Annotated in this window: 115 protein-coding genes, 1 tRNA gene, 3 pseudogenes and 1 other annotated feature (1 of these 120 cut by a window edge); of the genes and pseudogenes, 54 read left to right on the top strand and 65 right to left on the bottom strand. The window is 62.3% G+C overall.

Going from position 1 to position 113,966, the window contains the following annotated elements; genetic code table 11:
• The first annotated feature begins 320 nt into the window (after nt 1-320).
• From WDS16_RS06705 to WDS16_RS06680, 6 genes are all read left to right on the top strand, one after another.
• Nucleotides 321-1,712, top strand: coding sequence for a Mu transposase domain-containing protein (locus WDS16_RS06705; protein ID WP_338886009.1), 1,392 nt, complete (start codon nt 321-323; stop codon nt 1,710-1,712).
• A complete protein-coding gene (gene istB, locus WDS16_RS06700; RefSeq protein WP_338886008.1) occupies nt 1,709-2,551 on the top strand; it encodes an IS21-like element helper ATPase IstB in 843 nt (280 codons plus the stop codon). Before WDS16_RS06705 ends, istB begins: the two co-directional genes overlap by 4 nt.
• Before the next feature lie 49 nt (nt 2,552-2,600).
• Nucleotides 2,601-2,999 carry a hypothetical protein gene (locus WDS16_RS06695; protein WP_338891451.1) on the top strand — a complete coding sequence of 133 codons (399 nt, stop codon included), beginning with the start codon at nt 2,601-2,603 and terminating at the stop codon, nt 2,997-2,999.
• A gap of 39 nt (nt 3,000-3,038) precedes the next feature.
• Nucleotides 3,039-3,890 (top strand): hypothetical protein, encoded by an 852-nt coding sequence (locus WDS16_RS06690; protein ID WP_338891450.1) that lies wholly within the window; start codon nt 3,039-3,041, stop codon nt 3,888-3,890.
• On the top strand, nt 3,887-4,390 hold the full coding sequence (locus WDS16_RS06685) for a hypothetical protein (RefSeq protein ID WP_338891448.1): 504 nt from the start codon (nt 3,887-3,889) through the stop codon (nt 4,388-4,390). The genes WDS16_RS06690 and WDS16_RS06685 overlap by 4 nt, the downstream gene beginning before the upstream one ends.
• Before the next feature lie 167 nt (nt 4,391-4,557).
• Nucleotides 4,558-5,807, top strand: a protein-coding gene (locus tag WDS16_RS06680) for an IS3 family transposase (RefSeq protein WP_338887388.1) whose coding sequence is annotated in 2 segments (ribosomal slippage) — nt 4,558-4,846 and nt 4,846-5,807 — 1,251 coding nt in all. Because the reading frame shifts where the segments join, the coding sequence is not laid out codon by codon here.
• Nucleotides 4,845-4,973: a sequence feature (AL1L pseudoknot), on the top strand. (Overlaps the previous gene by 129 nt.)
• Before the next feature lie 42 nt (nt 5,808-5,849).
• Here the strand turns inward: WDS16_RS06680 and WDS16_RS06675 are convergent.
• Both WDS16_RS06675 and WDS16_RS06670 read right to left on the bottom strand, forming a co-directional pair.
• Nucleotides 5,850-5,975, bottom strand: a complete 126-nt coding sequence (locus WDS16_RS06675; RefSeq protein WP_338891447.1) for a hypothetical protein — start codon at nt 5,973-5,975, stop codon at nt 5,850-5,852.
• A gap of 32 nt (nt 5,976-6,007) precedes the next feature.
• Nucleotides 6,008-6,250, bottom strand: coding sequence for a hypothetical protein (locus tag WDS16_RS06670; protein ID WP_338891446.1), 243 nt, complete (start codon nt 6,248-6,250; stop codon nt 6,008-6,010).
• A 653-nt stretch (nt 6,251-6,903) separates the two neighbouring features.
• Between WDS16_RS06670 and WDS16_RS06665 the strand changes: the two genes are divergently transcribed.
• The 3 genes from WDS16_RS06665 to WDS16_RS06655 all read left to right on the top strand — a co-directional run bounded on the left by WDS16_RS06665 (nt 6,904) and on the right by WDS16_RS06655 (nt 9,245).
• A complete protein-coding gene (locus WDS16_RS06665) occupies nt 6,904-7,263 on the top strand; it encodes a helix-turn-helix domain-containing protein (protein ID WP_338891444.1) in 360 nt (119 codons plus the stop codon).
• 98 nt (nt 7,264-7,361) lie between these two features.
• A complete protein-coding gene (locus WDS16_RS06660) occupies nt 7,362-8,822 on the top strand; it encodes an MFS transporter (RefSeq protein WP_338891442.1) in 1,461 nt (486 codons plus the stop codon).
• A 219-nt stretch (nt 8,823-9,041) separates the two neighbouring features.
• Entirely contained in the window at nt 9,042-9,245 is a 204-nt protein-coding gene (locus tag WDS16_RS06655) for a hypothetical protein (RefSeq protein WP_338891440.1), read from the top strand.
• 133 nt (nt 9,246-9,378) lie between these two features.
• Here the strand turns inward: WDS16_RS06655 and WDS16_RS06650 are convergent, their stop codons facing one another.
• Entirely contained in the window at nt 9,379-9,531 is a 153-nt protein-coding gene (locus WDS16_RS06650) for a hypothetical protein (RefSeq protein WP_338891438.1), read from the bottom strand.
• Nucleotides 9,528-9,977, bottom strand: a complete 450-nt coding sequence (locus WDS16_RS06645) for a universal stress protein (RefSeq protein WP_338891436.1) — start codon at nt 9,975-9,977, stop codon at nt 9,528-9,530. Before WDS16_RS06645 ends, WDS16_RS06650 begins: the two co-directional genes overlap by 4 nt.
• 113 nt (nt 9,978-10,090) lie before the next feature.
• Between WDS16_RS06645 and WDS16_RS06640 the strand changes: the two genes are divergently transcribed.
• A complete protein-coding gene (locus tag WDS16_RS06640; protein WP_338891434.1) occupies nt 10,091-10,552 on the top strand; it encodes a cupin domain-containing protein in 462 nt (153 codons plus the stop codon).
• Nucleotides 10,553-10,669: 117 nt separating this feature from the next.
• A complete protein-coding gene (locus tag WDS16_RS06635; RefSeq protein WP_338891432.1) occupies nt 10,670-11,392 on the top strand; it encodes a GAF and ANTAR domain-containing protein in 723 nt (240 codons plus the stop codon).
• On the opposite strand, the gene WDS16_RS06630 is transcribed toward WDS16_RS06635, so the two are convergent.
• Complete coding sequence (locus tag WDS16_RS06630) at nt 11,389-12,888, bottom strand: MFS transporter (RefSeq protein WP_338891430.1); 1,500 nt, start codon at nt 12,886-12,888, stop codon at nt 11,389-11,391. The genes WDS16_RS06635 and WDS16_RS06630 overlap by 4 nt on opposite strands.
• Nucleotides 12,889-12,895: 7 nt before the next feature.
• Nucleotides 12,896-13,513, bottom strand: coding sequence for a PadR family transcriptional regulator (locus tag WDS16_RS06625; protein WP_338891428.1), 618 nt, complete (start codon nt 13,511-13,513; stop codon nt 12,896-12,898).
• A gap of 200 nt (nt 13,514-13,713) precedes the next feature.
• Between WDS16_RS06625 and WDS16_RS06620 the strand changes: the two genes are divergently transcribed.
• Nucleotides 13,714-17,820, top strand: a complete 4,107-nt coding sequence (locus tag WDS16_RS06620) for a bifunctional nitrate reductase/sulfite reductase flavoprotein subunit alpha (protein WP_338891426.1) — start codon at nt 13,714-13,716, stop codon at nt 17,818-17,820.
• 52 nt (nt 17,821-17,872) lie between these two features.
• The gene (locus tag WDS16_RS06615; protein WP_338891424.1) at nt 17,873-18,427 is read left to right on the top strand and encodes a cysteine hydrolase family protein; all 555 of its coding nucleotides are present in this window, start codon (nt 17,873-17,875) and stop codon (nt 18,425-18,427) included.
• A 52-nt stretch (nt 18,428-18,479) separates the two neighbouring features.
• On the opposite strand, the gene WDS16_RS06610 is transcribed toward WDS16_RS06615, so the two are convergent.
• Genes WDS16_RS06610 through WDS16_RS06600 form a run of 3 tightly spaced genes read right to left on the bottom strand, consistent with a single transcriptional unit; the run spans nt 18,480 to nt 19,592 of the window.
• The gene (locus WDS16_RS06610; protein ID WP_338891422.1) at nt 18,480-18,869 is read right to left on the bottom strand and encodes a hypothetical protein; all 390 of its coding nucleotides are present in this window, start codon (nt 18,867-18,869) and stop codon (nt 18,480-18,482) included.
• A gap of 22 nt (nt 18,870-18,891) precedes the next feature.
• The gene (locus WDS16_RS06605) at nt 18,892-19,281 is read right to left on the bottom strand and encodes a VOC family protein (RefSeq protein ID WP_338891420.1); all 390 of its coding nucleotides are present in this window, start codon (nt 19,279-19,281) and stop codon (nt 18,892-18,894) included.
• On the bottom strand, nt 19,278-19,592 hold the full coding sequence (locus WDS16_RS06600) for a metalloregulator ArsR/SmtB family transcription factor (RefSeq protein ID WP_338891418.1): 315 nt from the start codon (nt 19,590-19,592) through the stop codon (nt 19,278-19,280). Before WDS16_RS06600 ends, WDS16_RS06605 begins: the two co-directional genes overlap by 4 nt.
• A gap of 57 nt (nt 19,593-19,649) precedes the next feature.
• On the opposite strand from WDS16_RS06600, the gene WDS16_RS06595 reads away from it, so the two are divergent.
• Complete coding sequence (locus WDS16_RS06595) at nt 19,650-19,937, top strand: hypothetical protein (protein WP_338891416.1); 288 nt, start codon at nt 19,650-19,652, stop codon at nt 19,935-19,937.
• Nucleotides 19,938-19,941: 4 nt separating this feature from the next.
• Here the strand turns inward: WDS16_RS06595 and WDS16_RS06590 are convergent, their stop codons facing one another.
• Together WDS16_RS06590 and WDS16_RS06585 are read right to left on the bottom strand one after the other, a co-directional pair.
• On the bottom strand, nt 19,942-20,094 hold the full coding sequence (locus WDS16_RS06590; RefSeq protein ID WP_338891414.1) for a hypothetical protein: 153 nt from the start codon (nt 20,092-20,094) through the stop codon (nt 19,942-19,944).
• 62 nt (nt 20,095-20,156) lie between these two features.
• Complete coding sequence (locus tag WDS16_RS06585) at nt 20,157-20,630, bottom strand: MarR family winged helix-turn-helix transcriptional regulator (RefSeq protein WP_338891412.1); 474 nt, start codon at nt 20,628-20,630, stop codon at nt 20,157-20,159.
• Nucleotides 20,631-20,712: 82 nt separating this feature from the next.
• Between WDS16_RS06585 and WDS16_RS06580 the strand changes: the two genes are divergently transcribed.
• Nucleotides 20,713-21,222: a VOC family protein gene (locus tag WDS16_RS06580; RefSeq protein WP_338891410.1), complete on the top strand. Its 510-nt coding sequence runs from the start codon at nt 20,713-20,715 to the stop codon at nt 21,220-21,222.
• A gap of 15 nt (nt 21,223-21,237) precedes the next feature.
• Here WDS16_RS06580 and WDS16_RS06575 read toward each other — a convergent pair whose 3' ends face one another.
• A complete protein-coding gene (locus WDS16_RS06575) occupies nt 21,238-21,729 on the bottom strand; it encodes an SRPBCC family protein (RefSeq protein ID WP_338891409.1) in 492 nt (163 codons plus the stop codon).
• Between the two features lie 128 nt (nt 21,730-21,857).
• Between WDS16_RS06575 and WDS16_RS06570 the strand changes: the two genes are divergently transcribed.
• From WDS16_RS06570 to WDS16_RS06560, 3 genes are all read left to right on the top strand, one after another.
• Nucleotides 21,858-22,946, top strand: a complete 1,089-nt coding sequence (locus WDS16_RS06570; protein ID WP_338891407.1) for a CdaR family transcriptional regulator — start codon at nt 21,858-21,860, stop codon at nt 22,944-22,946.
• Between the two features lie 84 nt (nt 22,947-23,030).
• Nucleotides 23,031-24,185 carry a glycerate kinase gene (locus tag WDS16_RS06565; RefSeq protein ID WP_338891406.1) on the top strand — a complete coding sequence of 385 codons (1,155 nt, stop codon included), beginning with the start codon at nt 23,031-23,033 and terminating at the stop codon, nt 24,183-24,185.
• Between the two features lie 15 nt (nt 24,186-24,200).
• The gene (locus WDS16_RS06560) at nt 24,201-24,662 is read left to right on the top strand and encodes a WhiB family transcriptional regulator (RefSeq protein ID WP_338891404.1); all 462 of its coding nucleotides are present in this window, start codon (nt 24,201-24,203) and stop codon (nt 24,660-24,662) included.
• A 3-nt stretch (nt 24,663-24,665) separates the two neighbouring features.
• On the opposite strand, the gene WDS16_RS06555 is transcribed toward WDS16_RS06560, so the two are convergent.
• Together WDS16_RS06555 and WDS16_RS06550 are read right to left on the bottom strand one after the other, a co-directional pair.
• Nucleotides 24,666-25,856, bottom strand: a complete 1,191-nt coding sequence (locus WDS16_RS06555) for an acetyl-CoA C-acetyltransferase (protein ID WP_338891402.1) — start codon at nt 25,854-25,856, stop codon at nt 24,666-24,668.
• A 115-nt stretch (nt 25,857-25,971) separates the two neighbouring features.
• Nucleotides 25,972-26,595: a TetR/AcrR family transcriptional regulator gene (locus WDS16_RS06550; RefSeq protein WP_338891400.1), complete on the bottom strand. Its 624-nt coding sequence runs from the start codon at nt 26,593-26,595 to the stop codon at nt 25,972-25,974.
• A 122-nt stretch (nt 26,596-26,717) separates the two neighbouring features.
• Between WDS16_RS06550 and WDS16_RS06545 the strand changes: the two genes are divergently transcribed.
• Genes WDS16_RS06545 through WDS16_RS06520 form a run of 6 tightly spaced genes read left to right on the top strand, consistent with a single transcriptional unit; the run spans nt 26,718 to nt 33,909 of the window.
• Nucleotides 26,718-28,295 (top strand): carboxyl transferase domain-containing protein, encoded by a 1,578-nt coding sequence (locus WDS16_RS06545; protein ID WP_338891399.1) that lies wholly within the window; start codon nt 26,718-26,720, stop codon nt 28,293-28,295.
• Nucleotides 28,296-28,300: 5 nt separating this feature from the next.
• Nucleotides 28,301-30,295, top strand: a complete 1,995-nt coding sequence (locus WDS16_RS06540; protein ID WP_338891397.1) for an acetyl/propionyl/methylcrotonyl-CoA carboxylase subunit alpha — start codon at nt 28,301-28,303, stop codon at nt 30,293-30,295.
• On the top strand, nt 30,292-31,458 hold the full coding sequence (locus WDS16_RS06535; protein WP_068374799.1) for an acyl-CoA dehydrogenase family protein: 1,167 nt from the start codon (nt 30,292-30,294) through the stop codon (nt 31,456-31,458). The genes WDS16_RS06540 and WDS16_RS06535 overlap by 4 nt, the downstream gene beginning before the upstream one ends.
• On the top strand, nt 31,455-31,940 hold the full coding sequence (locus tag WDS16_RS06530) for a MaoC family dehydratase (protein ID WP_338891394.1): 486 nt from the start codon (nt 31,455-31,457) through the stop codon (nt 31,938-31,940). The genes WDS16_RS06535 and WDS16_RS06530 overlap by 4 nt, the downstream gene beginning before the upstream one ends.
• A complete protein-coding gene (locus WDS16_RS06525) occupies nt 31,937-32,743 on the top strand; it encodes a CoA ester lyase (protein WP_338891392.1) in 807 nt (268 codons plus the stop codon). Before WDS16_RS06530 ends, WDS16_RS06525 begins: the two co-directional genes overlap by 4 nt.
• A 47-nt stretch (nt 32,744-32,790) precedes the next feature.
• A complete protein-coding gene (locus WDS16_RS06520) occupies nt 32,791-33,909 on the top strand; it encodes a class I SAM-dependent methyltransferase (RefSeq protein ID WP_338891390.1) in 1,119 nt (372 codons plus the stop codon).
• Nucleotides 33,910-33,982: 73 nt separating this feature from the next.
• On the opposite strand, the gene WDS16_RS06515 is transcribed toward WDS16_RS06520, so the two are convergent.
• Nucleotides 33,983-34,483 (bottom strand): helix-turn-helix domain-containing protein, encoded by a 501-nt coding sequence (locus WDS16_RS06515; protein WP_338891388.1) that lies wholly within the window; start codon nt 34,481-34,483, stop codon nt 33,983-33,985.
• Between the two features lie 71 nt (nt 34,484-34,554).
• Between WDS16_RS06515 and WDS16_RS06510 the strand changes: the two are divergent.
• The 3 genes and pseudogenes from WDS16_RS06510 (at nt 34,555) to WDS16_RS06500 (ending at nt 38,135) form a co-directional block, all read left to right on the top strand.
• Nucleotides 34,555-35,841: pseudogene (locus WDS16_RS06510) on the top strand (MFS transporter).
• Between the two features lie 78 nt (nt 35,842-35,919).
• Entirely contained in the window at nt 35,920-37,206 is a 1,287-nt protein-coding gene (locus WDS16_RS06505; protein WP_338891387.1) for a competence/damage-inducible protein A, read from the top strand.
• Nucleotides 37,207-37,817: 611 nt separating this feature from the next.
• Nucleotides 37,818-38,135: a hypothetical protein gene (locus tag WDS16_RS06500; protein WP_338891386.1), complete on the top strand. Its 318-nt coding sequence runs from the start codon at nt 37,818-37,820 to the stop codon at nt 38,133-38,135.
• A 3-nt stretch (nt 38,136-38,138) separates the two neighbouring features.
• Here the strand turns inward: WDS16_RS06500 and WDS16_RS06495 are convergent, their stop codons facing one another.
• From WDS16_RS06495 to WDS16_RS06470, 6 genes are all read right to left on the bottom strand, one after another.
• Nucleotides 38,139-38,345: a hypothetical protein gene (locus WDS16_RS06495; protein WP_338891384.1), complete on the bottom strand. Its 207-nt coding sequence runs from the start codon at nt 38,343-38,345 to the stop codon at nt 38,139-38,141.
• Between the two features lie 78 nt (nt 38,346-38,423).
• The gene (locus tag WDS16_RS06490; protein ID WP_338891382.1) at nt 38,424-38,741 is read right to left on the bottom strand and encodes a hypothetical protein; all 318 of its coding nucleotides are present in this window, start codon (nt 38,739-38,741) and stop codon (nt 38,424-38,426) included.
• Nucleotides 38,742-38,925: 184 nt separating this feature from the next.
• On the bottom strand, nt 38,926-39,534 hold the full coding sequence (locus WDS16_RS06485) for a hypothetical protein (RefSeq protein ID WP_338891380.1): 609 nt from the start codon (nt 39,532-39,534) through the stop codon (nt 38,926-38,928).
• A gap of 395 nt (nt 39,535-39,929) precedes the next feature.
• On the bottom strand, nt 39,930-40,103 hold the full coding sequence (locus WDS16_RS06480) for a hypothetical protein (protein ID WP_338891378.1): 174 nt from the start codon (nt 40,101-40,103) through the stop codon (nt 39,930-39,932).
• On the bottom strand, nt 40,100-40,429 hold the full coding sequence (locus WDS16_RS06475; protein ID WP_338891376.1) for a hypothetical protein: 330 nt from the start codon (nt 40,427-40,429) through the stop codon (nt 40,100-40,102). The genes WDS16_RS06480 and WDS16_RS06475 overlap by 4 nt, the downstream gene beginning before the upstream one ends.
• 66 nt (nt 40,430-40,495) lie before the next feature.
• Entirely contained in the window at nt 40,496-40,828 is a 333-nt protein-coding gene (locus tag WDS16_RS06470; protein WP_338891374.1) for a hypothetical protein, read from the bottom strand.
• Nucleotides 40,829-42,066: 1,238 nt separating this feature from the next.
• On the opposite strand from WDS16_RS06470, the gene WDS16_RS06465 reads away from it, so the two are divergent.
• Nucleotides 42,067-43,248, top strand: coding sequence for a hypothetical protein (locus WDS16_RS06465; RefSeq protein WP_338891372.1), 1,182 nt, complete (start codon nt 42,067-42,069; stop codon nt 43,246-43,248).
• A 75-nt stretch (nt 43,249-43,323) separates the two neighbouring features.
• Here WDS16_RS06465 and WDS16_RS06460 read toward each other — a convergent pair whose 3' ends face one another.
• The 4 genes from WDS16_RS06460 to WDS16_RS06445 form a co-directional block, all read right to left on the bottom strand.
• Nucleotides 43,324-43,815, bottom strand: coding sequence for a hypothetical protein (locus WDS16_RS06460; protein ID WP_338891370.1), 492 nt, complete (start codon nt 43,813-43,815; stop codon nt 43,324-43,326).
• Between the two features lie 95 nt (nt 43,816-43,910).
• Nucleotides 43,911-44,534 (bottom strand): hypothetical protein, encoded by a 624-nt coding sequence (locus WDS16_RS06455; RefSeq protein ID WP_338891369.1) that lies wholly within the window; start codon nt 44,532-44,534, stop codon nt 43,911-43,913.
• Nucleotides 44,535-44,633: 99 nt separating this feature from the next.
• Nucleotides 44,634-45,191 (bottom strand): recombinase family protein, encoded by a 558-nt coding sequence (locus WDS16_RS06450; protein WP_338891367.1) that lies wholly within the window; start codon nt 45,189-45,191, stop codon nt 44,634-44,636.
• 375 nt (nt 45,192-45,566) lie between these two features.
• Nucleotides 45,567-46,148, bottom strand: coding sequence for a TetR/AcrR family transcriptional regulator (locus WDS16_RS06445; protein ID WP_338891366.1), 582 nt, complete (start codon nt 46,146-46,148; stop codon nt 45,567-45,569).
• Between the two features lie 264 nt (nt 46,149-46,412).
• Between WDS16_RS06445 and WDS16_RS06440 the strand changes: the two genes are divergently transcribed.
• The 9 genes from WDS16_RS06440 (at nt 46,413) to WDS16_RS06400 (ending at nt 53,810) form a co-directional block, all read left to right on the top strand.
• Complete coding sequence (locus tag WDS16_RS06440) at nt 46,413-47,303, top strand: hypothetical protein (protein ID WP_338891364.1); 891 nt, start codon at nt 46,413-46,415, stop codon at nt 47,301-47,303.
• A 12-nt stretch (nt 47,304-47,315) separates the two neighbouring features.
• Nucleotides 47,316-47,858, top strand: a complete 543-nt coding sequence (locus tag WDS16_RS06435) for a DJ-1/PfpI/YhbO family deglycase/protease (RefSeq protein ID WP_338891362.1) — start codon at nt 47,316-47,318, stop codon at nt 47,856-47,858.
• An 18-nt stretch (nt 47,859-47,876) separates the two neighbouring features.
• Nucleotides 47,877-48,605 carry an HAD family hydrolase gene (locus tag WDS16_RS06430; protein ID WP_338891360.1) on the top strand — a complete coding sequence of 243 codons (729 nt, stop codon included), beginning with the start codon at nt 47,877-47,879 and terminating at the stop codon, nt 48,603-48,605.
• A gap of 31 nt (nt 48,606-48,636) precedes the next feature.
• Complete coding sequence (locus tag WDS16_RS06425) at nt 48,637-49,311, top strand: type 1 glutamine amidotransferase domain-containing protein (protein ID WP_338891358.1); 675 nt, start codon at nt 48,637-48,639, stop codon at nt 49,309-49,311.
• A gap of 12 nt (nt 49,312-49,323) precedes the next feature.
• Nucleotides 49,324-50,124 (top strand): DJ-1/PfpI family protein, encoded by an 801-nt coding sequence (locus tag WDS16_RS06420; RefSeq protein WP_338891356.1) that lies wholly within the window; start codon nt 49,324-49,326, stop codon nt 50,122-50,124.
• Nucleotides 50,125-50,189: 65 nt separating this feature from the next.
• Nucleotides 50,190-51,359 carry a ferritin-like domain-containing protein gene (locus tag WDS16_RS06415; protein WP_338891355.1) on the top strand — a complete coding sequence of 390 codons (1,170 nt, stop codon included), beginning with the start codon at nt 50,190-50,192 and terminating at the stop codon, nt 51,357-51,359.
• Nucleotides 51,360-51,376: 17 nt separating this feature from the next.
• Nucleotides 51,377-52,147: an SDR family oxidoreductase gene (locus WDS16_RS06410; RefSeq protein ID WP_338891354.1), complete on the top strand. Its 771-nt coding sequence runs from the start codon at nt 51,377-51,379 to the stop codon at nt 52,145-52,147.
• Nucleotides 52,144-53,340 (top strand): MFS transporter, encoded by a 1,197-nt coding sequence (locus WDS16_RS06405; protein ID WP_338891352.1) that lies wholly within the window; start codon nt 52,144-52,146, stop codon nt 53,338-53,340. The genes WDS16_RS06410 and WDS16_RS06405 overlap by 4 nt, the downstream gene beginning before the upstream one ends.
• Nucleotides 53,337-53,810: a VOC family protein gene (locus tag WDS16_RS06400; protein WP_338891350.1), complete on the top strand. Its 474-nt coding sequence runs from the start codon at nt 53,337-53,339 to the stop codon at nt 53,808-53,810. Before WDS16_RS06405 ends, WDS16_RS06400 begins: the two co-directional genes overlap by 4 nt.
• Before the next feature lie 255 nt (nt 53,811-54,065).
• Here the strand turns inward: WDS16_RS06400 and WDS16_RS06395 are convergent, their stop codons facing one another.
• Nucleotides 54,066-54,632, bottom strand: a complete 567-nt coding sequence (locus WDS16_RS06395; protein WP_338891348.1) for an RES family NAD+ phosphorylase — start codon at nt 54,630-54,632, stop codon at nt 54,066-54,068.
• Nucleotides 54,629-54,976 (bottom strand): antitoxin Xre/MbcA/ParS toxin-binding domain-containing protein, encoded by a 348-nt coding sequence (locus WDS16_RS06390; RefSeq protein ID WP_033188307.1) that lies wholly within the window; start codon nt 54,974-54,976, stop codon nt 54,629-54,631. Before WDS16_RS06390 ends, WDS16_RS06395 begins: the two co-directional genes overlap by 4 nt.
• Before the next feature lie 132 nt (nt 54,977-55,108).
• Here WDS16_RS06390 and WDS16_RS06385 point away from each other — a divergent pair, with 132 nt between their 5' ends.
• Nucleotides 55,109-56,320 (top strand): IS4 family transposase, encoded by a 1,212-nt coding sequence (locus WDS16_RS06385; protein WP_338886338.1) that lies wholly within the window; start codon nt 55,109-55,111, stop codon nt 56,318-56,320.
• Nucleotides 56,321-56,623: 303 nt separating this feature from the next.
• Here the strand turns inward: WDS16_RS06385 and WDS16_RS06380 are convergent, their stop codons facing one another.
• Complete coding sequence (locus WDS16_RS06380; RefSeq protein ID WP_338891346.1) at nt 56,624-56,890, bottom strand: hypothetical protein; 267 nt, start codon at nt 56,888-56,890, stop codon at nt 56,624-56,626.
• Between WDS16_RS06380 and WDS16_RS06375 the strand changes: the two genes are divergently transcribed.
• From WDS16_RS06375 to WDS16_RS06360, 4 genes are all read left to right on the top strand, one after another.
• Entirely contained in the window at nt 56,883-57,263 is a 381-nt protein-coding gene (locus WDS16_RS06375; protein ID WP_338891344.1) for a hypothetical protein, read from the top strand. The genes WDS16_RS06380 and WDS16_RS06375 overlap by 8 nt on opposite strands.
• Nucleotides 57,264-57,404: 141 nt before the next feature.
• A complete protein-coding gene (locus tag WDS16_RS06370) occupies nt 57,405-57,551 on the top strand; it encodes a hypothetical protein (protein WP_338891342.1) in 147 nt (48 codons plus the stop codon).
• Complete coding sequence (locus tag WDS16_RS06365; protein WP_338891340.1) at nt 57,545-57,853, top strand: hypothetical protein; 309 nt, start codon at nt 57,545-57,547, stop codon at nt 57,851-57,853. The genes WDS16_RS06370 and WDS16_RS06365 overlap by 7 nt, the downstream gene beginning before the upstream one ends.
• Nucleotides 57,854-57,932: 79 nt before the next feature.
• Nucleotides 57,933-58,649 (top strand): siderophore-interacting protein, encoded by a 717-nt coding sequence (locus WDS16_RS06360; RefSeq protein WP_338891338.1) that lies wholly within the window; start codon nt 57,933-57,935, stop codon nt 58,647-58,649.
• 69 nt (nt 58,650-58,718) lie between these two features.
• On the opposite strand, the gene WDS16_RS06355 is transcribed toward WDS16_RS06360, so the two are convergent.
• The 3 genes and pseudogenes from WDS16_RS06355 to WDS16_RS06345 form a co-directional block, all read right to left on the bottom strand.
• Nucleotides 58,719-60,455: an ABC transporter ATP-binding protein gene (locus WDS16_RS06355; protein ID WP_338891336.1), complete on the bottom strand. Its 1,737-nt coding sequence runs from the start codon at nt 60,453-60,455 to the stop codon at nt 58,719-58,721.
• A pseudogene (locus tag WDS16_RS06350) lies at nt 60,452-61,219 on the bottom strand (ABC transporter ATP-binding protein); the annotation flags it as partial. The gene WDS16_RS06355 and the pseudogene WDS16_RS06350, both read right to left, overlap by 4 nt.
• A 171-nt stretch (nt 61,220-61,390) precedes the next feature.
• Nucleotides 61,391-62,785: an IS1380 family transposase gene (locus WDS16_RS06345; protein ID WP_338890844.1), complete on the bottom strand. Its 1,395-nt coding sequence runs from the start codon at nt 62,783-62,785 to the stop codon at nt 61,391-61,393.
• A 433-nt stretch (nt 62,786-63,218) separates the two neighbouring features.
• On the opposite strand from WDS16_RS06345, the gene WDS16_RS06340 reads away from it, so the two are divergent.
• Nucleotides 63,219-64,370, top strand: coding sequence for an FAD-dependent oxidoreductase (locus WDS16_RS06340; protein WP_338891334.1), 1,152 nt, complete (start codon nt 63,219-63,221; stop codon nt 64,368-64,370).
• 308 nt (nt 64,371-64,678) lie between these two features.
• Here the strand turns inward: WDS16_RS06340 and WDS16_RS06335 are convergent, their stop codons facing one another.
• The 7 genes from WDS16_RS06335 to WDS16_RS06305 form a co-directional block, all read right to left on the bottom strand.
• Complete coding sequence (locus tag WDS16_RS06335; RefSeq protein ID WP_338891333.1) at nt 64,679-65,002, bottom strand: putative quinol monooxygenase; 324 nt, start codon at nt 65,000-65,002, stop codon at nt 64,679-64,681.
• Nucleotides 65,003-65,055: 53 nt separating this feature from the next.
• The gene (locus WDS16_RS06330; RefSeq protein ID WP_422395761.1) at nt 65,056-66,450 is read right to left on the bottom strand and encodes an NAD-dependent succinate-semialdehyde dehydrogenase; all 1,395 of its coding nucleotides are present in this window, start codon (nt 66,448-66,450) and stop codon (nt 65,056-65,058) included.
• A gap of 68 nt (nt 66,451-66,518) precedes the next feature.
• Nucleotides 66,519-67,877 (bottom strand): 4-aminobutyrate--2-oxoglutarate transaminase, encoded by a 1,359-nt coding sequence (gene gabT, locus WDS16_RS06325; RefSeq protein ID WP_338893268.1) that lies wholly within the window; start codon nt 67,875-67,877, stop codon nt 66,519-66,521.
• A 240-nt stretch (nt 67,878-68,117) separates the two neighbouring features.
• Nucleotides 68,118-69,512, bottom strand: a complete 1,395-nt coding sequence (locus WDS16_RS06320; RefSeq protein WP_338890844.1) for an IS1380 family transposase — start codon at nt 69,510-69,512, stop codon at nt 68,118-68,120.
• Between the two features lie 98 nt (nt 69,513-69,610).
• Complete coding sequence (locus WDS16_RS06315) at nt 69,611-70,378, bottom strand: maleylpyruvate isomerase N-terminal domain-containing protein (RefSeq protein WP_338891331.1); 768 nt, start codon at nt 70,376-70,378, stop codon at nt 69,611-69,613.
• Nucleotides 70,379-70,403: 25 nt separating this feature from the next.
• A complete protein-coding gene (locus WDS16_RS06310) occupies nt 70,404-72,068 on the bottom strand; it encodes an amidohydrolase (protein ID WP_338891329.1) in 1,665 nt (554 codons plus the stop codon).
• An 85-nt stretch (nt 72,069-72,153) separates the two neighbouring features.
• Nucleotides 72,154-73,482 (bottom strand): MFS transporter, encoded by a 1,329-nt coding sequence (locus WDS16_RS06305; protein ID WP_338891327.1) that lies wholly within the window; start codon nt 73,480-73,482, stop codon nt 72,154-72,156.
• Between the two features lie 151 nt (nt 73,483-73,633).
• Here WDS16_RS06305 and WDS16_RS06300 point away from each other — a divergent pair, with 151 nt between their 5' ends.
• Nucleotides 73,634-74,809 (top strand): helix-turn-helix domain-containing protein, encoded by a 1,176-nt coding sequence (locus tag WDS16_RS06300; protein ID WP_338891325.1) that lies wholly within the window; start codon nt 73,634-73,636, stop codon nt 74,807-74,809.
• 57 nt (nt 74,810-74,866) lie between these two features.
• Here the strand turns inward: WDS16_RS06300 and WDS16_RS06295 are convergent, their stop codons facing one another.
• Entirely contained in the window at nt 74,867-75,898 is a 1,032-nt protein-coding gene (locus WDS16_RS06295; RefSeq protein ID WP_338891323.1) for an AraC family transcriptional regulator, read from the bottom strand.
• 69 nt (nt 75,899-75,967) lie between these two features.
• Here WDS16_RS06295 and WDS16_RS06290 point away from each other — a divergent pair, with 69 nt between their 5' ends.
• From WDS16_RS06290 to WDS16_RS06280, 3 genes are read left to right on the top strand one after another with little or no spacing between them, the layout of a single operon-like run.
• A complete protein-coding gene (locus WDS16_RS06290) occupies nt 75,968-77,197 on the top strand; it encodes an MFS transporter (protein ID WP_338891321.1) in 1,230 nt (409 codons plus the stop codon).
• Entirely contained in the window at nt 77,181-77,573 is a 393-nt protein-coding gene (locus WDS16_RS06285) for a VWA domain-containing protein (RefSeq protein WP_338893267.1), read from the top strand. The genes WDS16_RS06290 and WDS16_RS06285 overlap by 17 nt, the downstream gene beginning before the upstream one ends.
• Nucleotides 77,570-79,579 (top strand): hypothetical protein, encoded by a 2,010-nt coding sequence (locus WDS16_RS06280; protein WP_338891319.1) that lies wholly within the window; start codon nt 77,570-77,572, stop codon nt 79,577-79,579. The genes WDS16_RS06285 and WDS16_RS06280 overlap by 4 nt, the downstream gene beginning before the upstream one ends.
• Here the strand turns inward: WDS16_RS06280 and nadE are convergent.
• Nucleotides 79,530-80,378 (bottom strand): ammonia-dependent NAD(+) synthetase, encoded by an 849-nt coding sequence (gene nadE / locus WDS16_RS06275; protein WP_338891318.1) that lies wholly within the window; start codon nt 80,376-80,378, stop codon nt 79,530-79,532. The genes WDS16_RS06280 and nadE overlap by 50 nt on opposite strands.
• 88 nt (nt 80,379-80,466) lie before the next feature.
• Nucleotides 80,467-80,973 carry a CinA family protein gene (locus WDS16_RS06270; RefSeq protein ID WP_338891317.1) on the bottom strand — a complete coding sequence of 169 codons (507 nt, stop codon included), beginning with the start codon at nt 80,971-80,973 and terminating at the stop codon, nt 80,467-80,469.
• Between the two features lie 323 nt (nt 80,974-81,296).
• Here WDS16_RS06270 and WDS16_RS06265 point away from each other — a divergent pair, with 323 nt between their 5' ends.
• Entirely contained in the window at nt 81,297-81,812 is a 516-nt protein-coding gene (locus WDS16_RS06265) for an STAS domain-containing protein (RefSeq protein WP_338891316.1), read from the top strand.
• A 191-nt stretch (nt 81,813-82,003) separates the two neighbouring features.
• Here the strand turns inward: WDS16_RS06265 and WDS16_RS06260 are convergent, their stop codons facing one another.
• Both WDS16_RS06260 and WDS16_RS06255 read right to left on the bottom strand, forming a co-directional pair.
• Nucleotides 82,004-82,981 carry a GGDEF domain-containing protein gene (locus WDS16_RS06260; RefSeq protein ID WP_338891314.1) on the bottom strand — a complete coding sequence of 326 codons (978 nt, stop codon included), beginning with the start codon at nt 82,979-82,981 and terminating at the stop codon, nt 82,004-82,006.
• A gap of 1,028 nt (nt 82,982-84,009) precedes the next feature.
• Nucleotides 84,010-85,434, bottom strand: a complete 1,425-nt coding sequence (locus WDS16_RS06255; RefSeq protein ID WP_338891312.1) for an IS1380 family transposase — start codon at nt 85,432-85,434, stop codon at nt 84,010-84,012.
• A 167-nt stretch (nt 85,435-85,601) separates the two neighbouring features.
• Here WDS16_RS06255 and WDS16_RS06250 point away from each other — a divergent pair, with 167 nt between their 5' ends.
• On the top strand, nt 85,602-86,813 hold the full coding sequence (locus WDS16_RS06250; protein WP_338886338.1) for an IS4 family transposase: 1,212 nt from the start codon (nt 85,602-85,604) through the stop codon (nt 86,811-86,813).
• 256 nt (nt 86,814-87,069) lie between these two features.
• Here WDS16_RS06250 and WDS16_RS06245 read toward each other — a convergent pair whose 3' ends face one another.
• The 11 genes and pseudogenes from WDS16_RS06245 to WDS16_RS06195 form a co-directional block, all read right to left on the bottom strand.
• Nucleotides 87,070-88,899, bottom strand: a complete 1,830-nt coding sequence (locus WDS16_RS06245) for a phosphoenolpyruvate carboxykinase (GTP) (RefSeq protein WP_338891310.1) — start codon at nt 88,897-88,899, stop codon at nt 87,070-87,072.
• 61 nt (nt 88,900-88,960) lie between these two features.
• Entirely contained in the window at nt 88,961-90,181 is a 1,221-nt protein-coding gene (locus tag WDS16_RS06240) for an IS110 family transposase (RefSeq protein WP_338886216.1), read from the bottom strand.
• Between the two features lie 258 nt (nt 90,182-90,439).
• Nucleotides 90,440-91,504 (bottom strand): dipeptidase, encoded by a 1,065-nt coding sequence (locus WDS16_RS06235; protein ID WP_338891308.1) that lies wholly within the window; start codon nt 91,502-91,504, stop codon nt 90,440-90,442.
• 4 nt (nt 91,505-91,508) lie between these two features.
• Nucleotides 91,509-92,510 carry an enolase C-terminal domain-like protein gene (locus tag WDS16_RS06230; RefSeq protein ID WP_338891306.1) on the bottom strand — a complete coding sequence of 334 codons (1,002 nt, stop codon included), beginning with the start codon at nt 92,508-92,510 and terminating at the stop codon, nt 91,509-91,511.
• The gene (locus WDS16_RS06225; protein WP_338891304.1) at nt 92,510-93,784 is read right to left on the bottom strand and encodes an ATP-grasp domain-containing protein; all 1,275 of its coding nucleotides are present in this window, start codon (nt 93,782-93,784) and stop codon (nt 92,510-92,512) included. Before WDS16_RS06225 ends, WDS16_RS06230 begins: the two co-directional genes overlap by 1 nt.
• Nucleotides 93,763-95,247 carry an FAD/NAD(P)-binding protein gene (locus tag WDS16_RS06220; protein ID WP_338891303.1) on the bottom strand — a complete coding sequence of 495 codons (1,485 nt, stop codon included), beginning with the start codon at nt 95,245-95,247 and terminating at the stop codon, nt 93,763-93,765. Before WDS16_RS06220 ends, WDS16_RS06225 begins: the two co-directional genes overlap by 22 nt.
• 123 nt (nt 95,248-95,370) lie before the next feature.
• Nucleotides 95,371-95,496, bottom strand: a complete 126-nt coding sequence (locus WDS16_RS06215; protein WP_338891302.1) for a hypothetical protein — start codon at nt 95,494-95,496, stop codon at nt 95,371-95,373.
• A gap of 70 nt (nt 95,497-95,566) precedes the next feature.
• Complete coding sequence (locus tag WDS16_RS06210; RefSeq protein WP_338888726.1) at nt 95,567-96,379, bottom strand: DDE-type integrase/transposase/recombinase; 813 nt, start codon at nt 96,377-96,379, stop codon at nt 95,567-95,569.
• Nucleotides 96,380-96,504: 125 nt separating this feature from the next.
• Entirely contained in the window at nt 96,505-97,005 is a 501-nt protein-coding gene (locus WDS16_RS06205; protein WP_338891043.1) for a hypothetical protein, read from the bottom strand.
• 59 nt (nt 97,006-97,064) lie between these two features.
• Nucleotides 97,065-97,833, bottom strand: a pseudogene (locus WDS16_RS06200) (IS5 family transposase); the annotation flags it as partial.
• A 26-nt stretch (nt 97,834-97,859) separates the two neighbouring features.
• The gene (locus WDS16_RS06195) at nt 97,860-98,987 is read right to left on the bottom strand and encodes an MFS transporter (RefSeq protein ID WP_338891301.1); all 1,128 of its coding nucleotides are present in this window, start codon (nt 98,985-98,987) and stop codon (nt 97,860-97,862) included.
• 183 nt (nt 98,988-99,170) lie between these two features.
• Here WDS16_RS06195 and WDS16_RS06190 point away from each other — a divergent pair, with 183 nt between their 5' ends.
• On the top strand, nt 99,171-99,728 hold the full coding sequence (locus tag WDS16_RS06190) for an XRE family transcriptional regulator (RefSeq protein WP_338891299.1): 558 nt from the start codon (nt 99,171-99,173) through the stop codon (nt 99,726-99,728).
• Between the two features lie 489 nt (nt 99,729-100,217).
• On the opposite strand, the gene WDS16_RS06185 is transcribed toward WDS16_RS06190, so the two are convergent.
• Both WDS16_RS06185 and WDS16_RS06180 read right to left on the bottom strand, forming a co-directional pair.
• A complete protein-coding gene (locus WDS16_RS06185) occupies nt 100,218-100,733 on the bottom strand; it encodes a helix-turn-helix transcriptional regulator (RefSeq protein WP_338891297.1) in 516 nt (171 codons plus the stop codon).
• 297 nt (nt 100,734-101,030) lie between these two features.
• A tRNA-Asn gene (locus WDS16_RS06180) sits at nt 101,031-101,103 on the bottom strand.
• A 138-nt stretch (nt 101,104-101,241) separates the two neighbouring features.
• Between WDS16_RS06180 and WDS16_RS06175 the strand changes: the two genes are divergently transcribed.
• A complete protein-coding gene (locus WDS16_RS06175) occupies nt 101,242-101,490 on the top strand; it encodes a hypothetical protein (RefSeq protein ID WP_068378814.1) in 249 nt (82 codons plus the stop codon).
• Here the strand turns inward: WDS16_RS06175 and dnaG are convergent.
• The 7 genes from dnaG to WDS16_RS06140 are packed head-to-tail and all read right to left on the bottom strand — an operon-like array spanning nt 101,487 to nt 108,972.
• Nucleotides 101,487-103,418, bottom strand: coding sequence for a DNA primase (dnaG, locus tag WDS16_RS06170; protein WP_338891294.1), 1,932 nt, complete (start codon nt 103,416-103,418; stop codon nt 101,487-101,489). The two genes, WDS16_RS06175 and dnaG, sit on opposite strands and share 4 nt — an antisense overlap.
• A gap of 41 nt (nt 103,419-103,459) precedes the next feature.
• Entirely contained in the window at nt 103,460-104,737 is a 1,278-nt protein-coding gene (locus WDS16_RS06165) for a deoxyguanosinetriphosphate triphosphohydrolase (RefSeq protein WP_338891293.1), read from the bottom strand.
• Nucleotides 104,734-105,453 carry a YdcF family protein gene (locus WDS16_RS06160; RefSeq protein ID WP_338891291.1) on the bottom strand — a complete coding sequence of 240 codons (720 nt, stop codon included), beginning with the start codon at nt 105,451-105,453 and terminating at the stop codon, nt 104,734-104,736. The genes WDS16_RS06165 and WDS16_RS06160 overlap by 4 nt, the downstream gene beginning before the upstream one ends.
• Before the next feature lie 55 nt (nt 105,454-105,508).
• Nucleotides 105,509-106,117 carry a response regulator transcription factor gene (locus tag WDS16_RS06155; RefSeq protein WP_338891289.1) on the bottom strand — a complete coding sequence of 203 codons (609 nt, stop codon included), beginning with the start codon at nt 106,115-106,117 and terminating at the stop codon, nt 105,509-105,511.
• Complete coding sequence (locus tag WDS16_RS06150) at nt 106,114-107,259, bottom strand: sensor histidine kinase (protein WP_338891287.1); 1,146 nt, start codon at nt 107,257-107,259, stop codon at nt 106,114-106,116. The genes WDS16_RS06155 and WDS16_RS06150 overlap by 4 nt, the downstream gene beginning before the upstream one ends.
• Before the next feature lie 22 nt (nt 107,260-107,281).
• The gene (locus WDS16_RS06145; RefSeq protein WP_338891285.1) at nt 107,282-108,064 is read right to left on the bottom strand and encodes an ABC transporter permease; all 783 of its coding nucleotides are present in this window, start codon (nt 108,062-108,064) and stop codon (nt 107,282-107,284) included.
• On the bottom strand, nt 108,061-108,972 hold the full coding sequence (locus WDS16_RS06140; RefSeq protein WP_338891283.1) for an ABC transporter ATP-binding protein: 912 nt from the start codon (nt 108,970-108,972) through the stop codon (nt 108,061-108,063). Before WDS16_RS06140 ends, WDS16_RS06145 begins: the two co-directional genes overlap by 4 nt.
• 116 nt (nt 108,973-109,088) lie before the next feature.
• On the opposite strand from WDS16_RS06140, the gene WDS16_RS06135 reads away from it, so the two are divergent.
• Complete coding sequence (locus WDS16_RS06135; protein ID WP_338891281.1) at nt 109,089-111,140, top strand: TPM domain-containing protein; 2,052 nt, start codon at nt 109,089-109,091, stop codon at nt 111,138-111,140.
• Nucleotides 111,141-111,392: 252 nt separating this feature from the next.
• Here WDS16_RS06135 and WDS16_RS06130 read toward each other — a convergent pair whose 3' ends face one another.
• On the bottom strand, nt 111,393-112,778 hold the full coding sequence (locus WDS16_RS06130; protein ID WP_338891279.1) for a glycine--tRNA ligase: 1,386 nt from the start codon (nt 112,776-112,778) through the stop codon (nt 111,393-111,395).
• A 246-nt stretch (nt 112,779-113,024) separates the two neighbouring features.
• Here WDS16_RS06130 and WDS16_RS06125 point away from each other — a divergent pair, with 246 nt between their 5' ends.
• Together WDS16_RS06125 and WDS16_RS06120 are read left to right on the top strand one after the other, a co-directional pair.
• Nucleotides 113,025-113,381, top strand: a complete 357-nt coding sequence (locus WDS16_RS06125; protein ID WP_422395816.1) for an ArsR/SmtB family transcription factor — start codon at nt 113,025-113,027, stop codon at nt 113,379-113,381.
• Nucleotides 113,382-113,385: 4 nt separating this feature from the next.
• Nucleotides 113,386-113,823, top strand: coding sequence for a Fur family transcriptional regulator (locus WDS16_RS06120; protein ID WP_338891278.1), 438 nt, complete (start codon nt 113,386-113,388; stop codon nt 113,821-113,823).
• 1 nt (nt 113,824) lies between these two features.
• Here WDS16_RS06120 and WDS16_RS06115 read toward each other — a convergent pair whose 3' ends face one another.
• Nucleotides 113,825-113,966, bottom strand: partial view of a hypothetical protein gene (locus WDS16_RS06115; RefSeq protein ID WP_338891277.1) — the 3' end only. 254 nt of this gene lie beyond the right edge of the window; only the last 142 of its 396 coding nucleotides appear in the window; the start codon falls outside the window, past its right edge — the gene reads right to left on this strand; it ends in the stop codon at nt 113,825-113,827.

Genomic DNA, 113,966 nt, shown 5'->3' with positions numbered 1-113,966 from the left:
GAGGGTCATTGTGGCCGAGCTGCCGCGGCACCTCTTTCACACTCACACTGGCGCTGATCGCCAGAGACGCGTAGGTATCTCGCAAGTCGTGCGGGGTCAACTGCGCCAGTGCGACTGCGGGTCGGAACACCCGCTTCGCCCACGCAGGGTTACGGATCGGCTCGCCAGAGCGGGAGCGGAACACTGACGGCGCTCGCTGAAATTCCCTAGTTTCGCTTATCGAAATTCCCTACCCGTGTGGCATCGCCAACGAGGGCGGGTCTCCACCGAAGCTGATGGTCTCTGACCACACACCAGCTATCGAAGGAGACCCGCTCCTCATGCTTACACAGGAGGAAGATGTGGAAATACAGGCCCTGAAGAAACGCGGGTGGACGACCGCTGCGATCGCCCGACACACCGGCCGAGACCCGAAGACGATCCGGTCGTATCTGAACGGCACCACCACCCCCGGAGTGCGCAAACGCAGCATCCCGGACCCGTTCGAGGTGTTCCTCGCCTACGTCACCGCACGGCTACTCGACGACCCCCACTTGTGGGTGCGCACGCTCTGCGACGAGCTCGAGGACCTTGGCTACGCGATGTCGTATCAAACGCTCTCCCGCAAGATCCGCGAGTTGGGACTACGCCCGATCTGCCAAGCCTGCCTGACCGCCACCGAAAGACCCAACGCTGTCATCGAACACCCGCCGGGTGAAGAGACACAATGGGATTGGGTCGATCTGCCCAACCCACCTGCCTCGTGGGGATGGGGATCGATGGCACATCTGTTCGTCGGGACCTTGGCGTGCTCGGGGAAATGGCGCGGAATCCTTGCACCCGAGATGACTCAGCCGCGTGTCGTCGACGGGCTCGACCGGATCTGCCGGGGCCTCGGCGGGGTGAGCAGGGTGTGGCGGTTCGACCGAATGGCGACCGTGTGTCTTCCCGAATCGGGTCGGATCACCGCCAGCTTCGCCGGCGTCGCCAAACATTACGGTGTGTCCGTCGCGATCTGCCCACCGAGGCGCGGGAACCGCAAAGGTGCAGTAGAGAAGTCCAATCACACTGCAGCACAGCGTTGGTGGAGAACACTGGCCGACGATCTGACGGTCGAGCAAGCCCAAGCCAGCCTCGATCGGTTCTGTAGTCTCCGCGGCGATACCCGTCTGCGAGCGACGAAAGACGGCAAAACATCGGTAGCAACGCTCGCCACCTCCGAAGGACTGCACCCGATGCCAGCGACCACCTATCCGGCGATCGTGACCACCGAACGAGTGGTCTCCCGGCAGGCGTTGGTGTCCTATCGCGGCAACCGCTACTCCGTCCCTCCCGAGCTCGCATCGGCCACCGTGACGGTCACCCAAGTCCTCGGAACCGATGTCATCGACATCGTCACCCCCTCGAACATCACCATCGCCAGACACCGGCTGGCAGCAGACGGAACCGGTGCGATGGTCCGCGATCACGGCCACATCTACGCCCTCGAACAAGCGGCGATGGCCGGCGCCAACACCGGTCGCCCGCACCGCCGCAAGGAACGCATCCCACCCGGACCCGAGTCTCTCGCTGCAGCGGACATCCTGCGAACCGCCACCGGAACAGCACACCCCACGCACGCAGAGTTGAACGAGGCCGGCAGTGGTGCAACTGAATCCGACACGAGCGATGCAATCGTCTACGACCTCTCGATCTACGAACGCGCCGCGCACGGAAGGAACACCCTGTCATGACCGACAACAAATCCACCGACCGGATACCGGCACCGAACACCGCCGAAGCAGCGAGCCTCTACCAACGCTTGCGCGGACATCTCGCAGTGCTGAAACTGCACGACGCGGCCGAAGCGCTACCGTCGGTCCTCGACCAAGCCGCAGCCGAGGAACTGTCGATGACCGCGGCGCTGGACCGGTTGCTCTCGATCGAGGTCGAGGCCACCGAAGCCCGCCGGTTGACCGGAAGACTTCGGTTCGCATGCCTACCGACACCAGCCTCGCTCGAGGACTTCGACTACGACGCCGCTGCCGGTGTCGACCGCAAGCTCATCGAGGAGCTAGCGACCTGCCGATACCTCGAAACAGCGACGAACGTGCTGCTCATCGGACCGCCCGGGGTCGGGAAGACGCACCTGTCCGTCGGGTTGGCGAGAGCCGCAGCACACGCTGGGTATCGGACGTATTTCACCACCGCAGCCGATCTCGCCGCCCGCTGCCACCGAGCTGCGTTGGAGGGCCGGTGGGCCACGACGATGCGGTTCTATGCCGGACCGACACTTCTCGTCGTCGACGAACTCGGATACCTACCGCTACCCGGTGAGGCAGCATCAGCGCTGTTTCAAGTTGTCTCGCAACGGTATATGAAGACATCGATCGTGATGACCACCAACCGTGGCGTCGGATCCTGGGGTGAAGTGCTCGGAGACAACACCGTCGCCGCAGCCATGCTCGACCGACTTCTACATCGATCGGTCGTGCTCAACCTCGACGGCGATTCCTACCGCCTACGAGACCACAACGCCAGATCGGAGAAGCTCCGCAAAGCCACCACCGGAACCCGCCAACCACTACAGTGAAGACCGCTCACGGGTAGGGAATTTCATTGAGCACGATCAGGGAAATTCGATGAGCGCCGTCAACACGAGTTCTCCCCCATCTCTACCCGCTGCCTATAGGCGAAGCCGGCGCGTTCGGTTTCGGCAAGCAGGCGTCTTACTGCAGTCGAAGGAAGAGCCGCTGATGCAGCTGGCCGGCGGGGTCACCGGTGCGGTGGCTGCAGCGGCCGGTGGACCGGAAGCGTTCGCCGCGCACATGGCACAGACGCAGATGGCGACCGCGGCGAACTTCGCAGCCTACGCGCCGGAAGCCGTGGGCGGCATCGCCGAGTCCGCACTGTCCGCGATCGCAGGACCGCTGATCGGCACGGTCAACACCGGCATGAGCAAAAACGAGCTCGTCTCGACCATGGGTGACGTACAGAACCGCGCGATGCGCCGAAACAAGATCGGGAGGGCACGACTCTAGCAACGAGACCTGTCGGTATGAGTGTGTAGCCTGCGCGGAATGACCACCACCACAGGCTCCGCCGACTTCAAGCATCCAAAGTGCTACGCGAACACTGAAGGCGGATGCTCCACCAGAATCTCCGGCGAGCACTTCGTGTCGCATAGCCTGATCAGGCTCTACACCTTCGATGATCCGAATGTCACGATCCAGCATGACAACGGGTTCGGGGTACGGCATCCGGTCTCGCCGAGGAGGTTCGTAGCAAACGTGTTGTGCGAGGCCCACAACAACGGCCTCTCTGATGCAGACGCTGCGGCACTTAAATTCGCAACATTTCTGCGCGAGATTGCTCTCCGCTACCAGAACGGTTCCGGTGACTGGGGGGTAAACGAGTCCGTCGAGATCTCCGGTGACGATTTCCAGAGATGGGTTCTCAAACTGCTTGCAACACATGCCGCTGGTAATGCGCTGACTGCTAACGGCGAGTTGGTGAAGAGTCCAATCTTGGACGACTCCATCCACCTCCTGCTGAACCGGGCAGCGTGGCCGACGACATGGGGTCTATGCGTCGCTGCTGACGCGACCAATCCCGAACTCAAATTCGACCCCTTCAGCCGCATCGAGACGGCGACAGACAACTGGTGGGGCGTGACTCCGATGCTTAAGAACGGCGACCAGACCCTTATCGGTGGCGTCGTCGAACTGGCGGGTGTCGGGTTCGGTCTCAGCCTCTACAACCCAGGTCGAGAATTGCCGGAATTCAATCTTCCGGCAAACCCACTGCGCGGATCCATACGGCGGCCGTCTGTCATGGCATGGGAACTCAAAGGTGTTCGGAAGCAGGTTAACTTCACCTGGGACGACCATCACGAGCACAAGAACATCACCTACACGATGCAACGTTCGTGATCGATCCGGTCTGGGCTGGCGTCGTCGGCACTGCGGTCGGTGCCGTTGCCGGTAGCGCAGCGTCCCTACTCGCTCCGCTAATCAATTGGCGCACGGAGAAGCAGCGACTTGAAGTGGAGAAAGAAAACGCAAAGGACCTCTTCAAGCAGCAACACGAACTCGAGCTCGTTCAAATCGACAGGCAGGCCAAACTAGCCGATCTCGATTCCAAGCGCACTCTGGTCACCACATGGCGGGACGGCGTCGCCCAGGCTCTGGACGAGTGGACCGAGGACGATATTCGATCGCGGACTAGTTCGGGGCCTACGAGCGCGCTGGCACCGACTTACAGGTCCGCCGCGGGGAAAGCATGGTTCGCGAGCTTAAGACCAAATCTAGATACGAGCATCGAGGACGTCGATTACTTGGCCAAGCAGATGGAACTGATGATGTTCCCGGAATACGCTAAGACTCTCTTCGACGAGATCGCGCGTATCGAGTCCGAGTGGGGCCTTCGATAACGAGTCGAGACGCAGAACGACCCCGCCAACCGGGAGGGTAGACAGGATCGTTCTTCAAACCGTGCGTCTCTGCAGCCGCGCTGTTGTTTTCCATGTGCCCGACTAATTGACTCGACTGAATCACCCCGGCGTGTCCGGAGACTTCGTTCTTTGGGAAGGATGGAGTCATGTCGTCAGGATCGCAGAAGAGGTACCCGCCGGAGTTGCGTGAGCGTGCGGTGCGGATGGTCGCCGAAATCCAGCACGAACACACCTCGGAGTGGGCGGCGATCGAGTCGGTCGCGGGCAAGCTCGGCATCGGGACCGCGCAGACCTTGCACAACTGGATCCGGAAGGCTCAGACCGATACCGGCCAGCGCCCCGGCGTGACCAGTGAGATGGCGGCGGAGATGAAGAAGCTCCGTGCAGAGAACCGAGAACTCAAGCGCGCCAACGAAATACTGAAGTCGGCGTCGGTTTTCTTTGCGGCGGAGCTCGACCGCAACAACAAGTGATCATCGACTACATCGAAAACAACAAACAGGAGTACGGCGTCGAGCCGATCTGCAGGGTGCTCACCGAGCACGGCTGCCCGATCGCGCCGTCCACCTACTACGAGGCCCGCAGTCGTGCAGCATCGAAACGAGCCGTACGTGATGAACAGCTGAAGGTCGAAATCAGCCGGATCCATGACGAGAACTACTCGGTCTACGGCGCACGCAAAGTCTGGCTGCAATTACGACGAGAGGACGTCGATGTGGCCCGCTGCACCGTTGAACGACTGATGAGCATGCTCGGCCTCGAAGGGGCGCGACGTGGCAAGAAGAAGCGCACCACCATCGCTGACCCACAGGGGCAGCGGGCGGATGATCTGGTGCAACGCAAGTTCAACCCAATCGGACCAAATGTGTTGTGGGTAGCGGACTTTACGTATGTCTCGACGTGGTCGGGGTGGGTGTATGTGGCGTTCGTGATCGATGCCTACTCCCGGCGAATCCTCGGGTGGCGGACTTCGACCAGGATGACCACCCCTCTGGTTCTCGATGCGATCGAACACGCGATCTGGACGAGACGACGGGACGGCATCACAGACCTGTCGGGACTGATTCACCACCACGACCGCGGCTCGCAATATACCTCGATTGCCTTCACCGAGCGGCTGACTGAGGCCGGCATCGATGCCTCGATCGGAACGACCGGGGACAGCTACGACAACGCCCTCGCGGAGACGATAAACGGCCTGTACAAGACCGAACTGATCAAGCCGCAGGGACCGTGGCGAACGGTCGAACACGTAGAAATCGCCACGTTGGAATGGGTGGACTGGTTCAACCACCGCAGACTGTACGAGCATTGCGGAGACATCCCACCAGCGGAACTCGAGGCCCTCTACTACGGTGAACACGGAACTCAGCGCATCGCGGAGTTCTCAAACTAGAAAGTCTCCGGACACGCCGGGGTGATTCACGACACCGAAAGTTCATGGCTTGAGAAGTTCCCGCCACGCGTCGATCGAGTCGGCTGAGAAGAACGGACGCTCGGGGTCGAGCACCGCTTCGCAGTCCGACGGCAGACCAGCCACCTCGGCGAGCTCCTCCCGCGACACCCCAAGAATCCGCTAGGCCGACGCGAGGCTGATTAGCGTCCTTGGGACATCTCTGCGGGCACGGTGTCTGGTAGTCGCGCGATGAGCAAATCTTCGATCATGGCGTCGACTGTCGCCATCTCATCCTGGTGAAGATCGAAACCGATTCGGACCTCTTCGAGCAGGGTGTCCCATTCTTCGCGAGTGAAGGTGAGGGCCTGACTGTCGGACAGAGTGACCGTGACGACTTCGTCGGTGAACTCGACCACCGGGGAGAACTCGGACGAGAAAACCATGCGTGAAACGTTGATCATTGGCGAGAGCCTTTCCGTTTGCGCATGCGTCACCCACTCCACGGCATGGATACGCGCCGGGATAGCAGCTTCCGTGTGATGAGGAGTGCTTCGAAGGGATTGGAAGGATCGCAGAACCCGAATCACCGGCTATAAGCCAACGTTAGCGGGCTTTCGAGGGGTGTACGGTGGTCCATGGGGAAAACGTCAAATATAACTCACAATCCATTGGTCGCGGGTTCGAGCCCCGCTCCTCAATAACGTTTGTACTCGGAGAAGTTGCTTGACGTTGTCGATGAGTCCTGCGCGAGCCGGTCGTCGCGCAGTGCGCGACGACCGGCTCTTCGACGACGGTTGCCTGCAAATATGGTAGGTCGCAGGTACGATTGCTGAGCTTCTGCAGCCGAAATACTGGTACTTCGTACCGTTTCGACTAATGGGCTGCGTGTAGACAATTCTGCTCGTGCGTCCGACCGAATAGCACCGCTGACAAGACAGGGTGCCTTTCTTGATGGTGCGGCTGGAGAAAAGCTAAGCGTCGGGATGCAATGGCGCTCAAGAGCATGCGGACGTTCCGTGATCTGGTACTGGCTGACTTCTTGGCAATTCCCACAAGACCGATTGTTCTAGTTACGTAGTCCAGTAAGGTCGGGTTCATGTTGCTGCCAAACCGAGACCAGATCCAACTCGAAGACGTACTCAGCGCTCTCGGGCACCCCGTGCGCCTTGCGATCGTGGCCGCTCTCACTGATGGCAACCAACACCGCTGCGGTTCCATCGTCCACGGCGTCTCCAAGTCCACCCTGACGCATCACTGGAGGGTGCTCCGCGACGCAGGGGTCATCTTCCAGGAACCGTCTGGACGCGAGAACTTGCTCTCCCTACGCAGAGTGGATCTCGATGCTCGCTTCCCCGGGTTTCTGTCATCGATAGTCCAGGCACTGTCGAGCGATAGCTTGCTACGGAATGCAGTGGCGGAGTACCTCGACGACCTTCCGTCGATCATTTCCGGCTAGCGACAGACCGCATCGGTTCGGATGTTCCGTTGCACACTCGACTCAAATAGGACTACTGTTCGCGTACAAACGAAACTTCGTATTCAACAGGAGGCTCCATGAGAGCACCAACGACAACGCGTCGTCTGGGCTGGTCACTGGCCCTACTCGCGTTTGCGCAACTGATCTTCTCGCTCGATATCAACATCGTGTACGTCGCGCTACCCGACATCGGTGCATCTCTCGGCTTCGACGGGCAAACCCAGCAATGGGTCGTCAGCGCATACACGGTGTTCGCCGGCGGGTTCCTCCTCTTCGGAGGTCGAGCCGCCGATCTGCTCGGACGTCGCCGAATCTTCATCACCGCGCTCGCCATCTACGCCGTCTCGTCGCTGGTGGGTGGCCTCGCGACTGAGCCGATTCTGCTGGTCGGCGCACGGGCCGTTCAAGGTATTGGAGGCGCACTTCTCCTCCCCTCGACCCTGGCGTTGATCGGAAACTTGTTTGCCGAAGGGCCCGCTCGTAACCGTGCACTTGCGATTTGGGGCGGCGCAGGTGCGAGCGGCCTCACTCTCGGCGCCTTGCTCGGTGGAGTGCTTACTCAGGCGTTCGGGTGGCCGGCGGTGTTCTATGTGAATGTGCTGCTGGCAGGCGTGGCCGCAATTGCTGCATTCGTTCTGATTCCGAAAGATGACCCACAGCATGAGAGTCGAAAGTTCGACTTCCCTGGGGCTTTGACCGTAACCGTTGCCGCAACTCTCTTCGTCTACGCGCTCGTTCAGGGTCCGTCCGATGGATGGGGCTCGACGACGATCGTGGCGGCACTTGTCATCGCAGTCCTGTCGGCAGTTGCGTTCGTCGTCATCGAGACCCGCTCGGCGGATCCGTTGATGCCGCCGAAGCTGCTGGGCAATCGCAACGTCGCTGTCGGAGTGTTGGTCACCTTCATATACATGGGAACATTCGGTGCGTTGCCCTACTTCCTGACCGTTCTGCTACAGAATGTGCACCAGTTCTCCGCGCTGGAAACAGGATTGGCCTTCCTGGTGCCGTCGATCGCCATCGCCACCGGCACCCAGGTGGGCGAACGGCTGGTCAATCGTTTGGGAGGACGGACAACCCTGCTCATAGGATTCGCTATCGGGCTGCCGGGCACGGTCGTTCTTGCACTCGGCTTTTCGGAAGGATCATCCTATGCCGCGATTGTGCCGGGCCTGATAATCTCCGGGTTCGGACAAGGCATCGTGTGGACCGCGATGTGGATCGTGGCCGCTACGGGTGTAGCACCGAGTCAGCAAGGCGTCTCCAACGGACTCGCATCGACTGCGCTCAACATCGGAAATGCGATCGGCCTGGCTGTGCTTGTAGCGATTTCGGCAGCATCGGGTAGTCACATCGCGGATGCAGCGGGCGGAGACCGAATCGCGGTGTTCGCAGCGGCAGCCCTCATGCTGTTGGGCGTGGTCGCCGTGGCACTACTGCGGCCGACGAAGAACGTCAACGCCGACCCAGCCGACCCAGTTCGCAGCGAGAACAACGGTGCCCTCTCTAGCGCTGACGAACTAAGCACCCGCCACTGAACTCGTGGTTTGCTCTTACCGCAACCCACGACGACACCGGTCGGCATCGAGAGCTGTCCACCGCGTACGTCGCAGAGGCGATTTCGGCCGATTCGAGTCACGACGTCAGCATCTCCCGCAGCTACCTGCAGGGCTGCGAAATGGTGGTCAGACCAACCCGACGATCGCTGTGGTCGACGCCATAGGGGTTTCTTTCGTGAGCGCCTCGCAGGGCGTGACGTGACTGTCTCCGTGGCGGCGCTCGTCGGGCACGAATCGGCCACCGATCAGTCAGACGACCATTTGGCTGAGCTGCTCGCGGACCGGCCGGTCAAAGGTATCGCCATGCGAGCTGGAACGATGATTGCAGCAGTGCGAGAACAACTCTTGAAGATGATAGACGTGCTTGATCCGCCACCTGCCGTCACCGATCGCAGCCCGTAGCCGTTGATCCTGATGTGCTGACCAGAAAGCGAGTCAGCGTACAACCGATGCACGCATTCGAAGGGACGTCAGCTCGCAGGAATTCGATCCGGTTGCGGGTCGACGAGATGGCACGCAATGGTGATCAAAGTCGCTATATCGCGTCGACGGTCCGCGCGCCCTCGAGGACTGCAATTCGTCGCGCTGGCCGTAGAGCCTCGGTGTCCTCCACCACGGGTTTGAGATGTATCGCCGTGTGTATCAACAATGCATCGTTGACAAGCCCCTCCCAACTGTCGAATCTCACGGAACAACGGTGACCGGCCAACGCCCGGCTTTGACGAGTCTCACTGCGACCGAGCCGAACATTCGGTGACCAGCGTGCTCCGACGCCCCGACGACGATGGCGTCCGCCCGCAGTTCCTCGGCAACAGCGACGATTCCGTTGAAGGGATCTCCTGTGGCAGTGCGGAATTCCCACTTGGGCACGTCGGTGTGCGCCGTTGCTTTTTCGATGTAGGCGAGCAACTCGTCGGCGATCTCCTTGCCGGTCTCGACGAGCGAAATGCCGGCCTGCCCCCATGCTGCGGTAGCCAGAGGTTGTACATAGACGAGCACGAGCAGCGATCCTTGGCGTCTCGACAGCCCTGCCGCGTACGCCGCCGCTTTCCACGACGATTCCGAGCCGTCGATTCCGGCCAGAATGACCTTCGGCCCGTCGACTCCATATTCGAACGCGTGCGATTCATCCACGACGAAAGGCTACTCAGTGGACCACGAGAGCAAATCTTCGATACCCACCCCACCAGGTCGAGTGGGTTCTAGTCTGGTTTCGTTCGGGGCACTCTGATGAGAGGCAACACGCGATGACATCGATAGGCCGGATCGGTACCGTCGGACTCTGCTGCATCGCAGCGGCCGGGCTGTCCCGCGCGATTGCCGGGGCGACGCCGCCGTCCGGCGTCACCGCCGAGACGCTCGCCCACGTCTCCTTCCCACTGATTCCAGGCAGCGCCGATATTGCAGGCACCGACTTCACCGCTCGCAAGATCACGATCGCCCCCGGCGGGACAACGGGTTGGCACTATCACGACGGTCCGGTCTATGCATATGTGGAGCAGGGGGTTCTCACGAGAACCCTGCATGACTGTTCGCAGGTATCGACGCCGGCCGGCCAGGTCATCGCCGAGGAAGTAAACGCTGATCACGTACACGAGGGCACCAATCTCGGCACTGTTCCTGTGGTCCTCTACGCCGCGTATATCGAACCTCCTGGCAAACCGTTCGCCGAGGATGCACCAGCCCCGCCGTGCGCCGGTGCTGCCTAGTCGACCTCGACTAGTGAGCACTGCGTACTCTGATTGGTCGAAGGCTGGCAGCTTTACCAGTCCAGCGCGGCGCTCTACGCCACGCCGGGACTTCGCACTGACTCGATCGGAGTATCCATGGAGGAAGAATCGCTCGCAGGCGCCCCAGCGTCTGCCGATCCCACGACCGTCTTCGCTGCATTGGCGGACATCGTCTATCGAGGCTCCAGTGCAGAGGAGATCTATACCGCGATCTGTGTGGCGGCCACCCTGCTCGTGCCGGGCTGCGACCATGCCAGCCTGATGCTCGTCAACCGGGGCAAGCCCGTCACGGTCGCAGCGACCGATCAGGTCGCGCGCACGATCGATGACATCGAACGGGCAACGGGCGAGGGACCGTGCCTCGATGCCATCGAGAACGAGGCCGCTCAGATCGAACCGGACTTCCTCGCGCCCAGCGCGTGGCCGGCACTGGCGAGAGGCGTTGTTACGCGTACGCCGGTCCGCGGAGCCATGGGATTCCGCCTGATGCTCGACCAGAAGAAGGTCGGCGCGATCAACCTGTTCAGCGACACCCCGGGCGCATTCGATTCCGAGACCGCCGACCACGCCATCATGTTGACGGCCTTCGCGGCGGTGACGGTGTCGGCGATCCTTGCCGGCGAGGAGGCAAATACCCTACGCCGGGGTCTCGAAAGCAACCGCGAGATCGGTAAGGCCATCGGACTGTTGATGGCGATGCACGACGTCACCGACGATCAAGCATTCGAGATGCTACGCAAGACATCTCAGGACATGAACGTCAAGATCGCGGCGCTCGCAACGTCAGTCGTGGAAGCACACAAGCGCAGTCTCGCCTAATGATCCACTGATTCGCGCGACGGCGGCCCTGGCGCGTCGACGCGCTTGGGGAGCGCGAACACCAGCAGCAGAGCCACAACACCGAATGCCGCGCTGACGGCCATCGCGACGGACGCAGCGTGCATGAATCCGCTTGCGACCGTATCGGGTCCAGTGATGTTCAGAGACCCGAACAGCACGCTCCCGATGACGGCGATGCCGACGGCACTACCGATGCGCTGCATCGTCGAGATGACGCCGCTGGCGGCCCCCGCGTCCTGCCGATCGACCGTTGCGACGATGAACTGTGCGTTCGGTGCGATGAATGCGCCGTTGCCCAGCCCGCCGATCAACAACGGCACCAACAGCTTCCAGTTTGTCAGCTCGGACGCATCGGTGGTGGCGAGCAGAATCCACATCCAGATCAAGCTGACGGCCACCAAGGACGTTCCGAGGAGTAGAACGGTTCGGCCAAGTCGTTGAGTGAGCTTGTTGCTCTGGGAGGAGGCGATGATGCTGCCGATGGCGAACGGAAGCATCACGGCGCCCGACGACAGCGCAGAGTTGCCGAGGCCGGACTGCCACAGCAACGACAGAGTGAAGAAGATGCTGGTGAAGGATGCGAAGTACACGAGGGCCAGGATCGTGCCGCCGGTGAACGCGGGATGCGCGAAGAGCTTCGGGGGAACCAACGGGTTGTGCCCACGCTTGGTGTAGTGAACTTCCCAGGCACCGAAGGCAGCGATGAGCAGTGCACCGGCGGCGAGCGTGATGTACGTCCACACCGGCCAACCCTGATCCTGTCCTTCGATCAGCGGAACCAACAGTGCAACGAGTCCTGCAGTGACGAGCAGCAATCCCACCCAGTCGATACCGGTTTCGGACCGGGTCTCGGACTCGATCTCCGACCGGTTCGGTAGCAGGAAGGCAGCGGCGATCAAGCCGACCACACCGATCGGCAGGTTCACCCAGAAGACACCTCGCCAGCCGTTTTCATTGCCGAACGCCTCGATGATCAGTCCACCTGCGATCGGTCCGAGTGCAGTGGACACTCCGATGACGGCGCCCATGATGGCGAATGCTTTGCCACGCACCTGGCCCGGAAACAGCAGCTGAATGAACGCGGTGACGGCGGGGACGAAGATGCCGCCCGCGAGTCCCTGGACGATTCTTGCGATCACCAGCTGAAGGTCGTTCTGCGCCAGACCACACGCGAAGCTGGCGACGGTGAACAGCGCGAGGCCGGCGAAGAAGACCCACTTGTGCCCGACACGATCGCCGACCTTCCCCGAGGGAATCAGGGCAAGGCCGAACGCGAGAGCGTAACCGGAGATGATCCACGACAATGTCGCCTCGGACGCGTCGAGACTCGTCTCGATGGTCGGTAGCGCGACGTTCACGATCGTCGTGTCGAGAAGCGCCATGAACATGCCGAGCAGCAGCACGATCAGCGCCTGCCAAGCCCTACGGGGCACCTCCACACCAGGTGCGGACGCGCGTGGGATGGACTCGGTCATGATGTGTTCAGTCCTTCGGTCGGTGCGATTGAGGGAGGTGAGGTTGAGGGAAGTGCGGTTGCGGGAAGTCCGTTCGAGTGCGCTCGTCCTCTACGACATTCGGCAATGCCTGGACGAGGCTGTCGTGCCATTCGATCTCGGCCACAAGACGCTTCTCGCGATGCTCGAGCGCGAAGGTCTCGGCGAGAGACAGGTGCGGGCGTGCCCGGGAATTCGCCTCCCGGGTGGTGCGCAACAGTTCTTTCAACAGGTCGACTCTGGCTGCGATGAGCTCTGGAAGTCGGTCGAGGCGATCCGGATCGAGCCTGGTGAGCGCCAGATCGAATGGATCTGGACGCAGAACGTAGCTGGTCAGGCCCTCGAGTCGCAGCGCGTCGAGGGCTCGACGGCCGGAGTCGGTGATTGCATACACCTGCCGCGCCGGGAAGTTTCCCTCTTGTTCGGTCCGAACGTCGGTGATCAGAGCCTCCGAATGCAGGCGCTTCAGCGCCCCGTAGAGGCTCCCCACCGAGATGTCGGTCCACATGTGAAGTCGTTCTTCCTCGGCCAGCAGCTTGAGTTGATGGCCGTGCATCTCTCCTCGTTGAGCGAGGGACCCCAGAATGTACAGGCGAATGGACGACACGCGACTACTCTCACACGAGTAGTCTTGGATGTCAAAGCCCCTACCAGCACATATGTCCGTTTCGTCGCATTCGTTCAGTTCGACCTTCGGCGAATCGCCCTCGACATCACGGGAGTTCAGGACAGACGGTGAGGACAACGTCACGTCGGGCTAACGGACGTGTCATCGACCCGAATCCTGCGCTGAGGATGGTGGGTGTCGTGGGAACAGGAACAGTCGAGACCAGCGTGGACACCGTCAAGACGGTGTGCGCGTACTGCGGTGTCGGCTGCGGCATGACGTTGCAGATCAGTAAGCGTCCCGACGAACCTGCAACCGTCGTCAAGTCGATCGGCGACAAGTCGCATCCCACCAACCTCGGGCGCTTGTGCACGAAAGGGTCGACCACCTCGGACATGCTCGCGGCACCGGGCCGCCTCGAGACCGCCCGGACCCGCGATTCCCGAGGTGATGACTTCGAGCCGGCCGACACAGCCTCGACCATCGCCCGTACCGCGAGAAAGCTGCGAGCAATACTCGACGAGCATGGCCCGGATGCTCTCGGTCTGTACGTGTCGGGGCAGATGTCGATCGAAGCGCAGTACCTCTCGAACAAGCTCGCGAAAGGGTTCATCGGCACCAACCAGATCGAATCGAATTCGCGCTTGTGCATGGCCAGTGCAGGCACGGGATACAAGTTGTCGCTCGGATCGGACGGTCCACCCGGGTCGTACGACGATTTCGATCACGCCGACGTCTTTCTGGTAACCGGCGCCAACATGGCCGACTGCCATCCGATTCTGTTCCTCCGAATGATGGACCGCGTCAAGCAGGGTGCGAAGTTGATCGTCGTCGACCCCCGCAGAAACGCCACCGCCGACAAGGCACACCTCCACCTGCAAATCGCACCCGGAACCGATCTGGATCTACTCAACGGCCTGCTCCACCTGCTCGTCGCTGACGGGCACATCGATCAGGACTTCATCGACGACTTCACCGATGGCTGGGACGTCATGGAGGACTTCCTCGCCGACTACACACCCGAGCAGGTCAGCGCCAAGACCGGCATACCGGAGGAGGCGATTCGCACTGCCGCGCGGTGGATCGGCGAGTCCGGCAACTGGATGAGTTGTTGGACCATGGGGCTGAACCAGTCCACGCACGGCACCTGGAACACCAACGCTCTGGTCAACCTCCATCTCGCCACGGGTGCCATCTGTCGCACCGGCAGTGGACCGTTCTCGCTCACCGGGCAACCGAACGCCATGGGTGGGCGTGAGATGGGGTACATGGGGCCAGGGCTTCCCGGGCAACGCGCAGTCCTGTCTGCGGACGATCGCGCATTCGTCGAAGAGAAGTGGAATCTGCCGGCTGGGACGCTGCGCACCGACGTCGGCGGTGGCACCATCGACTTGTTCTCGCGGATGGCCGACGGTGACATCAAGGCCTGCTGGGTAATTTGCACCAATCCCGTTGCCTCGGTAGCCAATAGACGAACGGTCATCGCAGGCCTCGAACGTGCCGAGCTGGTGATCACTCAGGACGCGTTCGCGGACACCGAGACCAACGGATACGCCGACGTCGTACTCCCCGCCTCGCTGTGGACCGAGTCCGAGGGCGTCATGATCAACTCCGAACGCACACTCACCCTGTTCCAGAAGGCCGTGGATGCGCCCGGACAAGCGATGCCGGACTGGCAGATCATTGCGATGATGGCGTGCGAACTCGGCTACGCAGAACACTTCACCTACTCGAGCGCCGAAGAGATCTTCGAGGAGATCAAGGGCTTCTCCAACCCTCGCACAGGATACGACCTGCGCGGCGTGACGTACTCGCGTCTGCGCGACACCCCACTGCAGTGGCCGTGCCCTCCGGACGACGTCGACAATAACGACGACAACGGTCGGCACCCGATCAGATATCTGAACGACGGAATCAGTCAGACCCTCCGAACCCGCGAGGACGGAACTGTCCCGAGATTGTCGTTTCCGACTCCGACCGGACGTGCGCAGTTCTTTGCCCGCCCCTCGATGGCACCGGCGGAGATGCCCGACGACGACTACCCGTTCCTGCTCAACACCGGACGCTTGCAACATCAGTGGCACACGATGACGAAGACAGGAAAGGTCGACAAGCTCAACAAGCTGAACCCCGGCCCGTTCGTCGAGATTCACCCCACCGACGCCACACGCCTCGGAATTGCTGCGGGTGACCGTATCGAGGTCGCCTCACGTCGCGGTCGAGCAGTGCTCCCCGCGGTCGTGAGCGACCGCGTCCGACCGGGAGATTGCTTCGCGCCGTTTCACTGGAACGACCTGTTCGGCGAGTACCTGTCGATCAATGCGGTCACCAACGACGCCATCGATCCGCTCTCGCAACAGCCGGAGTTCAAAGTGTGCGCTGTGACACTGACGAAAGTGGCCGCTGCACAGCCGACATCGAACCGCGAACTGTCCACGGCATCCATGGCACCGATCGACGCACTCTCCGAGCTCGTCGGCGAGTGCGCAGGCCCTCCCCTGCCGCTTCCAGTCGTCGAGCAGCGCTTCATCGCCGGGCTGCTCGCGGGTCTACGAGCTGATGCAGCCCTCCCTGGTGTCCCGACGCTGCCGGCATCCACGCCGCTGTCGACGGAGACTCAGGCATGGCTCGAAGGGATGCTCGCCGGGCTGTTCTCTCGGCACGCAGCCGCTCCTGTGCCCGGGGCGCAGGAAGACACGAAACAGGTCCTTGTCCTGTGGGCGTCGCAGACCGGCAACGCCGAGGAGTTCGCGTTCGGTTGCGTCGAACAGCTCCGGAGTGCAGGGATGACGGTCCGAGAGCACGTCATGGAAGACTTCTCGCCGTCCGAGTTGACCGACTACAGCGACGTGTTGCTGATCAGCAGCACGACCGGGGACGGCGAAGCGCCCGACAACGGGACGACGTTTCTCGACGGCCTGTCCGGTGATCCAGCACCGGATCTGAGTGGTATTCGCTTCTCGGTGCTGGCGTTCGGCGATTCGAGCTATGCCGATTTCTGCGGAAACGGTCGCCGTCTCGACAGTCGATTCGCCGAGCTCGGCGCCGCGCGACTCGTCGGCCGTGTGGACTGCGAGCCGGACCACGAGGAAGCGTCGTCGATGTGGCTCGAGCGGGTGTTGTCGAAGCTGACGCCATCGGAGACCCCAAGCACGGCAGTCGCAAACGTTCGCCCTCCAGCCGCCACAACGTACGGCAAGAAGGCACCGCTTCCTACCGCGCTCGTGCGCAATACGCCCCTGAACGCACCCGGGTCTACGAAAGACGTGCGCCAGTTCGGTTTTCACCTTCCCGAGGGCACTCTGAGCTACGAGGCCGGGGACGCTCTCGGAGTGTGGCCGCGCAACAGCGATGCACTCGTCGATGAATGGCTGCAGGCGACCGGGCTGGGCGGAGACACCGTCGTGGATATCGCTGGGCATGATTCGATGCCGCTGCGGCTGGCTCTTCGAGATCGGCTCGAGATCGCGAAGGCAACGCCCGACCTACTCCGATTCGTCCAAACCCGCACCCGGGACGCAGACCTCGAGCGACTGCTGATGCCCGAGAACAGAAGCGCGCTGACGGATTGGTTGTGGGGGCGTCAGTCCATCGACGTGCTGACCCATGCGCCGGTGCGCGCCGGTGTCGACGACTGGCTGACGGTATTGAAACCCCTTCAACCGCGGCTCTATTCGATCTCTTCGAGCCCCAAAGAGAATCCGAACGAGGTGCAGCTGACGGTATCGACCGTGCGCTACAACGTGCACGGCGTGCCGCGGCGTGGTGTGTGCTCGACGTATCTGGCTGATCACGCAGCCGGCGAGGACGTCGGCATATTCGTGCAGAAGTCGTCGCACTTCAAGCCACCTGAAGACCCGACGGTACCGATGATCATGGTGGGGCCAGGAACAGGCGTGGCGCCATTCCGAGCATTCCTCCATGAGCGACGTGCACTCGGCCACTCAGGACCGAACTGGCTGTTCTTCGGCGAACAGCATGCGGCAACCGACTTCTACTACCGCGACGAACTGACGAGCATGCTCGACGGCGGATCTCTCACCCGTCTCGATGTGGCGTTCTCACGTGACCAGTCGTCGAAGGTCTACGTGCAGGATCGAATGACCGAGAACGGCGCGGAAGTGTGGAAATGGCTCCAGCAAGGGGCTCACTTCTACGTGTGCGGCGACGCGACACGCATGGCCAAGGACGTCGACAACACCTTGAAAGGCATTGTCGCTCAACATGGAAAGCTCGCCCCGTCAAGTGCCGAGGCATACGTGAGGGCTCTCGCGGCCGAGAAGCGATACGTCCGGGATGTCTACTGAGGTTGTAAGCGACTGGCACACAGTTTCCGCTGCGGTGACTATGGTCGCAACCATGACCACTCTGACCGACCGTCCGAACACAGCATTGCTCGTAGTCGATGTCCAGAACGATGTCATGGCCTCCTCGATCGAGTCCGACGCAGTTGTGTCTCGAATCGCCGAGCTGGTCGCGAAGGCACGAGCGGCAGCAGTGCCGATCGTATGGGTCCAACATTCGTCCGAAGAGCTGGTCGAAGGGTCAGCGGGGTGGGAATACGTTCCCGAACTCACCAGAGATGCTTCCGAACCCTTGATCCACAAGACTTTCGGCGACTCGTTCGAGGAAACAGAGCTCGAGTCCGTTCTCGCCGAGCTGGCCGTCGGCGCACTCGTCATAGCCGGTGCGCAAACCGATTTCTGCATCCGCAGCACATTGCACGGCGCCCTCGCCCGCGGCTACGACGCCACTCTCGTCAGCGACGCGCACACAACCGAAGACCTGAGCAAGTGGGGCGCTCCCCCTCCGGCGCAGGTCATCGCGCACACCAACCTGTACTGGGACAATCAGAAAGCTCCGGGCAGGACGACGGGAGCTGTGCCGACCGAGGACATCCGATTCGATCAGTAGATCCGAGCATGCTCCGAAAGGACGAACAGGAAGCCCTATCCGTCCTGTCGGATCACCGGTCGCCCAAGAAGGCCTTCGCCACCGCCGCGGGCGCGTAGACCAGCCAACCATCGGTGAGCAGTTCGCGTAGCTCCTCTATGTCCGCAGCTTCCACCTGAACCAGGACCGCCGAGAAGCCGTCGAAATGGCTTATCGTGAAGCATGATTTCGCATGCGCCGACAGGATCGCTTCCTTGTCCCCCAGATCTTCGGTGCGGATTCCCAGGATCGGTCCCGACGGAGGCGACTCGTCCCCGAATCGCTTGATATCGGCTTTGCTGAACGGCCGCTCCCACGCGAAGACCTTGCCTCCGACAGACCACGCCCTGTTTCCGTAGCTCGTACCGGTGGACACGTCGGGCAGCTCGCTCACCAAAAGTTCCACGTCGTCCAGCGTCGCCATGGCTCGAGGATAGTGCGCGTACCTAGCCTGCGTAGCTGGAAATCTGAATGAGATTGCCGCAGGTGTCGTCGAACGTCGCGACCGTGACCGGGCCCATCTCGGTTGGCTTCTGAGTGAACACGACGCCGAGAGCGAGGAGACGTTCGTATTCGGCGTACACGTCCTCGACGGCGAACGAGGTTGCGGGAATGCCATCTTCCATGAGTGCATCCCGGAACGGCTTCACTGCAGGATGCTCGGCCGGTTCGAGTCCGAGTTCCGGCCCGTCCTCGTTGCCGGGACTCACCAGGGTGAGCCACGAGTGTTCCCCCAAAGGAATGTCGTGCTTGACCACGAAACCAAGGATTTCGGTATAGAAGTCACGGGCCTTGTTCTGATCGGTGACCATCAGACTCGAGATGTAGATCTTCATGACAGTTCCTTCGGTTCAGGGTGATGCGGGGAGGTCCATCTCTCGGCGATGCGTGCCAGCGGCGCGGTGTCGAGAAAGTGAAACTTGTAGCGGCCCTTACGCTCCACTCGGACCAGCCCCGCGGCTTCGAGGACATCCAAGTGTTGCGAGACCGCTTGCCTCGACGAAGACATGCCGTGTATGGAGACCAGCCTGGTGCACAGCTCGAACAATGTCTGCTCGTCCCTGAGAACCAACTCGTCGAGGATCACTCGACGGGTCGGGTCGGCCAAGGCTTTGAACAACTCGGCAACTCCCGGCTCCTCGGGCACAGATCGACAATAGGCAAGTAACGGCTTGCATGTCAATAGACGGTTAACGTCGGAGTCATGGCCGAGCAACCCGAGTACACCGACGACGGTCGATATATCGTGATCAAAGGCCGCCGTTGGCGCGCGACCGACCCTGACATCCCAGAGGAACGGGGCGCCGAACTGCGATCGATCTTGATGGCCTGGAGGCGCGACGTCCGCGCGACGGACGGCGCACCGGAGTCGCGAGCCGGTGTACAAGCGGCCAAAGTCGCCCTAGGCGAACGGGGTACACCGTGGTGGGAACAAACCGACGACGAGCGGCGTGCTCGATGGGAAACCGAAGTCCCACGCCCGGAACGCTAGCCAGTCACTCTCCTGTTCGGTACAACCGCCAGAACCAGAAGGCCGACACAGCAAGCATCAGCCCGCCCGATCCGTACGCGCCCACCACGATCAGGCAGGCCCCCACCCCGCACAGCAGAACGATTGCCGCCAGCTGTAGACCATCGCCCCACGCCACAGTGCCGAGCTTAGACCGGTCCTCGCCGACCAGGGGCTCGGCATACGCGGCGGGTCGATGCTTCAGCGAGCGGTTCCCGATTTGCCGGACATATGCTCGCGCATGCGCTGACAACCTCGGCCGATCGCGTCGACATCGTCGGCCGAAAGGAGATCGAACATGTTCTCCCGCACGGCTGCTACATGACCCGGGCTTGCGGCTGTCAGCTTGGCCATACCGGCGTCGGTCAGCTCGGCGGACATTCCTCGCTTGTCGTTCTCGCACTTGACTCGAATTACCCAGCCTGCGTCCACCAAGCGGCTGCTCGCACGAGTGACCCCGCTACGGGTGGTAGTGACAGCGTCCGCCAGTTCACTCATGCGGAGTCGCCGTTCCGGCGCCTCGGACAACACGACGAGCAACTCGAAATCGGTGAACGAGATGCCGGTATCACGGGTCAATTGATTGTCCAGAGTGCGAACGAGAAGCCGTGTTGCTTCGAGGTACGCGCGCCAGGCGTATTGCTCCTGAGGTTCGAGCCATCGCGTCGCGTTCATGGCCTACAGCCTATTCTTCATATAATTGACACTGCAACTATCCGCGTTGCCCGGCGGGCACGCCACCACGAGGAGTTCGGCCATGAGCACGACAGACGACAAGCAGCGGTCCCTGCATCATGCAAACGAACGCGAACGAATCAAGGACCAGTATCTGGTCCCCAAGAATGAACGTCCGAGATCGTCCGCGCGTGGACTGCACCATACGGCACTGATCAGCAGTGACGTCCAGCGAACAGTGGAGTTCTATCAGGGCGTGTTGGAATTCCCACTGACGGAACTGATCGAGAACCGCGACTACCCAGGTTCGTCGCACTTCTTCTTCGACATCGGCAACGGCAACCTCCTCGCATTCTTCGACTTTCCCGGGCTCGAGGTCGGGCCGTATCAGGAAGTCCTCGGAGGGCTGCATCACGTAGCGATCAGCGTCGAACCGAACCGCTGGGAAATCCTGCGCGCCAGGCTGATCGATGCCGGAATCGAACTGGCCGAGCACAGCGAGGTATCGCTCTACTTCCGCGACCCCGACGGCGCCCGCATCGAACTGATCGCCGACCCGCTCGGCGAGATGTACGGAAGTCACGTGCTCTGAAGATCACTCCAGGGGTCACGCGTGCCCGAAGTGGGCGATCGTGTCGCGCACCAAACCGTCGAGAAGCACCTTCTTGTTCAGTGGTTGAGTCACTGCCAGCAGGACTCCCAAGCCCGGCCTGGCTTCCAAGGCGAAGCGCCAGACAAATCGGCAGCCGGTCGCGGTGGGCGTGATCTGGTAGTCCTCCGCAAACACGCCGAAGAGCGGCAAGCTCGCGCTCTCGACGTAGAAGGAATGACGCCGATTGCTCTCGTCCCATTCGAAGAATCGCTCGTTCAAGCCAAGGAGGCGAGCGACGACGACGCTGCGAGTAGTTCCGCTCTCGAACGGACGCCCCGAGGTGTACTTTCCCTTCAATGCCGAACACCACGCCAACGGTTGGTCTGCCGTGAGGCCGGCCCAGACGGTGTTCGCATCGGCCGCGAGATCCAACGTGTACGTGTAGGTGTACTTCGCCGTCTCGAAAATACTGTGGTCGGATACCGGCTTCAAGCGAAAGCGAGCCATCGAAACAACCCCTTTCCGGGGACATCAACGCGTGAATGGTCCGCCCCATCAGATCAGAGAGCGTCGGTGCGCCGTTCGGTCGGTCCAGACACTGGGCTCCGACCACTGGGGCCCGGTAGGCTCGGGCGATGCGGAGTTCGATACTGACCGCCGAGCTCGCCCAACGCGTCGTGGACCAGGTACGTCCCGTCGTCACGCACAACGTCAACATCATGGACGACCGCGGGATCATCATCGCGTCTGTCGACCCCTCACGCCTCGGGACCGTGCACCACGGTGCGGTTCTGGCGCTCGAACGACGCGATGCCATCCGCATCGAGGCAGACCGAGCAGACACTCGTATGGGCGTCAACGTGCCTCTCGTCATCGACGGAGTTCCGGTGGGAGTAGTCGGAATCACCGGTACGCCGACCATCGTCGAACCCATTGCCCGCGTTCTGGTTCTGACGGTGTCACTACTGCTCAAGCAAGAGCAGCATCTCGACGATTCACGTTGGCGAGAAGCGACTCTCCACGATCTGCTCAATGCGATGATCGACGGTGCCGGGGTGTCGGAAGCTCGCGTGCTGGCGAAGCTGCGCGACGTCGGCAGACCGCTCCGCTCGCCATGGACCATTCTCGTCGCGCGCAGCAGTTCGAGCTGTCAGCCGGACGCGTCGAGTCATCGAAACAGCCTGGTGGGAATCGACAACGCCGTCGCGATCGAACGCGACGGTTCCCTCTGGGTTCTCGTGGGTTCGTCCGATGCCGGCACTCGCGGGGTAGTCGTCGATCGACTGCACGCCGCGGGGGCGTCCGTCGTGTGCGGCCGCGCCGGCGCGACGATGCCGGAATTGCTCGTGGACGCACAGAAACTGAGAGTGTTGCTCGGGCACTCCGTTCCCGACGGCCTCGTCCACGAATTGTCCAGTCTCGACGTCGACGTGCTTGTGAGTCGACAACCCGACGCAATTGCCCGTGACTCGGTCGAGCGCATTCTCGCACCACTGAACCCGACGCTGCGCGAGACGGCCTCGGTGGTGATCTCCCACAACCTGTCCGTCGTCACGTCGGCAACCGCACTGCATACCCACCGCAATACCGTCGTGCAACGCCTGGCGCGGATCAAGGAGCTGACCGGGCTCGATCTGCGACTCTTCGACGACGCCGTGACCATGAAGTTGGCGCTTGCTGCAGCTCGGCAACTCGCCGACAGCGACAAGACGAACAGTGCATGACGCATTGGTCTCGCGGGAATTTCGATGGGTTTTATGTCTTTGACGACCATACTTTCTGTGGATTCAGTGTCCTAACCTGCAGTCATGGACCAACGCAAGAACGTCATTGTCGTCGCACCGGATTCCTTCAAGGGCTCCCGATCGGCGACCGAAGTGGCGTCCGCGATGGCCGCCGGAGTGCGCGACGCGCTCGGCTCATCGGCTGTTGTCGTCGAGTGTCCGCTCGCAGACGGCGGCGAAGGCACGCTCGACGCACTGGCCACCGCCCTTGATGCCGCCACCAGCTCGGTAGCCACCGTGGACGCTCTCGGTCGAAAGCGTCACGCCCGCGTTGCGATCTCTGGTAGAACCGGCGTCATCGAGGCCGCCGAAGCGAACGGCCTCCCCCATGTGTCCGACGCGGAACTCCAGCCGATGCGCGCCGACAGCTACGGCGTCGGACTCCTGGCTCGTCGTCTTCTCGACGATGATGTAACCGAGATTCTCCTGTGTATCGGTGGCAGCGCAAGCAACGACGGCGGCACAGGGTTTCTGTCGGCGCTCGGTGCGCGCTTCCTGGACAATGACGGCCACGAAGTCGCCTCGGGCGCAGCCGGTCTCACCGACATAGCTCGGATCGATCTGACTCAGCTTCATCCCCGTGCCCAACAGGTCCGCATCCGGGTCGCACTCGACGTCGACAATCCCCTTCTCGGCACGCACGGCGCCGCGGCGGTCTTCGGACCGCAGAAAGGGGCCACGGCCGAAGACGTGAAGGCCATCGATGCGGGGCTGGCACATCTTGCGTCGATCCTGGCCGCGGAGACCGGCATCGATGTCACCGAGATTCCGGGCGCCGGTGCAGCGGGCGGCCTCCCAGCGTGTCTGAGTGCATTCCTCGATGTGCGCTTGATGCCTGGGTCGGACATGGTCCTGAACGCCGTCGGATTCGATCGGCTGTGTGCGGACGCTGCTCTGGTTATCACGGGCGAGGGATCATTCGACTCGCAGTCGTTGCGAGGCAAAGTCGTTGCCGGCGTCCGGCGGGCGGCTCCACCGCATTGCCCTGTGGTGGTCATCGCCGGTCGTGTCGGCCTGACTCCCCAGCAGACCCGTGACGCCGGAATCACCGCGGCACTGTCGATCGCCGCCGGTCCGGCACAACTCAGCGAAATGTCGATCGCTACAACCGAACTCGTTCGGAACACGGCCGCAACCGTGGCGAGCATGTTCGGGAAGTTCGCCGGAATCAACTCGTAGACGTGAAGGAGGGCCATGTCCGCCGATGCCCACAGTGCCGTGACCCGTTACCGCGCCCTGCCACCGAGGTTGCCGGCACCTGTTGTCGAGCAATGGGAGTGGCAGCTACTCGGTTCCTGTAGACACGAGGACCCAGCCGTGTTCTACCCGCCGAGCAGTGCTCGCGGACGCGCGCTCGCGGTTATCGAGGAGCAAGCCAAGGCGGTCTGCTCGAGATGTCCGGTACTGCAGCGTTGCCGGGACTACGCGCTCGACGCCGGCGAGCCGTACGGGATTTGGGGTGCGACCACGTCGAAGGAGCGCGCACTGGACGGGACGCCCTTCGAAGCCGCCGACGAATCCACACGAACTCCGGCGCCGGAACCCTCCGCAGCCGTCACCCCGCGTTCCGAGGTGACGGCTGACGAAAGTCCTGCGGTAAGGCGCGTGCACAGAATCGGTCCGCCGATCCGTCCCTACGTCCGCTCGGCGGGGTGACCTCTATTTCTTGGGCACTCGCAGGATCAGGGCATCACCCTGACCACCACCGCCACACAACGCCGCCGCACCGACACCACCACCACGACGCGCCAACTCCAACACCAGATGCAACACAATCCGAGCACCCGACATCCCCAACGGATGCCCGATCGCAATCGCACCCCCATTGACATTGACCCGATCCTCCGCAATCCCCAACTCACGCATCGACGCAATACCCACCGCCGCGAACGCCTCGTTGATCTCCACCAAATCCAACTCCACCGGATCGATCCCCTCCCGACCACACGCCTTCACAATCGCCCGCGCAGGCTGCGACTGCAACGACGAATCCGGACCCGCCACCACCCCATGCGCACCGATCTCCGCAACCCACGCCAACCCCAAACTCTCCGCCTTCGCCCGACTCATCACCACCACCGCAGCAGCACCATCATTGATCGTCGAGGCATTACCCGCCGTGATCGTCCCCGAACTAGAAAACGCCGGCCGCAACCTCCCCAACGACTCCACCGTCGTATCCCCGCGGATCCCCTCATCCTGCGCAAACACCACCGGATCACCCCTACGCTGCGCAACCTCCACCGGCACCACCTCCTCATCGAACACACCGTTCTTCCACGCCGCAGCCGCACGCTGATGCGACGCCGCCGCGAACGCATCCTGCTCCTCACGACTACACGCCACCGCACCCTCGTTACACGACTCCGTCAACCCACCCATCGCCTGATCAGTGAAAACGTCATACAACCCGTCATAGGCAAGGTGATCCTTCATCGTCACATCACCGAACTTGAACCCCGCACGCGACTTCTCCAACAAATGCGGAGCCTGCGTCATCGACTCCTGACCACCAGCAACAATCACCTCGAACTCACCGGCCCGAATCAACTGATCCGCCAAGGCAATCGCATCCACACCCGACAAACACACCTTGTTGATCGACAACGCCGGCACATCCATCGCAATACCCGCAGCCACCGCAGCCTGACGCGCCGGCATCTGACCCGCCCCCGCCGTCAACACCTGCCCCATGATCACGTACTCCACCAACTCCGGACCCACCCCCGACTTCTCCAACGCACCCCGAATCGCAATCCCACCCAAATCCGACCCCGAAAAATCCTTCAACGCCCCCGACAAACGACCCACCGGGGTCCGAGCCCCAGCCACAATCACCGACGTAGTCACTGTTTTCCTCCATAGATTCTCGAAGATGTTGTGCTTGATTCAACGCGGATCGGCGGTGCTATCCAACCCATCGACCGAAACTGTTCGAGCATAGACACATGCATCGCCCGCGCGTTCACTCCGTGAACGCCTTTGACTGCGCACTCACGCCGAGCGCCCCGATAGCCATCTCCCGCAACACGGTTCGAGTACTGCGTGATGGACTTCTTCCAGCACTGTAGGGCGTGGAGTTGATAAGGCCGAACACCGCATGAGCCTTTGTCCTCGCATCGGAATCGGTCAACGAGTCGTCCGTGGCACACAGAGTCGTCACCCACAACTCCACGTACTCGCGCTGCATACGCCGCACCTTGCGTCGCGCAGCCTCAGGCAGGCTGTGCAGGTCACGGTCCTGGATCCGAATCAACGCCGGGGACCCGACAGCGAAGTCCAAATGAAACTCGATCAGATCGAACAGCGCATCGAGGCCGGCCGGCCGCTGATCCACAACACGCTTGCCGCCGTCGAGAAGAAAGACCGAAATCTCGACCAACAACTCGGTCAGCACGGATTCCTTGTTCGGAAAGTGGCGATACACCGCAGGGCCACTGATTCCGACGGCTGCACCCAAGTCCTCTAGTCGCACCGATGCGAATCCTCGTTCGGCGAACAGTGCTGCCGCTGCAGCCAACAATTGCGCTCGCCGTTCGGCTTTCCGCTGGTCTCGCAGAGTGCCCGATTTCGACTCCTGGACAGTCATCGCGCTCCCCCTCTGTACTCGACCCTGGACAACTCAGTTAATCATAGTTTACTATTTGCTGAGTTATTCCTCATTAACTCAACTCAGCTGATCCGCAGGATGAGACCGAAGGCGCGCACAAGATGGCAATCGATACAGCGGTCAACAGGGCAGCGCACGAGCAGCTGACCCGCGACCTTTCCGCCCGGCTCGCTACCGCCGCGCGCGGCGGTAGCGAGAAGTCGCGAGAGCGCCACGTCGCCCGCGGCAAACTCCTCCCCAGGGACCGGGTGAACGAACTACTTGATCCGGGGAGTCCGTTCCTCGAGATTGCTCCGCTCGCGGCGAACGGCCTGTACGACGACGAATGCCCGGGAGCCGGGGTCATCGCCGGGATCGGCCGCGTCTCTGGACGCGAGTGCGTCATCGTCGCCAACGACGCCACCGTCAAGGGCGGCACCTACTACCCGATGACCGTCAAGAAGCACCTGCGCGCGCAAGAGATTGCGCTGCAGAACATGCTGCCGTGTATCTACCTCGTCGACTCGGGCGGTGCATTCTTGCCGCGCCAGGACGAGGTCTTTCCTGACCGCGACCACTTCGGACGCATCTTCTACAACCAGGCGACGATGAGCGCCAAGGGTATTGCACAGATCGCGGCAGTGATGGGTTCGTGCACCGCGGGTGGCGCCTATGTTCCCGCGATGAGCGACGAGGCCATCATCGTCAAGGATCAGGGCACGATCTTCCTCGGCGGCCCTCCTCTGGTGAAAGCAGCCACCGGCGAAGTCGTCACAGCCGAGGAACTCGGTGGCGGCGACCTGCACTCGAAGATCTCCGGCGTCACCGACCACCTCGCCGAGGATGATCGCGACGCGCTGAAACGAGTCCGTACCATCATCTCCACCCTCGGGCCGCGCGGTCCGCGGCCATGGGACGTCATCGCGACTCGCGATCCCATCGCCGCACAGACCGAGCTGTACGACGTCGTGCCGACCGACCCTCGCACCCCCTACGACGCCCGAGAAGTCATCACCCGCGTCGTCGACGGCGGCGACTTCGACGAATTCAAAGCCGAGTACGGCAAGACTCTCGTCACGGGATTCGCCCATGTTCACGGGCACCCCGTCGGCATCATCGCCAACAACGGGGTTCTGTTCTCCGAATCGGCCATGAAGGGCGCACATTTCATCGAACTGTGTGACAAGCGCAGCATCCCGCTGGTGTTCCTGCAGAATCTGTCCGGATTCATGGTCGGGCGAGATTACGAAGCCGGCGGAATCGCCAAGCACGGCGCCAAGATGGTCACCGCCGTCGCATGTGCCCGAGTACCGAAGATCACCGTCGTGATCGGTGGTTCCTATGGGGCAGGGAACTACTCGATGTGCGGCCGCGCCTACTCCCCTAGGTTCCTGTTCATGTGGCCCAACGCCCGGATCTCGGTCATGGGCGGCGAACAGGCGGCGTCGGTGCTGGCCACCGTCCGCAGCGATCAGCAGGACGCCGCAGGCACACCCTGGTCGGACGAGGACCAGGAATCGTTCAAGGCCCCGATCCGCGAACAGTACGAAACTCAAGGCAACCCCTACTATTCGACGGCTCGACTGTGGGACGACGGCATCATCGATCCCGCTGACACCAGACAGGTTCTCGGACTTGCCCTCGCCGCGTGCGCCAACGCGCCGCTCGAGCAGGTCTCCTACGGCGTTTTCAGAATGTGACTGACATGACCGAACAGATCGACACCGTCCTCATCGCGAACCGTGGCGAGATCGCTGTGCGCGTGGCACGAACGCTGCGGCGCATGGGCATTCGGTCCGTTGCCGTCTACAGCGACGCCGACGCAGGCGCACGGCACGTCGCCGAGGCCGACACCGCAGTCCACCTCGGACCGGCCAACGCCCGCGACAGCTACCTGTCCATACCCAAGGTCATCGAGGCCGCGCAACGCACCGGAGCGCAGGCCATTCATCCGGGATATGGGTTCCTGTCCGAGAACGCCGAGTTCGCGGCCGCGTGCGCGGCAGCCGACATCGCCTTCCTCGGTCCACCGGCCCGAGCGATCGAGGTCATGGGCGACAAGATCGCAGCCAAGGCCGCCGTCTCCGAATTCGGCGTCCCAGTGGTGCCGGGAATATCGCGTCCGGGTCTGACCGACGCCGACCTCATCGCAGGCGCTGAAGACGTCGGCTTCCCCGTGCTGGTCAAACCGTCTGCAGGCGGTGGCGGCAAGGGCATGCGGCTGGTCGAACGAGCCGAGGACCTCCCCGCAGCATTGGCGAGTGCACGTCGCGAAGCGGCATCCTCGTTCGGCGACGACACACTCTTCCTCGAACGGTTCGTGTTGCGTCCCCGCCACATCGAGGTGCAGATACTGGCCGACCAGCATGGCAACGTCATCCACCTCGGCGAACGCGAATGCAGCCTGCAGCGACGCCACCAGAAGGTCATCGAGGAGGCTCCCTCACCTCTGCTCGACGAGGCGACACGTGCGCGTATCGGAGCCGCGGCCTGCAACACGGCTCGCAGCGTCGACTACGCCGGCGCAGGGACAGTAGAGTTCATCGTCTCGGCCGACAACCCAGACGAGTTCTTCTTCATGGAGATGAACACACGCCTGCAGGTCGAGCACCCCGTCACCGAACTGGTGACCGGGCTCGACCTCGTCGAGTGGCAAGTCCGCGTCGCGGCGGGAGAAGCACTGACGATCGCCCAGGACGACATCACACTCACTGGCCACGCGATCGAGGCCCGGGTGTACGCGGAGGACCCCGGCCGCGGGTTTCTGCCCACCGGCGGCACGGTCGTCGGGCTTCGCGAGCCAGTCGGCGACGGCATCCGCGTCGACTCCGGCCTCGCCGTCGGCACCGAGGTCGGCAGTAACTACGATCCGATGCTCTCGAAGGTCATCGCGTACGGACCGGACCGTGGTAGCGCGCTGCGCACTCTCGATCGCGCCTTGTCGCAGACGGCAGTCCTCGGGGTCATCACCAACATCGAATTCGCTCGTTTCCTGCTCGCCGACAACGATGTTCGTGCGGGGCGGCTCGACACCGGTTTGCTCGATCGACGAGTCGAGGACTTCACTGCCTCGGTCGTCACCGACGAGGCACTGATCGCAGCTGCCGCGGTGGAGTGGATTCAAACGTGGGAGGATGCGGGCCACGACATCTGGGCGATGCCGTCGGGATGGCGGGTCGGTTCCCAGGCACCGTTCGTTCGCCGCCTCACAAGCGGAGACAGGTCGGTGCACGTCGCCATCGTCGGAACACCCGAGTCCGCGACGGTCGCGATCGACGATCAGCCCGCGAGCACCCTTTACGCGCATACAACCACCGACACGATCACCGTCGTCGTCGACGGCCGTCGTGAAACCATGGAATTCGCCCGAAGCGATTCGGCAACGTGGATTTCGAGCGCACAGGGAACGTGGCAACTCCGCACGGTCGCCGAACCGAGTGTTCGCGACGAGGACGCACACTCGGGGGATGCCGAGATCGTCTCCCCCATGCCAGGTTCGGTCATCGCAGTCGGAACGAGCAGCGGCGAGCTGATCACCGCAGGCACTGCCGTGGTCGTCGTCGAAGCGATGAAGATGGAACACACACTCACCACCCCGATCGACGGCACCGTGGAACTGGTTGTCGCAGTCGGAGATCAAGTCCGCGTCGACCAGCTGCTGGCGCGAATCGTCCCCAACGAAGACAAGGATCAGTCATGACCGATTACCTGTCGTCGGCGAACCTGCCCGATGAGTACCAGCAACTGGCCAAGTCGGTCGCCGATTTCGCGCGTACCGTCGTCGCACCGGTCTCGGCGAAGCACGACGAGGAGCACTCCTTCCCGTACGAGGTCGTCCGCGGCATGGCTGACATGGGCCTGTTCGGCTTGCCGTTTCCCGAGGAGTACGGCGGCATGGGCGGTGACTATTTCGCCCTGTGCCTAGCGCTCGAGGAACTCGGCAAGGTCGATCAGAGTGTCGCGATGACTCTGGAGGCAGGGGTTTCACTTGGTGCGATGCCGGTGTATCGCTTCGGCAACGACGCCCAGAAACAGGAGTGGCTTCCCAAGCTGACCTCGGGGCAGGCCTTGGCCGCCTTCGGTTTGACCGAGCCCGGCGCCGGTAGCGACGCGGGCGGCACCAAGACCACCGCCAAACGTGACGGCGGTGACTGGATCATCAACGGCAGCAAGCAGTTCATCACCAACTCCGGCACCGACATCACCGAACTGGTGACCGTCACCGCGGTAACCGGCGTCGACGAGGCCACCGGCCGCAAGCAGATCTCGTCGATATTGGTGCCTACGAACACTCCCGGTTTCGTCGCCGAACCGGCATACAACAAGGTCGGCTGGAACGCCTCCGACACGCACCCGTTGAGCTTCACCGACGTACGGGTGCCGCAGGAGAACCTCCTCGGCCAGGAAGGCCGCGGATACGCAAACTTTCTGCACATCCTCGACGAGGGTCGTATCGCAATCGCAGCGGTATCGGTCGGTGCCGCTCAAGGATGCGTGGACGAAAGCGTCAAGTACTCGAAGGAACGAGAAGCCTTCGGCCATCCCATCGGCCACAACCAGGCGATCTCGTTCAAGATCGCCCGCATGGAAGCACGCGCACACACCGCTCGTACCGCCTACTACGACGCGGCAGCGCTGATGCTGGCAGGCAAGCCGTTCAAGAAGGCAGCATCCATCGCCAAACTCGTCGCCTCCGAAGCTGCGATGGACAACGCGCGAGATGCGACGCAGATCCACGGCGGATACGGGTTCATGAACGAATACGTTGTCGCTCGGCACTACCGCGACAGCAAGATCCTCGAAATCGGCGAGGGCACAACCGAAGTGCAGCTGATGCTCATCGCTAGGAGTCTCGGACTATGACGGACAAGCGAATTCGTCAGCGCGGACTATGGTTCGAAGAGATGGAACTCGGCGCCATCTACGAGCATCGCCCCGGACGCACCATCACCGAGGCGGACAACACACTGTTCACCACCCAGACCATGAACACTCAGGCACTGCATCTCGACGCCGCATACAGCGAGACAACGCAGTTCGGGCAGCGTCTGGTCAACTCGATGTTCACCGTATCCACGCTGGTCGGACTGTCGGTCGCGCAGCTGACGCAGGGAACCATCGTCGCGAATCTGGGTTTCTCCGAGGTCACGTTCCCAAAACCGCTCTTCCACGGCGACACCCTGTACGCGGAGACACAGATCTCCGACAAGCGGGAGTCCAAGTCCCGTCCTGGCGAGGGCATCGTGACGTTCACGCACACCGGGCGCAACCAGCACGGTGACGTCGTGGCTCTCGCTGTTCGCAAGACTCTGGTTCGGCTACGGCCTTCTGGCGAGCTGTCATGAGCTGGTTTCCGGCGGGACCAGCGTGGCTGTTCTGTCCTGCCGACCGACCTGAGAGGTTCGAGAAGGCGGCAGCGCGCGCAGACGTCGTCATCCTCGATCTCGAGGACGGAGTCGCCGCCGCAGACAAGCCCGCCGCACGTGAAGCCCTCGTGGCGACGCCGATGGACCCGGCCAGGACCGTCGTCAGGATCAATCCACACGGGACGCCGGACTGGTCGGCTGACCTCGAGGCACTCGATCGCACCGAGTACACCGTCGTCATGCTGCCGAAGTGCGAATCGGCGGCACAGATCGAGGCTGTGTCACCGCGCGAAGTGATCGCATTGTTCGAATCCCCCGCAGGTGCGATCGAGTGCCATTCTTCGCTCGGAGCCGACAACGCTGTGGGTGCCATGTGGGGTGCCGAAGATCTTGTTGCGGCGATGGGCGGAAACTCGAGCAGATTCACCGACGGTCGCTACCGCGCTGTGGCACAGCATGTCCGGTCACAAACACTGTTGGCGACGAAGGCACGCGGACTGTTCGCGCTCGATTCCGTATTCCTCGACATCCCGAATCTCGACGGGGTGCGCGAGGAAGCCGAGGATGCGGTCGCCGTGGGCTTCGACGGCAAGGTCGCCATCCACCCCAGCCACATCCCGGTCATTCGTCAGGCCTACGCTCCGACCGACGACGAGATCGAATGGGCCAACAGCGTGCTCGACGCCGTATCGAACAACCGTGGGGTCTTCACGTTACGTGGGCAGATGGTCGATGCCCCGGTCATCGCGCATGCGCGTCGCATCATCGCTCGCTGTGGTTGACTTCTCGTTGGCCGAAGGGGGTCCCCATACCCCGATATAGGAGTGACGTGCACGCAACTGTCGGATGGACCGAGGACGGGCAGCAACGCTCGGCGCTGTGGCGTTCGGAGAACAACGCGCCGCCGCCGAAGGCCGTCCACATCGTCCGCGACGACATCTCCGCCGATGTTGCCTACAAGCGCGCATCGATCGGCGAATACATGCTGTGGCGTGGCGATTTCAACAATGCACGCCAACTGATGAAGGCGATCACCCGACGAGCCCAGACTCGGGCTCGAAAGCCGACTGCCTCGCCCGCGGAGGACTTTCACCTACACCGTCAGGACCAGGCTCGGCGGGCGCGCATCCTCGGAATGCTGCTCGTCGAACTCGACGCGAACTACGTCCTCGACTACCCACGAGCGCCCGATGTGAGACTCGCGGCCACCGAGGCGTACGGCGAGTCTGCAGAGCCATCGCTGCTGTCGCTTCGAGAGCTGCTCAGCCTCATCGGCGCTCACGAGTGGCGACGCACAGGGGTACACATTCCGGCCCTCGACGCCAACATCGAACCACATTTCGGGGTCTTCTCGCCGCTGCGTGGTGAGTACGTACAGCTCGTCGCCGACACTCCTCTCCCCTCCGGGTCCACCACTGCGTTCGACATCGGAACCGGCACAGGCGTTCTTGCCGCAGTGCTGGCGAAACGCGGTATCGCACACGTCATTGCAACGGACAAGGACCCACGCGCAATCGCATGCGCCACAGCAAATCTCGACAGATTGGGGTTCGCCGACCAGGTCGAGGTACAGCTCGCCGACATCTTTCCGGCCGGACGCGCCTCGCTGGTCGTGTGCAATCCGCCGTGGATTCCCACCAAGCCGACGTCGGGTATCGAACACGCAATCTACGACCCCGGCAGCCGCATGCTCCGAGCCTTCCTCGACCGCCTCGGCAAGCATCTCGAACCCGGCGGCGAAGCCTGGTTGGTGATCTCCGATCTGGCGGAACTCCTCGGGCTCGCCACGCGGGACGATCTCTTGGCCGCAATCGACCGGGCAGGCCTGCTGGTGCTCGGTAGAACGGACACAACGCCGACGCACCCTCGGGCGCGCGACGCCGACGACCTCTTCCACGCTGCGCGAAGCCGCGAGACCACGTCTCTGTGGCGGTTGGCTCCGCGCTGACGTATTCCCGATTTACCCCCCTGTTGTGCGTCGCGAGGAGTTCTGGGCGCACAACTCGGGGGTATATCGGCAGTCAGGGTTGCTTCAGATAGCCGGCGGGGACCAGATCATCGACCGTGTCCTGCCAGGGCTTCACCCACGTCATGTCCTCGGGGCGCAGTGTGTCACCGCACCCGCTGCATACCTCGCCCTGCACAGTGTCGGTGTGGCACGTGCGGTGAACCATCGCCATGTGGCCGCCGCCTTCGGGGGTCACGGTGTGTCGTTCACCCCACAGCGCCAGCTGCTGAAGGATCGGAAGCAGTTCTGCTGCAGCCTCGGTCGCGACGTACGCCTGCCGTGTACGCCCGCCGTTGTCGTATTCGACGCGAGCCAGCAATCCTGCATCGACCATGGCGGAAAGCCTGCGGCTGAGGACGGCTTCGGAAATCCCGAGGTTCGAACGCAACGAGTCGAACCGTCCGCGCCCGTGCAAGACGTCACGCACGATCAGCAACACCCAAGGATCACCGAGAACATCGAGGGACCGCCTGATCGGGCAGTTCTCCTCGGACCAATCCGACCGCAGTGCCATGTCTTCCCATCGCCTCGAGTTTTAGGTACCGTCTGTCCAGCATATAACTTCGCTCAAGAAAGTTAGATCGAATGGCATCACGATCCGCAGTGCGCATTCACCCCGCCTGGTGGGTCGCGGCCGTCGCTTTTCTGGCTCTACTCGGAGCAGCAGGTTTCCGCGGTGCGCCCGGAGCCTTGATGGTCCCGCTCCAGGAGGAGTTCGGGTGGTCGACGAGCATCGTATCGCTCACCATCAGCATCAACCTGGTCCTCTACGGCGTTGTCGCGCCTTCGCGGCAGCGTTGATGGACCGCTTCGGAATGCGACAGGTTGCCTGTTCGGCGCTGATTCTCGTGGCGCTCGGTGCCGGTGCAAGTATCACCATGACGACGTCGTGGCAGCTGCTGATCTTCTGGGGTCTGCTGATCGGTACGGGCACCGGCGCGATGGCATTGGTGTTCGCGGCCACCATCGCCAACCGGTGGTTCGTCGCTCGACGAGGTCTGGTCATGGGCGTCCTTACTGCGGGTGCTGCGACGGGCCAGCTGGTCATCCTTCCTCCCGTGGCTGCCCTGGCGGAGAACATCGGGTGGCGGCCCGCATCCCTCGTCATCGCCGCGACCGCACTGGCGGTGGTCCCGCTGGTGTGGCTCGTGATCCTGGACTATCCAGAGGATCGGGGTGCACGGCCCTACGGCGCCGAACCGGACTATGTTGCTCCCCCGCGACCTTCCGGCGGGGCTGTACCCCGCGCCATCGACGGACTCGCGCAGTCTGCCCGGACCCGGGCGTTCTGGGCGTTGGCGATCGCGTTCGCGATCTGCGGCGCGACGACCAACGGGCTCATCGGAATTCACTTCATTCCGTCGGCGCACGATCATGGCATGGCCACCACCACGGCCGCGGGACTGCTTGCCGCGGTCGGCGTCTTCGACATCGTCGGGACCATCGCGTCCGGTTGGCTCACGGACAAATTCGACCCACGTGTACTACTTGTCGGCTACTACATGTTCCGAGGTGTGGGCCTGCTTCTGCTCCCGTCGCTGCTGACGGATCACTTGCACCCGAACATGATTCTGTTCGTGGTGGTCTACGGCCTCGACTGGGTCGCAACCGTCCCACCCACAGTTGCACTGTCGGGAAATTTTCGGTGACAACGGGACCATCGTGTTCGGCTGGGTGTTCGCGTCGCATCAGATCGGCGCCGCTGCAGCGGCGTTCGGCGCCGGTGTGGTCAGAGACACGTTCGGCTCGTACACCTACGCCTGGTGGGGTGGCGCAGCTCTGTGCGTCGTCGCAGCTGCGTTGTCGATCATCGCCAGGACGAATTCGGCACCTAAGTCGCGTGAAGACTCGAAGGAAGGGGTGCAGTCGTGAACATCCTCATGAGATCTACTCCCCAGGTGGGTGATGCTGCGTCAGTGCGATTTGTCGGGCGCAAAGTATGGTCGAAGAATGACTGTGCGAGCGGGTGTGGTGGTCACGGGTACAGAAGTCCTGGCCGGTCGGGTAACCGACAGAAACGGCCCGTGGGTGGCCCAGCGACTACTCGAGATGGGAGTCGACGTTGCGCACATCACGATCTGCGGTGACCGGCCCGATGACCTGACCGCACAACTACAATTTCTCGCGGATCAGCGCGTCGACTTGATCGTCACGACGGGAGGGTTGGGCCCGACCGCTGACGATCTCACCGTGGCGACCGTTGCCGCTCTGTACCGCCGCGAGCTGTACCTCGACGACGAACTAGAGCAACGCATTCACGCAATCGTTCAGCGATGGCGAAGCCGGCTGAGTTCCGCAACCGACTCCGAACCGCTGCAGGCAGGCGTTCGCAAGCAGGCAATGGTTCCGCACGGTGCGCATTCCATTGCTCCGACCGGAACAGCTCCCGGTGTCGCGATACCTGCGAGCGGCTCCGAGTCGCTACCCGTCGTCCTGATTTTGCCCGGCCCACCTCGCGAACTGCAGGCGATGTGGCCGGAGGCACTCGACAGCGGGCCTGTCGCCGAAGTATTGACCCGTCGCGCGCAGATCCGTCAGAGCACCATACGCGCGTACGGGCTGTCCGAAGCCGACCTCGCTGCAACCCTGCGGACAGCAGAGCGCCAGATCACGGGATTCGGCGATCTCGAGATCACCACCTGCCTGCGGCTCGGAGAGCTCGAAATGGTGACCCGCCATGCAGAGTCCGCGGCAACTCCATACAAGGAACTCGCAGGTCTCATCGACAAACATCATGGTGCGCAGGTCTTTTCGACCGACGGGTCCACCATCGACGACATCGTGGCGGCCCGGTTGGCCGGACATCGAATCGCCACCGCGGAGTCGTGCACAGGTGGCATGATCGCCGCACGTCTCACCGACCGCGCGGGATCGTCGGCGTACGTCATCGGCGCGGTGGTGTCCTACGCGAATGAGGCGAAGACGGGCCTTCTCGACGTCCCTGCTGAGATCATCGACGAACACGGCGCCGTCAGCGAGCCGGTAGCAGCACTGATGGCAGAAGGCGCGATGGACAGACTGGGCGTCGACATCGCGGTGTCTACCAGCGGCATCGCTGGCCCCGGGGGTGGCACCGAACTCAAGCCGGTCGGTACTGTCTGCTTCGGAATCGCCTCCAAGGACCGACCGACCGTCACCCGTACGCTGCGACTCCCCGGTGACCGCGCAAGCGTGCGTGCGCTTTCCACCACCGCGGCGATGCATATGCTCGCGGACGCGTTGGGGCCCGCCCACTGAATCCGTGTGCCCCGGATCAGCGCTGAATCTCTCGTCGCCTGTGCAGCGTCGTCAGCGTGGATCGCTCGCGGTCGGGTCGACGGCTGCACGCACGTCGACGCCGTAGAGTGCCGGAAGCTCGAGGCTGCAGAGTCTGTGCGCCTCGTCAGCGGAAACTCCCAAGGCTCGAAGCACGCGCTCCGTCGTGCCGTCCACGGTTGCTGCCTCGTCTCGTTCAGGTTCAGCGAGCAGCAGCCGCCCATGGACAGCAGGGAACCAGCCACGATCGCACGAGCGAGATCGGCGTCGTCCACGTCGAATCGTTCGGGGCCTTGGCCGTAGCGCAGCGGAGCGAGGGGTTGAGGCGGCGGTCACGGGTGATGAATGCTCGCCGGTAGCCAGAACCGGAGTGAAAAAACGTCTTTGCTCTTTCGAGTGCGGAGCGCAGCGAAGTTCAGTTCGGGGGACGCCCGCAGGGTGGCCGGCACCGCCGACAGGCGGAATGCAACGACTCGCGCCGTCACCGGGGTCGGGCACTCGGCGGCGGCGCGCTTCGAGTCGGCTTTCGGAGTACCGTTCGAGGTGGTCCTCTTCGACGGGAAGAGGCGACGGATACCTGTTGGAGGTAGAAAATGCTCAGTCGTGCTGCGCAAGAGATGGCCGCAGAGATCGCCGGCCATGATTGGTCGGATGCGCCGTATCGCCTCGATCGCGCTGGTCATCAGCGCTCGACGGACACCAAGCAGACCGAGAAGGTGCTACCGGGCGAGGACGCCGATCGGGTGCGGTGGAACGTGGTGATGGTGACAGCGCAGGTGCTGCTGCTCCAGGATCCTGGAATGGACATCGTGGAGTACGCGATCGCGTGTGGGTTGCCGCGGCGGCTGACGCACAATTCCAACGGCAAACCCAGCGGTGGACTCTCAGCAGGCCTGCGCCTACCGGCATAGGCCCTAGCGACATCGCCGTGCGGCAATGAGCTCGACGCGCATGTTCGGTCTCATTGCCGCGCGATGAGCGCTCGTTGGCTGCCCTGTGTCGGCGTTGTCGTCGGCGCGGCGGTGCTGTGCACCGACGATCTCGGCGAGAGCGATCGCTCGTGCGAGCTGTGCGGCGAGTTCGCCGGGTAGAGGCGGGCCGTAGGTGGTGCGTATTCGCATGGTGGGCATTATGACGGTCGGTACCGACACAGTCTCTGCGTAACAACGCTTTCGGTGCTCGCGTGTGTCTTGGTGCTGTCACAAGAAGTCGAGTGGAGCTCGGACGACCCCTGTCTGGTGATGCTCGAATGCTTCGATGGCGTCGAGTGCGTCGTCGAGGACGAGCTCGCCGCTGCGGGTGCCGCCGGTGCCGATCGTGAGGGCGGTCTGGTGATCGATGGCAATGGTGTACACAGGACCGGTCCCCGCGGCGACATTGGTTCTGGCGTCCATCAGCGCCGAGCGGGTCGCGTTCGCTGCCGCGTCGACGGCGTCGGTGCGGATGAGTTCACTTCCTGCTGCGGTGAGAACCGGGCGGCGGTCGAAAACGGTGGTGGTGAGGGTCCAGGTGATCACGGGGTTGATCCTTTCGTCGAGAACGGTCGGGGTGGGATCAGTGTTGCGCCGCGAGCGAAGCGAGCGGCCCCATGTCCTGGGGTTTCGGTGAACCTGTGGATAGAGGAGTTGCCCTGTGGACACACGCCGATCGGCCCGGACCTGGCGGAAGGTACGGGCCGATCGGCGTAATTGGGTCGGGGGGTCAGGCGTCGCTCTCGGCCTCGTCGAAGGCGTCGAGGACCTTGGTCGGGTCACGGCGGTAGCGGCCACCGTCAGGGAACGCACCGACCGAGACGCGGTGCAGTTTGCGGAACTCGTCCATCAGCGTGTCGTAGCTGTCGTGGTCGACGATGCGCCAGGTCACCGGTCCCATGGTGAGTTCGACCCAGTGGATGGGGCGGCGTTGGACTTCGCTGTAGCGCTGGACGTTCTCGACGTGGTACTTCGGGGTGTCGAGGTAGACCACGGCCAGGGTGGCCATCGCGAACTCGTCGCGCACGGTAAGCGGTGCGCCGACTTTCCCGCTGAGGCCGAACATCTGCGAACGCACGGACGCGAACGCGGAGATGAATCCGTGGACGGCGGCGGCGTTGCGGAAGATCAGGAAGAACGGGCCGAGGTTGATGTGCAGCTCGGCGGTGTTGGATCCGGCGTGCAGGACGCGCACGTCGATGGTGGCGATCTCGGCGATCATGGCGGTGGTGTGGGTGACCACGGCGTGGGCGTCGGCTGCGCGCATCGCGGCTTCGCGTCTGCGTTCCATGCCCCTGATGTCGATCGGTGTTCCTTTTTGCCTGTACTTGCGGACCATGTCGGCCTCCCCTGCTGACGGTGACGAACCCTCGCGGCCCGCCAATTTTTTGCCCTTCTGGCAGGGGAGAGTTGGACCGGCTTGAGGGGGCCGGAGTGCAATTGGTGGGCCGGAAAGTTTTCAGCCGCAGGCGTTTTAGGAAAAGTTTCCGGAGCCCTCGGGCCGGGAGCGCAGCGGACGCCGGCGGTTGTGCGGAGGTCACCGCCGGTCAAAATCGGAGGCCCAGAAGGGAAACAAGAATTCTCTTCACAGGACGGAGCGCAGCGGAGTTCGATTCGGTGGACGCCCGCAGGGTGGCCCGGTTCGGTGCCGGTCTGAGGGGTGCAACGAAAGAGAAGGCCCGCATCCCAGGGTGTCGGGGTGCGGGCCTTGTCGGGTCTATGCCGGGAGCTGTGTCAGGGCTGTTCGGCTGGTGGGGTGGTCGGTCGCCCGGCTGCGGCGTCGCGGATCCACTGGGGGACGTCGAGACCGTCGCGTTCGCGGAGTGCGATGGAGGCGCGCGCTGCTGCGGCGGCGACGTTACGTCGTTCGTCCGGGGTCCATGCTTTCCGGGCTTCTGTGGTGGTCATCGTGGGTCCTCCTGCTCGTTCTGGTTGTCAGTGTCCTCGGTTTCGGGCGGATGCGCCAGTGCACGCCGGGCCGATCGTTCGGCCACTGCGACGAGCACTCCGCGCTCGGTCGCGGTGATCAGTGGTGAATCGGTGACGGGGATGTACATGTCCCAACCGAGTTCGACCTCATCGGAGTCCGAACTGGTGGTGCGTTCGAGGCACCAGGTGATCCGTTGCCAGGCTTGGGCGCGTTTGTCGGCCACGGTGCGTTGGCGGACGGTCAGGGCGACTCCGACGACGGCGAATACGCCGACGATCAGAGTGACCCATGCTTGAGCGGGCATCAGGGGCGTTCCTTCCAGGTGGTGAGGGTTGGTTGCCCCGGTGCTGTCAGGCACCGGGGCGGGTGGTCAAGGCCGTGAGGTTCCGCGGACGATGTCGCCTTCGATGTAGGTGAATCCGTCTCCGCGGCCGTCGCGGAGCGCGAAGTGGTAGTCGGCCCGCACCCAGACGGTATCGAAGTGTCCGGCCTCGGTGAGTGTGCCGAGTAGGTCGCGGTCGGCCCCGTTGGGGAAGAACGCGGCTCCGGACGAGGGCGGGTAGTAGCGGCGCAGGGTGTCGATCAGGGATTCGACACTCCGGCACGTCGCGGCTGCGTCGAGCGCTTTGTCGTAGGTGGTCCAGTAGTCGTCGACGTCGATGTTGCTCACGGTCTTGGCCTCAGTCTCGGTGTTCTCGGTCATAACTGTTGCTGCCCTTCGGAACTCGTGTCGGATCGGTCTGCGCCCTCCCCCGCGTTCTTTCGCCGTCATCTGGCGTGGGGAGAGTAGGCGGCGCACGGGACCGGTGTCCTGCCCCCGAGCCGTGAAAGTTTTCAGCCGAAGGCGCTGTGAAAAGTTCTCGGCGCCCGCAGGGCCGGAGCGCAGCGGAGTCGGGGGTAGGTAAGACGGGCACGGGTGACGCAGACTCGCCAGGAGCCAGATGCCCGAAAGAACGATGCCGTTCACAGTGCGGAGCGCAGCGGAGTTCGGTTCGGTGGACGCCCGCAGGGCGGCCGGTACCGCCGGCAGGCGGAATGCACGACAGCTTGTCGACGCCGGCGGCGTGTCCACCTCCCCCCGTGGAGTTCACGGGGTGATTGTGCGGGAGCGACGGAGATTGGCCCGGCTCGGTGTCGCGGCAGCACGGCCTCTCGGTGTAATTGGATTTTGAACCAGATTGTCGCTGAGTGGATTTCATAGCTCCGGCATGGACTATCCGACCGTTTGCGCACCGCAAATGGGCATCGCGTCGGCTGCCTGAAGGGAAAGGGACTGACTGGTTTGTATTGGTGTTGAATCTTCGCCCTTGCCTGTGCGAAGCAACGGAATGTGGGTCAGGATGCATGCAGCGGCCCGATCGGGGCACCGCGCTCGAAGAAGAGGAATCCCATATGGTTTCGACAAAAACAGCACGGCCACCAGACCACCGTCGAATAGCACGATCATGGTTCACCGCCGGGGCCGTGGCGGTGATGATGCTTTCCGGAACTGCGGGCGCGGTGGCACAACCGATAACGACGACGCCGGAGGTGCCGGCACCCGCCGCACCAGCCGATTCGACAGCAGCAGAACGTGCCCCGGAAGATCCTTGCGCCGCCCCCACAACATCGTCGACTACGACGCCAGTCGTTCCGACGACCACTGCGGTCACGCCGACGACGACGGTGGCACCGCAAGCTTGTGAGACGGTTCCGGCTCCGCAGGCTCCGATTTCGTCGACGCCCCCGGCTGCTACGCCGACTCCAGCACAAGAGATTCCTGCTCCCGCATCGGAGAGTGCGCCTGCCGAACCAACGCCGACCAGTACGGCCGTCTCGAAGATTCCGTACACGGGTCTACCTACCGAAAACCCGAACAGCACAATCATTCCCGGCCAGATGCGTTCTGATCGTGAGGAACTTCCCGAGGGCTTCACCAAGGAGCAAGCCGACCAGGCGGAGGTGCGTGAGGCCGAGCTGCAGGCACGTAACGCGACTTCACGCGCTGCCGCCGATTGCCAGCAGTATTGGCCTTCCTCGAACTGGGTTTGCGGAGCGATCAGGGACAAGTACAATTCCCTTGGAGCGCAGAACAGTTTCTTGTTGTGGCCTACGTCCGATGAATTGGTGAATCCCGACGGGTTTGGGCGCAGGAATACGTTTGTGAACGGGCCTATTTATTGGTCTGCGGCTACCGGTGCTCATCCGGTGGTGAACAGTTTCCTCAATCGGTGGGGGATCCACGGGTACGAAGCTGGGTGGCTCCACTACCCCACCACCGACGAGATTGTGCTGCCTGACGGCGGACGTCGTCAAGAATTCCAGGATGGCGTCATTTACGTCGCATTCCAGAACGCGATCGGTTCCGCTCTTCCCAACGGGCCGATCCGTGACAAGTACAACGCGCTGGGTGGTCTCGAGCCGGCAGGAACTCTGCTCGGGTATCCCACACAGGATCAAGCTCCGCTTCCTGACGGCCAAGGACAGATGGACCGCTTCGAGAGGGGCGTCATTTACTGGTCCCCGTCCACCGGTGCCCATCCCGTGGCCGGCGGTATCTATCCGGTCTGGAGCAACTACGGCTACGAAACCGGGCGATATGGGTATCCGACCAGCGACGAGTACCCGTTGGGTAACGGCGTCGTGCGACAGGACTTTCAGAACGGCCCTATTGACTGGAGTCCGGATTGGAGTTTGACGGTGAGTCCGTCGACCGACCCGCCGCCCGCTTCCGTGACCGACCCCAATGCAAGGCAAGCAATCGAAGACGACATTATCTGCAGCATTTATGCGGACGAGCCCTACTGGCAGCCCGGCCCGGGTTCTGTCAGTGTTGTGCTCGCCAACGGCGCGGCCTGGTGCACCGATGCGCCGTATATTTGGGAGCAGGAGACGTCGCTGTGGATGCGGTACGCGAATAGTAGTGAATGGATCGAGCTCAACAGCGATCTGTCGGACAATCCGGCCGATGTTGCGGGGACGGTACACCGCCAGCAGGTTGGTTCTGCAGGATGTGAAGTGGACGCGTATTACCACACCACGATTTATGCGCTGGGTGTCTACGGAAGCGAGGATTCGGACTACATCGACACTGCCGATGTGCAGCCGTGCCCGTCGATTCCGCCGGGCGGTGGTACCAGCTGACCATCACTCCCACTAGCTAACGAGGGTGCGTCCACTCCGCTTCATGGAGTGGTCGCACCTTCGATTGGTGTTGCGCTACAATCGAATTATCGAGGCATCGAGTTCTGCCGCAGGCGGCAGATTCACGACTGTTCGCAGTGGTCCTACGCCGATGTCGTCCCACCGCAACTCGATTTCGAGGCTCTGCTCACTTGGGCGTCCGTCGATCGCGTACGAGAATTCGTGCATGTAGTGACCGTCCACGGTGTGAGGGTTTCGATTCGACCCGCGCAGTGTCATGGGCAATTCGGGTGAGACCAACCATGCAGTGAGTCCTCCGACCTTGCGTCGGGCAGAAGTCAGTGGTTCACCAGGTTGTGCTCGTTGTGAGGTAAATTGAGACGCCAATACGGCCGACTCCGGTCCATGAGCAGAGACGACTATCGCCAGATCCAGCACCAGTCGATAGGCCACGATGTACCGAAGACCTACGGTGAATCCGGAAGCCTCGGCGAGGATTTTCGGTCCGTGTGCGACGGCTCCGAGTTCGGCTGGGACGGGCCTGTCAATCCAGCTGAATTGAGACATACACGCATCGTATGGCATTCACACCAGCAATAGGCGGGGCCGGCCTGACCGAGTCGCATCGAGAACAGTGCTTGCCCGTGTGTGCTCGACCGGGGTCAGAGTTCGGCGGTGAGGTCTTCGGCGTTGCTGCCGAGTGCCGCAGCAAGCCCGATGGGGTCTCCCCCGTCGCGCGGAACCGTTCCGCCTGCAAGGGCCGTGCGCCCGCGTTCGAGTTCGCGAATGCTTCGGTGCAGCAATGCTTCTGGTGCTTCGATTACTTTTTCTGCGCCGGTTGGTGACGGTGCAGACCGGGCTGCGGTTGCGCCTTCGATCAGTGCACCCCAGGTGGTGATCAGCGACAGGCTCTGTCGGAGCCCTGCGAGGAGGTCGTCTCGGTCCGGGCCGGCAGCGGAGGCGACGAGCTCGGTGACGATAGCCAGGCCTGCGGTGGTGCGTGCCGCCAGGGCTACCGGCACAGTGTGCGTCGCGGGTAGGTCGTCGAGCTGTGTGCCGGGGACTTCCGCGGCGAGGTCTTCGGCCGCGGTTCTGACCAGGTCTCTGACGTGGTCGTCGGTGAAGCCTTGGCGTGCGGTGCGGGCGGTAACTCCGGTGAGGAGAGCTGCGCGTTCGACGCTGCGTTCGATGAGCGTGGCGACGCCGGCGCGTGGTGCGGTCAGGCCCAGTGGGTGGGCTTCGGCGAGGAATACGTCGACCTTGTTGTCGATCCAGCTTCGGGTCATTCGGCGAGCCTCTCGTACTTCATCAACGGACGTGGGCGGAATTGATCGTTCCACCAAAACGGCGGCCTCGACGCGACGTGACGCGACCGGGGACTCGCACTAGGTCGTCTTCTCGAAGTGTCTGTAGAGGGTGCGTTTGCTGACGCCGACAACGTCTGCAATATCGCCGATTGATCTGCCCTGGTTGCGCATTCGAGTTGCTTCTCGCTTTTTGGTGACTGTGAGCACGGGTGGTCGGCCGCCTACTTTTCCGCGTTCGCGGGCTGCGGCGAGGCCTGCGTGTGTGCGTTCGCGGAGTAGTTGTCGCTCGAAGCTGGCGAGGGCCCCGAAGATGTGGAAGGTGAGTTCTCCGCCGGCGGTGGTGGTGTCGATTTGTTCGGTGACCGATGCGAAGGCCACTCCCCTGGTTTTGAGGTCTGCGATGAGTTCGATGAGATGTGGGAGGTTGCGGCCGAGTCGGTCGAGTCGCCAGACGGCGAGCACGTCGCCGGGCAGTAGGACGTCGAGGAGTTCGGTCAGTGCCGGGCGGGTGGTGGTGGATCCGCTTGCGGTGTCTGTGAAGATGCGTTCGCAGCCGAAGGCGCTGAGAGCGTCGCTCTGGAGGTCGAGGTTCTGTTCGGCGGTCGAGACCCTGGCGTATCCGTATTTGTGGCCCACAGGGTCCGAGCTTGCCAGAACTCATGCTTTCGGGCGGTTTTGGCGCGCAGGGTTTCGCCTACGTTTTTGGCACGGGATTTCGGCTGGTCGGGTTTTGATGCGATGCGACCGCCAAGGGGGGTGACAGAAACCTTCGTTTATGACACCAGCGGCGCATCGTCGACGAGCCAACCCGCCATTGCGGTCAGTCTTCAAACCAAACTGACTAGATTGCTTTGATGCAAGGAAACGTTCCGAAGAGGCCAGAGGGCGATGTGACGCCGATGCCGCCGGCGACTGACACCCCGAAGCTCGATCCCTCGATGTGGTGGCGATGGTCTATGTCCGCAGTGACCGCTCTCGCGGTCGTTCCATGCGGACTCATCCTGTGTAGTTTCATCCGGTGATCGCAGGCCAAAATGTGTTCATGAGCTGGTCGGCGAATCCCATGTCGGGGGGATTGTGTGAGACAAGCAATTTGTAATACAGCGAACCCCAGAGTGCGTCCATGACTACCTCGACATCGACGTCAGCCCGGATCTGTCCACGTGCGACTCCACGTTTCCAGGTGACGCGGGTCGCCGCCCTTCGATGTGCGATGAAGTCGTCACGTATCGCACTGGCGAGGTCAGGGTCGAATCGACTTTCTGCTACCAAGTCCAGCATTGCGGCACCGGAGTCCGAGAGATAGAACTTGATGACGCCTCGAATCTCTTCGAGGAGGTCGACGTAAACGTCACCGGTGTCGTCGAAGCCCGGGTACCGATCGGATCGCTCGTTGACCGCCTCGAGCAGAATCGCTGCTTTTGATGGCCACCAGCGGTACAACGTCGTTTTACTCGACCCGGCTCTTCTGGCGATCCGCTCCATTGCGATGGCGCGGAACCCGACGGCTTGGAGCTCGTCGTAGGCCGCCGAGAGGATTGCATGCCGGGTCGCGTCGCTTCTTGGGCGACCTCCTTTGTGCGGTTCTGTCACAGAAATACTCTACCACTTGACAGATTCGATACCGACCGTTTCTATATATCCAGTCGGATGCGGAACGAGACCTCCGGACCGGTGCCGACCGCCACACCCCCACGCCCAGCTCGACCGAAAGCGCTCCACAGCTCAGCCTTCAACAGCCCGCGGCCGACCCGTTCGATACACGGCAGCTCGGTTTGTATGCACATGCGAATTCGCTATTTCAGGGGCTTATTCAAACCTGGGAAAAAGCGTTTTGTGGAATGAACATTAGGTTAATTGACTAATTATCAGTTGCCGAAACAATCCGCTGATGGGAAACTCTCTCCAGAACAAACAAAGTGGTTTGTTATCAAGCAACTCCGTCGCGGGGACCAAGACCATTTCAGGGGGAAGCGCATCATGACAACAACCGAACCACCAGCCATCGCACCAGGACTGGCAGTGCTCGACATCACCGATTCGGACATTTCCGCTTTGACCGGTCTTTTGCGGACTGGCGTGCGAGTCGGCAACGAACACGAAGAGCGCGACCTGCACCTGTCGGAGATGATCATGAAGCCGTGGGGCTGCGAGTACCGCGCCTATGTCGACGACTTCATCGACGTCTGGCAACTGACGATCAATGCTGGTCATGCGACGTCGATGCACGCCCACCCCCGTAAGGTCACGTACCTCATATGCCTTGCAGGACAAGGCATTACTCACAAATTGAGTGGGGATACGGCCGTCCGATCGGGAACAATTCTGAAGATCGGAAAGGGCGTATTTCACTCGACGGAGAGCCTGGGACCTGACCCTCTGATCTTGGTGGAGGTCGAAACTCCTCGGAACAAGTACGACCTCGTCAGACTGAAGGACGGGTACAAACGAGCGGGCACCGGATACGAGCAACTGTCCGAAGCGATGACGGCAAAGCCCAAGAAATTGAAATATATGCCGAATGCATCCATGTGCTCGTTATCCCCGTGCGGGAAGTTCGGATTCACGATCTGTTCCGGAATGGACATTCATTATCGTCGGCATTCAGCGGGGGATTTCTTGATACCGCTCTGCATCAGCGGAATAGTACGCGGCGACGTGGACATATTGACTTCGGACCCGGCCGATACTCGGCCACCGAAGCTGGACACCTACTACCTCAGCATCACCCGAATTATCAAAAAGTAAGGAATCGAAACAATGCCCAGTGCAGTCATCATCACCGGCCCCGGATTTCAAGACCACGACGTGGTGTACACCTACTACAGGTTCCTCGAAGAGGGCTGGGAGGTCGACGTCGCCACCAAGAACGGTGCCGATGTCGTCGGCAAGTACGGCATCCCGCTCCCCATGGACAAGACGGCGCGGCCCCTCATCTCCTTCGACGGTCTCGACGCCGAAGACTACGACGCGGTGATCTTGACCGGCGGACACGAAGCGCCGGATCGGGTGCGCCAGGACAAGAACGTCCTGGAGTTTCTCCAGGCGATGGACCGTGCGGGCAAGGTCGTCGCGGGCCTTTGCCACGGGCCCTGGATCATGATCAGTGCCGGCGTGCTCCGTGGACGCAAGGCCTGCGCCTACATCGGGCTACGCGACGATGTGATCAACGCAGGTGCCGATGTCGTCGACTCCGATGTGATCGTCGACGGCAACATCATCACTTGCTCCTACTACGGCTACTGCGGCAAGTTCATGCAGGCTGTGTTCGACACAGTCCACAAAGCAGCTGTCGCAGCGTAAGTCGAGCCGGCCACAATCATGATCGTTGCACTCGATTTCGACGGTGTGGTGTGCGACGCACTGCTCGAATGCGCCGCCGTGACCTGGTACGCAGGCCACCTCGACCACTGCATCCCCGCCCTGTCCGACGCTGTGAAAGCGCTACCGCCCGACTACGTCGAGCGTTTCCGTTCGGTACGCAGTTACAGCAGAACCCTCGCCGACTTCATGGTCGCCAATCACACCGAATCACCGGTGCGAAACCGGCATGAGTTCGACGATGTCCGGGCTGCGATACCGACGCAAGCGCTCGATGCCCAGGCCGCGATCGGCGAACAGATCAGAACCAGGTGGCGCAGCGGCGACTACACCAGCTGGATCGCCCACCACACGCTCTACCCGGGTGTCGCTGAAGTGATCGCAGGCGCGCCCCACGACATCGTCATCGTGTCCGCCAAGGACTCGGCGTCGATATCGGCGATTCTCACTCACCACGCTCTGTCCGGAGCCGTCAGTGCCATTCACGGCAGCTGCACCGACAAGAACGAGGTTCTGAGCCGACTCGTGGAAGCCGAGCCGGTGCTCTTCATCGATGACAGTCTCGCGAACGTGATGGCCGCTGAATCACTGGCCCTGTCAGCGGTATGGGCCGAATGGGGTTACCACACAGCGGAAGACGTCTCTCTCGCGCAATCCGCAGGGACGACATCGATCGCACTGGACGACATCGGCGATATCACCTCCTCCACGTACCAATCCGTCACCTGAACATCCACTTCTCACGAACACGGAGCACCCCATGTCCAAGACAGTTCTCTTTGCGCTCACCAGCCACGCCGAGCTCGGCGACACCGGCCGCAAGACCGGTGCCTACGCACCCGAATTCGCCCACCCAGCGGCGGTTTTCAGCGACAACGGCTACGACATCGAGTTCGTCTCCGTCGCAGGCGGACAGGCCCCGCTCGACGGCATCAAGCCCGACGATGCCATCACGCAGTCGTTTCTCGCGGACCCCGCCATTGCCGAAAAGCTCTCCAACACCCCGGTTGCCGACGCTCTCGACCCGGCGGACTACGACGTCATCTACTTCGCCGGCGGCCACGGAACGATGTGGGACTTCCCCGGAGCCTCCACTTTGGCGAACCTGGCCGCCGAAATCTACAACCACGGCGGAGTGGTTGCCGCTGTCTGCCACGGCCCCTCCGGACTGCTGGGCGTCACCCTGCCCGACGGTTCACCACTCGTCCAAGGCAAGACCGTCTCCTCGTTCACCAACGAAGAAGAGATCGCTGTCGGTCTGAACGGCGTCGTGCCCTTTCTGCTCGAGGATGCACTGACCGACCTCGGTGCCAAGCATCAGAAGGCCGAGAACTTCTCGGTCTTCGCAGTCACCGATACGCGCCTGGTCACGGGACAGAACCCGGCATCGGCCGTCGAGGTTGCCCGCCAGGCCGTCGACGCCCTCGCCGAATAGCGGGAGGCCGACATGGTCATGCCACTGCGCCGCACTCCCCCCCGCGACCGCGCCAACGGAGATCGACCCGCCGCGGTCGACGAGCTCCTCGTCGTCCAATCCATCGGAGTCCTCGCCTACGACAAAGTCAGCGAACAGGACTGTCTCACACCGCTCGAGATCTTCAAGGGCGCGGCGATGGTCCTACGCGGCGACATCTCGCCCTGGGAACGAGAGACGACACCCGAGACGCTCACCGTGGAGCTGGTCGCCCTCACCCCAGGGGTGGTCACCATGCAGATGGGCACGCAGGTGGTACCCGACACGAGCCTGGATCCCGACAAGCTCTACGACATCCTCTACGTACCCGGAGGAGTCGGATCCGGAGCGATCGCTACCGACCCCCGGGTGCTCGAACTGGTTCGCCGACACCACGACCAGGGCCGTGTCGTCGCGGCCAACTGTTCCGGGGTCGGAGTCCTGGCCCGGGCGGGGGTCCTGAGCGGACTGCCGGCCACGAGCGTCGCCGCAGTCGCCCGTGGGCTCCGCAACGAGGGCTTCAATGTCCCCACCTCGCGGCGGATGTGGGTCGGCAACCCCGAAGAGAGGATTTGGACCGCCACCGGGTCCTACGGGGTCAACGGCAGCGCTGTCGCCTTGGTCGCCCACTACTTCGGCCGCGAGATCGGCACCATCGTCTCGATGATGTTCGACACCTTCAGTGGTCTCGGTGACGTCATTTTCGAGCCCGTCGGCCCGGAGTTCTTCGAGCACCCCGCCCTGGAGTCGGCCTTCCAGGACCTATTCGAAGAGATGCTCCTGCCACCCGAGTAGACCCTACCCAACCCGCCCAGGCTCGGAAGAACCCGCCACCATCACGTCCCGAGGAGTGCTTTTCGATGCGTGCACCAGTACCGAAACGGCCTTTCGAGCCGGTCTACGACCTGCAGTGGATACGCGGTGCACTTCAAACCGCAATCGCCATCGAGCATGCCACGATGCCGTTGTACTCGGCCGCCATGTATTCCCTCGAGGTCCAGAACTACCCGGCGTACAACACGCTGCGCTCGGTCCTGATGGAAGAGATGCTGCACATGGCGGCAGCGTGCAATGCCCTCGCCGCCCTCGGTGGGTCACCGCGGCTGGCGACTCTGGACCCGGGGGCCATCGTCGATGGTCTACCGGGATCGATAGCACCCACTCTGCGGGGGCGTTTCGCCAAGCTCACCAAACGTCAACTCGACACCTTCATGCGCATCGAGTCACCCGACGAGATGGTCGCCCCTAACGAACGCGACACGGCACGCTATCCGACCATAGGGAGCTTCTACCGCACCATCTCCGCTGCCATCGCTGACAACGCTGCATCCGTCGCAGCAGCAGTCCGGGCACCGACGCGGGCCAACCAGGTCGGAGGCAACCTCGGATACGCCGTTATCGACAACACCAGTCGAACCGACCCGGTCGAACAGCTGCTCAACAGCCTCGAACTCATCATCGACCAGGGCGAAGGCTTCGAGGGCAGCACCTTGTCCTCGGGTGCCCGCTCACAGGGCGAGCTGTCGCATTACGCCCGTTTCGCCGAACTGCGATTCGGCCATGCGTACTCCGGTAGCCGAGACGAGGCCGACGCACCCAGCAGGGAAGGGCAACGCCGATACTTCCAAGGCCCTGCCATCGAGTGGCCAGTGGTGATCAACACCCTCGCCGTACCCCGCGACGGCTATGCCGCCATCCTTCGGCTCGACCCCAACCGGATGGCAGTCACCACCGAACTACGCGCGTTCGATGCCGCATACACCAGGATGCTCGCCGCTCTCGACGACGCGTGGAACGGGCCTGCCGATCAGTCCTGGCCATCACTGGGCCGCGCGGTGTTCGAGATGAACGAACTCCGAGTCATCTCGTGCTTCAACATCCTTCGTCACCGAGTCCCGAACGCAGCAATTCCCGAACTCGCATCCATCTACCCCAACGAACACCAGGAGTTGTCCACCCTCACCGACCTGTCCGCTCCAGTGTTCTACGGACCGAGATTCATCAACACAGCCGCGCCCGCGCGGTCGTGACGAAGTCAGGAGCAGCGATGACAGCGATACCCCGTCCCCTTGCGGTAGTCACAGGAGCGAGCTCTGGAATCGGCAGAGCCACAACCGAACTGCTCTGCAAAGGCGGCTACGAAGTACATGCGATCGCCCGCCGCGGCGACAGGCTCACCGAGCTCCACGACGAGCTGGGGGTGACGGGCCACGCGATGGACATCGCCGACAACTCAGCGGTCGAGGCTCTCGCTTCGAGTCTCGATGCGCCCGCTGTGCTCGTCAACTGCGCCGGTGGCGCACGCGGCGGCGACCCTGTCGTCGATGCGGATCCCGCCGCGTGGGAGTGGATGTGGCGCACGAACGTGCTCGGTACCCTGCTCGTCGATCGGGCTTTCGTCCCCAAAATGAAGCAGGCAGGCCTCGGCACCGTCGTGACCGTCACCTCCGTGGCTGCGTTCGAGCCGTTGCCGAACAGCTCCGGTTACAGCACGTCCAAACATGCCCAGTCCGCCCTCACCCAGACCTTGCGCAGCGAAATGTTGGGATCTCCGATCCGCGTCATCGAGGTGTGTCCCGGCATCGTTCGCACCGAGTTCTTCCACCAGCGGTACCCGGATTCGCCGGAACGCGCAGACGCGATGTACGAGGGAATGGAACCGCTGGAACCGATGGACGTCGCTCGTGCAATCGAATTCGCAATCTCTCAACCGCCGCACGTGACCCTGGACCGGATCGTCATACGCCCCACCGACCAGGCCGGTCACGGACGAACACACCGCCGCACCTGCAACATCCGAACCGAAGGACAACGATGACCGCAACCACGCGCACCACGGACGAACGAAGCACACTTCCCCTGCCTGCGCTCATAGTCCTGTCCGTCATCGGGTTCACCACCATGCTGACCGAGACGATTCCCGCAGGTCTGCTCGGCGACGTCGGAGCGGCTCTCCAGACCTCGGACTCGGTCACCGGTCAACTCCTGACCTTGTACGCCGCAGCATCGATGCTCGCTGCGATACCCCTGACCACCCTCACTCGCTCCTGGCCCCGCAAACCACTCCTGATCGCCACCGTCATCGGAATCGCAGCCGCGAACGCCGTCACCGCGGCCTCGAGCGAATTCTATCTGACCGCCGCCGCCCGGATCCTCGGCGGCGTCTGCGCCGGCATCCAGTGGGCAATGATGGCCGGCTACGCCATGCGAATGGTCGACTCGACACTCAAAGGCCGGGCTCTGTCGGTCGCGATGGCAGGTATTCCGATAGCGCTGGCATTCGGAATACCGCTGGGCACCATCTTGGGATCGGCAGTCGGGTGGCGCGGCGTCTTCCTCGTACTCGTCATCACCGGAACCGTTGCCGGCGTACTCGCCACCTTGTGGCTACCGCGTTTCGATGGCGAAACCGGGACCGCGAAACTCTCGTTCAAAGCAGTGGTTCTCAGACCAGGTCTTGCGGTTATTGTGCTGTGTGCCTTCGCTTTTCAAGCCGCGCACATGAATCTCTACACCTACATCGAACCCTACCTCCGCCTCTCCGACCTCGACGACAACATCAGTGCCGTACTCCTGGCCCTCGGCGTCGCCGCCATCATCGGACTATGGGCAACAGGCACAATCATCGACCGCCACCTGACCGCGCTGGGACTGACAGTGCTCGGCCTGTTCTGCCTTGCCATGGGAACGCTGGGGCTTCTCGCCGCGACCTCGCCCGCGGTCATCGCCGCAGCTATCGTGTGGGGCTTCGCACTCGGCTGCGCGCCAACGCTGTACCAAACAGCATGTGCGCGAGCAGCAGGCCCATCGATCGACGTCGCACAAGCTGTCCTGGTGACACTGTTCAACGCTGGCATGGCGTCCGGCTCACTCATCGGAGGATTGGCACTGTCGGCCACCGGGTCAGCACATGCCCTACCGTGGATCAGCTTCGCCATCTTCGCAGTAATCTTGGTCGCTATGGCTCTCACACGGGCAGCGTCTCTCCCCTCGACCTCGACGAACTCATGAGTCAGCAGCACTCACCGACCTTCTATCACGTCTGCTTCGTCGTCCCCGACATACCCGCGGCCATGGCCGAGCTCACCGAACTAGCCCAGGTGCAATGGAACGAGCCCACGGCCGCGGTACTCGAAGAATGGTCGTACACGATCGTCTTCTCTAGGCAGTTTCCGTTCATCGAACTCATCAGCGGTCCGCCCGGAAGCCCCTGGGACGCCACCTCCGGACCACGGTTCGACCACCTTGGATGGTGGTCAGAATCTTTGAACTCCACGGCCTGTCGGTGGACAACTCATGGTGCGGAGCCACGTTACGACGGACGCCCCGCCGGCCGATCGTTCGCCTACTTCTTCGCCCCGACCATCGGCGAGAACATCGAAGTAGTCGACACCGAACGCCAACACGACTTCTTGAACAACTGGACAACACCGGACGCCCGACATCCCATGCCTTACCTGAACGAGGAGGATGCACCCTAGAACGTCAGAGAGGGGGTGTGCGAAGAAAATTGCGCCAGTTCGACGCACGAACGCCGAAGGGACCTGCGACTTGAACTTGTCGAGCGGCCCCTTTTGGAAAGCCGCTTCCTCGGCTACCCCACCGAAGACCAAAAGGGTTCCTCCCGACGGCCAAGGCGAGACGGACCGCCTCCAGAATGGAGTCGTCTACTCACACCCCAGCTCCCATGTCTCACGGATCGATGCCCCCAGAAACGGCCGCCTGTAAGACAAACGTCACGCGCTGATGTCGGATAACTCGTCGTACAGCGACGGCGTCAGTGAGCGCGACTCGGTGACATGCACGGCACCGGGAGGAAGCCGAGTCTCGAACAGCGTCAACACATGACCCTGACCGGTAGCCGACGGAGCGATCACCGCAGGGACTTTCAAAAACCAGGCGGCGTGCCCGACAGCTTGGCACGCAGTCCAGTCGTCGTCAGCGATGTCGGCCGGGTCGAGCCCGACGAAACCGAGAGCCTCCGGCGTGCGCAGATCGAGTACGGCAAGGTCGCGAACTTCGAGCGTGTGAAGCAGATACGGGACCTGCAACATCTCGTGCGGGTCAAGCTGGTTGGCTGCTGCCGCGCGCTGCACCTCGCCCATGCACGCCGCCTCCGGGATGGCGAGATAGATCGCCGGAAAAACCCCGCGAGGATTCCACCGCCCCCCATACAGCCGCGCCCCTGCACCGGAGAGCGGATCTCTACGCACAGCGGTGTATCTGTACGCCTTGCCATCGAATACCGACGTTCCCAGAGCGTCGATCCGCTCGACGACGACGTCATCGAGTTCGAGGCTCACATCACCACACCGTCTGCGAGGGCCTCGATCAAATCGAGCACATCCTTGTATCGGCCATCGTGAATCCGGTCGGCAGGACGATCATGGTCGAGCAACCGGTTCGGGGTGAACATCCACAGATTGGCGTGATCGCGCGGCAAAACTTCAGTGACCGCTTCGGCCACGTACGACAGCTCGATCAGTCTTTGCTTGTTCAATCGCTGCGGAACCGCTCCGCCGCTGGACCATCTGGCCACTGATCGCGCCGAAGCGTCGACGATTTCACCTATTTCATCCTGGGTCAGGCCTAGCCCGTCGATGAGACCGGTGACTTTGACCGCAAGAGCTCCCTGCGATGGCACCATCATGTCGTTCCTTCTGTCAGTTACTCTGTCATGTATTCTGTCACAAAAGCGTCGACATCGGTAGGAGCCGTCATGGCGATCGAGTTTAAACTCAATACCGTTCAGTTAGTGCTTCATCGGTTATGATGGGGTGTGCCTCGTAGCGGATGGGTGAAACCGGCCTCGGATCGTCGGTTGTCGGATCTGGTGTCGGTGGGGTTGTTGACCAGGGTGTTCCCACCGGATGTGGTGGATGCGGTGATTGCGGAATGCGGCCGGACAGAGCAGCGCAGTCGGACTTTGACTGCGCGGGTGACAACGTATTTCGCGATCGGTATGGCGCTGAATGCCGATGGGTCCTACGAGGAGGTGTTCGAGCAACTCACCGATGGGTTGTCCTGGTCCTCGGGATGGTCTCGATCTTGGGCGCCACCAACGAAATCAGCTATCTTTCAGGCTCGTTCACGCTTGGGTTCGGAGCCGGTTCAAGCGCTGTTCCAGAGGATAGCTCGCCCGGTGGCGGACGCTGCCACACCCGGTTCATGGCTTGCAGGGCGTCGGATGGTGGCCATCGACGGCACCTGCCTGGACCTGGCCGACACGCCCGCCAACGTCGAGCATTTCGGTAGACCGCCGTCCAGTCGCGGGGAACAGTCCGCGTACCCGCAGGCACGGTTGGTCGCGGTCGCCGAATGCGGCACCCACGCCCTCTTCGACGCCGCCGTCGGCGGGTGCACGACCTCGGAACGAGAGTTGGCAGGTGAACTCGTCGACCGACTCGAGCCCGGCATGCTGCTGCTCGCCGACCGCGGCTTCTATGGCTTCGAGATGTGGACCCGAGCCGCAGCGTCCGGAGCGGACCTGCTGTGGCGCGTCAAATCAACACTGTCGCCGAAGCATGTCGAGACCCTCGACGACGGATCCTGGCTGGCAACGATCATCCCCACCTCCGGCGCCCGACGTCAGCATCGAACACCGCTGACCGTCCGGGTGATCGACTACTCCCTCGACGACGGACGAGGCAACCCTGAGCAGTACCGGCTGCTGACCACGATCCTCGACCACACCGTGGCGCCGGCGGAAGAACTGGCTCTCGCCTACGCCCAACGCTGGGAAATCGAGAACACCTTCGACGAACTGAAAACCCATCAACGCGGAGCACGAGCAGTCCTACGGTCGAAATCCCCGCCATTGGTACTCCAAGAGATCTGGGGACACTTGTGCTGCCATTACGCCATCCGAACATTGATGGTCGACGCCGCGCGAGCAGGGGGACACGACCCCGACCGAACCTCGTTCGTTGCAGCTCTCCGGATCACGCGAAGATCGCTCTCGCACAGCTCTTTTTCCCCCTCACAACCATAAAGCGATAACCCGTTTGTGGGACCACGCTGTCGAGAAGCTGCAACGCCGAGTCAATCCCGCACGCCGACTACGAGCCAACCCACGCGTTGTCAAACGCAAAATCTTCAAATGGGCAGCCAAACGAGCCCACCACCAACACCATCCACAACCCATCACACCACCGCACTGCACCATTCTACGGCTCTAACTGAACGGTATTGAGTTTAAACTGAGCCACGGGGACCACCTCGTGGTCGAGGACTTCCTCTCCCGCGAACCTGATGGTGTGCAGGCGATCATGTTGCATGCCAAAGACATTGCGCGTCAGAACGCAGCCGCTGAAGTCGCCAAGGATCGTCCTTGGGCAGAGGCTGATTCAATATCGCGGCGTGAACGCGGCGCCAAGCCTCCGGCTGCCGAGAACGCGGCAGCCTCGGAGTTGAGCAGTACGAGACTCAGTTGCGGCTCGAGGCGGAAGAGTCGTCCGGACAACCGAAAAGACTGCGTGAACTTCTCGACCGGGTCGCCCAGGTCGACCGTGAGTGAATCGAGGTAGTCACCGGCAGATTCGAGGGCCGCATCGATGGCCACCTGCGTGGTGTGGCTTCCGCATCAGCAGGTGTTCGCGATCTCGCGTCATGCCGACTGCGCGGCAGTGTTGCTCGACGACGAGACCTTCATCTCGGGCGACGGCGTCGCACTCAACCCGAGGGCCAACAGACTGGGCCGCGGCACAACACTCAACAGTGACGGCGACGAGCATGCAACGAAGCGCTCGGTCCTGGCTCACCGCTTGACCCCCAAGGCGGTGCGAAAGATGACCTCGGCAGTGGAAGAGAAAGGCCGAGAGCATCGTCGATGCGGCCCTGAGCAAGCAGTCCGTCGACGGTGTCGAAGATCTCGCGACGGCGCTGCCGATGTCGATCGTGCCCGATCTCGTGGGTTGGCCCGAGGACGGACGTGAGGGTCTCCTCCGCTGGGCCGGAGCAACATTCGACTCACTCGGCCCCTTCAACCGACACTCCGTCGCCGCGGTGAAGGGCGCAGCCGAAATGCTGGCCTTCTCGAGGCGGGTAGTGCGAGAACGATCGGTGGTCCCCGGGGCATGGGCGACGACGTACTGAAAGCCGCCGACGAGAACAAGATCGCCAAGTCCTCGTGTCCGGCGCAGATGATCGACTACCTCGGACCCTTGCTCGACACCACCATCGGTGCGATCTCCGGTTCGCGATCGGCATCGCCCATATGGTAGCGCCCACCCGGGCCAACGAATCGCTCGCCGGACCCGATGCTGCAATCGCCACCACACGAGCTGCGGCCCGCACCTTCGGAATTCGCGAAATCTATATCGGAGGCGGACTGTGCGCCGCAACCAGGTACGCCCCGAAGTCCGTGCCCACGCTGCTTCGCGCAGGCGTGGCCGTCGATCTCTGGGATACCGCAGCCCTCGCTCTCACCGCGCACTTACCGCAGAGGACGCGGGTGGCCGGTTGCGCCATTGCCGGCGCCTTCGTGATTGCAGGTGTACTTGCAGACGTGCAACTCGCCCGATAGCGACTGAGGTCCGGGTGGACAGCGTCGGCACCAGACCTGCCCAGTGCATTTTCACACCATATTAGGATACCCTGCCCTCATGGGTAGAGGAGTCGAAGGCATCATCATGAAGGCGTACAAGACGGACGACTACAAGTTGACCGTCACGGCGAGAGAATCGATCACCGACAAGTACATCCGTGTCCATTTCACCGGCGGGGGTCTGTTGAAGAACCACCCGGTGCATCCGACGCAGTGGGTGCGAGTGTGGTTCGACGACGGCAACGGCAAGGAGAGCCAACGCGGCTACACCTTGGTGAAGCAGAACCCCGAGGACGACACCTTCGCCATCGAGTTCGCGGTGCACTACGGCGCCGCGTCGAAGTGGGCAAAAACGGCCGAGCAGGGTGACGTTCTCGAGGCCACACTGATGAAGGGTAATAACGGGTCCAGCTTCGCCCTCCCTGAACCGGCGCCGTCGCAGCTCCTGATCTTCGGCGACACAGCCTCGTTGCCCGCGATCAACACCATCCTCGATGCGATCGGTGACATGCCCGCCAAGGTGTGGTTGGAATGGCAGTACGAATCGGACCCCACCTTGCCCGTAGTCGCCGGCGAGAATACCGAGGTGACCTGGCTGCAAAGAATCGACGACGGTCGACTGCTTCGCGAGGCAGCCGAGGAAGTCTCACCCGCGCCGGGAGCATTCGCCTGGGTCGCGTGCGACGGCAGGACGACGCGGTCGATCGTCAAGACCCTCAGGACCTCGCACGGGTTCGCCAAGGAATCGATCAAGTCGCAGGCCTACTGGAAGTAACCCCTTGTCGCCCATCGCTTGAATGAACCACGCACGCTATCTGATCGTATGGATGGACCTTTCAAGCGATCAGGCCGGCGCCGAATCCAACCTCCACCCACGAGACCGCGCGCGCTCGTTCCAGAAGCCCGCATAGCGACTGCCGAGCGCAAGGAGTTCGTCGTGTGTGCCGTGCTCGACGATGCGGCCGCCGTCGAGGAACAAAATCTGGTCCGCGTGGGCAATGGTCGCGAGCCGATGTGCGACGACAATGACCGTCTTGTCCTTGGTCAGCTCGTGGATACCGCGGATGACGACGGCTTCGCTGTGCGGATCCAAAGCGCTCGTTGCCTCGTCCAGTAGAACGATGGGCGCGTCCTTGAGCAGCGCCCGTGCGATCGAGACTCGTTGACGCTCACCACCGGACAACGTCGTACCACCCTCACCGACAGGACTGTCGTACCCGTCGGGTAGACGATCGGCGATCTCGTCGACGCGGGCGATCGCGCCTGCCCAGCGGATATCGGCGTCCGACGCGTCGGGACGGCCGACGCGGATATTCTCCGCGATGGAACGATCGAAGAGGTACACGTTCTGGAACACCAGCGACAGCTGGTTCAGCAGCGTCTCCGTCGGTTGTGTACGTACGTCGTGGCCACCTACTCGGATCGATCCCGAGTCGACGTCGGCGTAGCGTGCGACGAGCCGAAGAAGTGTTGTCTTACCTGCACCGCTCGGCCCGACGATTGCCGTGGTCGTACCCGGCGCGACCGTGAAGCTGACGTCCGACACGACCGGTGATTCGGCGTCGTACCCGAACGAGACCGACTCGAACACGACTTCCGGTGCGCCGAGCGCCACGGGGGAATCATGCTCCGGCAGGACGGGTTCGGCCAGAAGATCGGATGCGCCATCGACCGAGGCCGACGCCGACCGTAGAGCATTGCCGATCTGCGCAGCCTGGTTCAGCGGTTCGATGAAGCGAGCACTCACCGCGATCAATGCGATGGCTGCTGCCGCGGACACGGTGCCGCCGGTGACCTGTCCGACCACCACATACGTCAGCGCCAGGAACACCGCCTGCACCACCAGTCCGAACACGATCACTCCGGTGACCGCCGAGACCACGTTACGAGTCGCAGCTTTCTTCTGCGCTTCCAAGGCGCAATCCAGAGCGCGGTTCCCGCTGCCAACTGCACCGAATGCCCGAAGGATCGGTTGTGCCTGCGCGAATTCGACCACGCGAGTCTCTGCTTCGGCAGCAGCGACGTGGGTGCGTTCGTCGGCGCGAAGGAACGCCCGATTGCCCAACCGATTGACCGCGAACAACACCGGTGCGGCAATGAGCATTGCGACCGCTATCCGCCAGTCGACGAACAACATCCCGACGGCCACACCGAGGGGGACGAGGACGCTCGTGATGAGTTTGGCGGTCAGATATGCGACGGCGCCTTGAATCTCCCGGACGTTGTCCACGACGATTCGAGACAGCTGTGCAGCGTTCTGCGTCTCGAACCAGCCGAGGGGCAGTGCATTGAGTTTGTCGCCCAACCTTGTCTGGAGCCCAAGTTGCATACCCACTGCAATCCGTAGACCGAGGGTCGCTTGCAGAAAGGTGAGAACGCCCATCACTGCGACGACGACGGCCATGATTGCCGTCCAGAACCATGCCATTCCGGTGTCACCGTCGAACAGAGCTTCGAGTACCGGTACCAAAAGGCAATAGGCGGCCGCTTGGGACAGAGCCTGCGCGGCGGTGACCGTGATCAAGCGGGGCGTGAGGGACGCGTACTCATCCGGAACGAGGCGCAAGGCTCTGTCTATCATGAATCTTCCTTCGCTGTAACCAGTGATGTTGCGCCCAGTGCTGATTCGTTGATCTCCCACAAACGTTGGTACTGTCCGCCGGCGGATTTCAGAACGTCGTGTACGCCTCGTTCGACAATTGCACCGTTCTTCAGAACCAAGATCTGGTCGACGCCGGTGATGGTGTGGAGGCGATGTGCGATCACCAACACCGTCCGTCCTGCGACGAGTACCGCCAGTGCATCCTGCACTGCGGCTTCCGATTCCGGGTCGGCGAACGCAGTTGCCTCGTCGAGAACGAGTACCGGGGTGTCGGCGAGTAAGGTTCGCGCTATCGACAGTCGTTGCGCCTCACCCCCGGAAAGGTTTGCGTCGACGCCGATCTCGGAGTCGTATCCGCGAGGCAGGTCGAGAATGCGGTCGTGAATCTGCGCCGCACGTGCGGCGGCTTCGAACGCAGACTGGTCCGCGTCCGGTCGCGCTATCAGTAGGTTGTCGCGAATGCTCCCTTCGATAAGGCGAACGTCCTGGAAAACGAATCCAACCGTTCGATAGAGCTCTTCGGAGCTGAAGTCACGGATGTCGCCTGCGCCGATCGTGATCCGACCGCGGTCGACGTCGTAGAAGCGTGGCAGTAGTGCCGCGAGTGTGGATTTACCCGAACCGGAAGGTCCGACAAGGGCAGTGATGGTGCCCGGTGCTAGTTCGAAGGTGACATCGTGCAGAACTTTGTGGTCAGTGCGGTAACCGAAGTCGACGGCGTCGAATCGGACGGCCCCGTCCTCCCTAGCCTCGATCTTGCATGAGGCCGATGTGTCGGCCTGAGCGGTTCGAGATTGCGGTTTTCGAGCTCGATTGCGGCTTCGGGCATGGTGACTGTGCCGATATCGTTCGGCTGGGCGCTCGGTTCCACTGTCCGAGAGGGGTCTTTCGGGTCGATCGGTCGGTGGGTTCGGTCAGGCGGGTGCGGTCAGTGCCGCCAACCGGTTCAGTGCGGTGACGATCAGGTCGGACCAGGTCGCATTTTTCGACAGTCGCAGGTGGATGCGGCGGGCATGGTGGGCGATGCGTCCGGCGACGGAAAAAATCCGCAACCGTAGCCGTTTCGGCTCCCACCTGCGAGCGTCGTGATCGGTGAAACCGAGCATCTGAGTCCACGCGGTCAGGTCGAGTGCGAGAGCGACGATGGCAAGCCAGATCCGATTCTGATCGAACCCGTGCAACGGAAGATTGCTCAGCCCAGTATCTTTCGCGATACGGATCCGGTCCTCGCAGCGTGCACGGCGACGGTGCCGCAGTTCGAGAACCTGAACTTGACCACGGACTGTGTTCGTGGCGAACGCAGTGAGCCGCAGTCCGTCGGTATCGGTGAAACGCAATTGAGCACCCGGATGCGGGCGCTCCTTCCTGATCACCACACGCATCCCCGGCGGCCATGCCCCGAGGTCGAGGACACCGGTCGCGTCAATCACCCAGGCACCGTCGCGGACCTTCTCATCGGCGTCGACCGCGACCGACCACGCAGTGTCGGGGACCTCGCCCAGTGCGGCGACCATGGCGTCGGTGAGCCCGAACCCGATCGAATACGACACCCGCTGCCGATGCAACCACGACATGAAGACATGGCTGGCTCCCGCTCCATCGGTGCGGACCAGTACCTTCTTGCCGGGGCGGCCGCCGGTGGTGAACGGCAGTTGTGCGAGCGCCGCGCGGGTGACGGCGATGTGGTCGGCGGCGGTGTTCGAGCCGGCGTTGCCGGCGCGCAGCAGTGCTGCGAGGGGCTCGCCCGTCCCTGCCTGCCCGTGATCGACGAAGGCGAGGAGTGGGTGAAAGCCATACCCGCGCTTGTATGTTGGTGCGGCGAGCTGTTTGTCGGAGTGGGCGGTGACGAGGGTGGCGTCGAGGTCGATCACGATCGGGTTGTCTGCGGTGATGCCGTGATCGGGTGCGTCCTTGCCGGCATGTTTCCATGCTGCGGCGCGAGCGGCTGCTCGGGCAGTGTCGATGGCGGTCAGGACTGCAGGGGCATCTGCGGCCAAGGTTGCGATCAGTCTGGAGACGGTTGGGTCGGAGGGTACTTTCCCGAACACGGCGGTGTGTTCGCGCAGGGTCGCGATGTCGGCGAGGCAGTCACCACCGAGCGCCAACGACACGGCGAGGTCGGTGATGATTTTGCCGGGGTCGAACTGCGCCAACGGTTTCCGCCACAACGAAAGCTGCCCGGACAACGCTGCGGTGAGCCCGGTAGCGTCCGCGGTTCGGAGCAGTGTCACCGCTCCGGCGTGCGACACGATGCCGCCTCCGGTGGCATCGACAGACAGGGCGGGGTAGGGCGACGTAGACTTACTCACCGGGATGGTGCCTCTCGAACTGGTCGGGTTTCAACTGTGGTAAGTCGAATTCTCCCAGTTCAAGGCACCATTCCACCATCTTGACACGCCGCCACTAACTACCGGCATGAAAGCCCCAGGCGGACGCATCCGGTCGACCGGCAGTTGCAAGGCACGATCGACCGAGACGACGCGCACTACAAACCCTGGGTTCCAGCTGGCCGAAGTGTCCACAAATGTAGATAGCTTTGTCCGCCTGCCTCGACGAAGCTTGTATTTGTACAGGCGTGCTTCGTCCAGGGCTGTCACTACCGTGCCACCCATCTGATTCGACCTCGTCGATGCATCCGGACTCGAGGACTGCGCATCGATGTCGCCATCGTCAGTAGGTCTGGAAATCGCCTGTGCCCGAACTACTCCCTATCGACAAAGCGGCAACACATATGGAGGAAAGATGTTCCAATCGACCGATGCGATAGTTGTAGGAGCCGGGGTGATCGGTAACTCCATCGCATACGAACTTTCTGCCCGCGGATACCGAGTTCTGGTGATCGACAAAGAAGGTGGCTCGGGGTTCGGTTCGACCAGTGCATCCAGCGCGGTCATACGATTCAACTACTCGACCTTCGACGGGATGGCCGCAGCGTGGGAGGCCGCGCAGTGCTGGAGAAGCTGGCCCGAGCATTTAGGCGACTTGGGCTCTGCGGACCTCGCGCGCTTCCATGAATGCGGCATGGTGTTTCTCGATGTAGACGTGGCCCCTCGTGAACGCACAGTTCGTCTGTTCGACCAGATCGGCGTGAAGTACGAGCTGTGGGACTCGAAGACGTTGGCCGATCGGATCCCAGGAATCGACGTCGGATCGTACTATCCACCGAAACCTGTTGATGCCGACGCGTTCTACGCCGACACGGACACCTCGCTCGGAGCTGTGTTCACGCCAGAGGCCGGCTTCGTCGACGATCCTCAACTCGCCGCTGCCAACCTCGGTGCTGCCGCGGCCGCGAAAGGGGCCGTCCATTCGTTTCGAACGAGAGTGACTGGTATTGAACAGCAGGCCTCCGAACGATGGGTCCTTCAACTGGACAACGGCGTAACTGTCGAATCCCCGATAGTTGTCAACGCCGCTGGGCCGTGGTCGGGCGCGCTCAATGCACTCGCGGGGGTAGGCGCGGATTTCACTGTCACCGTGCGCCCTCTTCGGCAAGAGGTACATCATGTCGCGGCGCCCAAGGGATACAACCAGGATGCACGACTCGGTCCGATGATCGCTGATCTCGACCTGGGAACATACATGCGGCCAGAGCAAGGCGGCGGCTTCTTGATCGGCGGTACCGAGCCTGCGTGCGACCCACTGGAATGGATCGATGATCCCGACGGGGCCAACCCGAACCGCACAGCCGAGCGATTCCAGGCTCAGGTCCTCAGGGCCGCCCGACGTCTTCCGAACTTGTCGGTACCGTTCCAGCCCAAAGGAATGCTGGCGTGTACGACGCTGCTTCGGACTGGACCCCGATCTACGACAAGACCGATCGGCCGGGCTTCTACGTCGCGATGGGCACCAGCGGGAATCAGTTCAAGAACGCTCCTGTCGCCGGCCGGATAATGGCGACCCTGATCGAGAAGATCGAGGCGGGGCACAACCATGATGCCGATCCGATTATCTACACGGGCGCGCATACTGGTTTGAAGATCGATCTCGGATCTTTCTCCCGTCGAAGAGAATTCAACTCTGAATCGACCGGAACTGTCCTGGGTTGAGTGCAGTACAGCCGCGGGTGAACCGGTCCACCGCGTGCCGAGCCGATTGGCGTCATCGAACACCGTGTTCCGAGGTGGCGGCAGACGCGGGCTGCTGACCTGTAGGGGCCTTGGTACGTGCGGCCATCACTACCAGCAACACGATAGTGGCGATCACCCCTGTATCCCATGGGTGTAGGTGCGTACCACGCGATCCGCGAGAAGCGGAAGGATCTTGGTCTTGCCGATGGATTGGAAATGCAACGAAGTCTTGTGGGCATCGAATCCGGCTTCATCGGTGTACGTCTCGAGTATTGTTACGTGCAGTGGATTCTCGACATTGCGGAAGTATCCGTAGCCAAGGTTGGCCGGTTCGTTCCGGCTGGCCGTAGCGAGCTGGGCCAAGTGGCCGAGCACCTCGTCCGCAGTGTCCTTGGTCAACCAGTATTCGGCGACGACGCGGAACGTCGGCGAAACGCCCTGCGCTTTCTTGGTCATTGGTCAGCCTTCACTGGTGTGTGGCGCACGCTGGACGTCCAATCCCTTTCGCCTCATCGAGGAGTCAACGTGTACTTCGTGGACAAGTATTCGCGGATCCCTTCGAATCCCCCTTCTCGCCCGATGCCAGATTGCTTGATTCCACCGAATGGGGCTGCTGCATTGGACACCAAACCGGTGTTGAGCCCCATCATCCCGGTTTCGAGTTTCTCTATCATTCGCTGACTTCGACCGACGTTCTCCGTGTAGACATAGCTGACCAGTCCATATTCGGTGTCGTTGGCACTCTGCACAGCTTCGCTCTCAGAAGAAAAGCGAGTGATTGCCAGCACAGGACCGAATATCTCTTCGCCGACCAATCGTGCGTCCGGCCCGACCTTGTCGATCACTGTCGGCTGAAAGAAGTTCCCCGGCCCGGGGACTACCTGACCACCGGCGACGATCACGGCACCGGTCCTCAACGCGTCGGCGACCAGACTCGCAGTCTTCGCAAGGGCTTTCCTGTCGACCATGGCCCCGATGTCATTGCCTTCCTCGGCCCCACGACCGATCTTCATCATGGCAACTTTCTCACTCACTCGACGAGCGAATTCGTCGGCAACAGAATCATGGACCAGGATGCGATTTGCGGCGGTGCACGCTTGGCCGATGTTGCGGAATTTCGCGACCATTACTCCCTCGACCGCTCGGTCGAGATCTGCGTCCTCGAAAACCAGGAACGGTGCGTTTCCGCCGAGCTCCATCGAAGTGCGTAATACGTTCGGTGCAGCGGCTTCGAGCAGTTTGACACCGACAGCCGTCGAACCGGTGAAGCTGAGCTTACGAAGGCGTGGATCCACCAGCAATGCGCTGGATTGAGCGCTGGGGTTGGACGTGGGCACGACGTTTACTACACCCGGCGGAAGTCCGGCCTCTTCGAGCAGCTGCACCAGGTAGATGGTGGTGAGCGGTGTGAGCTCTGCCGGCTTGATAACAGCCGTACAGCCTGCGGCGAGTGCAGGAGCTATCTTCCGAGTCGCCATCGCGAGTGGGAAGTTCCACGGTGTGATGAAGTAACACGGTCCGACGGGGAGGTGTGACACCGTGATGCTGCCGGTCCCTTCGGGGTTCTGACGATAGTCGCCGTGGATACGCACAGCTTCCTCGGAGAACCACCGTAGGAATTCCCCACCGTAGACGACCTCACCGCGCGCTTCGGCGATGGGCTTGCCCATTTCCAGGGCGATGAGCAGAGCAAAGTCTTCTTTACGCTCCATCAGCAAGTCGAAAGCTCTGCGGAGAATGTCCGAGCGCAGGCGGCTTGGAGTCTCTGCCCATTCCTGTTGTGCCGCAACGGCCGAGTCGAGGGCTCGAATGGCGTCGTCGACGGTTGCATCTGCAATCGTCTTGATCGTATCTCCGGTTGCGGGGTCTTCGACGGTGAAGGTCGCCCCCGAACTCGATGGCACCCACGTTCCTCCAACACCGATGCCGGTTTCGACGCGCTGGAGTAGGTCTAGTTCGTGCGGCTGTATTGTCATGAGTTTCTTTCGTCGGTGAATTGTGATTGGGAATTCGCGCGAAAACCGTCGACCACGACACGTAGACCTTCGCGCAGCAGATCGTCCGAAATCGTCAGAGGTGGAAGAAACCGGATGACGTTTCCGTAGGTGCCGCAGGTAAGGACCACGACACCGTGTTGTGCGGCGAATGCTGCAACGGACCCTGTCAGCAAGGGGTTTGGATCGGTGCTGCCGGAGTGCACTATTTCGATGGCCTTCATCGCGCCACGACCTCGGATGTCGCCGATGCGGTCGTCCGACTCCCCCAGTTCGGAGAAGACTTCATCGATGATCGTCCCGACTTCACGCGCACGACCGGCGAGGTCGTCCTTCTCATAGGTCTCGATCGTGGCGAGTGCTGCGGCGCAGGAGATCGGGTTACCGGCAAAGGTGCCGCCGATTCCGCCAGGTCGTGGCGAATTCATGATTTCTGCACGTCCTGTGACCGCGGCCAGGGGCAATCCTCCCGCGATTCCTTTTCCGGTCACGATGAGGTCGGGTACGAGTGACTCGTCATCCGCAGCGAAGAGGTCGCCGGTACGCGCAAAGCCAGTTTGGACCTCATCGAGGATGAACACGACGCCGTTCGCAGCTGCCCATTCACACAGAGCGGGCAGAAACCCGCGTGCGGGTTCGATGAAGCCGCCTTCGCCTTGAATGGGCTCGATGACGATGGCAGCGAGATTGGAAGCGCCGATCTGTCGGTCGATCTGCAGGAGCGCGATGTCGGCCGCTTCTACCCCTCCAAGTCCGTCACGAAATGGGTATGAGGTTGGCACGCGGTGGATTTCGGGTGCGAATGGACCGAATCCGTTCTTGTAGGGCACATTCTTCGCGGTCATCCCCATGGTGAGGTTGGTTCTGCCGTGGAACGCGTGGTCGAACACCACGACGGCATGTTTGTTGGTGAAGGAGCGCGCCATTTTGATGGAATTTTCGACGGCCTCGGAGCCGGTATTGAACAGTGCTGTGCGTTTTTCGTGGTGCCCGGGGGTGATGGAGTTGAGCTTCTCCGCGACCGCAACGTAGCCATCGTATGGGGTTACGGTGAAGCAGGTGTGTGTGAACAGCTGTGCTTGGCGAGTGATGGCTTCGACAACGGCCGGGGCTGAGTTTCCGACTCCCGTTACGGCAATGCCCGAGCCGAGGTCGATCAGAGAATTGCCGTCGACATCGATCAAAATTCCGCCTCCGGCCGCAACTATCGATACCGGTACAACGTGTCCGACACCGGCTGCAACGGCCGCTTTCTTTCGACGCATGAGCGTTTGCGATTCGGGTCCGGGGATTTCGGTCACGAGGTTGCGACGCTGCGATAGAAGCGGACCACCCATTATTGACGAGACAGACAATTCGTTCCTCAATTTGGTTGTCGATAGGGAGAATCAGAGCCAGCGAGGAGCTCTAGCCTCGATCTTGCATGAGGCCGATGTGTCGGCCTGAGCGGTTCGAGATTGCGGTTTTCGAGCTCGATTGCGGCTTCGGGCATGGTGACTGTGCCGATATCGTTCGGCTGGGCGCTCGGTTCCACTGTCCGAGAGGGGTCTTTCGGGTCGATCGGTCGGTGGGTTCGGTCAGGCGGGTGCGGTCAGTGCCGCCAACCGGTTCAGTGCGGTGACGATCAGGTCGGACCAGGTCGCATTTTTCGACAGTCGCAGGTGGATGCGGCGGGCATGGTGGGCGATGCGTCCGGCGACGGAAAAAATCCGCAACCGTAGCCGTTTCGGCTCCCACCTGCGAGCGTCGTGATCGGTGAAACCGAGCATCTGAGTCCACGCGGTCAGGTCGAGTGCGAGAGCGACGATGGCAAGCCAGATCCGATTCTGATCGAACCCGTGCAACGGAAGATTGCTCAGCCCAGTATCTTTCGCGATACGGATCCGGTCCTCGCAGCGTGCACGGCGACGGTGCCGCAGTTCGAGAACCTGAACTTGACCACGGACTGTGTTCGTGGCGAACGCAGTGAGCCGCAGTCCGTCGGTATCGGTGAAACGCAATTGAGCACCCGGATGCGGGCGCTCCTTCCTGATCACCACACGCATCCCCGGCGGCCATGCCCCGAGGTCGAGGACACCGGTCGCGTCAATCACCCAGGCACCGTCGCGGACCTTCTCATCGGCGTCGACCGCGACCGACCACGCAGTGTCGGGGACCTCGCCCAGTGCGGCGACCATGGCGTCGGTGAGCCCGAACCCGATCGAATACGACACCCGCTGCCGATGCAACCACGACATGAAGACATGGCTGGCTCCCGCTCCATCGGTGCGGACCAGTACCTTCTTGCCGGGGCGGCCGCCGGTGGTGAACGGCAGTTGTGCGAGCGCCGCGCGGGTGACGGCGATGTGGTCGGCGGCGGTGTTCGAGCCGGCGTTGCCGGCGCGCAGCAGTGCTGCGAGGGGCTCGCCCGTCCCTGCCTGCCCGTGATCGACGAAGGCGAGGAGTGGGTGAAAGCCATACCCGCGCTTGTATGTTGGTGCGGCGAGCTGTTTGTCGGAGTGGGCGGTGACGAGGGTGGCGTCGAGGTCGATCACGATCGGGTTGTCTGCGGTGATGCCGTGATCGGGTGCGTCCTTGCCGGCATGTTTCCATGCTGCGGCGCGAGCGGCTGCTCGGGCAGTGTCGATGGCGGTCAGGACTGCAGGGGCATCTGCGGCCAAGGTTGCGATCAGTCTGGAGACGGTTGGGTCGGAGGGTACTTTCCCGAACACGGCGGTGTGTTCGCGCAGGGTCGCGATGTCGGCGAGGCAGTCACCACCGAGCGCCAACGACACGGCGAGGTCGGTGATGATTTTGCCGGGGTCGAACTGCGCCAACGGTTTCCGCCACAACGAAAGCTGCCCGGACAACGCTGCGGTGAGCCCGGTAGCGTCCGCGGTTCGGAGCAGTGTCACCGCTCCGGCGTGCGACACGATGCCGCCTCCGGTGGCATCGACAGACAGGGCGGGGTAGGGCGACGTAGACTTACTCACCGGGATGGTGCCTCTCGAACTGGTCGGGTTTCAACTGTGGTAAGTCGAATTCTCCCAGTTCAAGGCACCATTCCACCATCTTGACACGCCGCCACTAACTACCGGCATGAAAGCCCCAGGCTAGGGGCTGCACCGATGTCGCGTCCCGACGTGTCGACCTCGGACACTCCGGTATGTCTGCGGCCGGTCACCCACGCCATCAGGTTCGGCAGCGATCCGGATACAGTGAGATGAGCACAGGTCGAATCCGCCTCACGGATGCGACTCGGCGCCGGTTCGAGTCTCTCACCGGTGGCTGGAACCGTCGCATGCACGCGATAGCCATCTCGGGTTGCCCACGTATCCAGGACATTTTGCGTGATCCGTCGCTGTACCGCCGCCGGTACATCCGCAGTACTGGCCGAGAGATCGAGATCAAGAGCATGCAACCATAATTCGCGAGATCGCATCCACACAGTGTCGATGACCGGTATGCGTACGCCCTGGGCGTTGCTCACCCTGTAGGCCCATCGATCGGGTGGGACTCTGCTCCAGGCCGCTTCGAGCGCTTCTGCCTCCGTGCCACTCAGTGTGCGAAGTTCGATATCCGACAACGCCGCTCCAGTGTCGATTTCATGACTGCGCGCATCGACAGATTCGTACATCGGCCGTGGGATGTCTGTCGTTGCCCAATCCACGAGCCTGGTGAGAGCTCGAGCGTTGAAACCGACATGCGCGATCACGTGCGCACGAGTCCATCCGGGAAGCAACGAGGGTTCACGGACGTCGTTCTCACCGAGTTCGAACAACGTCCGGTCGAAGTGCACTTGCCCGGCTTTCGCATAGGCCAAATCGACTTCTAGTTCGTCGATTGGCTCTCGCATCATGTCCATAGAATTATCCTTCACAAAATCACACGTGTTCCATAGGCGAATCCGATCGTGCATCGTAGGTAAGTCTTCCTCCGAGAATCGTTGCGAGGACGTCGATTTCCGACACATTCGGTGCGCTGAGCGGTGATGACGAGAACACGGTGAAGTCGGCAAGCTTGCCCCGTTCGAGGGTGCCTTTTTCATCGATTTGGCCTGTCGCGCGCGCGGCCCACTCCGTATGTGTCCGAAGCGCTTCCTCCGGTGTGATCGCCTCATCCGGACCGAGGACGACTCCTGCGTCGGTACGACGATCGATAGCTGACTGCATACCCCTGCGAAGATTGTTGTCGGCGACCGGAAGGTCCGAAGAGCCTGCAAGTATGACCCCGGCATCGATTACGGACCGCCCACGGTAAAGCCACGGTTCACGTTCGGTCCCGACGAGTTCGGCAATCTGATCACCGAGAGGGCCGATGAACCCCGCCTGGGGAGTTACAGCAATGGCGAGTTCGGCGGCACGCCGCACCTGATCTGGTCGAGCGATCCCGAAATGTTCGATACGACAGGGTGCTGCGTGGCGGTCGTAGCTCTTCTGTGCCTCCTCGATGAGGTCCAAAGCCAGGTCGATCGCTGCATCGCCGATCGCGTGCAACGCTAGCGGCCATCCTGATCGATATGCGGCGAGCGCACGCTCTCGATACTGCCCTGGAGTGTCGAGGAGGTATCCCCGGTTGTGATCATGACCGCAGAAGTCCTCTGTGACAGCTGCCGTCGCTCCGAGCAGCGAGCCGTCCAGGAACACCTTGACGTGCCCCAACCGAAGGTAGGAGTCACCGAATCCGTAACGAATCCCAAGGTCCAACCCGACACCGGTCCCCTCGCCGCTGAAGTCCGCGGTGTTGGCCTCGAGGGGATGAAGTGCATCGATTGTTGGCATCAACTGTGCACGGGCGTGCAGGTGATGTCGATCTGCGGCCAATTGATAGGCCGCGATCTCGATGGAGCTGTGTCCGATCCAACCGCCACCGACACCTGCTTCCGTGAAGCTTGTTATTCCCTGTGCAGCAAAACGTTTGGTTGCTTCGTCGATTGCCTCGGCGAGCTGCTCGGTGGAATACGGCAAGAGTAGCGCCTGCACCAATCCTTGCGCCGACTCCTGTACGAGACCAGTTGGTCGGCCCAGGTCGTCCCTCTCGATCGCACCCCCGACAGGGATCTCGAAACCCTCGTCGAACGCGCCGATAAGTCGCAACGTGGCGGTGTTCGCAATCGCGGCGTGGCCGGAGGTATGCCGTAGGTACAGTGGCCGGTCGCCCGTAATGCGGTCGAGCCGGTCGATATCGGGGACCTGGCCGTCGTAACGTCCCTGGTTGAAACCTGTGCCGTGCACCCAGGCATCGGCGTCACTACCGATACGCCCTATCTCGGCCTCGACCAACGTGTAGAGATCTTCGAGACTGGCAGCCTGGCCGAGATCGATCGCAGCCAGGCCGAGTCCCCACCAAACCGTGTGACAATGGGCGTCGATCAGGCCGGGGGTCACGCAAGCCTCTCCGAAGTCCAGGGTTTGCAATGCGTCCATGCCGGCAATCTCGCCGTCGAACCCGACGATGCGGTCTCCGACGACGCCGACAACCGACGCAATCGGCCGATCACGATCCAAGGTGATTATTTCGCGTGCCCGCAGAATGAGGTCGAGTTTCATGAAAGTGTCCTTGTCGAATGATCGAGCGGTGGCTTTCTCAGGTGCGCGGACGCGTCGATTGCCGAACACCGACCCGGAGATGCGCTCAGTGTTTGAAGCCGGGAAGGTCCACGCTGAATTTCGGCGCGATCGCACCCGCCGATGCAGTGATCAGAGAGATCAGCGCCAGGACCAACGCAGCTGGCCACCAATGGTCCTGTGCTGCAGCCACAAGGCCTGTGACCAGAAGTGGAACGAAGCCGGCGACCATGGCAGCAGAGTTGTTCGCGACGGCAACACCTGTGAAACGAGTTTGCGCCGGAAAGAGTCCCGTCAGAACAGCACCGGTGCCTGCGTAGGGAAACGACAAGGTCGCAACGGCCAACGTCATCGACAGAACGACGAGAACGGGAATTCCCGACGTCAGCAACAGGAATGCGGGTAGTGCTACTACAGCGGAGGCAATTCCTCCCCACAAGATCACGCGGCTCGAACCGTATCGCGCACCCAACCGGCCACTGAGCAAGATCACGAATATCTCGACGACGGCGGCGACAATAGTTCCGAGCAGCATCAAAGTTCGGTCATACCCGAGCACGTTCACTCCGTACCACACACAGAAAGTCGTGACGAGATAGAATCCGCCCATTCCGAGGAGTGAGGCCGCCATCCCGATCAAAATCTGACGCCAGCTGTTCTTGAATGCCGTGCTCACGGGATTGGCGGACAACTCACCAGCTTCCTCCAGTTGACGAAAGACTGGAGATTCTTCGAGCTTGCGTCGAATGTAAACAGCAACAAGAAGTAGTGGCAACGACAGAAGGAAGGGGATACGCCACCCCCAGGATTCGAAGTTCTGCTGCGAAATCATAATGGTGACCAGAAAGAATCCACCAGAAGAGAGAATTGTTCCAACGGGAGAGCCGATGAGGGGAATTACTGCATATCGCGCTCGCAGATGCAGCGGTGCGTTCTCGACCACCAAGGTCAAGGCGCCTGACCATTCCCCACCAACGAACAGGCCCTGCACGATTCTCAGCAGTACGAGCAGTATCGGAGCTGCGATGCCGATTGCCGCATAGGTGGGCAAGATGCCGATCAGGGCCGTGATGATGCCGATACCGATGATGGTGATCATCAGAGTCTTCCGGCGGCCGATCCGGTCACCCATCGCGCCGAAGACGATCCCGCCGATCGGCCGGGCAGCGACACCCACACCGAAGGTAGCGAAAGAAGCAAGTGCAGCCACTGTCGGGTTGCCGCTCGTGAAGTACTGAACGTTGAACACCAGCGCAGCCGCTGCGCTGAACAGGAAGAAGTCGTAGTACTCGAGCACGGAACCGACCAATGCGCCGAGGGCGACCTTGTTCGCGCTTCTCGTGTCGAGCTCATGAACGGCGCCGAACTCGATCGACGTCGGTTGTGTATACGTCATAGCTCTCCATCAGGATGAGGGATTCGGTGTGCTTCTCTCCCCTCGGGGATTTCGGCTCCATGCAAGCATTGCAGGTTATTCGCTCAATGTCCCTGGGCATTGACCGCGGGATATCGCCTCGAATCTGTGCATATGCCCTACCCTTGGGCCGATGAACGATTTCGACCCCCCACGACCCAACGACGAAGCGAACCCCCGCGACTCGAGAAGGTGGCAGGAGTTGCTCGACGGTCTCGACGTAGCCGAACTGACCGCAACCTTCGTCGAGCGCGTCGCTTCGATTACGGGCTACGACTCGTCGCCGCTACCGACATCGGAGATCGAGCGGTCGGGCCGTCTGGCATTTTCAGCCATGCTTCAGGGTCTCCGGTCCGGTGGTCTACCTGATTTCGTACCGATAGCAAACGACGTCGGAGTTTCGCGTGCGCGGGCGGGGATTCCCATCACCTCGTTGATGACCGCGATCCGATTGGATTACAACGTGTTGTGGGAGGCTCTCACGTCGGCGTCGTCACCAAGTGACGCAGAGCTTTTGGTCCGGCACACGTGGATCGTGCTCCGCACCGTCGACGAGTACGCTGCGCAGACGCAACGGGCCTACATGGCTGAGCGAGAGCGAATGTTGCGAGAGGAATCGTCCGCATTGCAGGGACGCATCGCAAATCTGTTCCAGGACCACCGATCGACAGCCGCAGATCGACTGGACGCGATTGCAGCCGAGCTGAGAATCCCCCGGGATGCACCCCTCTTGGTAATCGGAGCTGCCGGTGACGACATCCCAGCGCTGCGGGTGTACATCTCCCAAACCGAACGCTCCGGCCGAGCTGTCTATACCCACTACCTCGGGGACATCCTGATTGCCTTCATGTGCAGTTTCGACCTCGACGGGCCACACGCCACCGAAGCTGGACGCAGCCTTTTAGCGCTACGAGTTGGAATAGTCACCGCCGGCCGTGGCCTGTCAGACCTTCGAGCGGCGGCAAATACCACCCGCGATCTGACACGAACGATCACCAGTGACGACGACACGGCCATCACGTGGAATCGAGGCTGGGCGAGACTGGCCAAGCTGGATCTACAACAATCGAGAAACGGGTTACTTGCCGATGTAGACAACGCTTTGGCGCGCTGCGGAAATACCGAACGTGCCCGTCTCATGGAATGCGTGCGTAGCTATCTGAGAACAGGGAGTGTCGGCGAATCTGCCGACGAACTGTTCTGTCACCGCAACACCGTTTCCAATCGTCTTCATCGATTTGCAAAACTCACCGGGGTAGATCCAACAATTCCCGAACAATCGGCGCGTCTCGTTGTGGGTTGGTCATAGCAGTACACAAGACGACATCTTCTTGTGTTTTCCTCGGAACGGTCGCTTTCGTCGGCGTCACGCAGACCTGCTCGCAGCGAGCTCCGTACGTGATGCAGCCCTGCGTGCGCCGGGAGGGTGCCCGGTGATTCGCTTGAAGGCCCGGCTGAACGCAGCTTGGGATGTGTAACCGAGATTCCGAGCCACGGCGTCCACTGACATGGTGTCCTGGGCAAGCCACTGGCTGGCAAGAAGCATCCTCAATTCCGTGGCGTAGCGCAGAGGCGGTACGCCGATCGTCGCATGGAAGCGCTCCGCGAATACGGATCGTGACACATGGCACCGGGACGCCAACTCCGCTACCGTCCAATGGTACCCGGGATGACGATGCATAGCCAGGATGGCCCCGGCCAGCCGCGGATCGCCCAGCGCGGCCACCAGTCCAGGCGCATTGTCGCAGCCGCATTCGATCCACCCTCGTACGATCATCGCTGCCACCACTTCGGCTAGGCGCGCTGAAACCCCAGCGAATCCAACGCGTGCCGAGCAGGTCTCGCGCCTCATCGCGGCGAGGATCGGTAGAAGTCCGGGATAACGCTCACCGTGGGCGTCTGCGATCATGATCTCGGGCATGATCTGGTTCAACCCTTGCATCCCACCCAGATCGAATTCCATGTAGCCGGTGAACAACACGGTGCTGGGCGATGGGTCCGGATCGTCAGGGAGGCAAACGTTCACCTCTCCCACCGCGTCGCCGATGGGTGCGCAGTCGTGGCTGTCGATATCCCGGAGCAGGACACCGGGTCCGGACCGCAACTGGTGGGGTCGACCGTGAGGCATGAACACAGCATTGCCCGTCGACAGCTCATGGACGGTGCCGTTCTCGGTATGCAGAAACGCGTGGCCTACTGCGAGGAAGTGGAAATAGGCACGTCCCGGTTTCGCAGCGAAACTGATGCCGAACCGCGGCCCGGCATGGACACGACGGTATTGCACTCCACGCAATTTCATACTCGTCAACAGTTCACTGATGAGGTGGGAGGACGACGAAAGTTGCCCGGCAGCCGACTCGGCCGGACTCTCGATCAAAACGCTCGGTTTCTCGGTCATAGATCATCCTGAAAATCGTATCTAGTGTTGTTTCAAACCCTTTCATGCAATTGAGGAGAAGTACAACCGTTGTCCAGTAACTTGAGCGGCACCGCGCCCGATTCCCGAACCAACCGTGCACCCGCAACTGTTGTCCCGCCGCCGGTGGAACCGAAGTGGATGGCGGTGATGTCACTCGCGCTGGGTGTATTCGGATTGCTGACGGCCGAGTATCTTCCGGCCAGCCTGCTGACTCCGATTGCAGAGGATTTGGGCGTTTCGGAGGCATTGGTGGGCCAAGCGGTCACTGTCACCGCTGGCGCAGCAGTGGTCTCTGGTCTACTGACAGCAAGCCTGACACGACGGATAGACCGGCGAGTTGTTCTGTTGGGCTTCACTGTCCTGATGATCGTGTCGAACTCGCTCGTGGCTTTGGCTCCGAACATGTTTGTGCTGTTGGCGATGCGGATCCTGCTCGGTGTTGCATTGGGCGGCTTCTGGAGTATGGCGGCCGCCACTGCGATGCGGCTGGTGCCCGCTCCCCTTATACCTCGCGCTGTATCGATTATCTTCAGCGGTATCGCTGTGGCAACCATCGTGGCCGTGCCGCTCGGTAGCTACCTCGGCGATTTGGCCGGCTGGCGCAGTGTTTTTTGGGCCGCCACCGCTCTCGGCGTCGTGACACTTGTCTTGCAGCTGTTCGCGTTGCCAAGGATGACGCCGCAGAACGCGGCACGGTTGAAAACTCTGTGGTCGGTGTTGATTCATCCGAGCTTCGCGATCGGCATCGTCGGCATGCTGCTCGTCCATGTCGGGCACTATGCGCTGTTCACCTACATTCGACCTGCGCTCGAGACCATGGTCGATGTAGACACATCCACCCTCGCTGCTCTGTTGTTCGCCTTCGGTGTGGCAAACCTTGTCGGCACACTGGCCGCCGGATGGCTCCTCCAACTCAGCCTGCGTCTGACTTTGGCGCTGATGCCCCTGCTGATCGGGATAGCCGCACTGGGGCTCGCACTGTTACCTGCGAATCAGGGCATGTCTGCAACTTTGGTGGTGGTGTGGGGGTTGGCGTTCGGTGGAGTTTCGGTGGCGTGGTCCAACTGGGCGACCCTCACCGTGCCCGACAAGGCGGAAAGCGCCGGAGGAATCGTGGTGGTCGGTGTTCAATCCGGCATTGCTGCAGGCGCCGGAGTCGGTGGTGCAACGTTCGGACTCGGCGGCGTCGTCGCCGTGTTCTGGATTTTCGGAGTCGTATTGATCGCGTCAGCACTGTTCATCACGTTGTCTGTGAAGAACCCTGGCCGCCACGGGTGACATCTGTTCGCGGTCGTCCGACCTGACGTCGGAAGAACTGGACCCGGTAGAGCTTCTGATGGGCGTACAGCTCGGAGGTGGGACAGACGGAACTCGCGCCGTCGACTACGCGGCGCAGCTGATCGAGACACCCCGGCGCACGATCGTCGCCTTGATCTCGGATCTCTACGAGGGAGGTAACTCGGATAGGTTCGTTCGCTCCATCACACGGCTGACCGACGACGGCGTTCGTGTGCTGGCGCTCGCCGCTCTCGACGAGTCCGGTGAACCGGATTACGACCGTGAGATCGGCCGCCGACTCAGCCGAGCGGGTGTGCACGTCGGAGCGATGACACCCGCAGGTCTTGCCGAGTTCGTGGCCGAGTGCATTCGATGACAGTACGACCCGATCTGTCGGCGCTGACCGACGACGCACTCACCGTGGTCGCCAACCGTGGACTCCTCAAAAGAGCGCTGCGCGTGCAGTCGACCGAACCTCCCACGCTGACGGTCTCCGAACACGCCGTCGTTGCACGATACGCCGACGGTGTCGAAACAACCCTCCCCGCCGAGTGCGCGTTCACCGACGCCTCGTGTACATGCGGGGCGACCGGGATGTGCCGCCACCGTGTGGGGTTGGTCGTGGCGTATCGACAACTGCATCCGGCAGCTGCGAGCACAGTCTGGTCACCGGGTGAGTTCGACGACGAGGCGCTGCTCGCGTACCTCGGGGTGTCGGCAATCCGACGCGCCGAGAAGATCCGGCGAGCGGGATACTCGGCAACAGTGCACCGCCCCCGAGGTGACGATCCTGCTGTGCGGGTCGAATTGCCGCACAGCACAGTGAGTTTCCTCGTTCCTCACGAGCTGACGCTCGCGCGGTCGTCCGCTTCCGATGAGGCCACCATGGAGTCCATCGCTCTCGCAGTCTGGGCCGTCCGCGAGGCCGACGCGCACAGCACCGACACCGTCCACGTCGGCGGTAGCACAATACAGGAGAACACCACCGCAGAAGCGGCGTTGTTGCTCGCACGGACAGTTCTCGTCGACGGTGTCGCACGTCTGACGGAGGTACAGCGCGTCGCCCTGCGGCGGACGGTGCGTTCCATACAAGCGGGCACTGCCGTGTGGTTGGCCGACGCATGTGTGGAACTGCTCGATCAGGTGGACGCCTACTGCTCCCGACATGCCAGACACAATCGCACTCGCGCCGCGACCGTCATTGCGGAAATCGATGCACGAGTCAAGGTCGGGCAATCTCGGGACTCGGCAGCCGCAGCAACGGCGTTGGGAACCGATACCCCCAGCGAGACCCCGCTTCGCAGAACCCGACTCGTTGCACTCGGCGCCCACGTGACAGGGGTGGGAGCGAACGTATGCGCGGATGTGTACTTCGCGGAACCTGGTTCCGGCACCGTCCATCTGCTGAGGCGCGAATGGACCGAACATGGCGGTGGAATACCGACAGGTCACGCGCTCTCGAAACGACGCATCTCCGGAACCACCGTCGAAGCGTTGGCATCGTCGACGGTGGTCACCGAATCCGCTGTGCGGCAGGCCAACCACCGAATCAGGTTCGCGCGCCGTGGGATCGGACGCACAGCGATCATGCCATTGAGCTCCGACACATGGACCAAGTCGCTGACTGTGGTCACCGACTACGCGGCCGAGTACACGCGGCTGGCCGGACGCACGCCGTCGGTCGTGGGCGAGCGAGTCCTGACCAGAGGTGTGGGTGTGGTTCGTGTCGAATCCGTTCTGTTCAAGGAATATTCTCCCGAGAGCCAGCAATTGACAATGCAAGTCCATGACGAGCGGGGAAGCGTGGCACAGATAGTCGTCGACTATCGGTCGTACGCGCCGCGCGCAATGGACGCCGTCGACGAAGCTCTGTCGACCGGCCAGGCCACCGTCGCGGGGCGCCTGAGCATACGAAACGGAGTGTTGCAGATCAGCCCCTTTGGCGTCGCCGGCGCGCGCGGTGTGGTCGTGCCGGATCTCGAAGCGCCGGGCACTGCAACTTCCACACTTCCTGCACGAACTGGCGCGCTGCAGAATGCACCGGATGCTGCGCTGGAGCTACTCGCGGACCTTGCACACAAGGGGTTTACGCCACGCATCGGCAACAGACGCCACCCACCTTCGACGGTCTGCCACTCAGCTTGCCGATTCAGGCATGACCACCACAGCGTCGGCACTCACGGGGGTCGCAGACACCGTATCGGGGGACCTCGACGACCTCACGAACGCGTGGATCTACGCCCTCCTCAGGCTCACTATCGCGCAGGAAAGCTGAACCATGAGCGTTCACCGGGGTCGTGCACTGCCGGGAGGGTGTTGCTGAATCTTCGTGTCAGCTGCCGTCGTCGAGCGAGGTGCGCCACCAGCGGTCGACGGGACTGACCGGCATCGTCCGTTTGTGGCGCGTAGTTTCGTACCATCTTTCGATGGTGACGGCTGCGGTGTCGTCGACCGCGTCTCCTTGGAGGTAGGCATCGATCTGCGCGTAACTCACGCCGAGGGCCTGCTCGTCGGGTAGAGCGGGGCGGTCGTCCTCCAGGTCGGCGGTCGGAACCTTCGTCCACGTCGACTCCGGAGCATCGAGGTACCTCAGCAGTTGCGCTCCCTGGTTCTTGGTCAGTCCGGACAGTGGGGTCAGGTCCGCTCCCCCGTCGCCGTATTTGGTGTAGAAACCGGTGACGGCCTCGGCAGCGTGGTCGGTACCCACCACCAGCAGGTTCTCCTGGCCAGCGAGCGCGTACTGCGCGATCATGCGTTGCCTGGCCTTGATGTTGCCGCGGACGAAATCGTCGAGCCGACCGGCGTCCAATGCGGTCGCCGTCGAACCAGCTGATGCGTCGACAGCGTCGCGAATGTCGACGGTGACGATACGGTCCGGCGCAATGAAGTCCAATGCGATCCGCGCGTCGTCCTCGTCGGCTTGGGTGCCGTACGGCAGCCGAACCGCGAGGAACGTGGCATCTGCACCCAGTTCGACGACTTCGCGGACAGCGCGTTGTGCGAGTGCGCCCGCGAGGGTGCTGTCCTGCCCGCCGCTGATACCTAGAACGAAGCCTGCTGCGCCGCTGACGCGAAGATAGTCGGCGAGGAATGCGACCCGCTTGCGAACTTCCGCGGCGGGATCGATGGACGGTTTGACGCCGAGTTCGTTTTGAATTCGAGTCCGAGTGCGCGATGTCATGCTCGTGAAAATGCCTTTCTCGTCGGTCGGGTACACCGGCACCAGTGCGGTCGGTGCCGTTGCGCGGAGAACGCTTCCCGCTCGGGGGTCATGTCGAACGCTTCTTCACGTGCTGGCGCAAGCACGCGATGGAGAACGACAATGTCTGTGCCAGTACTGCTTCCGGCTCTCCGCCGAAATTCTGACGGTCGGTGGTGATCTCGCCCCGGTCGTAGACCGCGATCCACACCGTTCCCGGTGGCTGGTCTTCCTGCGTTTCAGGGCCGGCCTCACCCGTAATTGCGATCGCTAGTTGCGCCCCTAGCAACCTCGCTGCCGATCGAGCCATCGCGACTGCGGCGTCCTCGCATACGACGGGGCCCTGAGGCACTTCCAGCAGAGAATGTTTGACGTCCTTGTGGTAGGCGACGATCCCGCCTCGATACCAGTCTCCCGCCGAGGGCGACTTGCCGAGCATGGCAGCGAGATTTCCGGCGGTGAGGGACTCGGCGGTGGCGATATAGATCCCGTGTTGCGTTGCGTGCTCGGCAATGTCGTCGCACCACGCCGACAGGCTTTCATCGGTGGGCAGTCGGTGTTCGGGGTTGGTCGTCATGGTGATCTCCGTTCGGAACCTGTTCGGCGCCCGTTGCCTGAGCGCCAAGCTGCACGCTCACCGAAGACTTCCACGCCGAAGTGCCGTCGAAACCCGTGTAGGAGCTCGCTTCGGTGCACACCACGACTCGCTTGCACCGACCAAGCGCGGAGTCGAAGGGTGCAGCCGCACGTAGTCAGCAAATCCATCTCGCGGCGCCGACCTGAAGGGTATTGTGTGATCTGCACCGCCGAAATACGTGCGCTACGGCGTCCGGATGGCGCGTGTTGCCTGCTGTCGAGCCGCCGCGCAGCCCACCTTCTGCTCCGAAGAGGTAAGGGTCCATGGTGTATCTCTCCCACGTCCGCAGTGACGCCGAGTCAATCAGGTCGTCGTTCTACAGCCCCGCGTCGCTAGTCGACGCCGACTGCTCCATCACCGTCGACGAGCCCGTCGGCGGCCCGATCGTGATCAGAGCAGAAGGGGTGCTCGACTCGACGGCGGTGTCTGCACTGACCGAATTTCTCGATGAGGCACTCCACTCCGGCCGCCCGCTCGTACTCGACGTCGTCGATGCCATCGATATCGACGTATCCATCCTGAGAGCACTCGACGACGCATCGAACCGACTACTCGACTCACGAGCACCGATCACGGTGGCCTGCAGCGAGGAACTCACAACGCAATTGACCGACGCAGACATCGACGTTCGATCTCACCCCAGCGTGGCGCGCGCGGTTACAGCCAGCATTGCCGCCCTGCACTCCACAGCACAACACGCCCCCGACGCAGCTGTTCGCGCGCGACCAGCAGTCGCATTGGAAGCGTGCACGCACGCCCTGCAAGGAACCTATCTGTAGAGACCTACACGCCTGGCGAGACGTCCGCTCCGCCTCAGCCGGAGGTTCGGTGATAATGCGTGCTTCGGTCCTGATTCACACTCCGGGCATGGAGATCAGTTCTGCGTGAAGAGGATGTGCTTCGACCAGCGCCTCTACTTCGTGTGCGACGTCTGATCGTTGACGTTGAAGCGATGAGAGCGCAATGCCGATCACAGGAGTGCGAGACAAACTCGGTTGCCGCCGGTCTCCTTCGCCCGATACATCTGCGAGTCGGCGATCCTGCTCATGCGCAACAAGATTGAACTGCCGACACTCCACAATGTCGACTCTGGAGGCAAGACAGCGGCACCCACACTGACTGTGACAGGTACTGGATCGGATCGTTCGTACAATCCGATCTCGACGTTCTTGATCAAAGCGTGCAAGGTCTCCCGGGGCCCGGCGCACGCCGCCAAGAACTCCTCGCCACCAGTGCGCGCCAAAACACCACGGTCCCCGATCAATTCGCTCAGACGGTGGGCAGTCAGAACAATGACTTGATCACCGCGAGCGTGCCCGTGTTCGTCGTTGACGCGTTTGAATTTGTCGATGTCGACTACAAGAACCGCCACTGCAAGCCCGCGCTGCTGCGCGCCGGACCACAGGTCCAAGAGCGCGGTGTCGGCGCCCCGCCGGTTCAAGATGCCAGTGAGCGGATCGAGCGCCGAGCTCCGAGCATCGCGAGCGATCAGCGTCCACGCGACATGCGCGAACAGAGGAGCTCCGTTCGTCGCAATAAGCACGGCCGATGTGACAGCAATCAGGGTTGCGGCATCTTCGGCGCGATGGTGAAATGCCGAGAACGAGATCAGGCAGATGACCGCGCTGGACCACAGTAGATGCGCAGCGAGCCAGCGTGGACTCATGAAATACGTGCAAAAAGCCCCTGTCACAGCGAAGAGGATGCCACCGAGCAACCTACCGAAATCGTCGTAGAACCACAGAACAGACGTGAGGCCCACATCGCCGAATACAGCGAATCCAATAAAGATCGACGCCAATGCACGAGGCCGACTCGGAATGGGTAACACCAGCCACCCAATAGCGACCATCACCTGTAATGCCAACACCACGATGATCCAGGTTCTGCCGGCAGCACTTGTCGGACCATGCGAGCTGAACAGCATGAGTAGCGATATGAACGCCATCGACAGCGTTCCTGTGGCGAACACCCCGCGAAGGACACCGCGATAGTGTCGGGTCGAGCGATACGACACTATCCAGTCATAATCGAACGGCTGATGGAACCAATCCGCCAAGGCAGCAGACACGCGCGACAGTGCGCCCTTCCGGTGCCTTCCTGAGCGAGCAGGTTCACCGTATCGGCTCCGATCCGCGGTCACCGTCCATTGCCCCGTCTCACCGGCTTCTCCCCTCGAAGCACCCCACAATCAGCCTCACGCCAGACTACGTGCTGGACTTTCTTTTTCACGAACTTCGACCCAATTCGAGTTGCAGTCTGAGGCGAGACGGCCGGGTCGCCCCGGACTCACTAGCGTCCAGTTCTTACAGCGAGTGCACGTACAGCTGGTGCTACGCCTCTCCTCGACACGAGACAATCGTCCGACAGTCCTACTCCAGAACCATGTTGCCGTGTACGACTTCGTACCTCGAGCACCAACAGAACAGACACATGACAAAATTTGGCATATACGGTGCGTGGAGACCTTCGAAGCGCACAACTCGGGGTCGATCGTCGAGTTTGGACAGCAAAAAAATCCCCGCCCAGCGAGCTGGACAGGGAATTTCCGTGCTCCCCCCGGCTGGACTCGAACCAGCAACCGTCCGAGACGGTCCATCAACGTCTGCTTGGTTCGCCCGCACTTGTGACAAGCGTGTGACAAGAGGTCGAGTCCGACATGGTGGTGGCGACCTAGTGCCCGTACTGGAACGCGCTGCCGGCGGCGCAATGCGGGAGCAGACACCGTTTCGCCGTTCGGTTGGAAAGCCGCATGTTAGATGGTGTTGCGGAGCCCCACGGCCGGGAAACATTAGCTGCGGTCCACGTCGTCCGTCGCCCGCAGCGCTAAGCCTGAATGCACCGATGGGTTGATGCGCTTCTCGTGAGATCTGTTGTGCGCGCCTGCGGGGGTGTGGGCGTGGTTGAGCACCCGATCTCTGGTATCGGGTTGTTCCACTGGGTTTTTCGTGTTGCGGGTGGGTAGGGATCGTGCGGTTAGGCGAGAATGTAGGCGTTTCGACCGAACATGCTGTCGAACAATGCGATCCAGCTTGTTTCCCAGGGCCAGCGTTCGGGCAGATGCAGGGTGAGTTTGCGTGCGGAGTATGCGATACGAGCGGCCACGGTGATCAGGGTGCGCCGAATGGTGCCGGTCGTGGCCTTCGCCAACGCCGTGTCACCGGTCAGGGTCGCGGCGGCGCGGGTGAGATTGAACGCCATGACCGCGCAGACCAACCAGGCGGCGTTGGCGCAGAAGTGCCCCGACGGCATGTGCGCGAGGGCGGAGTCTTTCAGGTCGGCGTGTACTTGTTCGATGATCGCGTGCCGTCGGTGGACCTGGTCGGCGGTGACGGTGTCGAGTTCGGCGGGGTCGGTGGTGGTGAAGAAGGCGTGAAAGCGCCACACGTCGAACAGTGCATCTTGGCCTCGGTTTCTCTTCGGGCGTAGGTCGGGGATGCGGCGTACGACGAGGCGCCCTGGGATGTGGTGGGCTTTCTTCTGGGAGACGAAGGCGGTGAACGGTATCTCGGCGACTTCGGCCACCGAGATCCACTGTTCGGTGCCGATGTCGTAGAGGGCGTTGGTGTACCGGATGGGTGTCCACGCCTCGTCTGGGATCGTGCTGATCGCGGTCTTGATCACCGAATTGAGTCCGGTAGTGATCGAGACGTCTGCGCCGCCGCGTAGCGCGGCACCGATCGTGGGATGCCCGAAGTAGGCGGAATCTGCCCGCACCAGAGGCTTGACCGACGAGGTTCTGGTCTCGCTGGTGGTGCTGCGCAGTCGGTCGACGGTGGTGAGGGTGTCGGCGATCATTCGCGACGCTCCGCGGGCGGATCCGCAGGCCCCTTTGCGGAGGCGTTGGGCGGTGATCACCGGTGCCGCGCGATCTGTGGTGACGGTGGTGATCAGGGAGTTGAGTCCTCGGATGCCGGAGTAGCCGTAGCCGGATCCTTGTTTGCTGTGGCCGTGAACTTCGATGATCGAGTCGTCGATGTCGACCATTACCCGTCCGGTGTCGATGCCGTCGAGAACGGAAGTGTGTTCGGCGAGCGAGCGGAGGAACCTGGAGGCGACGGCGTCGAGTTGGCGAACATGCCCGAACCGGAACTGGCGCAGGAACGATCCCAATGTCGATGGTGCGTAGGGGCGGTCGAACACGGTGTTCATCGCCCCGTGCCGCAGGATCGCCATGTCAGCGATACTGTCGGCTCCCGCGACCATGCCTGCAACCAGGGATCCGATCTTGCGGCCGGCATTTGATCCCTTGTCCGTCGATACCGTCAGATGCTCCTCGGCCAGTGTGAGCAGGCCTGATCGCTGCGCGAGCGCCATCACCGGGACCAGACCTGCGGCGGATACGAGATTCGGGTCGTCGAAGCATGCGGCAGCCACAGGGCGGGTATGAGATAGTTGCATCTGCGAGATGCCCTTCGTGGTGGCCGGAATGTTCCCTAGACAAGAACTATTCTTTCACCAAGGCAGGGCATTTCGTGTCTACATCCCGGTTAACGGCCCTACCGCATCGGTGCATTCAGGCTAAGAGCAATACCGTTCAGTTAGTGCTTCATCGGTTATGATGGGGTGTGCCTCGTAGCGGATGGGTGAAACCGGCCTCGGATCGTCGGTTGTCGGATCTGGTGTCGGTGGGGTTGTTGACCAGGGTGTTCCCACCGGATGTGGTGGATGCGGTGATTGCGGAATGCGGCCGGACAGAGCAGCGCAGTCGGACTTTGACTGCGCGGGTGACAACGTATTTCGCGATCGGTATGGCGCTGAATGCCGATGGGTCCTACGAGGAGGTGTTCGAGCAACTCACCGATGGGTTGTCCTGGTCCTCGGGATGGTCTCGATCTTGGGCGCCACCAACGAAATCAGCTATCTTTCAGGCTCGTTCACGCTTGGGTTCGGAGCCGGTTCAAGCGCTGTTCCAGAGGATAGCTCGCCCGGTGGCGGACGCTGCCACACCCGGTTCATGGCTTGCAGGGCGTCGGATGGTGGCCATCGACGGCACCTGCCTGGACCTGGCCGACACGCCCGCCAACGTCGAGCATTTCGGTAGACCGCCGTCCAGTCGCGGGGAACAGTCCGCGTACCCGCAGGCACGGTTGGTCGCGGTCGCCGAATGCGGCACCCACGCCCTCTTCGACGCCGCCGTCGGCGGGTGCACGACCTCGGAACGAGAGTTGGCAGGTGAACTCGTCGACCGACTCGAGCCCGGCATGCTGCTGCTCGCCGACCGCGGCTTCTATGGCTTCGAGATGTGGACCCGAGCCGCAGCGTCCGGAGCGGACCTGCTGTGGCGCGTCAAATCAACACTGTCGCCGAAGCATGTCGAGACCCTCGACGACGGATCCTGGCTGGCAACGATCATCCCCACCTCCGGCGCCCGACGTCAGCATCGAACACCGCTGACCGTCCGGGTGATCGACTACTCCCTCGACGACGGACGAGGCAACCCTGAGCAGTACCGGCTGCTGACCACGATCCTCGACCACACCGTGGCGCCGGCGGAAGAACTGGCTCTCGCCTACGCCCAACGCTGGGAAATCGAGAACACCTTCGACGAACTGAAAACCCATCAACGCGGAGCACGAGCAGTCCTACGGTCGAAATCCCCGCCATTGGTACTCCAAGAGATCTGGGGACACTTGTGCTGCCATTACGCCATCCGAACATTGATGGTCGACGCCGCGCGAGCAGGGGGACACGACCCCGACCGAACCTCGTTCGTTGCAGCTCTCCGGATCACGCGAAGATCGCTCTCGCACAGCTCTTTTTCCCCCTCACAACCATAAAGCGATAACCCGTTTGTGGGACCACGCTGTCGAGAAGCTGCAACGCCGAGTCAATCCCGCACGCCGACTACGAGCCAACCCACGCGTTGTCAAACGCAAAATCTTCAAATGGGCAGCCAAACGAGCCCACCACCAACACCATCCACAACCCATCACACCACCGCACTGCACCATTCTACGGCTCTAACTGAACGGTATTGAGGCTAAGAGTCGGGGTCGAGCCTCAGTGGGGCCAGTCGCTGGGTGGCTCACCCTATTACTGAATGTCGAAGCGCTGTTTGAGGGTGTCGAATTCGTCCTGAATACCGGTGGGCAGTTTTTCGCCGACGAAGTCGAACCACTCCTCGATCAGCGGGATCTCGGCCTTCCACTCGTCGACGTTCACCGCGAGTGCTTCTGCGACATCCTCGACCGTGGTGTCGAGTCCGGAGATGTCGAGTGCATCCGCCGTCGGAACGACACCGATGGGCGTTTCGACGCCTGCAGCCTTGTGCTCGATGCGCTCCACGATCCACTTCAGGACGCGGGAGTTCTCGCCGAATCCGGGCCACAGGAAGCGCTTGTCGTCGCCGCGACGGAACCAGTTGACGTAGAACACCTTCGGCAGCTTCGAATCGTCTGCATTCTTGCCGAGGTCGATCCAGTGCTGGAAGTAGTCACCGACGTTGTAGCCGAGGAACGGCAGCATCGCCATCGGGTCGCGGCGGATGGTACCGACCGTGCCCTCTGCTGCTGCAGTCTGCTCGGAACCGACGGTAGCGCCCATGAACACGCCGTGCTGCCAGTCGCGTGCCTCGGTGACCAGCGGGACGGTCGTCTTGCGGCGTCCACCGAACAGGATCGCCGAAATCGGCACACCCTTCGGGTCGTCCCACTCGGCCGCCATCGACGGGCACTGAGCCATCGGCACGCAGTAGCGCGAGTTCGGATGCGCTGCATCGGTACCCGACTCGGGTGTCCAGTCGTTGCCCTTCCAGTCGATCAGGTGATCGGGAGTACCTTCCAGGCCCTCCCACCACACGTCACCGTCGTCGGTCAGACCGACGTTGGTGAACACCGAGTTGCCCTGATCGATGGTCTTCATCGCGTTGGGGTTCGAGTCCCAGTTGGTACCGGGTGCGACTCCGAAGAAACCGAACTCGGGGTTGACGGCATACAGGCGCCCGTCCTCACCGAAACGCATCCAGGCAATGTCGTCACCGATGGTCTCGGCGCGCCATCCTGGGATGGTCGGCTGAATCATCGCCAGGTTGGTCTTGCCACAGGCCGACGGGAACGCCGCAGCGATGTAGTACGCCTTGTCCTCCGGCGAGATCAGCTTGAGGATCAGCATGTGCTCGGCGAGCCAGCCCTCGTCGTGCGCCATCGCCGACGCGATACGCAGCGAGTAGCACTTCTTGCCGAGCAGGGCGTTGCCGCCGTAGCCCGAGCCGAAGCTCCAGATCTCGCGATCCTCGGGGTAGTGCGTGATGTATTTGGTGTCGTTGCACGGCCACGGCACGTCGTCCTGGCCTTCGGCGAGGGGAGCGCCGAGCGAATGCAATGCCTTCACGAAGAATCCGTCTTCGCCGAGCTTGTCGAGCACAGCGGCACCCATGCGCGTCATCACGCGCATGGACACGACGACGTACTCGGAGTCGGTGATTTCGACGCCTAGCTTCGGATCCTCGGCGCCGAGCGGACCCATGCAGAACGGGACGACGTACATGGTGCGTCCGCGCATGCAGCCGCGGTAGAGATCGGTCATGAGACTGCGCATCTCCGACGGGTCCATCCAGTTGTTGGTCGGTCCGGCGTCGATCTCTTCCTTGGAACAGATGTACGTGCGCGACTCGACGCGAGCGACGTCCGACGGGTCGGAGTTGCCGAGGAACGAGTTGGGCTTCTTCTCGTCGTTGAGGCGGGTGAAGGTGCCTGCCTCGACCAGCTTGCCGGTCAGGCGCTCCCATTCGGCGTCGGATCCGTCAGCGAACACCACGGAGTCCGGTTCGGTCAGTTCGACTACCTGAGCAACCCAGGCAAGCAACTCGAAGTGCGTTGTGGGTGCGATACGGCTGATGTCGTTCAGGGCGATAGCTTTCGTCATCTAGTTTCCTCACATCGCGAGAAGCAGTCTCAGTGGTTAGACATCCCAGGGCCGTAATTTGTCAAGCGGCGGTGGGTTGTTGTTCAGTTCGGTGTGCCCAGGCGATGTGTTCGTCGTATTTGGTGCGATGTCGTAGGCAGCCGTGCAGTAGTCCGACGAGTCGGTTGGCGAGCGCGCGGAGTGCTTGGTGGTGGAGGTCCCCGGCGGTGCGGTGTTGGTCGTAGAACGCGCGAGCTCCCGGGCTTTGGCTTATGGCGCAGAATGCCCATTGGTCGATTGCGTCGTAGAGCCGCCGGTTGCGCACGTGCCTGGACAGAACGGCCCGTTTTTTGCCGGACGCGATCGTCAGCGGTGACGTTCCGGCGTAATTTTTGCGAGACTTGGCGGTGGTGTACCGGTTGACGTCGTCACCGAATTCACCGAGCACCCGGGCGCCGAGGATGACACCGAGTCCTGGCAGGGAGAGGTAGATGTCGGCGTCCGGGTGTGCTTCAAAATGGCGTGCGAGTTCGGCTTCGAGGTCGCCGATCTGACGGTTCAGTTCCGCGATCAGCGCTACCGCCGAGCGGGTGGTGGCCGCGAATGCAGCCGCAACGGGCGGCGGTGCTGCGAGGTGCTCGGTGCGTAGCGCAGCTTGGATCTCTGCAGCTCGTGATTCGATATTGCGTTGCCGCCCTGCCCTTTTCAGTATCGCTCGGATGCTCGCTGCACTCAGGTGTGCCGCTTCGGCGGGCGAGGCGGCACGCGAGAGGACGGCGACCGCGTCGCGGTGGTGGAGACTGTTGAATGCTTCGAGTGCGGCGGGGTAGTACTCGAGGAGCGCTGAGCGCAGTGCATTGATTTGTCGGTTGCGGGACCAGATCAGGTTCTGGTGCCCGCGGGCCAACACCTTGATCGCGGCGGCGTCTGCGGTGTCACCGGCGATGGTGCGGTGGTTGTGTCGGTCGGTGCGCACCAGGTCGGCCAAGAGTTTGGCGTCACCGGCGTCGGATTTCGCACCCGAGAGGTGGTGGCGGTCTCGGTAGCGTGCGGCGGCGAGCGGGTTGATCGCGTAGACGGTGTATCCAGCTGCGAGCAGAGCCGATACCCACATGCCTCGGTCGGTTTCGATGCCGACGACGACGTCGGCAGGTTCGCGGGCATGGGAGGCCACCACGTCGTGAAACCCGCTGATGCCTGCCAGACCTTCGGGTAATCGGCGGGACGCCAAACGTTTTCCGTCGGCGTTCATCACGTGGATGTCGTGGTGGTCTTCGGCCCAGTCGTCTCCTACGAAAATCACGGGCAGTTCTCCTCACGTCCGTTTCGGTCACTGGCGGTGAGCCTCGAGGGATCCGGACGGCGACCTAATGGATCAGTGCTCGACTGGCACGACACCCCATCAGCGTTCTGGGAACCCTCGCCGGCCGGTGGGGCCACGATCTAACCTTAGGAGTCGATCTTCTCTCCGGGGCCATATAGTGATCACCCACCAGCGGCTCGGTGATCAGCTTTCTCCGACTAACTTCGCTACTGTCGAAGACTCGCCGATCAAGTCCCATTAGGGACAGATCGAGTCGAGTAGGTCCAGGACGTTCGTCCGTTGAAGTTTGGCGATGTCGTCGTCGGGCCAGCCCCGACGCACCAGTTCGTCAGTCAGCAGCGGAAGCCCTGACGGGCCCTCGAGGCCGTCGATGGTTTCGATTGGATCGAAGTCGGCAAAACCCGGCCCCACAGTCGCTGGGGCGATCTCCGCGAATACTTCGGCGACGAAGTCGGGCCCGATCCCGATGTGGGAGGGCCCTGCTACCGACTTGATGTGCTCGACGTGATCGGCCAGCTGCCGGATCGTAGCTCCTGAGTGCGCGAGGAACGATGCCATGAAATTGACGCACACAACGCCGTTACGTTCTGCCACGCCACGAAGTTGTCGATCCGTCAGGTTGCGGTGGTGATCACGTAGTGCTCGGGCGGATGAGTGACTGGCGATGACCGGTCGCTCCGCCAGGTCGAGAACGTCATCGACACCTGCTGCACTCAGATGTGAGATGTCGAAGACCATCCCTAGAGCTTCGATTGTCCGTAGCGCATCCTTTCCCAGGGTTGTCAGTCCTCCGTGAGCAGAATCCTGGTCGCTGGCGTCGGCGAACGCGTTACGTCCCATGTGGACGAGTGAGATCATGCGCACCCCCAGTCGCTGAGCGTGCCCGAACAATTCCAAGTGCGGGGCGAACGCACCACATCCCTCGATCGCGAGCATGAGTGCGATTTTGCCGTCCACCCGTGCTCGATCGACTTCGGCGCGGTTGGTGCACAGGCGAACCGAGTCCGCGTTCTCCTCCGCGATCACGTGGGCCGCCTCGATCATTCTGAATATCTCTCGCAGTGAAGCTTCGCCGAACAGCGTGTGATCGACGTAAACAGCCAGAATTTGAACCCCGATACCGCCTGACTTCAACTGTGGAAGCCAGTTGTCACGAAAGTAGGGTCCCCACCGTTCGCGTGGACGTTTGACGACCAACATCAGCAGGTCGTTATGGGTGTCCACGATTTCCGTCGACCGTAAATCCCGATGGGGATCCTGGCCGTCGTGTTGTACCGATGTTGCTTCCGAAGCTATCGGCATCGTGCTATCCCCACAATTCGCTCTCGGGGGCATAGACGAGCCCGTTGCTGTATCCGATGGATGGCTCGACGTCCTGGCGCAGCCAGAGGTGGTTGTCCAGATCCACCCACTCTGCAGCGATGACGGCATGCATACCGACCGCGGTGGAGAGCGAGGATGCGGGGAGGCAGCCGACCATAATCCGCATGCCCCGATCTTGGGCGTCCTCGATGCACGCGAGAGCGGCGGTCAGGCCGCCGCACTTGTCGAGTTTGACGTTCACTCCATCGTAAAGTCTGACGAGCCTATCGAGATCTTCTGCTACGGAAAATGATTCGTCGGCAACAAGTGGGATCGGTGATTCGAACGATGCGAGGTCGGAGTCGGATGTGGGCGGCAAAGGTTGTTCGATCATCTCCACATCTGTTTCGTGCAGAGCCGGGAGGATACGTTCGAGTGCCGCCAGATCCCAGCCACCGTTGACGTCGACGACCAAGCGCGCATCGGGACGATGACGTCGAGTGATGCGAATTCGATCGACGTCGTTGTCCGACCCGAGTTTGAGTTTGAGCATCGGGTGCGCTGCAGTGCGTTCGAGCTCCGCCTCGACTGTGCGTTGGTCGCCCATCGAGATGGTGGTCATGACAATTTGTTGCTCCGGAACCTGTACGCCCAACTGGTCGCGGACTGAGATGCCGGTACGTTTGGCCGTGAAGTCGAACCAGGCGGCTTCGATTGCGTTCTTCACGGGCATGTTCCGTGATTGGTCGATGATTTCGTTCGGCGGTTTCCCTTCTTTCACAAGTGCTGCAGCAGATTTGAGAGCTGCGGATGCTTCTGCGGTGTCCGCGTCGAAGAAGCTCTCGAACGGAGATCCTTCGCCGCGGCCGCAATGCTGATCGTCGCGAAAGGTAACTCGAGCCAGAGTGCAGGTGTCGTCCGAAGCGCGCGAGTATTGGTACGTGGTCACTAGAGGGACGGTGACGAGTTCGGTGGACATGGTCAATGTCGGAGTCGTGATTGGCATCAGCCGACCTTTCTCGCGTCGAGGTCGAACAGTGAACCTTCGCGTACGAGGCGACGAACTCGACGGCAATCGCGGTGCACTTGTAACTCGTTGTCTGCTTGCAGATAGATGAATCCGTGTTGTCCTGTGGTGTCGCTCGATGGCAATACGACGTCACCCTTCACAGGAAGCCCGTAGAGGCCGACGACCGACGCGATGTCTTCGAGTCGGCTCAGACCGTCGGTGCCCGTTATGCGCCCGTCGGTGTCGAAGTGAACCCATACTATTGCCATCGGTCGATCGGGATGTTGGACCTGCTGGCGAGCAGCGAATTCGTCTGGTGTGCAGAGTGCTTGGGCCGTCAAATCTACTTGGGTGAACTCGAGTGATCGGCGGAACGGCACCTCTTCGATTGTCGCGCCCATCAACCGTGCCCCGGTTTCGATCATGCTCGGACCATCAGGGGTCAGTTTGAGTTCGGTGTGTGATGGTCCGTTGTCGATCCCGAGTGCCGACAGGGCCCGATTGTTGTACGTGATCAACTCGTCGAATCGATCGAAGGTAGGGGTGAGAAGAGTGTGCTGCACCATTCGTATGCCCTTGCCGGGGGTTCTCTCGAAGTCGAACTGCCACATGTCACTGGTGGTGTGGCGGCCCCGGTGACTGACGCTGTTCACGACGTAGATCGGTCCATCGAGATACGTTTGGGCGAGAACGTCGGTGTTCAACACGTCGAGGTAGTTGAGCTTGCCCACGATGGTCTCCGTCGCGATGGTGATCTGTTCCAGATTGTGGCAAAAGAACACGTCTTCGGAACTGGTCGACATCACAGGTTTGATGACGATTGGCCACTCCTGTTGGACTGTTGCCCACTGATAGATCTGAGCGGGGTCGGCGGAGCGGATTTGTTGAACCACAGGAAGACCCGCGGAACGGAGCTGCTCGATCATCAGATGCTTGTCTCGCCGCGCGGCACTGAGGCGGTGGACATTCCACGTCAGCCCCAGATGGTGGCAGAGCTCGTCAGCGAACAACACTCCTGACTCTGCGCCCGCGAGTACTGCGTCGACGCCGCGCTGGCGGAGTTGCCGCGCGATCACCTCGGGGGTGTCATGAGGTAGGGCCTCCCGGGCCCCGTGTCCGCTGCTTCGTTGCAAGATCTCGGGTGGCTGGGGGCTGCTGGCGATGTGAATGGTGTCCCCGCCCATGGCGTGGATGGCCGGGGCGAGGAGGCGGCCGGTCGAGTACCCATCGACGATGGCAATACGTGGTGTCATGTCATTGTCCCTATGCATGTCGAGATCGTTTGTCTGGTCAGGTCGTCGGCGAGCGAGGCTGCCTGCCTCGCAGAGGCATTGAAGTAGTTCGGTATGGCCAGTTGCCCTACTGCTGCAGGCCCGATCCGGTGTATGCGGGGGTCCGGCGGTCGGGACTCGGAGCTGCGAATGTTGCCAGGCTCTGCGCTGAGCCCGGTTGCATCGATCGCGACATCGAATGTCAGCGGACCGTTTTCGGATGCTAGACGAACGCTGGAGTGATCGAAGGTCAATGCGTCGCCGGCTCGAACGTAGCTCAGGCGCTGTTGCTCTTCGCTGGCGATCAGTCGGTCTGCGACCGAGCCGGGGATGGCCGATACGTACCGGAGTACGAACCGGTTGAACCAGATTGCCAGCTCGCGGCGCTGCTCAGGTGGGGTGTGAGGCCACACTGCGTTCGCTACTGTCACGGCGTTTCGATCGATGCGCTGCCACGCTGGGCGCGTTGATCTGGCGTGGTCGAGATCGTTACGTAGTTGCTCGGACGCAGTTGTTCCGCGCGTAGGAAAAAGAGACCCCAGTGGGTCGTGAAGCCGCAATTGCTCTTTCAGTAGGTGGCGCCAGCGCATCACCGCTCCGGGCAGGCCTGGCCCGAGTCGGTCGATCACCGTCGCAGTGGTGATCACAGTGGAGGGCGATTCCTTCATCTCGGTTCGTACGGCGGGCAATCGTCCGGTACGAGAAGCCATCGTCACTTCTGCATCAGGATTGAACTCATGAACCATCTGAGCAGCGTCGATCGCGCTTTGGCGCATTCCGAGTACAAGCACGCGTTTGGCTCTGTCGAGTTCGGCGACGTGACGGGGAGTCTCGTATGCACCCCACAACCGTCCGTGCGCCACCTTCTGCCGTCGAAGTGTCTGCACGGACGGGTGGAGTCCGGTGCAGACCACGGCCTCGTCGACCGGATAGGTTTCACCGCGGTCAGTGACGACATCGACTCCGGAGATAGTCGATTCGATCGCGCGCGCTGACGCCGGCACGTGGTCGACGTACACCCCCCGAGATTGCGCGTGAGCCAGAGCCGAGTGGAAATACTCAGCGAGGTAGGCGAGAAAGAGCCCACGAGGCAGATACGAGTGTTCGGTGATGCCGGTCGACGGCACTCCCCACCGTGCGGTGCAGACCGGGTTGCGCATCAGCCATTTCCTGAGGTGGTCAGGCTCTCTGGGTATCAGCGAGTTCACACCAACGCTGGTGTTGCACAGCAGATATTCCTCGTCCCTGTCGAACGCGATTCCCGAGGCCGGCAATCGCGGATCGATGATGAGTATTCGGTCGATGCCCTTCCACTGTCGTTCTGCTAGGTGCACTATCAGAGCCGTCCCGGCTGCACCGCACCCGACGATTGCAATTGATCCCATGTCTCCCCCTGCTCCCGTACCTGGTGTCAGTGCGGTGACGTTGCCACCGCTGCTGAGGTGTCCCGTCCGGCCAGCCATCCGCACAGCGTGAGCGGAACCATGACCGCCAGTAGCGCGAACAGCGGCGCGTTCCACGATCCGGACGCGCTGTGTATCGCACCCGCAGCAAGTGGTCCGAGCGCGGCGACTAGAGCGTGTCTCTTAAATTGGGTCCGTTTTCGTTTTCATCGCCGGGCCGTGGTTGTGGTTGCGGGAGTGCAGAACTGCCGCGCACAGGACAACGCCCCCGAGGAATGTCATGGCGTACTTGTCATATCGAGTGGCCACACCACGCCACTGTTTGAGCCGCCCGAAGCCACGCTCCGGAATAAATCAAGTCAAGTGAGACACCGGGCGTTCAGTTGATCTGGATTTCGAGTGCTGGTTCGTTGATGTAGACGACGTGCGGGATCTTCGGTGGTGTCGGCCGAGTCGAGAATCGGGCAGGGTTGGCGGCGAATGCTGCGGTGAGTGTGATCTGGCGGGCTTCGTCGATCGCCTCCGCGGTCCCGAAGTGTACCGATGCCGGGGTATGCCATCCGATGCCGGAGTGGTGATGAATGTGGTTGTACTCGTTGAAGAATCCCTCCAGGAAAGTTCGGGCATCATCAAGGGTGGCAAACGATTTCGGAAAGTCATGCAGATACTTCAACGTTTTGAACTGGGCTTCGGAGAACGGATTGTCGTTGGACACTCTGGGTCGTGAATGGGATCGGACGACTCCGAGAAACGTCAGTAGTTCCGACACGAGACCCGAGGTCATCGACGCTCCGCGATCGGCATGGACGGTGTGTGGTGTCGCGCCGTTGCGTTCGATAGCTTCGGCGATGAATTCTTCAGCTAGATCAGCGCTTTCGTGGGATGAGACGATCCAGGACGGGGTGTAGCGGGAGTAGATGTCGATCAGGACGTACAAGTGGAACCAGACGCCCTTGGATGGTCCTCGTAGCTTGGTGATGTCCCAGGACCAGACCTGCGAGGGTCCGTTTGCGAGGAGTTCGGGTTTGACCTTCGGCGGGTGTGTGGCCAGGCGTCGTCGTTCACGGTTCTGCCCGGCAGCGGAGGCGATGCGGTACATCGTCGAGGTTGAGCACCAGTAGTTTCCTTCGTCGAGTTCGCGGGCGTATATCTGACAGATCGCGAGGTCAGCATTGCTGTCGGAGTTGATCACCGCCAACACCTGTGCGCGTTCAGCGGCCGTGAGTGCCTGCCCGTTGTCGGGGACGCTGCGGCGTTGCTTGGGGCCCAGAACAGGTGGTTGCCGGCGGCGGTAGTGGGTGGCGCGGGAGCGACCGATCAGCGTGCACGCCGTTCTCGTCGGGACCGAGGCGGCACGGAGTTCGTCGAAGGTGGTGTCAAGGGCGTGGTCGGCGGCATCGGTGTGCCCGTGCTCTCGGAGATCGACTCCAAGAGCACATGCAGTTTTCCCATGATCTCCAGCGCGGCCTCCGTCTGCGTCAGCTGCTTCTCGAGGTGCGCGTTACGTCTGCTGAGTCGGTCGAATTCTTTGCGGTCGGCTGCGTCGATAGTATTGCGACTCTTGTCTTTACGTCGCTCAGTCGTGTCTGCAGGCGTGGTGTTGTCTCGGGTAGCGGACCATTCACGCAGCTGCGACTGGTAGAGGCCTTCGCGGCGTAGAACCGCCGATTTCTCGCCGAACGGGGCTGCGCGGTATTCGTCGATGATCTTGTTGCGGTACTCGGTGGTGAAAGTACGGCGGGTTGCTTTCGGTGCGGGGTCGATCGACTTGTCCGGCGGTACGGGCTTCGGGCTGCTCATCGGTGATGCTCCAGTCATGCCCTCAGGGTGTGCACTTCGTTTGCTGTAAGTGTCTCACTTGATCCTGGCAGAGAGGGCTCGACGGTGTTGCGGTGCTTGTACATCGTCGGATCGAAACCCGGTGGACGACCACCGGCGGACCCCTTGTCGGCCCGTCGCTGCTTCTGGTCGCTGCGCTCGGGAATGGTGTGTTTGATCTTGCGGCGACGCAGTTCGGTGCGGGTACTGGGATGGGTGTACGCCTTGTCGGCGAGCAATCGGTAGTCCTGGTCCCCACCGGCAGCTCGGTGGGCATCGAGCAACGGCACCAACTGTGGATTGTCCCCGGCTTGCCCACCGGTCAGCAGCATCGTCACCGGCGAGCACGTCAGGTCGGTCAGTGCATGGATCTTCGTGGTGAATCCTCCGCGAGATCGACCCAACGCGTGGTCAGCGGGTTCGTCGACGGATTTCTTGTAATTCGACAAGGCCCCCTGTGAGAGTGTCGGCTCGCGCACCGGCCGCATGCTGATGCGCCCGGACGCTGGTCGAGTCGATCGAGAGCACCGCCCCGATATCGCCGTCGAGTTCTTCCGGGTCGAGACCGAACACCTCGGCCACCGCGGCAAGCATCTCGTCGTAGGTGCCATCGAAGGACCATCGGTGGTGGCGTTTCCACACCGTCTGCCACGGACCGAAGTCCTCCGGCAGATCTCGCCACGGACACCCGGTACGGAATCGGTATGCGATGCCCTCCAGAATTCGCCGGTGCTCGGCGAACCGCCGCCCACGTTTTCCCACGTCGGTGGGTATCACTGGCTCGACGATCTCCCAGAACTCGTCACTGATCACTCCCACGCGCGTCATCGAAATATCATCGCTGACAGCACCTCTCAAATTTGGGAGACACGCTCTAGGTAGCCGATCGATTGAGCCATGGTCGACAGGCTCGTGGCAGTCGACGTGTCCGCAGATCGAAGATTGATCAATGTCAGCGCGAGCGAAAGTTGGCCTCCCTGGCCAAGTCCGAGCAGTATCGACCACACCACCGCTAGCTCGAGGTGCCCGACGAGAACGCCCACCAATTCAGCGACGGACAGTGCGACGACACCGACCGCGAGCAGGCTCTGTCGGCGAACACGAGCGGCCACGACGGGGATTGTGAGCGCCGTTGCGATACTCGATACCGACAACGCAGTCAGCAGTAAACCTGCGTTCTCGGCGCTTAAGCCGCGGTCCCGATATATCGTGGGCAGCCACGCAATCATCGAATAAGCGAGCAGCGACTGCAGTCCCATGAAACCGGTGACCGCCCACGCAACGCGTGATCGCAGCACAGCCGATTGCCATCGCGGCGCAGCCGTTCGGACCGCAGAGGTTCTCGCGCGGTCGATGTGATGATGACGCCGTGCGAGACGCGCCATGACCACCAGGGCTAGCGCAGCAGGTAAGCCCCACGCCACGAGGGTCATTCGCCAGTTGTGGAACAGGTATTGATCGAGCGGGATCGTCACTCCCGAGGCTATTCCTGCGCTCGCACTGACCAGTGCGGTGAACACCCCCGTCATCAACCCGATCCGGTGCGGAAAGAGCACGCGGATCAATATCGGACCGAGGACATTCGCGATTGCGATGCCAATTCCGGCCAGCAAGGTTCCGCTCACGAGAGCTGGCCACCACGGAGTGCCACGTAACCCGGTGCCCACCAGCACCAGAACCAGGCATGCGGTCAGCACGACGGGAACGGCAAATCGACGCACGGCGCGAGTGGCGGCGATGGCGAACACTCCCAGGCACAGGACCGGCCCGGTGGTCAAAAAGGCGGCTGCGCCTGCACCGAGATCGTAGGCCTGCCTGATCTCGGTGAGCATCGCTGATGCACTTCCGAACACCAGTCGAAGATTGAGGCCCAACAGAACAATTGCCGCCACCGCGGTAGTCACACCCACCGCTGACCCGGCAGTTCGCACCGAGACCTTCGGTGTGTCACCGAGCGTCTGCCGTGCCTCCACTTCGGTCATTTCCACTCCCCTCCATAGGTCGAACTCTGCCGAAAACCGCTCGTGGCGGCCAGGTCGTTCGTGAGCAAACCGAAGAGCCTGTTCCCGACGACCATTGCAGGGATGCGACAGCAAATCAACCCGTAGGGCAACATAATGACCTTTCAGGCAAGTTAATGGCGCACGCGGAGGTAGGATGAGCCCATGGCCGCCCAACCCACTGACGACAACTGGATCGGACGCAGAATTGCGAGTCTTCGCAAGGAGCGAGGTTGGACCCTCGCAGTCGTCGGACAACGGGTCGGCCTGTCCACTACGCAGCTGTCCCGGATCGAGTCGGGTGGGAGACAATCCTCGGTAGGCACGCTCATCGAACTCGCGCGGGTATTCGAGGTGACGCTCAGTGAGCTTGTCGCAGAAGAGTCGACCCGCTCGTTCCACCTTGTGCGCGCGGGAGAGCATGAACCTCGAGAGTCCGCAAACGGTGCAATGACCACTTTGTCGGGTAATTACCCAGGTCTGGATGCCGTCCTGTTGACTATCCAGCCATCGTCGAGTGCCCCAGTCGCCCAACACTCGGGTGAAGAATGGCTCTACATAGTGGACGGGTCCGTGGAAGTCACCATCGGAGACGAAAAATTATGCCTCGGGTCAGGCGATTCGCTCCATTTTCCTTCATCGAGCGCGCATTCCGTGCGCGCACTTGGCGATGTGCCCTCGCGTGCACTTCTCGTGTCCACGACCACGAAGCCGCAGCGCTAGCCACGCTTGCGCACGCCGGGCTCGGGGACGCCTCGCTCTCGCAACGCCCGGAATCGGCGAACCGGACGTGGCAACACATCGGACGGGCGGCACCGTCGAGCAAAGAGTAATTTACATCGCCCACCTCCAGATAGCCCCCATGGCGGTTCCAACGCTGTTACCCGCCTTCGTCATCTGCATCTAAACCTTTTGCTACACAGATCTTTAGGCGAAATCGGCCACCCGCCGAGGTTCCGATCGATTAACCTCGACTCACGCACCTTGGTTTGCGACGCTTCGGAAATGCAGGGATCAGTAGTCAAGCGCCTCATCGATCCAATACAGTCCGCACCAGTCGAGAGTTTGACGCCCTTACTCAATTCAATCGAAGGCCGCGTGACGCAATATTCTTCGATCGGACCAGCTCGCTCCTGGTGCGCATTTCGCGACGCCGGGATCCCAAAATTTGGTCTCTGCGAAGCAAGGACGCATCCCCACATCAGGTGTCGTTCACCTACTGCTCGACAATGCATCGACGACAGACTCCCACGCTGCCCGAACATCACGCGGCACAACCAACTCCGACCACACATCGACCAGAAGCACACCGTCGATATACCGCAGCACATCCTCCGGACGACCCTCGCGCAGCACGATCTCGTACAACCTGGCCCGCTCCACACGGTCCGCCAACCGGAACTCCTGACCCGGCGACGACCAGTTCAAATCCAGCGGCAACACCACAGTTCCCAAGGCATCGGCAATCGGCAACCGCGGCAACGACGTCGGCACCCGATACACACGACCACGAGCACTCGGCACATCCACGAACTCCACACGAGGCACAGCTTCGACGTCGAACCCAGCCTCCCCCAGCAAGCGTTCGAGAGTCTCCAAAGACGGTGACTTGCGGCCGTTCTCGTACGCCGACAACGTCGGACGCGACGTGTGTGCCCGACGCGCAAGCTCACCCTGCGTCAAACCAGCAGCACGACGCGCACGCTCAACGAGCCCATGTCCAGCCATGAACCGCTACCTCCTCCGTGCTACGTATCCAATTGGATACCTTACACCGGCGTGAGCGAAGTCTGCCCAGCGTGCGACGCCTACTGGAATCCGACTGTCAACGGACCCTCCACAAGATGAGTTACGGACGAGTTGTGGCAAGCCGTGACAAGCCGGCGAGCACAGACCGAACACCACCTGGTCGAGCTTCATGCGAGCCTGGGCGGATACCTGACCGTCCGACTTCGCCGCGACGTATCCAAATACGAAAAAGACCCTCTGTCCCGCACAGTCGTGCAGGTCAGAGGGCCTATCGCGCTCCCCCGGCTGGACTCGAACCAGCAACCGTCCGATTAACAGTCGGAAGCTCTGCCAATTGAGCTACAGGGGATTACCTCGGTGGCTTCGCACTCTCGTGCGGGCCGAAAGAAACAATAGCGCACACCCCCATGGGAGTACCAAATCGCCCTGTCCCGGCGGTGTCAGGCAGGATGGAGGGACCGCGCCCAGCTTCACTGAGAGGACTTTCATGATTCGTTTGGTTCTGGCTGCCGGAGCGGCCTACGTACTCGGAGCCAAGGCGGGTCGTGGGCGCTACGAGCAGATCCGTAAGACCGCTTCGGCCGTCGCGGGTAGCCCGGCTACGCGGAAGGTCATCGAGGTGGGCAGGCAGAAGCTGTCGGACTCGCTGAACACGCAGCCGAAGCTCGAGCCGATGAAGCCGATCGACGAGGATACGCAGCTGTACATCCCGCAGGATCAGCTCCGCAAGCGCTAACCGGCTTCGGAAGCGTCCTCGACGTTGCCGATTGCCTGTTCGAGCAGGCTGCGCCGGTACTGCTCGAGCGCGATCACATCGCCCAGCAGCGCGTAGTACTCGTCCGGATTGACCTGCGGTGACATTCGCTGCATCTTGGACTTCAGCTCGGCCACCTGTTCGCCCACCCACACTTCCTGCAGACGCGCGAGCACTCCGCCGATGTATCGCGTCAGCGCAATGTCTGCCACCGGGATGTGCTCGACGGCCAACTCCATCACAAGCGACTTCACGACAGGCGTCTCCGCACGCTTGGCGACGGCGTCGACCCACTCTCCCCCGCCGAGTCCCGCTGCGGTGCCCCCAGCTGCCGTCACGGCCTGACTGACGGCCGCGTACGCGGGATGAGTGAACGTCTCCGGCGGCAAAGAGTCGAACACCGAACCTGCGATCGCGGGATTCTGCAGAGCGGACTTGAGGGCCTCTCGCTGCGGCCACAACGACGGATCTTTAGGCTGCGGACGCACCGGGCCTGCAGGCACCTCGGGCGTCGGGGCCTGACGCTTCTCGAACGGGACACGCTTCCCCTTCGCGTCGCCACCGCCGCGGGCATTCTTCTTCGCTTCGTCCCGCACCCGGGCAAGCACCATTGCCGTGTCATCCCAGCCGGTCCACCCGGCGAGCTGACGCGCGTACTCGTCGCGCAGTGATGCGTCCTTGATACGGGCGACGACCGGTACCGTCCGACGAAGCGCCTCGACACGTCCTTCTGGGGTGTCGAGGTCATGTTCGCTCAGAAGCGATTTGACGACGAACGCGAACATCGGTGTACGGCGCGCAACCAGATCACGGACGGCACCGTCACCGGACTTCTGTCGCAGCTCGCACGGATCCATGCCGTCGGGCGCAACCGCAACGAACGTCTGACCGGCAATCTTCTGATCACCTTCGAACGCCTTCATCGCAGCGGCCTGCCCGGCAGCGTCACCGTCGAAGGTGTAGATGACTTCGCCGCGAAAGTAGCTGTCGTCCATCATCAGTCGCCGCAGCATTGCGAGGTGATCTTCACCGAACGCCGTACCGCACGACGCGACCGCAGTCTTGACGCCGGCGAGGTGCATCGCCATGACGTCGGTGTAGCCCTCGACGATGACGGCCTGATGCGATTTGGCGATGTCCTTGCGCGCGAGATCGAGCCCGAACAACACCTGAGACTTCTTGTACAGCATGGTTTCCGGCGTGTTGATGTATTTGCCGGGCATGGTGTCGTCATCGAAGAGCTTGCGCGCACCGAACCCGATGACGTCCCCGCTCTGGCTTCTGATCGGCCACACGAGCCTGCGCCGGAACCTGTCGATCGGGGTGCCGCGCTTGCCCGGTGTCGCCAGGCCTGCGTCGATGATCTCCTTGGCCTCGAAGCCGCTGGAGAGCAGATGCTTGGTCAGGGTGTCCCAGCCGTCGGGCGCGTATCCGCAGCCGTACGTCAGCGCTGCCTGGCCGTCGAAGTTGCGTTCGGTGAGGTAGTCACGGGCTGTCTGCGCGTCGGGTTCGCGTAGTCGAGCAGCGTAGAACTCCTGTGCTGCGGAGTTCGCCGCGATCAGCCGCGCTCGTGTCCCTCGGTCACGTTGGACCGAGGGCCCTCCGCCCTCGTAGGTGATCGAGTAGTTCAATCGGTCCGCGAGTTGCTCGACGGCCTCGACGAAGGAAATGTGTTCGATCTTCTGGAGGAAGGAGTAGGCATCACCACCTTCACCGCAGCCGAAGCAGTGAAAGTGCCCGTGGTTGGGACGAACGTGGAACGACGGCGACTTCTCGTCGTGGAACGGGCACAGGCCCTTCATCGAGTCGCCGCCCGCGCGCTTGAGAGAGACGTAGTCACCGACGACGTCTTCGATCCGTGTGCGTTCGCGAATGGCGGCTATGTCACGTTCAGGAATTCGGCCGGCCACACGGGCAGTCTAGTCCTGTCCTCAGCCTCCGGAGAATCAGATCAGCCCCAGCTGGCTTGAGCTCCGAGACTGCGCTTGTCGATCAGTTCGAGCCTGCTTTCGGTGTACGACGCGATCTGATCTACCACCACCCGTGTCCGCTCCCCGTCACTGTCGGCTCGGTTCCAGGCCGGGACGAATATCGGGTCCAACTCCCCCGGCGCTGATCTCTGCAGCCACTCCGCGACCCGATGAATTCGGTCACGCTGGCGTTCCTGACGGATCTTGTGCCCGGCGTCGGACATCACGTACCGCAGCGCCATCGTCTTGAGCAGCGCTACCTCGGCTGCGACGATCGGCGGGATCACCAGGTCGGCGTCGTATCTGGCCAGAGGCTCTGTTCCCCGTCGGCTGCGGGTGCCGTTGATCGCAGCGGTTGCGAACCTGCCGACGAGCTCACTCGTCAAATGCTTGAGCGCGACCGATGCCGCCAAGGTGCCGTCGAACTGACCCACAGTCGTCACTACGGGCATCCGTGACAACCGGTCCGCCGCTTCGATGAGTTCGTTCACGTCGAGGCCCCGGAATTCTCGGACACCCAGTTCGGCCAACTCGCGCTGCTCGGCGGGAGCACCCAGTGATCGCAGGGCGATACGACCGTCGATAACACCGTCCTCCACATCGTGCACCGAGTACGCGACATCGTCGGCCCAATCCATCGACTGTGCTTCGAGGCACTTGCGACGCTCGGGCGCACCGTCACGAACCCAGTCGAGGATGGCGGCATCGTCGTCGTAGGCCCCGAACTTGGCGCCGGGTGACGGGCGTAGCCACGGATATTTCGTCGCCGCGTCGAGTGAAGCGCGCGTCAAGTTGAGTCCGACGCTTTGGCCGTCGGCGTCGAGGATCTTCGGTTCGAGCCCGGTGAGGATTCGCAGATTCTGTGCGTTGCCTTCGAATCCGCCGCAGTCGACTGCGACCTCGTCGAGGGCCCGTTCGCCGTTGTGACCGTAGGGAGGGTGCCCAATATCGTGCGCAAGCCCGGCCAGGTCGACGAGGTCCGGATCGCTGCCGATTCCCTCGGCGATGCTCCGGCCGATCTGCGCGACCTCGAGCGAATGCGTCAGCCGGGTACGGGGAGTGTCCCCGTCGCGCGGGCCGGTCACCTGCGTCTTGTCGGCCAGCCGCCGGAGCGCCGCGCAGTGCAGCACCCTCGCACGATCTCGCGCGAAAGCGCTACGGTGCGAAGCATTTTCCTGCGCACTGTTCAGCCCAGCCGTCTTCGGCGCCTCGGTGACGAAGCGCTGGACGTCGTGATCGATGTAGGTACCCACCGTCATTGCCCTGCCGTGTACGCGAAGTCAGCGGTGAAGTGCGTCAATTGGTACCACAGGAGCGCGCCTGTCTCGCGCGCGATGCCGTGTGCCTGCGATTCACGCGTGTACACCGCGGGTCCGGTGCGGGTCGGGGACGTCCATGCGTCCAACCCGGCGTCCCGTGCCATGGTGCGCGTGCGGAGCGAGTGCCACGGATCTGACACCAGCACCACCGACGACTTGCCCTGTGCACGTAAGGTTTCGCTGACCGCTTCGATACTTTCGAGCGTGTCCGAACCCTGTTCGACGGCGGTGATCTGATCAGCCGGCACGCCCTGGTCGATGAGGAACATCTTTCCCGACGCAGCCTCGGTGTACAGATCGCCTTCCTGCTTGCCTCCGACTGTCACGATCTCGGGAGCCACACCCTCCTCGAACAACGACGCTGCCTGAGACAACCGCGCCTCGAACACCGATGACGGCGTTCCGGAGTACTGCGCGGCACCGAGGACGACGATTGCGTCCGCCGTCGTCTTGTCGTCGATTCGGGCAACGTGCCACACCCGGACCGCGGTCCCACCGACGACCAACAACCCCATCAATACGACGCCTACGACGAGTCGCGTCGTCCACCGACCGAGCGTGCCGAAGAAGCCGAGCCGCGGAGGTTCGGGTTCGGAATAGTCGTACGAATCCCCATATGGGTCGCCGTACTGATCGCGGTCGAGAGTCGGGTTCACCCCTCGAGTTTGCCAGTCCACCCGCGCGGCCGATGCTCGGGCGCGCGGGCGACCGTCACAACCACCCTCGTTCCTCCGCCACCCGGACTGCTTCGGCGCGAGTCGTGGTGCCCGTTTTTCCGATGGCAGCGGACAGATGATTGCGGACCGTGCCCTCGGACAGGTGCAGCGCCGCGGCCAGTCGCGCGGCCGTCCCACCTGCTGCCGCGGCCCGAAGAACTTCGTGCTCGCGCGCGGTCAGCGGCGAGATTCCCTCGGTCAGCGTCTCGGTGGCAAGCGTCGGATCGACCACGCGCAGACCCATGTCGACCCGGCGGACCGCGTCGGCCAATTGTCTCGCCGGGGTGTCCTTGACGACGAACCCGTCGGCGCCGGCATCGATCGCGCGACGCAGGTACCCGGGCCGTCCGAACGTGGTGACGATCATCACCCGGCAGCTCGGCACGTGCTTTCGTAACTCGGCGGTCGCCGCGATCCCGTCCAGTCCCGGCATTTCGACGTCGAGCAAGGCGACGTCGGGACGGTGTTCGAGAGCGGCGGCGACAACCTCGTCGCCGCGTCCCACTTCTGCGACGACCTCGAGATCCGACTCGAGGTCCAGCAGTGCGGCCAGCGCACCGCGGACGAGGGCCTGATCGTCGGCCAGTAACAACCTGATGCTCATCGGCACTCCACCTCGACTGTGAATCCCCCGGTCCCCGATCGTCCGACGGTCAGTGTTCCGTTCGCGGCTTTCACGCGTTCGGCGAGCCCGCGCAAACCGTTGCCGATACTGCCGTCGTCGTTGATACTGCCGTCGCCAGGGCACTGTTCCGAGACACCGGCCCCGTCGTCGGAAATCTCGATGCGTGAGGCCTGCACGTCGACACGGCAGCGCCTCGCACCGCTGTGCCGAATCACGTTGGTGACGGCTTCGCGAAGGGTCCACCCGAACAATTCGCGGTTGCGCAGCGGGACAAGATCTGCGTCGAGCGGCAGATCGGCGTCGATTCCAGCGGAGGCGAGCGCGGTGCGCGCATTTGCGAGCTCGACCGCGACGTCGACCTTGCGTAGTCCACCGACCGTCGATCGAACATCGCTGAGGGCTTCGCGGGCAAGCGCTTCCACCTCGCCGATCTCGACGGCCGCGCGCGCTGGGTCGATCTCGATCAGTCGTCCCGCCAATTCGGCTTTGACGGTGATGACGGTGAGCGAGTGGCCGAGGATGTCGTGAACGTCACGGCTGACGCGCTCGCGTTCGGCCACGATGGCGAGGTCGGCCAGCTGCTGGCGGGCGACAGCGAGTTCGTGGTTGCGCTTGAACACCTGCGTGATGCCCCATGCTGCAACCGCACTGATGACGAGTTGAAAGGCGAAGAACGAGCCGGGATCCCAGTCGGGAACGATACGGGGAACGACCTCGATCACCACGACGAGAACGGCCACCGAGGCCCATGCCTGACGCGTCGGCAGGGTCATCATCGCAAGGACGGCCATGTAGATCGTCGCCCCGAACGACTGGCTTCCGATCATGACGGCCAGGACCACGATCAACGAGCCCATCACGATCAACCCGAACCACGCCCAGCGAATGTCGAGTGCTCGTCCTGATCGATTGGCGGTCCGGAATCCCCAGATGACGATGAGGAACGTGGCTCCGAACGCGACGACGGCCGCAGATCCGAGAACCTTCTGCCACAGGTGCGGAAGTGCCAGCACCTCCCCGAGCGGATACGCGAGGTAGAACAGCCAGATCAAGCCGAAAACCCAGCCGAAGCGGAACATCCGACCGATCCCCTCGGGTGCACTCACCTCGACTGGGGTCATGGTGCTCACGCTAGTACCCCGTTCACACACGCTTCGTATCACGACGGAACAGGACTGCAGCGCCGGAGATGAACAACCCTGCCCACACGAGGAGATTGATCACGGCGACTGCAAGGGTGCCGAACGAGGGCTCGGTGAACGGAGCCCGCGCAACGGCCGCGAGACCGTACAGCGGGGTGAACTTGGCGATGTCGGCGAACCAGCCGCTGTCCGCGAGTGGAACGAACAGCCCACCGGCGAAGGCCAGGACGGCGAGAACAGGTCCGAGAATCTGCATCACGTTTTCCGACGGCAGCAGATATCCCATGAACAATCCGAACGCCGCGAACACCGAACTGCCAAGCCAGGCGATGATGCCGCTGGACACCCAGACCCAGATCGGCATGTCCGCCCCGAAGCCTGCAGCGACCGCGAACACGACGAGCACCGATGCGAGGCCCATCGTCATCGCGACGATCATCTTGGTCACGATGTACGCGACAGGGCGCAACGGCGTCAGGCGCAGTTGCCGACTCCACCCCTGCGCGCGCTCGACCGACACCATTGCGCCGCCGCTGGTGGCCGCGAGCATTGCGCCGTAGACGGCCATGCTGATCGCGACGAACGCCGTCACGTTTCCGTGCGCGAATGCGTAGTTGCTGGTGAAGTCGGATTGGGTTCCGAAGATCACGAAGAACACCGGCGGCATCACCAAGGTGAACACAACCGTCCGACGGTTGCGGACCAGCCTCTTGATCTCGAGGCCGAGAAAGGTCGGGCTGAAGCCGCCGAGGGTGAGCGTGCGGTTCTGAGTCAGCGTGGTCATCTTGTGCTCCCTACGAGATCGGCGGATCGGTCGGTGGTCAAAGCGAGGAACGCGTCTTCGAGGTTCTTGGATACGATTTCGAGGTCGACAGCTCCGTTGTTCAGCAGGTATCGCGCAACGGTGTCGGAGTCACGGCCATGGACGATGACCCGTTCGCCTCGCGTCTCCACCTGGTCGACGCCCGGAAGGTGTAGCAGCGCGGAAGCATCGATGGACGGGGCTGTGGCGGTGACGGTACGACCGGAGGCGAGGTTCTTGACCTCGGCGGCACTCCCGTCGGCGACGATCCGTCCGTGCCGCAGCAGCACGATGCGATCGGCATAGGCATCTGCCTCGTCCAGGTAGTGCGTAGCGAACAGAACGGTTCGGCCGCCACGTGCGTCGTGCCTGATCGCGTTCCAGAAGTCGCGTCGACCTTCGACGTCCATTCCGGTTGTCGGTTCGTCGAGGATCAGTAGATCCGGTTCCGGCAACAGTGCCAGCGCGAACTTGAGCCGTTGCTGTTCACCGCCAGAGCACTTCGCGACACTCCGGTCTGCGATCGCGGTGATGCCCGCGCGCTCCATCACGCTCTCGACTGGCTGGGTGCGCGGAAAAAGGGAGGCGGTGAGGCGGATCGTCTCGCGGACGGTCAGATCTCGAATGAGTCCGCCCGACTGCATCACCGCCGAGATCCGCCCAGCGCTGATCGCGTCGGCCGGTGGGGATCCGAATACCTGGGCCGTACCCGAATCGGGCTTGGCCAGCCCGAGCATCATGTCGATGGTCGTCGTTTTGCCCGCACCGTTGGGGCCGAGGAAGGCAACCACCTCACCGGGTTCGATTGTCAGGCTCACGTCCGCCACGGCCTGTACCGACCCGTAGGACTTGCTCAGGTGCTCCAGATGCACTGCGGGTGTCGTTGTCATGAGAAGAACTTTGCTACTCCGGCAGCTCCCGGACCTCGATCGAGCGTCACGATTCCGTCATGACAAGTGTCATGGGGAGTGATCACCCCTCCCTGCTGCCGGTAGATTCAGTTCTCATGGCAGTCGATCAGGCAAAGCACGGTCCCGTTGTCTCCAGAGTCCAGCGATTGCTCGCCCTCGGTGCTCTCATCGCGATCGTCGCTCTTGCGGCACTTTTCGGCGCCGCGGGGACTGCGACGGCCGAGCCCCCGTCACGGCTGGCCGGCCAGATAACCGACAACGTCGAGGCCCTCGACGACGGACAGCTCGCCGACGTGCAGGCCGCGATCGACGATGTGTACAACGCGGATCGGATCCGTCTCTGGATCGTCTACGTCGCAGATTTCGACAACCTCGAACCAAGCGAATGGGCCGACGCAACCGCCCAAGCCAGCGGTTTCGGAGACAGGGACGCATTGCTCGCGGTCGCGACCGTCGACCGGTCGTACGCGACGTGGGTGTCCAACGGTCTCACCGAAATCACTCAATCGGAGATCGACGAGCTGCAAACCGACAACATCGAACCCGCTCTGCGCGAAGAAGACTGGGCAGGTGCAGCGATCGTCACTGCAGGAACACTGGGCGACGCCTATGCATCCTCCGGGTCCAGCGGATCCAGTACCCCCTGGCTCATCGGCGCAGGAGCCGTTCTCGTCGCGGGCGGCGGGGCGGTCGTTTATTCGTCGCGACGCAACAAGGCGCGTCAGAAGGCCGGAATCGAAGCGGCGAACAGCATCGATCCCACCGACACCGCGTCGCTTACGGCGTTGCCACTCGACATCTTGGATGCCCGAGCACACTCCATGCTCGTGGAGACCGACAACGCAGTCCGCGCCAGCGAAGAAGAGCTCGCGATTGCACGATCGGAGTTCGGCGACACCACCGCAGGGCCGTTCATCACCGCGTTCGAGGAGGCTAAGAAGGCGCTCGGCTCGGCGTTCCAAGTTCGCCAACGTCTCGACGACGCCATCCCCGAGACGCCGGATCAACGCCGTTCGATGCTGATCCAGATCATTTCGTCGTGCGGGCGGGCTGATCACGAACTCGATTCGCGTGTAGCCGAATTCGAGTCGATGCGCGATCTCTTGATCAACGCCGATACGAAGCTCGACTCCCTGACACAAGCTGTCGTCGAACTGACGGTCCGAGTGCCGGAGTCGGAGAAGATTCTGGCCCAGCTGCAGACCGAGTTCGCGCCGCCTGCGCTCGCCTCGATCTCGTCGAACATCGTGATGGCCCGTGAGGACATCGAGCTCGCCGAGAGCAACATCGCGGTGGGCCGTGACACCGCTGCGAAACCCGCCGGCCAGCAAGGGCAACTCGTCTCGGCTGTGCGGACCGCCGAAAAGGCAGTCGACCAAGCCCGAGCGCTGCTCGACGGAGTCGACCACGCGCAGAACGACATACGCAACGCGATCGCGACACTTCCCGCAGCAATCGAGGAGGTCCGCCGCGACCTCGCGAACGCCGATTCGTTGGCCAAGCACGGCGGCAACGAGCTGCAGAGTGCACGCGCCGCCGCCGAGCAAGCCCTTCGCAACGCCGAGGCGTCGCAATCCTCGGATCCCCTCGGGAGCTACACGCAACTCGTCGCGGCCGATCGACATCTCGACGAGGTGATCGAGGACGCCACCGAAGCGAAGACCCAGGACGACCTGCAACGCGCACGCCTCGCACGTGACCTCGGCGCTGCCCAGTCGCAGATCACCGCAGCGAGGGACTACATCTCGACCCGCCGCGGTGGCGTCGGAGCCCAAGCGAGGACGCGTCTCGCCGAAGCAGAGCGCCACTTCGAGGCTGCCCGACGGCTCGAGTCCACCGATCCCGCACAGGCACTGCAACACGCCCAGGCCGCAGCGGGGTTGGCCGCGCAGGCGTCGCAGACCGCGCAGGCCGACGTTGCGAGCTGGGAGGACAGCCGTCGACCACGTGGAGGTAGGGGCTCGGGAGGTGGCACCGCGGGCGCCGTTCTCGGTGGAATCCTGATCGACAGCATGCTGCGCGGTAGCCGTGGGGGCGGCTTCGGTGGCGGCGGCTTCGGTGGCGGCGGCTTCGGTGGCGGCGGTGGCTTCGGTGGAGGTGGCGGGGGCTTCGGTGGCGGCGGGCGCTCGGGCGGCGGCCGGTTCTAGGCGCGCGTAGGCGACTCCCGCGCGCACAATCGAGGCGGCCGGATCCGGCGTGCCTCCCAAGGTCGTGAGCAATGCGTACAGCCTGCCCGGGCACCGAATGACTCATTCGGTGCCCGGCTTGGGTGACCGAATGAGACATTCGCTCACTCAGAGTGACCCAAACAGACATTCGGTCACTCAGAGTGACCCAAACAGACATTCGCTCACCCCAAGTGACCGAAACAGACATTCGGTCACAGAAAGGGCGGGGTGTCAGGCCCCCAACAACCGCTGAGCGAGGTAACCCTCGACCTGGTCGAGTGCGACCCGCTCCTGTGCCATGCTGTCCCGCTCACGGATTGTGACGGCATGGTCGTCGAGGGTGTCGAAGTCGACGGTGATGCAGAACGGGGTTCCGATTTCGTCCTGGCGACGGTAGCGGCGACCGATTGCGCCGGCGTCGTCGAATTCGACGTTCCAGTACTGACGCAGCTGCTGCGCGAGATCCTTGGCTTTCGGCGTCAGATCGGCGTTGCGGGAGAGCGGCAGGACCGCGACCTTGACGGGAGCGAGGCGACGGTCGAGCTTGAGCACGACGCGCTTGTCGACGCCGCCCTTTGCGTTTGGAGCCTCGTCCTCGGTGTACGCGTCGACGAGGAAGGCCATGAGCGAACGCGTCAGACCAGCCGCCGGTTCGATGACGTACGGGGTGTAGCGCGTGTCGGTGGCCTGCTCGTAGTAGCTCAGATCCTGGCCGGAGGCTTTGGAGTGCACCGACAGGTCGTAGTCGGTGCGGTTGGCGACGCCTTCGAGCTCGCCCCATTCGCTGCCCTGGAACCGGAAGCGGTACTCGATGTCGACGGTCCGCTTGGAGTAATGCGACAGCTTTTCCTTGGCGTGCTCGTACAGCCGCAGGTTCTCGGGGTCGATGCCGAGGTCGGTGTACCACTTCATGCGGTAGTCGATCCAGTACTGATGCCACTCGTCGTCCTCGCCGGGCTTGACGAAGAATTCCATCTCCATCTGCTCGAACTCACGGGTGCGGAAGATGAAGTTTCCGGGCGTGATCTCGTTGCGGAAGCTCTTACCGATCTGGCCGATGCCGAACGGAGGCTTCTTGCGTGAGGTGGTGAGTACGTTCGCGAAGTTGACGAAGATGCCCTGCGCGGTCTCGGGGCGCAGGTAGTGCAGGCCCTCTTCGTTGTCGACCGGTCCGAGGAAGGTCTTGAGCAGGCCGGAGAATGCGCGCGGCTCGGTCCACTGGCCCGGATCACCGGTTTCGGGGTCACGGATGTCGGCGAGACCGTTCTCGGGTGGACGCCCGTGCTTCTCCTCGTAGGCCTCGAGAAGATGATCGGCGCGGTAGCGCTTGTGCGTGATGAGGGACTCGACGAGCGGGTCGCTGAAGGTTTCGACGTGACCCGACGCCTCCCACACCTGGCGCGGCAGGATGACCGAGGAGTCGAGCCCGACGGTATCTTCGCGCGTGGTGATCATGTTGCGCCACCACTGCTTCTTGATGTTCTCCTTGAGCTCGACGCCCAGCGGGCCGTAGTCCCAGGCCGACTTGGTACCGCCGTAGATCTCGCCACAGGGGTAGACGAGCCCTCGACGCTTGGCGAGGTTGGCGACGGTTTCGACTTTGGACTTGGGTGCCACTGGCGGAGCTCTCCATCTTGGTGTCTTGCGAGGGGGACTTTGACAGGCAGAAGCCTATCGGTCGAGGCACATTTAACCGAACGCTCCCCACCGCGTTTGACATGCGCACTCGTGCATATCAAAATGGAAGTGGTTTGCATTAACACTCACTGGACTAGTGTGGTGTCCGAACACGAGAACTGACGAAGGAGAAATCTGTTGGCAATCCTGGAGACAGACCCTTCGAATCTCGGCGATGACCACAACGTGATCCCCGGTCATGCACAGATCCCCGGTCATGCACACGATCCGTTCGCAGCCACCCCGGCCGCGCCGGTTCCGCCGAAAGAGACGCTGACCGCCGCAGGCGACATTCTGCGCGCACTCGCGGCCCCAGTGCGGATCGCAATCGTTCTGCAATTGCGCGAATCCGAGCGCTGCGTCCACGAACTGGTCGGTGCGCTCGGGGTCACCCAACCGTTGATCAGCCAGCACCTCCGCGTCCTCAAGGCCGCCGGAGTCGTCCAAGGCGAGCGCAACGGCCGTGAAGTTCTCTACCGACTCGTCGACGATCACCTCGCTCACATCGTCGTCGACGCGGTCGCACATGCTGAGGAAGGCTGATTTCGTGACCGACAAGACCACGACCGACACCGTCCACCCCCGCAAGCCGGTCGCAGTCGGAGTGCGCGCCACCAAGCAGCGCAGTGCCATCTCCGACCTACTGGACAACATCGACGAGTTCCGCTCGGCGCAGGATCTGCACGACGAACTGCGCCGTCGCGGCGAAGGTATCGGTCTCACCACCGTCTACCGCACGCTGCAGACACTCGCCGATGCCGGCACTGTCGACGTGCTGCGGATCGACACGGGAGAATCGGTCTACCGGCGCTGTTCGTCGGGCCACCATCACCATCTCGTCTGCCGGGACTGCGGTTACACCGTCGAGGTCGAAGGACCGACCGTCGAGACGTGGTCTCAGGGCGTCGCCGAGGACAACGGTTTCACCGACGTCAGTCACACCATAGAGATCTTCGGCACCTGCAGCGAGTGCAAAGCCAAGTAGCTCAGGGCAGCAAGCCCTCGCGGGCCTTCTCCACTCCACCGAGAACCAGCACCAGCATCGTCATGAGAGCCTCGTCGTCGAGGCCACTGGCTGGAAATGTGTATCGCAACAACACATCTGCCGACTTCTCGTGCACGTTGACC

This window comes from Rhodococcus sovatensis (genome assembly GCF_037327425.1).
GTDB lineage: Bacteria > Actinomycetota > Actinomycetes > Mycobacteriales > Mycobacteriaceae > Rhodococcoides > Rhodococcoides sovatense.
This window is presented reverse-complemented; position numbering and strand designations above follow the sequence as displayed.

Excerpts from the sequence above, each read along its gene's own strand:
- WDS16_RS06705 (WP_338886009.1), top strand. The coding sequence starts at position 321 with ATGCTTACACAGGAGGAAGATGTGGAAATACAGGCCCTGAAGAAACGC.
- istB (WP_338886008.1), top strand. The coding sequence starts at position 1,709 with ATGACCGACAACAAATCCACCGACCGGATACCGGCACCGAACACCGCC.
- WDS16_RS06695 (WP_338891451.1), top strand. The coding sequence starts at position 2,601 with ATGAGCGCCGTCAACACGAGTTCTCCCCCATCTCTACCCGCTGCCTAT.
- WDS16_RS06690 (WP_338891450.1), top strand. The coding sequence starts at position 3,039 with ATGACCACCACCACAGGCTCCGCCGACTTCAAGCATCCAAAGTGCTAC.
- WDS16_RS06670 (WP_338891446.1), bottom strand. The coding sequence starts at position 6,250 with ATGGTTTTCTCGTCCGAGTTCTCCCCGGTGGTCGAGTTCACCGACGAA.
- WDS16_RS06665 (WP_338891444.1), top strand. The coding sequence starts at position 6,904 with ATGTTGCTGCCAAACCGAGACCAGATCCAACTCGAAGACGTACTCAGC.
- WDS16_RS06660 (WP_338891442.1), top strand. The coding sequence starts at position 7,362 with ATGAGAGCACCAACGACAACGCGTCGTCTGGGCTGGTCACTGGCCCTA.
- WDS16_RS06640 (WP_338891434.1), top strand. The coding sequence starts at position 10,091 with ATGACATCGATAGGCCGGATCGGTACCGTCGGACTCTGCTGCATCGCA.
- WDS16_RS06635 (WP_338891432.1), top strand. The coding sequence starts at position 10,670 with ATGGAGGAAGAATCGCTCGCAGGCGCCCCAGCGTCTGCCGATCCCACG.
- WDS16_RS06630 (WP_338891430.1), bottom strand. The coding sequence starts at position 12,888 with ATGACCGAGTCCATCCCACGCGCGTCCGCACCTGGTGTGGAGGTGCCC.
- WDS16_RS06615 (WP_338891424.1), top strand. The coding sequence starts at position 17,873 with ATGACCACTCTGACCGACCGTCCGAACACAGCATTGCTCGTAGTCGAT.
- WDS16_RS06610 (WP_338891422.1), bottom strand. The coding sequence starts at position 18,869 with ATGGCGACGCTGGACGACGTGGAACTTTTGGTGAGCGAGCTGCCCGAC.
- WDS16_RS06605 (WP_338891420.1), bottom strand. The coding sequence starts at position 19,281 with ATGAAGATCTACATCTCGAGTCTGATGGTCACCGATCAGAACAAGGCC.
- WDS16_RS06595 (WP_338891416.1), top strand. The coding sequence starts at position 19,650 with ATGGCCGAGCAACCCGAGTACACCGACGACGGTCGATATATCGTGATC.
- WDS16_RS06585 (WP_338891412.1), bottom strand. The coding sequence starts at position 20,630 with ATGAACGCGACGCGATGGCTCGAACCTCAGGAGCAATACGCCTGGCGC.
- WDS16_RS06580 (WP_338891410.1), top strand. The coding sequence starts at position 20,713 with ATGAGCACGACAGACGACAAGCAGCGGTCCCTGCATCATGCAAACGAA.
- WDS16_RS06575 (WP_338891409.1), bottom strand. The coding sequence starts at position 21,729 with ATGGCTCGCTTTCGCTTGAAGCCGGTATCCGACCACAGTATTTTCGAG.
- WDS16_RS06570 (WP_338891407.1), top strand. The coding sequence starts at position 21,858 with ATGCGGAGTTCGATACTGACCGCCGAGCTCGCCCAACGCGTCGTGGAC.
- WDS16_RS06565 (WP_338891406.1), top strand. The coding sequence starts at position 23,031 with ATGGACCAACGCAAGAACGTCATTGTCGTCGCACCGGATTCCTTCAAG.
- WDS16_RS06560 (WP_338891404.1), top strand. The coding sequence starts at position 24,201 with ATGTCCGCCGATGCCCACAGTGCCGTGACCCGTTACCGCGCCCTGCCA.
- WDS16_RS06550 (WP_338891400.1), bottom strand. The coding sequence starts at position 26,595 with ATGACTGTCCAGGAGTCGAAATCGGGCACTCTGCGAGACCAGCGGAAA.
- WDS16_RS06545 (WP_338891399.1), top strand. The coding sequence starts at position 26,718 with ATGGCAATCGATACAGCGGTCAACAGGGCAGCGCACGAGCAGCTGACC.
- WDS16_RS06540 (WP_338891397.1), top strand. The coding sequence starts at position 28,301 with ATGACCGAACAGATCGACACCGTCCTCATCGCGAACCGTGGCGAGATC.
- WDS16_RS06535 (WP_068374799.1), top strand. The coding sequence starts at position 30,292 with ATGACCGATTACCTGTCGTCGGCGAACCTGCCCGATGAGTACCAGCAA.
- WDS16_RS06530 (WP_338891394.1), top strand. The coding sequence starts at position 31,455 with ATGACGGACAAGCGAATTCGTCAGCGCGGACTATGGTTCGAAGAGATG.
- WDS16_RS06525 (WP_338891392.1), top strand. The coding sequence starts at position 31,937 with ATGAGCTGGTTTCCGGCGGGACCAGCGTGGCTGTTCTGTCCTGCCGAC.
- WDS16_RS06515 (WP_338891388.1), bottom strand. The coding sequence starts at position 34,483 with ATGGCACTGCGGTCGGATTGGTCCGAGGAGAACTGCCCGATCAGGCGG.
- WDS16_RS06505 (WP_338891387.1), top strand. The coding sequence starts at position 35,920 with ATGACTGTGCGAGCGGGTGTGGTGGTCACGGGTACAGAAGTCCTGGCC.
- WDS16_RS06500 (WP_338891386.1), top strand. The coding sequence starts at position 37,818 with ATGCTCAGTCGTGCTGCGCAAGAGATGGCCGCAGAGATCGCCGGCCAT.
- WDS16_RS06495 (WP_338891384.1), bottom strand. The coding sequence starts at position 38,345 with ATGCGAATACGCACCACCTACGGCCCGCCTCTACCCGGCGAACTCGCC.
- WDS16_RS06485 (WP_338891380.1), bottom strand. The coding sequence starts at position 39,534 with ATGGTCCGCAAGTACAGGCAAAAAGGAACACCGATCGACATCAGGGGC.
- WDS16_RS06480 (WP_338891378.1), bottom strand. The coding sequence starts at position 40,103 with ATGACCACCACAGAAGCCCGGAAAGCATGGACCCCGGACGAACGACGT.
- WDS16_RS06475 (WP_338891376.1), bottom strand. The coding sequence starts at position 40,429 with ATGCCCGCTCAAGCATGGGTCACTCTGATCGTCGGCGTATTCGCCGTC.
- WDS16_RS06470 (WP_338891374.1), bottom strand. The coding sequence starts at position 40,828 with ATGACCGAGAACACCGAGACTGAGGCCAAGACCGTGAGCAACATCGAC.
- WDS16_RS06460 (WP_338891370.1), bottom strand. The coding sequence starts at position 43,815 with ATGTCTCAATTCAGCTGGATTGACAGGCCCGTCCCAGCCGAACTCGGA.
- WDS16_RS06455 (WP_338891369.1), bottom strand. The coding sequence starts at position 44,534 with ATGACCCGAAGCTGGATCGACAACAAGGTCGACGTATTCCTCGCCGAA.
- WDS16_RS06435 (WP_338891362.1), top strand. The coding sequence starts at position 47,316 with ATGCCCAGTGCAGTCATCATCACCGGCCCCGGATTTCAAGACCACGAC.
- WDS16_RS06430 (WP_338891360.1), top strand. The coding sequence starts at position 47,877 with ATGATCGTTGCACTCGATTTCGACGGTGTGGTGTGCGACGCACTGCTC.
- WDS16_RS06425 (WP_338891358.1), top strand. The coding sequence starts at position 48,637 with ATGTCCAAGACAGTTCTCTTTGCGCTCACCAGCCACGCCGAGCTCGGC.
- WDS16_RS06420 (WP_338891356.1), top strand. The coding sequence starts at position 49,324 with ATGGTCATGCCACTGCGCCGCACTCCCCCCCGCGACCGCGCCAACGGA.
- WDS16_RS06415 (WP_338891355.1), top strand. The coding sequence starts at position 50,190 with ATGCGTGCACCAGTACCGAAACGGCCTTTCGAGCCGGTCTACGACCTG.
- WDS16_RS06410 (WP_338891354.1), top strand. The coding sequence starts at position 51,377 with ATGACAGCGATACCCCGTCCCCTTGCGGTAGTCACAGGAGCGAGCTCT.
- WDS16_RS06405 (WP_338891352.1), top strand. The coding sequence starts at position 52,144 with ATGACCGCAACCACGCGCACCACGGACGAACGAAGCACACTTCCCCTG.
- WDS16_RS06400 (WP_338891350.1), top strand. The coding sequence starts at position 53,337 with ATGAGTCAGCAGCACTCACCGACCTTCTATCACGTCTGCTTCGTCGTC.
- WDS16_RS06390 (WP_033188307.1), bottom strand. The coding sequence starts at position 54,976 with ATGGTGCCATCGCAGGGAGCTCTTGCGGTCAAAGTCACCGGTCTCATC.
- WDS16_RS06375 (WP_338891344.1), top strand. The coding sequence starts at position 56,883 with ATGGCCACCTGCGTGGTGTGGCTTCCGCATCAGCAGGTGTTCGCGATC.
- WDS16_RS06370 (WP_338891342.1), top strand. The coding sequence starts at position 57,405 with ATGGGCGACGACGTACTGAAAGCCGCCGACGAGAACAAGATCGCCAAG.
- WDS16_RS06365 (WP_338891340.1), top strand. The coding sequence starts at position 57,545 with ATGGTAGCGCCCACCCGGGCCAACGAATCGCTCGCCGGACCCGATGCT.
- WDS16_RS06360 (WP_338891338.1), top strand. The coding sequence starts at position 57,933 with ATGGGTAGAGGAGTCGAAGGCATCATCATGAAGGCGTACAAGACGGAC.
- WDS16_RS06355 (WP_338891336.1), bottom strand. The coding sequence starts at position 60,455 with ATGATAGACAGAGCCTTGCGCCTCGTTCCGGATGAGTACGCGTCCCTC.
- WDS16_RS06340 (WP_338891334.1), top strand. The coding sequence starts at position 63,219 with ATGTTCCAATCGACCGATGCGATAGTTGTAGGAGCCGGGGTGATCGGT.
- WDS16_RS06335 (WP_338891333.1), bottom strand. The coding sequence starts at position 65,002 with ATGACCAAGAAAGCGCAGGGCGTTTCGCCGACGTTCCGCGTCGTCGCC.
- gabT (WP_338893268.1), bottom strand. The coding sequence starts at position 67,877 with ATGGGTGGTCCGCTTCTATCGCAGCGTCGCAACCTCGTGACCGAAATC.
- WDS16_RS06315 (WP_338891331.1), bottom strand. The coding sequence starts at position 70,378 with ATGATGCGAGAGCCAATCGACGAACTAGAAGTCGATTTGGCCTATGCG.
- WDS16_RS06310 (WP_338891329.1), bottom strand. The coding sequence starts at position 72,068 with ATGAAACTCGACCTCATTCTGCGGGCACGCGAAATAATCACCTTGGAT.
- WDS16_RS06305 (WP_338891327.1), bottom strand. The coding sequence starts at position 73,482 with ATGACGTATACACAACCGACGTCGATCGAGTTCGGCGCCGTTCATGAG.
- WDS16_RS06300 (WP_338891325.1), top strand. The coding sequence starts at position 73,634 with ATGAACGATTTCGACCCCCCACGACCCAACGACGAAGCGAACCCCCGC.
- WDS16_RS06295 (WP_338891323.1), bottom strand. The coding sequence starts at position 75,898 with ATGACCGAGAAACCGAGCGTTTTGATCGAGAGTCCGGCCGAGTCGGCT.
- WDS16_RS06280 (WP_338891319.1), top strand. The coding sequence starts at position 77,570 with ATGACAGTACGACCCGATCTGTCGGCGCTGACCGACGACGCACTCACC.
- nadE (WP_338891318.1), bottom strand. The coding sequence starts at position 80,378 with ATGACATCGCGCACTCGGACTCGAATTCAAAACGAACTCGGCGTCAAA.
- WDS16_RS06270 (WP_338891317.1), bottom strand. The coding sequence starts at position 80,973 with ATGACGACCAACCCCGAACACCGACTGCCCACCGATGAAAGCCTGTCG.
- WDS16_RS06265 (WP_338891316.1), top strand. The coding sequence starts at position 81,297 with ATGGTGTATCTCTCCCACGTCCGCAGTGACGCCGAGTCAATCAGGTCG.
- WDS16_RS06260 (WP_338891314.1), bottom strand. The coding sequence starts at position 82,981 with ATGGCGTTCATATCGCTACTCATGCTGTTCAGCTCGCATGGTCCGACA.
- WDS16_RS06255 (WP_338891312.1), bottom strand. The coding sequence starts at position 85,434 with ATGCAACTATCTCATACCCGCCCTGTGGCTGCCGCATGCTTCGACGAC.
- WDS16_RS06245 (WP_338891310.1), bottom strand. The coding sequence starts at position 88,899 with ATGACGAAAGCTATCGCCCTGAACGACATCAGCCGTATCGCACCCACA.
- WDS16_RS06235 (WP_338891308.1), bottom strand. The coding sequence starts at position 91,504 with ATGCCGATAGCTTCGGAAGCAACATCGGTACAACACGACGGCCAGGAT.
- WDS16_RS06230 (WP_338891306.1), bottom strand. The coding sequence starts at position 92,510 with ATGCCAATCACGACTCCGACATTGACCATGTCCACCGAACTCGTCACC.
- WDS16_RS06225 (WP_338891304.1), bottom strand. The coding sequence starts at position 93,784 with ATGCATAGGGACAATGACATGACACCACGTATTGCCATCGTCGATGGG.
- WDS16_RS06220 (WP_338891303.1), bottom strand. The coding sequence starts at position 95,247 with ATGGCTGGCCGGACGGGACACCTCAGCAGCGGTGGCAACGTCACCGCA.
- WDS16_RS06205 (WP_338891043.1), bottom strand. The coding sequence starts at position 97,005 with ATGACTGGAGCATCACCGATGAGCAGCCCGAAGCCCGTACCGCCGGAC.
- WDS16_RS06195 (WP_338891301.1), bottom strand. The coding sequence starts at position 98,987 with ATGACCGAAGTGGAGGCACGGCAGACGCTCGGTGACACACCGAAGGTC.
- WDS16_RS06190 (WP_338891299.1), top strand. The coding sequence starts at position 99,171 with ATGGCCGCCCAACCCACTGACGACAACTGGATCGGACGCAGAATTGCG.
- WDS16_RS06185 (WP_338891297.1), bottom strand. The coding sequence starts at position 100,733 with ATGGCTGGACATGGGCTCGTTGAGCGTGCGCGTCGTGCTGCTGGTTTG.
- WDS16_RS06175 (WP_068378814.1), top strand. The coding sequence starts at position 101,242 with ATGATTCGTTTGGTTCTGGCTGCCGGAGCGGCCTACGTACTCGGAGCC.
- WDS16_RS06165 (WP_338891293.1), bottom strand. The coding sequence starts at position 104,737 with ATGACGGTGGGTACCTACATCGATCACGACGTCCAGCGCTTCGTCACC.
- WDS16_RS06155 (WP_338891289.1), bottom strand. The coding sequence starts at position 106,117 with ATGAGCATCAGGTTGTTACTGGCCGACGATCAGGCCCTCGTCCGCGGT.
- WDS16_RS06150 (WP_338891287.1), bottom strand. The coding sequence starts at position 107,259 with ATGACCCCAGTCGAGGTGAGTGCACCCGAGGGGATCGGTCGGATGTTC.
- WDS16_RS06145 (WP_338891285.1), bottom strand. The coding sequence starts at position 108,064 with ATGACCACGCTGACTCAGAACCGCACGCTCACCCTCGGCGGCTTCAGC.
- WDS16_RS06140 (WP_338891283.1), bottom strand. The coding sequence starts at position 108,972 with ATGACAACGACACCCGCAGTGCATCTGGAGCACCTGAGCAAGTCCTAC.
- WDS16_RS06135 (WP_338891281.1), top strand. The coding sequence starts at position 109,089 with ATGGCAGTCGATCAGGCAAAGCACGGTCCCGTTGTCTCCAGAGTCCAG.